The following is a 110,393-nucleotide window of genomic DNA, read 5'->3' as shown; positions in this document are numbered from 1 at the left end:
GGAGTTGATGTTCCAGGTGGCGATCGAAAGCGGCATGATTGGCATCCGGCGGGGAGTTCGCGGCGGAACCTGCCAGCCGCGCGCCACAATGACAAGCCGCGGCAGGCCGGGCGACGCTCCACGCGCCGCTTTCCACAGCTAACGACTGGAATGCGTCAGTCGTTCTTCTTCTTGTTGTTCAGTTCGCGGTTGAGCTTGTAGTCGATCTTGAAGGTGTCGGCGGCGAACGAGCCGCCCTGCTTGACGTTGAACACCATGACCGTGGTGTCCTTGCCCTGCGCGTCGGTGATCGTCCACTGGCGCAGCTCATAGGTCTTGGGATCGAACATCATGGTGATGGTCGAATTGCCGAACACCTGCTTGTCGGAAAGCTTGATGGTCGTCAGGTCGTCCTCTTCGGTGACACTCTTGACCTTGTTGCCGGAGAGATCGATGCGCTCGTCGAGCAAAAGCTTCAGCGGCGTCTTGGACAGCGGGTAGAGGTCGGAAGTCCGCATCTTCGAATTGAGGATCACCACCGACTTGCCGTCGGAGATGACCTTGAAATTCGACGGCGCTTCATAGTTGAAGCGGATCTTGCCCGGGCGTTCGAGGAAGAACTTGCCGCCGGTCTGCTCGCCGCGCGGACCGAACTGCACGAATTCGCCCGACATCGAACGAACGCTGGAGAAATGGTCTGCGATACGCTGCGCAGCGTCGGTCGCCTGGGCTTGCGCCGGGGAATTGAATGCAACCAGCGGCGTGGCCGTCAGCGCCATCGCTGCCGCGAGGCCGAGCAGGCGCCGGCGTGTCGGGGTGCGAAAATCGTCGTTCATGCCGTTACTCTCTCATTCCAGTTGGACGGTTCTATCGGCAGTTAGTAGGGCTGAAGTTTGACATGGTTCACGCAGCACCCACCGAACGCGAAAACGTGATCGCCGGTTCCTGGAATTCTACATCTTGTCGTCTTCGGTTGGCACCAGAATTTCGCGCTTGCCGGCATGGTTGGCCGGGCCGACGATACCTTCCTGCTCCATCCGCTCGATGATCGAGGCAGCACGGTTGTAGCCGATGCCGAGACGGCGCTGGATGTAGCTGGTCGACGCCTTGCCGTCGCGCAGCACCACAGCCACGGCCTGATCGTACGGATCGTCCGAATCCTCGAAATTGCCGCCGCCGCCGGAACCGCCGCCCTTGCCCGAGGGTTCGTCATCATCCTCGCCATCGTCTTCGGTGATGGCGTCGAGATACTCCGGCACGCCTTGCAGCTTGAGGTGGGCCACGACCTTTTCGACCTCGTCGTCGGAGACGAACGGGCCATGGACGCGCTGGATGCGGCCGCCGCCTGCCATGTAGAGCATGTCGCCCATGCCGAGCAGCTGTTCAGCGCCCTGTTCGCCCAGGATGGTGCGGCTGTCGATCTTCGACGTCACCTGGAACGAGATGCGGGTCGGGAAATTGGCCTTGATGGTGCCGGTGATGACGTCGACCGACGGACGCTGCGTTGCCATGATGACGTGGATGCCGGCGGCGCGGGCCATCTGCGCAAGACGCTGGACCGCGCCCTCGATGTCCTTGCCTGCGACCATCATCAGGTCGGCCATCTCGTCGATGATGACGACGATGTAGGGCATCGGCTCGAGATCGAGATCCTCGGTCTCGTAGATCGCCTCGCCGGTCTGGCGATCGAAGCCGGTCTGCACCGTGCGCGAGATCTTCTCGCCCTTCTTGTCGGCCGCGGCCACGCGGGCATTGAAGCCGTCGATATTGCGCACGCCGACCTTGGACATCTTGCGGTAGCGGTCCTCCATCTCCCGCACCGTCCATTTCAGCGCCACAACGGCCTTCTTCGGATCGGTGACGACAGGTGTCAGAAGATGCGGGATGCCGTCATAGACCGACAGTTCCAGCATCTTCGGATCGATCATGATCAGGCGGCATTCCTGCGGCGTCATGCGGTAGAGCAAGGACAGGATCATGGTGTTGATCGCCACCGACTTGCCCGAGCCGGTGGTGCCGGCAACCAGCACGTGCGGCATCTTGGCGATGTCGACGATGACCGCTTCGCCGTTGATCGACTTGCCCAGCGCCAGCGCCAGCTTCGCCTTGGTGGTCTCGAAATCGCGGCTCGCCATGATCTCGCGCAGATAGACGGTTTCGCGCTTGGCGTTGGGCAGCTCGATACCGATGGCGTTGCGGCCGGGAACAACCGCGACGCGCGCGGCGATCGCGCTCATCGAACGCGCAATGTCGTCGGCCAGGCCGATGACGCGGGACGACTTGATGCCCGGCGCAGGCTCGAGCTCATAGAGCGTAACCACGGGACCCGGGCGGACATGGATGATCTCGCCCTTGACGCCGAAGTCCTCGAGCACGCCCTCGAGCAGGCGCGCGTTCTGTTCCAGCGCATCCTTGGAAAGCGTCGGATCGCGGGCCACATTCTTGGCTTCGGACAGGAAATGCAGCGACGGCATCTCGAATGCTTCGGAACCGCCGATCAGCGTGGTCTGCGCCTCGCGCTGGACCCGTGCGCCGGGGGCTGGCCGTGGGGCCGGGGCCGCGACGCGCGCCGAGGCTGGCCCGGCCGAAGCGGGCGTGCGGAAATTCTGCACCTGGGCGCCAGACCCGTGGCGCGCTTCGCCTGCCATCGATGGCATATCGAAGTCGTCCTCGTCGCCGAAGACGTCCTGATCGTTCGGGTCGACCGACGCGGCGCGCTCCTGCGACACCATCTGGGCGAAAAACTCCGGCTCGACGCGGGCACGCCCGCCGGTCGTAACCCGCGCTTCCGCTAGCTCCGCCTTCTCGACCCGTTCGGCAGCCTGCCGCCAGGCGCTTTCGCGCCTGGCCGGCTCCATTCCGTAGCCCTCCTGCTCGCGGCGCCTGACCGCGCGGCGATGCAGATAGGCCTTGGCCGACAGCCACCAGTGGGTGATGGCGCCGAGCGCCAGAACCCCTTCGCTGTCTTCGTCGTCCTCGTCGTCGAAGCTGGCGAAATCCTGTTCGCGCATGTCGGGCTTGGGCTTGGCGTGAACGGCGGCGAAGCCGTTTTCACGGTTGAGCAGGCCAGCACCGTAGGCAAACAACCAGAGCGCGGGCGCAATCAAAAGCACGCCGATCACCGTTGCAACGAGACCGGTCGGATAGCCGCCAATGAAGATGCCCGGCACCTTCAGCACCATGTCGCCGAAAACGCCACCGAGACCGGTCGGCAACGGCCAGGTCGGCGGCGCGCCGACGCAACCGGCAATGGCCGCCGCAAGCAGCGCCGAGCCGAACCAGGCCAGCCCGCGTTTCGGCATGCGGTCGACGCCGCGCGCGGTGACGAACAGCACGCCCCAGATGACGGCGGGCATCAGGGCCGCGACAGATGCCAGGCCGAAGAACTGCATGGCGAGATCGGAAAACACCGCGCCGGGATAACCCATGGCGTTGGTGACCGTATTGTCAGTGGCATGGCTGAAGCTGGGATCGGCGACGTTCCAGGTTCCAAGGGCCGCCAGTCCGAAAGCCACGAACGCAAATAGGCCGAGCCCCGCGGCGCGGCCTGCCTGCCGTCGCGCGAAAGCCTGGATGCCGTGCCCCGTCTCGGTCAGCGCCAGCGGTGAGGAAACCCCAGAACGCATGCTTGTCCCCGTCCATAGATGCCAAGGCCCACGCGCGGACGCACAGCGGGCAGATTCGAGGACCAGACTATCGAGAGGAAGGTTAAGGGCGCATTAACCATGGCGACGTGAACCAAGATTGCCGCCACATTGCCACGAGGCGTTCCCGGGCTTGGGTTTTTGGCCCCACGCCCCAACTGCCGGAGGCCTGCATTCAGGCCACGGTTTTTCGCTCCGGGCCACAATCCGGACTTGCCGCAGCAAGCGCGCCGCCATACCTTATCATATTAGCCAGACCTAAAGCAGGAGGCACCGATGAAGCACCAGAGCATCGAGCAACTGCAGGCTTTCGCTGACATCCAGCCTGCCACAGCATACCTCCCCATGAACCGGACCCAACGCCTCGAACGCTGGGCCCAACTGCTGGAACGCGAGCCCGAGCGGCGGCTTGGCACGCTGTCCGGCACCGAGTATGCCTCGCGTGAGGCGCGTCATGCCTTGCGCGCCGGCGGCTCGCCGATAACGGTCGCCTTCGATGATCCGGTCTTCCGTTCGGCCGGACTTGCCGACGACAGCTACGGCGAGGCGAAGCGCTTTTTCGACCTGTCCGACCGGCAACTGCACAACATCGTCTGCTACTGCCATTTCGGCGAAACGGTGCGCAGTTCAAGCGCTGCCCGCCGCATCCGCACAGCGATCGGCCTGTGGCCGAGGCTTAAGGCATACTTCGCCTGAAACAGGTCCGGACATAAAAGGGGGCCCGGATTGCTCCGGGCCCCAAAAGCGTGGCCGCACAATTGCGGACACGACGGGATTGGGAGGATGCGGCGGCGAAATCTTCTTCGCCGCCGGCAATCACTAGCGCATCGGCCCGAAAATCGGACCCGATTTTCGGAAAGCACGATGCGCCAACTCAGTAAGTTAGAGCGTCCTTTGTGCGTCCGTTCGGACGCACGGCGCTCTAGCTGTGATAGGCGACTTCGCCGTGCGAGGTCAGGTCGAGGCCCTGGCGCTCGGCTTCGACGGTCGGGCGCAGGCCGACCAGCAGGTCAACCAGCTTGTAGAGCACCAGCGAGCCGATGCCGCACCAGATGACGGTCACCGAAACGGCGAGGAACTGCGTCCACACCTGGCCTCCGATCGACATCTCGCCGTAGCCGATGCCACCCAGCGCCTTGGCGTTGAAGATGCCTGTGCCGAGCGCGCCGACGATGCCGCCGACGCCGTGGATGCCGAACACATCGAGCGAGTCATCGTAGCCGAGCTTGATCTTCACCACCGCGACGAAGAAGTAGCAGACGACCGAAGCGATCGCGCCGAGGAAGATGGCACCGACCGGGCCGACGAAGCCGGCGGCCGGCGTCACGGCAACGAGACCCGCCACCATGCCGGAGGCGGCACCCAGCATCGATGCCTTGCCGCGGGCGACGACTTCGATCAGCACCCAGGCGAGGATCGCACCCGCGGTCGCGGTGAAGGTATTGATCATGGCGAGGGCAGCACCGCCATTGGCTTCGAGGTTTGAACCGGCGTTGAAGCCGAACCAGCCAACCCACAGGATCGAGGCGCCGACCATGGTCAGCGTCATCGAGTGCGGGGCCATGTTGTCCTTGCCGTAGCCGGTGCGCTTGCCGATCACCAGGGCGCCGACCAGGGCGGCGATGCCGGCATTGATGTGCACGACGGTGCCGCCGGCGAAATCGAGCGCGCCCCAGCCATAGATCAGCCCGTCCGAATCCCAGACCATGTGGGCGATCGGGAAGTAGACGAAGGTGACCCACAGCGTCACGAACAGCAGCACCGCCGAGAACTTGATGCGCTCGGCGAAGGCGCCGACGATCAGCGCCGGCGTGATGCAGGCAAAGGTCATCTGGAAGACGATGAAGACATATTCGGGAATGACCACGCCCTTGGTGAAGGTCGCCGCCATGCTGTCAGGCGTGACGCCCGCCAGGAACGCCTTGCCAAGGCCGCCCCAATAGGGGCTCGCAGCGTCGCCGAAGGCCATCGAATAGCCGTAGAAGGTCCAGATCACGATCACCAGCGCCACGATCATCGTGCACTGCATCAGCACCGACAGCATGTTCTTGGCCCGAACCAGCCCGCCGTAGAACAGCGCAAGGCCCGGCAGCGCCATGAACAGAACGAGCAGGGACGACGTCAGCATCCAGGCGACGTCGCCCTTGTTCATGACATCGGCGGGTGCGGCCGCTGCAGCCGGATCGGTCGCGGCGGGAATGGCTTCCTGGGCGAAAGCGGCCACGGTGCCAAGGGCACCGAGCGTCAGCGCGCCCAAAAGGGCCGTGCGCGCCGCCGTCTTCAATGAGGTAGGAACTTGCATTGAGGTCTCCATGACAATTGGTGGCCGCTCAGAGCGCGTCAGTGTCGGTTTCGCCGGTGCGAATGCGCACGGCCTGGTCGATGCCGAAGACGAAGATCTTGCCGTCGCCGATCTGGCCGGTCTTGGCGGCGGACGTGATCGCCTCGACGGCCTTGTCGACGAGGTCGGTTGAGACGGCGACTTCGATCTTGATCTTGGGAAGGAAGCTCACGGCATATTCCGCGCCGCGGTAGATTTCGGTGTGCCCCTTCTGGCGACCGTAGCCTTTGACCTCGGTAACGGTCAGGCCCTGGATGCCGACATTGGTGAGCGCTTCGCGCACCTCGTCGAGCTTGAACGGCTTGATGATTGCCATCACGATTTTCATCAGGTTTTCACCCCTTGCTGGTGCGGGTCCCCCGCGATTGCAGACATCGCCAGCGGACCCGAAAGCCACCGGTGAGTAACAAGGGTGATTCAAGGACCGTGCCAGTTGCCGCAGAGCCTATCTAACCATCTGAAATGAAACGGATAATGGCAAAACATGCACCTACCTATTCGCAGGTGCAGCAAATCAATTGCTCACAAAATGTGCAAAAGATAAAAAATGCCTAGTTTGTGCGCAGGCGTATCAGGCCTTCTTGCGCCACCGACGCGATCAGCGTGCCGTCCTGTGCGTAGAGCGCTCCACGCGTGAAGCCGCGCGAGCCTGATGTCGACGGGCTGTCTTGCGTGTAGAGCAGCCAGCCGTCGAGCGGGTGCTCGCGATGGAACCACATGGCGTGGTCGAGGCTCGCCGCCTGGATATCGGGATCGAAAAGGCCCCTGCCATGCGCGAAGGTAGCCGTATCCAGCAGCGTCATGTCGGAGAGATAGGCAAGAACCGCCGCCCTCAGGGCGCGGTCGTTCGGCACCGGGCCGGTCAGGCGAATCCAGACCTTCTGCAGCGGCGGCAGCTTGTCGCGGCTCGAATAATGCTCGGCATTCACTGGACGCAGCTCCAGCGGCCGCTCCTTTGCCCAGAACATGCGGATCATGTCGGGCACGTGAGTAGCCTCTTGCAGCAGCTCGCGCTGCGACTTGAGCCCGTCAGGTGGCGGCACGTCGAGCGGCATGGGCATCTGGTATTCGAGACCGGTCTCGTCGACCTGGAACGATGCCTCCAGTGAAAAGATCGCATGCCCGTGCTGGATGGCGACAACCCGCCGCGTGGTAAAGCTCGAGCCATCGCGGATCCGGTCGACCTCGTAGACGATCGGCACGGTGATGTCGCCCGGACGCATGAAATAGCCGTGCAGCGAATGCACGTGCCTGCCGGGTTCGACTGTGCCCTGGGCCGCGACCAGCGCCTGGGCGATCGTCTGGCCGCCGAAGACGCGTTGCCACTTCACCTGCGGGCTGCGACCACGATACAGGTTGTGTTCCAGCTTCTCGAGATTGAGAATGCTCAGAAGCTCTTGTATGGCGGCTGGCATGCTTTCCCCTTTTCGGGACCGAGGATGCAGGGTTTCCATCAGGAAGCCTCCGCCGAGTCAAGGCGGCAAGCCAGATACAGAGGAATGCCCATGGCCACCCGCGACACGGACGACAACAAATCGGCCAAGCTTGACGTGCTCGTTGCCGGTGCTGGCTATGTCGGCCTTGCTACCGCCGTTTCGATGAAGCAGGCCCGCCCCAATCTTCACGTCGCGATCGTCGATGCGGCTCCCGCCGAAGTCTGGCGCAAGGACGGCCGCGCATCGGCCATCGCCGCCGCTGCCTGCCGCATGCTCGACCAGCTCGGCTGCTGGGAAGAGATTGCGCCCGAGGCGCAGGCGATCAACGACATGGTCATCACGGACTCGAAGACCGCAGACCCGGTGCGCCCGGTCTTCCTGACCTTCGACGGCGAAGTCGGCGCCGGCGAACCCTTCGCCCATATGATCGAGAACAAGGTGCTCAACGGCGCGCTTCGCCGCCGCGCCGTCGAACTCGGCATCGGCATCATCGAAGGCGTTGCCGTGCAGTCTTTCGAAACGGGCGTAACCACCACGAAAGTACATCTGGCCGACGGGATCAGCTTCGAGACACGGCTTCTTGTCGCAGCCGACGGCGTCAATTCCAGGCTGCGCGACATGGCCGGCATCAAGACCGTGCGCTGGGAATACGGCCAGTCGGGCATCGTCTGCACCGTCATTCACGAGCGCCCGCACGAAGGCCGCGCCGAAGAGCACTTCCTGCCGGCAGGACCGTTCGCCACGCTGCCGCTCAAGCCGACCAAGGATGGCGTCAACCGCTCGTCGATCGTCTGGAACGAACGCACCGAGGACGCCGAGAAGCTGGTCAATGGCGACTCGTTCGTTTTCGAGGTCGAACTGGAGCAGCGCTTCGGCCTGAAGCTCGGCGAGATCCGCGTCGAAGGAAAGCCACGCGCCTGGCCGCTGGGGCTGACGCTTGCGCGCGCCTTCGTCGCCCCGCGCATCGCGCTCGCCGGCGACGCCGCCCATGGCATCCACCCGATTGCCGGCCAGGGGCTCAATCTCGGCTTCAAGGACGCGGCGGCCCTTGCCGAAACCATCGTTGAGGCCGACCGCATGGGTGAGGACATCGGCGCCCTCGACGTGCTGGAACGCTATGAGCAGTGGCGCCGCTTCGACACTGTGCGCATGGGCATAACTTCCGATGTGCTTAACCGGCTGTTCTCCAACGACATCGCCCCGGTTCGCGCCGTCAGGGATTTCGGCCTTGGCCTCGTCGACCGGGTGCCGCGTCTCAAGGACTATTTCATCCGCCAGGCATCGGGCCTGACCGGAGAGACGCCCCGGCTGCTCAAGGGCGAGGCGATCTAGGGACGGGGCCAATCCGCCTCTGCCGGGAGGTCCCCACTCGCAACCCCGGAGGTCTCTCGCAGCACCAGGCGGAGGCGCGCCCCGCAGCCGCCATCCACAACCTCGCAAGTGAACGGAGGCGTGTCGGGGGTCCATGCCGGAACGCCGGTAACGCCAGGAGAGTGAGGCCAGGAGAGGTCCAGAACTTCCCCCCATTCCGCACTTTGCGGTTGGTCGGTTGTGCGTCCTTCGACAGGCTCAGGATGAGGACCTTTGGTGCTGCCGGCGCACACGTTGCGAGGTTCTAGCAGGCAGCGATAGCGCAGACGGTCCTCATCCTGAGCTTGTCGAAGGACGCGCTCCCACGCAACCTCGCCTCGACACTGGCCTCCCGGCGCCGGCACGGGGACCAGCGCACCGCCGACAAGCAGACATTTTTGCGAGAGACTTTTTTCGCGCAGCACTGCTTTCCCGGCGACGGGACGCTGGCAGGCGCGCGAGGCAGCGCTATAGTCTCACCCGGTCGCCGCACCCCGGCCACGTCACCAATCAGGGAGAATGTCATGAACCACAGTGCCAATGCCGTCTGGAAAGGCAATCTGAAGGAAGGTTCGGGAACGCTCGACACCCAGAGCGGCGCGCTCAAGGGCCAGCCCTATTCGTTCAAGGCGCGCTTCGAGGATGAAACCGGCAGGTCCGGCACCAATCCCGAAGAGTTGATCGCCGCTGCCCATGCCGGCTGCTTCGCCATGCAGCTGTCGCATTTCCTCGCCGAAAACGGCACGCCCGCCGACAAGCTCGACGCCAAGGCGGTGGTGACGCTGGTCCCCGGCACCGGCATCACCGAAAGCGCGCTCACCCTTGTCGGCACCGTGCCCGGCATCGACGACGCCAAGTTCCAGGAGCTCGCCGCCAAGGCCAAGGAAGGCTGCCCCGTCTCCAAGGCGCTCGGCGCGATCAAGGTCTCGCTCGAAGCCCGCCTCGCCTGAGCCAACCGCGACGCAGCGCCGGCTACGCAGCCTGCGTGCCGGCGCGCACCTCCGACGGCGTCGCGCCATAGCGCTTGCGAAACGCCCTGTTGAAATAGGACAGGTCGTTGAAGCCGGCCTCATAGGCGATGTCGGTGATGCTGTGGCGGTACCAGGCGGGATCGGCCAGCATGCGGTGCGCCCGCATCAGCCTCTGCCCCAGCGCATATTCGGTGAAGGACAGCCCCTCGCTTTCAAACAGCTTGCGCACATAGCGCGGCGACAGCTGATGGCTGGCGGCGATCTGCTCGGCCGAAAGCCCGCGCAGGTCGGCGCGCTGGGAGATATCCGACTTGATGGCGGCCAGCCGGGCAGCACCAAGGCCGCGCCCCAGCGCCACCTGCTGGGCGTCGCGCGTCGCCCCCAGCGTCAGGGCGGTCAGGTCGAGCAGATGCGTCGCGATCATCCTGGCCATGTTCCCGGGCAGCGCCTCGTCCAGCCTCTGCAAGGCAGTGGCATAGCTCAGCAACAGGTGCATCGGCCCCTCATGCACCGGAATCGGCCGCATCAGCATGCCAGACACATCGCCCAGCAGAGGCTGCAGCGCCTTTCGCTCGAAACGCAGGTTGACATAGGTGAACCCCGGCCGCGTGATGTTGGCGCCGACGTAGCCTCCAGGCACGAACATCGCACAACCTGGCGGCACACTCTCTTCCTGGTTTCCAATCCGCATGTGGCTGCCGCCCGAAAGCGCGGCGATCAGGATCACATCGTCATTGTCGATCATTTGCGAGGTCACGCTGACCTTGACAGGCGAGGCCGTGCCGGTGGCGATGCCCACGCCCGGCAACAGCCGCACGCGCATGTCCATATGGACTGGCGCACCGCCAACCGGTTCGAGATCGGCATTCAGGATTGTCCGGCCGTAGACCTCGCGCAGGACCGCGAGCCGGTCCTTTTCAGGGAGATCGTCGGTCAAGACGCGAAAGGATGTGAACTGCCCGTCGGATATCGTCATGGTTCCACTCAACGAATTACAACTATTACGGGCAGGCGCACTTTCTATTTCGCGCATGAGAATAGGTCAAGCCTCGGTGCCGCCGAACCCCGAAAGAGGGGCCGTACAGTCCAAGAACTGTCGTTTCGACACGTCTAGGTTCCCGCTCGCATATCGAAGTGGTCAGTCCAGGCGGCACGAGGAAAACGGACATGCACCGCGTTCAATTGTTCAAGACGCTGGTGGCTCTGGCTGCGGCAGGGTTCAACCCGCGTGCCTTCCTCGCCCCCATGGCGCTTGGCGGCAAGCTGCCTGAACCGGACCGGGAAAGGCCGCCGAAGGTGCCTGAGAAACCTGATTCACAGCCGTGAATCGAGGCAGGTTCAAATTGTCCAGACGGGTCGCGTAACCGCGAAAACGGTCGGCAAACGGGATTTTACAGGTCTGGCTGTCCACGTCAGTGCCAGGGCAGTGGCACTGACGCGGCAGTACGGCGGGCCGGGCGCTTGGGGGCAGACCAGCGTCCGGCCATCACGCCGAAGAGCCGCATTTTTTCATTTGTTGCGCCCTGCCGCTCGGGCGCGCAATGCGCGGTCGCGCCGCACTTCGTCTTCGAAACCAAAAATCGCCGAAAATGTTTAGCTTCCGAGGGACCAGCTCACCGGGAGGAACCCTCATGCTGAACGTCCTGAAACCGCATCACTCCACCCTCGCCGCGGGCACCACGCTCGAACTCATCGACATCACCGCAGAGGCCGCCCGCATGCCGGGCTTTGACAGCCATGAGCAGGTTTGGCTCGGCCGCGACAGCGTCCGCGGCCTGACCGCGATCGTCGCGGTGCATACGACCGTGCTGGGGCCGGCGCTTGGCGGAACACGTATCTGGCCGCACGCGAGCTTCGAAGCCGGCGTCACCGACGCGCTGCGCCTGTCGCGCGGCATGACCTTCAAGTCGGCCATCGCCGGCCTGCCGCTCGGTGGCGGCAAGGCGGTCATCATCGCCGACGCCAAGACCGAAAAGACGCCGCAGATGCTCGAGGCCTATGCCGAGATGCTCAATGCGCTGGAAGGCCAGTACATCACCGCCGAAGACGTCGGCATGACGCTTGCCGATGCCGACTTCCTCGCCGCCCGCGCGCGCAATGTCAGCGGCACCACCAGGGGCGGCAGCGGCAACCCCTCGCCCTTCACCGCACAGGGCACCTTCCTCGGCCTGAAGGCCGCACTTGGCCACCGTACCGGCGGCGACAAGCTCAGCGGCGTGCGCGTCGCCGTCCAGGGCCTCGGCTCGGTTGGCTGGTCGTTGTGCGAAAAGCTGCATGCCGAAGGCGCGATCCTGACCGTCTCCGATCTCGACACCGTCCGCACGGACCGCGCGGCTGAAAAGTTCGGCGCAGCTGTCGTCGAAGGCAATGCCATCATTGCAGCCGATGTCGACATCTTCGCACCCTGCGCGCTCGGCGGCATCCTGTCCGCTGACACCATTCCGCAGCTCAAGGCAGGCATTGTGGCGGGCGCTGCCAACAACCAGCTGGCCACCGCCGACGATGGCGAGCGCCTGGTCGAACGCGGCATCCTCTACGCTCCCGACTACGTCATCAACGCCGGCGGCGTCATCAACGTCGCGGCCGAAATGGCCGATGGCGGCTATGACGTCGCAACCGTCACCCCGCGCGTCGCCCGCATCGCCGACACGCTGACCGCGATCTTCCGGCGCGCCGAACGCGAGGGCCGAACCACCGACGCCGTCGCCGAGGCCATGGCCCGCGAGATCGTCGAGGCTGCACGGAAGTAAAGCCGTTCAGATCCCTTCTCCCCGCTCGCGGGGAGAAGGGCCGGCAGGCGGACAAGGGGCCGCACGGCCTCTCCGGACAACGGGCCCAATGCAAGACGGCCCGGCAGCTTCCGCAACCGGGCCGTTTTCAATTATTCTGCCACGCGCCTACCCGCCGACGGCATCGAGCCGCGCCTTCAGCGCCGCCACTTCCTGTTCCAGGACGCGGACACGTTCCTCGAGCTCTGAAACGACGGGAGAGGCGGTGCCCGGCGCCCGGATCGTCGCGACGACTGCGGCATCGACATCGCCGGACAGAAGATGCGCGAAGCGATCCTCGCGCTGGCCGGGGGCGCGACCGATCTCCTTGACCAGCGCCGGCCTGCGGCCGATCAGCATGTCGAGTTCGGCGCGCACGGCGTCGGCATCGGCAAAGTTCGCCATGCGCTCAGTGCGGGCGAGCAATTCGTGGACGGTCTGCGGTCCGCGGAGAAGAAGCAGGCCGATCAGCGCGCTCTGGTTGCGCGTCAGCGAGAATTTCTGCGCCATCTGGTGTTCGTAACGCTCGACGCGCGAGGCGAATTGCTGCTTCGCCAGTCCTTTCGCCTGCAGCGAACCGAGTGCCCTGGTGATGTCGACCATCTCCAGGGCCATGACCGGCTCGCGCGACGTCTTCTGGTTGGCAGCGGCTACCAGCGCATTCGACGTCATCGGATAGACGTCAGGCGTCAGTTCCTTCTTCTCGATCAGGCAGCCGAGCACACGCGCTTCCACCGGGGTGAGGTTGGGAAGGTCTGAGTCCGTCATATGCGTTCCTGCCTCAGATCTCGGCTGCCGCGACGCCGCAGGCGCGCAGCCAAAAAACCGATCGCCGAGCTAGACCCGGCGCTCGACCATCATCTTCTTGGTCTCGGCTGCCGCGACGCCGCAGGCGCGCAGCCAAAAAAACCGGTCGCCGAGCTAGACCCGGCGCTCGACCATCATCTTCTTGGTCTCGGCTGCCGCGACGCCGCAGGCGCGCAGCCAAAAACCCATCGCCGAGCTAGACCCGGCGCTCGACCATCATCTTCTTGATCTCGGCGATCGCCTTGGCCGGGTTCAGACCCTTCGGACAGGTCTGGGCGCAGTTCATGATCGTGTGACAGCGGTAGAGCCGGAACGGATCCTCGAGGTTGTCGAGGCGCTCGCCCTTGGCCTCGTCACGGCTATCGATCAGCCAGCGATAGGCCTGCAGCAGCGTTGCCGGGCCGAGATAACGGTCGCCGTTCCACCAGTAGCTCGGGCACGAGGTCGAGCAGCAGGCGCACAGGATGCATTCGTAGAGCCCGTCGAGCTTGGCGCGGTCCTCATGGCTCTGCAGCCACTCCTTCGCCGGCTCCGGCGACACCGTCTTCAGCCACGGCTCGATCGAGCGATGCTGGGCGTAGAAGTTGGTCAGATCCGGCACCAGGTCCTTGACCACGGGCATGTGCGGCAGCGGATAGATCTTCACCGCGCCCGAAATGTCGTCGCAGCCCTTGGTGCAGGCCAGCGTGTTCGAACCGTCGATGTTCATCGCGCACGAACCGCAGATGCCTTCGCGGCACGAACGGCGCAGGGTCAGCGTCGGGTCGATCTTGTTCTTGATGTAGAGCAGCGCGTCCAGGACCATCGGACCGCAATCGTCGACATCGACGAAATAGGTATCGATGCTCGGATTTTCGCCGTCGTCGGGCGACCAGCGGTAGATGCGGTACTCGCGCAGATTGGTGGCACCCTCCGGCTTCGGCCAGGTCTTGCCCTGCTTGATCTGCGAGTTTTTCGGGAGAGCGAGTTCAACCATTCGAAATCGTCCTTCTCAATAAACCCGCGCCTTCGGCGCGATCTTGGCCAGGCTGATGCCGCCGTCTTCTTCCTTGAGCAGCGGCTCGGTGTGCACGGGACGGTAGGTCAGCGTCACCTTGCCGTCCTCGGCTACGGTCGCCAGCGTGTGCTGGCGCCAGTTGGCGTCGTCGCGCGCGGAGAAGTCCTCGCGCGCATGCGCGCCACGGCTTTCCTTGCGCGCTTCGGCGCCATAGACGGTGGCGATGGCGTTGGCCATCAGGTTCTCGAGTTCCAGCGTCTCGACCAGGTCCGAGTTCCAGATCAGCGACCGATCGAAGACCTTGACGTCCTTGAGCTCGCCCCAGATCTCGGAGATGCGCTTGCAGCCCTGCTCCAGCGATTCCTGGGTGCGGAACACGGCAGCGTCGTCCTGCATCGCCTTCTGCATCTTTTCGCGCAGCACGGCCGTCGGCGTCGAACCATTGGCGTTCCGCAACCTGTCGAAGCGGGCCATGATCTTTTCGACGCAAGCCTCGTTCGGCGCCGGGATCGGCGCGTCGCGGTCGACCACCTGGCCGGCGCGGATGGCGGCGGCGCGGCCGAACACCACCAGGTCGATCAGCGAGTTCGAGCCGAGGCGGTTGGCGCCGTGCACCGAGGCGCAGCCGGCTTCGCCGACGGCCATCAGGCCGGGCGACACGCGATCCGGCTCATCCTCGGTCGGGTTCAGCACCTCGCCCCAGAAGTTGGTCGGGATGCCGCCCATGTTGTAGTGCACCGTCGGCAGCACCGGGATCGGCTCACGCGTCACGTCGACGCCGGCGAAGATCTTCGCCGATTCCGAGATGCCGGGCAGCCGCTCGTGCAGCACCGCCGGATCGAGATGATCGAGGTGCAGGTAGATGTGGTCCTTGTTCTTGCCGACGCCGCGACCCTCGCGGATTTCCAGCGTCATGCAGCGCGAAACCACGTCGCGCGAGGCAAGGTCCTTGGCCGACGGCGCATAGCGCTCCATGAAGCGCTCACCTTCGGAGTTGACGAGATAGCCGCCTTCGCCGCGCGCACCTTCGGTGATCAGGCAGCCGGAACCGTAGATGCCGGTCGGATGGAACTGCACGAACTCCATGTCCTGCAGCGGCAGCCCGGCGCGAACGGCCATGCCGCCGCCGTCGCCGGTGCAGGTGTGCGCCGACGTCGCCGAGAAATACGAGCGGCCGTAGCCGCCGGTGGCCAGAACCACCATCTTGGCCGAGAAGCGGTGGATGGTGCCGTCATCGAGGTTCCAGGCCACGACGCCGGTGCAGGTGCCGTCCGGCTCCATGATCAGGTCGAGGGCGAAATACTCGATGAAGAACTGCGCGTTGTTCTTCAGCGACTGGCCGTAGAGCGTATGCAGGATGGCGTGGCCGGTGCGGTCGGCGGCAGCGCAGGTGCGCTGCACGGGCGGACCGTCGCCGTAGTTCATCATGTGGCCGCCGAACGGGCGCTGGTAGATCTTGCCTTCCTCGGTGCGCGAGAACGGCACGCCGTAATGCTCCAGTTCGTAGACCGCGGCAGGCGCTTCGCGCGCCAGATATTCCATCGCATCGACGTCGCCGAGCCAGTCGGAGCCCTTGACGGTGTCGTAGAGATGCCACTGCCAGGAGTCCGGGCCCATGTTCTGCAGCGAAGCGGCGATGCCGCCCTGTGCCGCGACCGTGTGCGAGCGGGTCGGGAACACCTTGGTGATGCAGGCTGTCTTCAGCCCCTGCTCGGCCATGCCGAGCGTGGCGCGCAGTCCGGCGCCGCCGGCGCCAACAACCACGACGTCGAACTTGTGATCGACAAAAGTGTAGGCGGAAGCTCCGCTGGTCTTGCCGTCCTTGGCCACCATATCAGCCTCCGAATGCCAGTTTGAGCAGGGCGAAGAGCGAAGCCACGCCCACCGCCATGGTAAAGAAAATATTGAGCATGATGAGAGCCAGCTTGCAGCCCTCGCCGTGGACGTAGTCTTCGATGACGACCTGCATGCCGAGCTTCATGTGGTAGAGGCCGGAGATCAGCACCAGGGCCATCACCAGCGCCACCAGCGGATTTGCAAATGTCGCGCGCACGGCTGCATGGTCCGCGCCGTTCAGCATCACCAGCACACCGACGAAAAACAGCATCAGCGGGATGTTGGCGACGGCGGTCAGGCGCTGGCGCCAGAAGTGCTCGGTGCCTTCGCGGGCGGAGCCCAGACCGCGCACTTTGCCGAGCGGCGTGCGCATGTCGTTGTTCGATCCGCTCATCTTATGCTCCCCGCACCATGTAGCCGACGATCCAGACCAGCAGGGTCAGCACGATCGAGCCGGCGACCGTCGCCCAGGCGATCTTCGAGGCGGTATGCTTCTCGAGGCCGGCGCCGGTATCCCAGATCAGGTGCCTGACGCCCCCGAGCAGGTGCTGCATCAAAGCCCAAGTATAGCCGAACAGCACAAGTTGCCCGATCCAGCTGCCGAACACCCAGCTGACGAAGTCGAAATATTCCTGCGATGTCGCCGCCGCGATCAGCCACCAGGCGACCAAAAGCGTGCCGAAATACAGCGCGCCGCCGGTGATGCGGTGAACGATCGACGTCGTCATGGTGACCGACGGGCGATAGATGGAAAGATGCGGCGACAGGGGCCGCGCGCGTGATGTGGCTTGGGTTGCTTGTGATTTGCTCATGGCTCCCCCGGTCTGCATCCGAGCGTGGCTATGTTTGAATACGGCGGCGCCGCACCAATTTGCGACGTCGGACTGCGCGCTTTCTAATGTGCTTTTTGCACCGCGTCAAAGTCGGAAAACCGTTCTGGCGCACCTATTTAGTCGCAGCACGGCTTCAATCGATTGAAGAAAAGGCACAGCTACCCGCACGGGTATGCCGCAGTGCGGCCGAGCCAACGACCAAGTGGCCGCAAACCGCCCGTCTGCATCGCGCCAAGCCTACCCGAACGCAACCGAAAAGCTCACCCCCTGCAGCCTGGACGACAGATTAACCATGTTTGTTAATCTGGATGCGCGAGCCCTTAACAAAGATTAAGAAAGCGTTAAGCTTTCGATTCGAGATGCGCCTCACTCTAGGGAGACAACAATGCGCCTTGCATTGACCTCTGCACTGGCCCTGACAGCGTTTGCGCTGGCCGCACCTTTGGGCGCCTCAGGGTCGGCTTTCGCCGGCGGCTGGGACCGCGACCGCGTCTATGCTGATTCGTTCGGCAATCTCGTCGTCGACAGCGCCGCCGGTTACAAGCGCATCCTGGTTGGCCAGGGAAATTCAGCCCGCAAGATGGCGAGCTATCTGAATTCCGGCGCGCCCAAAGTGGTCTATCTCGACCGGCAGGGCGAGCGCGCGACGCGCCATTGCTACCGCCCGCCGATGCTGCTCAAGGGCCGCAGCTACATGTATGGCTTCTCGGAAGGCGAGATCCCGCAACCCGGACGGGTCTGCCGCTAATATCTGAAGCGCCGCGCAGTCACGCGGAAGGCGGCTTGCTGCCGAACGGGACGATGTTCGATTCGACCATCGTTTCATAGTGGCTTCCGCTCGCCACCCGCACGCGGTCGCGCCCGTCCTTCTTGGCCTCGTAAAGCGCCGCATCGGCGCGGCGCATCAGCTGGTCGACGCCCTCTCCCCCGATCAGCTCGGCCACGCCGAAGCTTGCCGTGAAGCGCAGATGGCTCGGCAATCCCTGGATCGGCAGTCCGGAGAACGCGCTGCGGGCCCCTTCGGCAAACAGCCGGGCGGCGCCCAGATGTGCTCCCGGCAGGATGATGGCGAATTCTTCGCCGCCAATGCGCCCGGCGATATGGTGCGCCGAGGTCGATTCGTGAACGAAACGCGAGAACGCCTCGATGACGTGATCGCCCGAAGCGTGGCCGTAATTGTCGTTGATCGACTTGAAGTGGTCGAGGTCCGCAATCACCAGCGTCACTGGCAGGCCCTGCCGCGCGGCTTCGCGCAGGGCAAGAGCCGCCCGCCGCTGGAAACCGCCGCGATTGAGCAGCCCCGACAGAGCGTCGGTTTCGGATTTTTCGGTGGCGTCGACAAGGATGTCGCGCACCAGGATGACCAGCATCATCAGCGCGATCGACAATGCGAACACGGTGCCCAGCGCCTGCGAGATCATCGCATAGGTGCTCTGCAGATATTCGTGCGGGTCGGAGCCCGAGCCGCCGACAGCGAGCGCCAGATAGGGCTTCGAGAAGAACTGCAGTGCGCTCGCAAGCAGCACGCCCGACAGCGCGTAGTCGAACTGGCTGAGTTGCCTGCGCGACCTCAGTACAATCGCCGCACCGACTGCCTGGGCAATGGCGTATGGCGTCTGGAAGGTCATCATCCTGAGCAGCGAGTCGCGCTCCAGCCCCTGCGTGATGTACACGGCGACGGTCGCGGCGGCGAGGAACACCAGCATCGAACGCCATGGCGGCGCGATCTCGTAGCGCTTGGCGAGCCCGATATTCATCAGCGCCAGCGTGGCCAGGAACGCCGCGAAATTGGCCGCCAGGATCGGCCTGGTGTTGTCGAACATCGGGATCGAGAACTCGGTGCCGATATAGACGATGCCCATGGCGTAGCAGGCGGCGAACCAGCGGGCTGCGACGCGCTTCGGGTCATAGACGGCAATGACCATGAACGCGCTGGCCAAGAGGCCGGCGACGAACACGTTGATCGTCAGGATGAACGCTGCACCACTCATCGTTCGACAAGGTCTCCTTGCCGGCAACAGATCATATCGGCGCGAAAAAGACGTTAACGCGACCGCCCCCGTGAATGCGAAGATACGGTCCACAATGTTGAAATGGTTCACGATTCGCTAAATGATTGCGGCAGGGCCGTGCCCGCGCGCAGAAATGGCAGCCCAAAAGCAAAAAGGCGGCGGGTTGCCCCGTCGCCTTTTTTGTTGTCTGATCGTGCGCCTTGGCGCGCCGCGATTATTTCCAGTCGCGGATGTCGACGAAATGACCGGCGATCGCAGCCGCAGCCGCCATGGCCGGCGACACCAGATGGGTGCGGCCCTTGAAGCCCTGGCGGCCCTCGAAGTTGCGGTTCGAGGTCGAGGCGCAGCGCTCATGCGGCTTGAGCCGGTCGTCGTTCATGGCCAGGCACATCGAGCAGCCCGGCTCGCGCCAGTCGAAGCCGGCGGCAACGAAGATTTTGTCGAGGCCTTCGGCTTCCGCCTGTTCCTTGACCAGTCCCGAACCCGGCACGATCATCGCGCTGACGCTCGAGGCGACCTTGCGGCCCTCGACGACCTTGGCGACGGCGCGCAAATCCTCGATGCGGCCGTTGGTGCACGAACCGATGAAGACGCGGTCGATGGCGATGTCGGTGATCTTGGTGCCGGCGGTCAGGCCCATATAGTCGAGCGCGCGCTTCTTGGAGTTGCGCTTGTTTTCGTCTTCGATGATCTCGGCATCGGGCACCACGCCGGTGATGGCAACGACGTCCTCCGGCGACGAGCCCCAGGTGACGATGGGCGGCAGCTTGGCGGCGTCGAGCACGACAACCTTGTCGAAATGCGCGCCTTCGTCGGTGTGCAGCGTCTTCCAGTATTCGAGCGCCATGTCGAAGGCCTTGCCCTTCGGCGCGCGCGGCTTGTCCTGGACATAGGCATAGGTCTTTTCGTCGGGCGCGATCAGGCCGGCGCGGGCGCCGCCTTCGATGCTCATGTTGCAGATCGTCATGCGGCCTTCCATCGACAGCGCGCGGATCGCTTCGCCGGCATATTCGATGACGTAGCCGGTGCCGCCGGCGGTGCCGATCTCGCCGATGATGGCCAGCACGATGTCCTTGGCGGTGACGCCTTCCGGCAGCTGGCCGTCGACACGCGCCAGCATGTTCTTGGCCTTTTTCTGGATCAGCGTCTGGGTGGCCAGAACGTGTTCCACTTCAGACGTGCCGATGCCATGCGCCAGCGCGCCGAATGCGCCATGCGTCGAGGTGTGGCTGTCGCCGCAGACGATCGTCATGCCCGGCAGGGTGAAACCCTGCTCGGGGCCGACGATGTGGACGATGCCCTGGCGCTTGTCGTTCTCGGAATAGTACTCGACATTGAAGTCGGCGGCGTTCTTGGCCAGCGCCTCGACCTGGATGCGGCTTTCCTCGTTCTTGATGCCGTTCTTGCGGTCCGGCGAGGTCGGCACGTTGTGGTCGACGACAGCCAGCGTCTTTTCGGGATGACGGACCTTGCGGTTGGTCATGCGCAGGCCCTCGAAGGCCTGCGGGCTGGTCACTTCGTGCACGAGGTGACGGTCGATATAGAGCAGGCAGGTGCCGTCGTCCTGGCGGTCGACAACGTGGTCGTCAAAGATCTTGTCGTAGAGGGTGCGCGGTGCGCTCATGGCTTTGGATCCGTCGATATGAACAAGGGGAAGGCTGAAGGGCGCGCCAGAAACCCGTCGGCTAGGCGCAGGCGACTAGATAAGTCGGCTGGTCAGCGCGCCTGAAATCCGGGCAAAGAAACGCGACGGCAGGCGCTTGTGGTCCTGCAGCACGAAACCCTTGTAGGCCGGATCTCCAAAGAGCTCTTCCATGGCCTGCTCATATCAATCTTTTCCCTATCCGGCAATTGCGCTGCTTGGCGCGACCCGAATGGACGCAACGGAGACAGGCGGCCGAGCTCCAAGCCTCCTTGGCGTCAGGCGGCTTCCTGCTCGTGGCAGATCAGTTCCGCATCGCCGTCGCTCAACTGCTCCTTGAGCAGCGCACAGAAGTGCCGGCCGGCCCCGCCTGCGTCGGCGACAAAATGCCGGCACGTCCGGCACACGCCGAAGGCGCGCCCGCCCCGCGCCGCCAAGCCGGCCTTGACCAGCCGCTCCAGGCCGTCCCCCAGCGCCGCCTGCACCTCGGCCGGCAATCCGTCGAAAGCCCGCCTGAGCGTGTCGATGCCGTCGCGCCGCAACAGGTCGGCGCCGGCAGGCGACAGGCCGAGCCGCACGGAACGCGCGTCGCCGGGATTGGCGGTCTTTTCGATGAAGCCGCTGCGCTCCAGCGCCATCAAGGTCTGCGACACGGTCCCCTTGGTCAGGCCAAGATAGGCGGTCAGCGCGCCTGGCGTGCGCGAGAACCGGTTTGCCCGCGCCAGATAGCGCAAGGCCTCCCACTGCGCCGGCTTCAGCCCCTGCGCATGGCCCTCATTGGCAACGATTCGCGTCAGCCGCTCGACCAGTTCGACGGCGCTGTTCCTGTCATCCATGCGCAATTAGTATCGTATCAATACCAATCTTGCAATGCGTCGCCCTTGCTGCTATGCCCATTTTGTATCGACTCGATACCACTGGAGAGAAGCGATGAAACCGTTCCCATTCTGCGCAGCGGGCCTTGCCGTCGTCGGCCAGGTCGGCCTTGCCCAGGTCGCGCTTGCCCATGACATCACGAGCCCGGCCGACCCGGCCAGGCCCGCAGCCTTCGACATCACCGCCGCCAGCGCAACCACCGATGGACGCCTCGCCACTTTCGTGATGGAACTGGTGGGCGAGGCCGGCTCGGTCCTGCCCAAGGCGACCGGCAAGCTGCCTGGCGCGAAGGTCAACGCCTATGTCTGGCCCACGGGGTTCGACCCTTCCGTCGCTGGCTTTGCCGCGAAGTCGGGCATATTGGCGCTGGCGGTCACCGCCCATCCGGATTTCGATGACACGCCGCTGTTCGACGAAAACGCCGATGGCGACCCCGCCAATGATGGCGCCTCATGGCATTCGCACTGGGTCGTGCTCGGCAAGGACCAGGCCTGCGCCGCCGGCCTCAAGGTGCTCGACGTTTCCCCGGGAACGGACGTGCTGCCGGCCACCGCCCCGATGCTGCCTCTGGCGCTCGACAGCCCCGGCATGAGCCCGTCGCTCAAGGGCAAGGTCGCCAAGATCACCGTGCCGGTGAAAGGTGCGGATGCGGTCGCCTTTGACGCCGTCACCGCCGAACTGACCGTCAACGACGCAGGCAAGGCGCCGCTCCTGTGCGTCACCGGGGTCCACGACGTGGCCTCCGGCGATCTGTCGCTGCCTGGCAAGATCACGACCGCCAAGTAAGCTGCGGCAGGCCGGGACGCGGCGCCTGCCGCGTCCGGCTATTGCTCGCGCCCGCGTCGCATCCGCCACTCCAGCGCCCTGAGGCCGAGCGACAGCCCGACGGTCAGCAGCAGATAGACATAGGCGACGATCGAATAGGTCTCGAAGAAACGGAACGACCCGGAGGCATAGACCTTGGCCATCTGGGTGATGTCGGCGACGCCAAGCACCGAGACGAGCGAGGAATCCTTGACCATGGCGATGAAGTCGTTGCCATAGGGCGGCAGGATTGTCCTGAACGCCTGCGGCCAGACGATCAGGCGAAAACGCTGGTAGCGCGACAGCCCCAGCGCCTTGGCCGCCTCGATCTGGCCGATGTCGACGGCCTGGATGCCGGCGCGAAAGATTTCGGCGATGAACGACGAATAGGCAATCGTCAGCGCAATGATCGCCCGCCACAGCAGCGAGAAGTCGCGCACCTGCATCGGCTCGACCAGCCCTGCCGACTGCAGCGGGATGGTCACCCAGTTCCAGGCGAACACAAACGCCGGCGCGCCGACGAAGGCGATCCAGAACAGCAGCACCAGGATCGGCAGCCCGCGGATGATTTCGACATAGAAGCGCGCGATCTGGCGCAGCCATATCGAACCGGACAGCCCGAGCAGCGCGATGAACAGGCCGAGCGCCGAGGCAAGCGCAAAAGCGACAATCGTCACGAACAAGGTGACCCACAGCCCCTTGGTCAGCGTCGACAGTATCTGGCCGTAGACGTCGCTCGCGGCGATCGTCAGGGCGGCAGCGACGGCGATTGCCCCGGCGGCCACCAGCCACCAGGGAAAATCCGCCTTTGTGCCTGAACGGTATGACGGCGGCATTCAAAAAGCCTGCGGGCGCAAGGCGGCCCGGCCGCCGTGCGCGATCACTGGCCCATCTTGTAGTCGAGGAACCACTTCTTGTTCAGCGCATCGAGCGTGCCGTCAGCCTTCAGCGCGGCGATCGCGGCGTTGACCGGCGCGACCAGGTCCGAGCTCTTCTTGAAGATAAAGCCGAAGTCTTCGCTGCCCAGTGGCTCGCCAACCACCTTGAGCTTACCTTCCGAAGCATCGACATAGCCCTTCGCTGCGACGCTGTCTGTCAGCACCAGGTCGACGTCGCCCGCCTTCAGCGCCTGCACCGTCGCGCCGAAGGTCTCGAACAGCTTGATGCGCGGGTTCTGCTCGTTGCCGTCAAGCACCTCGTAGACCGCCGTATAGAATGGCGAGGTGCCCGGCTGCGCCGCGATCAGCCCGTCCTTGAACGCGCCGAAGCTCTTGGCGTCGGTGAAGCGGCTCTCGTCTGATCGCACCAGCATGAACTGCTGCGAGCGCATGTAGGGATCGGAGAAATCGACCTTCTCCTTGCGGTCGTCCTTGATGGTGATGCCGGTCATACCGATCTGGTACTGGCCGTCCGAGACCGCCTGGATCATCGCGTCCCACGAGGTGTTCTGGTACTCGACCTTGAAGTTGAGACGCTTGGCGATCTCGTCCATGGCGTCATATTCCCAGCCGATCTGCTTGCCGCTCTTGGGATCGACGAACTGCAGCGGCGGGTAGGCGTTCTCGGTCACCACCACCACCGTCTTACCGCCGAGATCCGGCAGCGTCTGGGCCATTGCGGCGAGCGGCATTAGCACCACGGCCAGCGCGCCGGCGAGCGTCAGCTTGAAGTTCTTCATCATCGGGTTCCCCAAAATATCCGAGACCGGCAACCGGTCGATTGCGCGAGACTTTAGCCGTCCCGGACATGCTTGCAAGCCGGCGCGATGTCATGGCGGGGGAAGAATTTGGAATCTTGTGCTCAAACGAAAAAGGGCGACCCGAGGGCCGCCCTTTCGAAATCCAACGTGGCGCAGATTATTCTGCGCTGGCCTCTGCGGCGGCTGCTGCCTCTGCGGCGGCCTTCTTCTCGGCGGCTTCCTGAGCGGCCTTCTCGGCTGCCAGCGCCTGGGCGGCCGCGACCTTCTCGGCCTCGATGCGGGCCTTCTCGGCGTTTGCTGCTTCGCGCTCGGCGTCGTTCAGCTTGCGGGCGCGGACGCTGGTGTTCTCGACGATACGAGCCGACTTACCGCGACGGTCGCGCAGGTAGTACAGCTTGGCGCGACGCACCTTGCCGCGGCGAACGATTTCGACGCCCTCGATCATCGGCGAGTAAACCGGGAACACGCGTTCCACGCCTTCGCCATAGGAGATCTTGCGGACGGTGAAGTTTTCCTGGAAGCCAGCGCCGGCACGGGCGATCACGACGCCTTCATAGGCCTGGACGCGGGTACGCGAACCTTCGGTGACGCGAACCAGAACGCGAACGGTGTCGCCGGACTGGAATTCGGGAAGCGTGCGCTTGGCTTCGATCTTGGCGGCCTGTTCGGCCTCGAGCTGACGGATGATGTCCATCGTAGTTACCTCTTCTTGTTCGTTCCGACAGCCAGAGCGCCCTACGCTCGCCTCGCAGTCGCATGGACCGCTCGGTTATGCCAGTTCTTGCTTTCGCTCGAAAAGGCAGGGGCGACTACACCGTCACTATTGACGGGTCCGGTCGATTTTTTCGTCCGGTCGGGCCGGCACATAGCGCTATTTCGGCCATTTGTCACGCCTCATCGGCCGCTTTTTTGCAGCTGTTGCGTGTAGCGCGAGCTTTTCGACCGGCCGCCCTGTCATTTGGACCAGAACGCATGCTTCGGCAAGCCACGGGTTGCGTCGCGCGCCGCAGCTTCCTAAACGGCAGGCGCAATCCCAAGCGCAGGCAGCCGAAGTGACCCTAGCAACCGTCGCCATCCTCTTTCTCGCCGGCTTCCTGTCGGGCGTCGTCAACGCCATCGCCGGCGGCGGCACGTTCCTCACCTTCGGCGCCATGACGATGATCGGCGTCCCGCCGATCTCGGCCAACGCCACCTCGTCGATCGCCCAGTTTCCCGGCTATATCACCTCGACCTGGGCCTATCTGGCCGACATCAAACGCATGTGGCGCGGCGCGCTGGCCTTCGCCGTCATCTCCGCCATCGGCGCGCTTTGCGGCTCGCTCCTGCTGCTGTCTCTCGACAATGTCTCGTTCGGCGCGCTCGTCCCCTGGCTGCTGCTCGCCGCCACTGCCCTGTTCGCCGCCGGTCCATGGCTGCGCCCGAAGAAGCTTGCGGAACGTCCAGAGGGTGCACCCTCGTCGCGTGCCGGCCGTGCCGTCCAGTTCTTCACCTCGATCTATGGCGGCTTCTTCGGCGCCGGCATGGGCGTGATGATGCTGGCCACCCTCGGCCTCACCGAAGGCGGCGACTACCATCGCCTCAACGCTCTCAAGAATATGCTGTCGATCGTCATCGCAGCGGTGGCCATCGTCATCTTCGCTTCCGGCGGCGTGGTCACTTGGGCGGCCGCCGCCGCCATGGTGCCTGGCGTCGCGCTCGGCGGCTACGCCGGCGTCTGGCTCGCCCGCCGCGTCCCCCAGGTCATCGTCCGCGCCTTCGTCATCGCGGTCGGCATTTTCCTGGCGCTTTACTACTTCTCGAAGGGCTGAGACGCCGCCGCTTCTCCCTTCTCCCCGTTCACGGGGAGAAGGTGCCGGCAGGCGGGTGAGGGGCGGCGCGAACGCCTATTGCTTCTTCTCCACCCGCGATGCCCATAGATCCGGCCGCCGCGCCTTGGTCAGCTTCTCGGCTTCCGCCCGCCGCCACTTGGCGATCTTGCCGTGATTGCCCGACGTCAGCACGTCGGGAATGGCCCTGCCCTCGAATTCCTGAGGCCGGGTGTAATGCGGATGCTCGAGCAACCCGCCTTCGAAGCTCTCCTCGTCGCCCGATACGTCGTTGCCCATCACGCCGGGCAACAGCCGCACCACCGCGTCGAGCAGCACCAGTGCTGCCGGCTCGCCGCCGGAGAGAATGAAATCGCCGACTGAAATCTCTTCCAGCTCGCGCGCGTCGATCACCCGCTGGTCGACGCCCTCGAAGCGGCCGCACAGGATCACCGCGCCCGGCCCCGCGGCAAGCTCGCGCACGCGCTCCTGCGTCAGCGGCTTGCCGCGCGGGCTCATCAGGATGCGCGGGCGCGCATCGCCCTCGGGAGACGCATGGTCAATGGCCTTGGCCAGGATGTCGGCGCGCATCACCATGCCGGCCCCGCCGCCAGCCGGCGTGTCGTCGACAGTGCGGTGCTTGTCGGTGGCGAAATCGCGGATCTGCACCGCCTCTAGCGCCCAGTCGCCACGCTCCATCGCCCGCCCCGCCAGTGACACCCCCAGCGCGCCCGGAAACATCTCCGGATACAAGGTGAGCACCGTTGCGCGGAACATCAGCGATTGCCCCCGGCGTCCTTCGGGCCGCGCGGGCGCTTGTCGAACTCGCCATCCGAGGGCGCGTTTTCGTCGTCTTCGTCATCGACCAGCCCGGCCGCCACCGTATCGATGGCCACGAAACCGCCAGCGATATCGACAACCGGCACCGCGGCTTGCGTGAACGGGATCAGCACGCCCTTGCGGCCCTGATACTGGATTTCAAGAATATCGCCGCCGCCGTAATTCTGCACGGCAAACACCTTGCCGACCGACTCGCCGTTTTCGTCACGGACGACAAGTCCAACGAGGTCGGTGTGATAGAACTCGCCCTCCTCGCCATCGTCGGGCAGCGCCGAGCGGTCGACGAAGAGCTCCGTGCCGGTCAGGGCCTCGGCAGCGTTGCGGTCGGTCACGTTCTTGAAGCGCACCACGACCACCTCGTTGGCCGGGCGGATCGCGGCGATCTCGAAGGCGCGTCCATCCTTGGCGTAGAGGGGCCCATAGTCGGCCAGGGCCAGCGGATCGCCGGTAAAGGTCTTGACGCGCAACTCGCCCTTGATGCCGTGGGCGGCGCCGATCACGGCCATCTGGATAGGATTTTCGAGTTTGGCCATCGCCTGCGCTTCACCGGTTGCTAACTTCGCTCAGTCATCACTGACTTATTCAATCGGACCCGCGCTGCCAATGCAGGAATTCCTCATCTCGGCAAAACCAGACCTGCAGCAGGCCCGCGAGGGCTGGCTCAAGGCGCTTTCGGGCGAACGCCGGTTGTCGGCGCTGACTGTCGACGCCTACGAACGCGACACGCGCCAGTTCCTGCAGTTTCTCACCGGCCATTGTGGCGGCCCACCCGGCATTTCCGACATCAGCGACCTGCGCCCGGCCGACCTGCGCGGTTTCCTGGCGGCGCGCCGCGCCGATGGCGCCGGTGCCCGCACGCTCGGGCGCGGCCTCGCCGGCGTCCGTTCGCTGCTCCGCTTCCTCGAACGCAAGGGCCTGGTCAACGCGGCCGGTTCCGCCGCCCTGCGCGCGCCAAGGCAGCCGAAATCGCTGCCCAAGCCGCTGACCGCCGTCGACGCCAAGCGCGTCGTCTCATCCGGCGAACAACTCGCCGAGGAACCCTGGATCGCCGCGCGCAACGCCGCAGTCCTGACCCTGTTGTACGGCTCGGGCCTGCGCATTTCCGAGGCACTCGGCCTGTCGGGGACCGCGCTCACCTCGCCCGGGGATGCGGTGCTGCGGGTCACCGGCAAGGGCGGCAAGACGCGCCTGGTGCCGGTCCTGCCGGTGGCGCTTGCGGCCGTCGCCGAATACCGCAAGCTTTGCCCCTACCATCTCGACGCCGACGGCGCGCTGTTTCGCGGCGCGCGTGGCGGCCAGCTCGATCCGGCGATCATCCAGCGCGAAATGCGCAAGATGCGTTCGGCCTTGAACCTGCCCGACACCGCGACGCCGCATGCGCTGCGCCATTCCTTCGCCACCCATCTGCTCGGCCGCGGTGGCGACCTCAGGACCATCCAGGAACTGCTCGGCCACGCCTCCCTGTCGACCACCCAGATCTACACCGGCGTCGACACCGCCCGCCTCCTTGATATCTACGAGGCCGCCCACCCGCGTGCCTGACTCTTCACGTCAATTGTCGCTGCGGCATTAACCGTTTTGCCGTTTTTGGGCGCTACACCAAGGCCATGAAACGCCTCGTCGCCATCGCCGATCGTGCCGCTCCGACCGCGCTGAAACTGGTTGCGGCCTTCAACGTGCTGTTTGTCATCGCCTTCTTTGTCGTGGCCTTGCTGCTCTCCGGCAAGGCCCGCGCCGAAGCACCTGCCTGCACCGGCGTCGACATGCTGGCCGAGTTGGCCAACAACGACCCCGCTTTGCTCAAGACGATCGAGGAAGAGGCGCGCAAGACGCTCAATGGCGAGGGCCTGCTTTGGAAGCTCGAGAAGCCCGGCCAGAGGCCATCCTGGTTGTACGGCACCATGCACGTCACCGACCCGCGCGTCACGACCCTTGAGCCGGCTGCGCAGAAAGCCTTTGACGGCGCGCACACGCTGGTCATGGAAACGACCGACGTCCTCGACCCCAAGGCGATGATGGCATCGCTGATGAAGCAGCCCGAACTGATGATGTTCACCGACGCGACCACGCTGCCGTCGCTGCTGTCGCCGGAGGACGCCAAGATCGTCAACGCAGCGCTTGAAGCGCGCGGCATTCCCGCCGCCAGCATCGTCAGGATGAAGCCCTGGATGCTGTCGTCGATGGTGGCCCTGCCTGCATGCGAACTGAACCGCAAGGCAAGCGGCGCGCCGGTGCTGGATATCCTCCTCGCCCAGCAGGCCAAGGCGGCCGGCAAGCAGGTCAAGGGACTGGAGACGGCAGCCGACCAGCTATCGGCGATGGCCTCGCTGCCCATGGAGTTTCATATCCAGGGCCTGGTCGAGACCCTCAAGCTTGGCAGCCGCATGGACGACGTCATCGAGACCATGGTGGTGCTCTACCAGCGCGGCGACACCGGCATGTTCTGGCCGCTGGTGCGCAATGTACTGCCCTCCGGCGCCTCGGACGATTCGGGTTACGCTGCCTTCGAGGAAGCCATGGTCACCACCCGCAACAAGACCATGGCCGAGCGCGCCGCCCCCATCCTCGACCAGGGCGATGTCTTCATGGCCGTCGGCGCCATGCATCTGCCGGGACCTGACGGTCTCGTCGAGCTGTTCCGCAAGGCCGGCTACACCGTGAGCGTCGGCGACCGCTAGCTGTCCTGTCGCGCCACGCGCGCCAGCATCGCCGGCACGATCACCCTGTGAAACGGCATTTGCGTAGAGCCATCAGCCCGGAGCGGCCTTCGATGCTGCCGCCACGACAGACCAATGCCCATCTTGCCGCTGCGCCGCGCGGCGAAACGCCGCCACCAAAACATCCTGAGCGGATTTTTGGGCCGGATTGAAACCGAAACGCATTTCGCGCGTTGATTGTCATGTTCACGCAATCATTGCGGAGCGCAGCTGAGGGAGATCTCAATGGTGAACAATCCAGATCCGAGCCGCCCACCGGCCAAGCAATCGGGCATGGGTAACACCTGGCTGATTGCCATCATCGTGGTGATACTTGCAGCCTTGGCCTACTACATGTTCGGAAGAACATCGGAAGCCCCCGCCCCGGCAGAACCGCCGGCGGCAACGACGCCGGCGCCTGCGCCGGCAGAACCGGCCCCAGCCCCTTCGGGCACCATGGCTCCCGCACCGGCTGAACCTGCCCCTGCAACGCCCGCTCCTGCCGAGCCGGCAACCCCGGCGCCAGCGGAACCGGCAGCGCCTGCCGGCGGCACCACGGCTCCTGCACCGGCAGCACCGGCCAACTAAGATCGAAGTCCAAAAATGCAAACGGCCCGCTCATCGAGCGGGCCGTTTCGTATCCGGGCGCTGCGCTCCTACATGTGGATCGGCTTGAAGAAGGTGGCGAGCGCTGCTTCCTTGACCGCCTCCGACATGGTCGGATGCGCATGGCAGGTACGGCCGAGATCTTCCGACGAGCCGCCGAATTCCATCAGCACCGCCGCCTCGTGGATCATCTCGCCGGCGCCGAAGCCGACGATCTGGACGCCCAATACCTTGTCGCTGTCCTTGTCGGCCAAAACCTTGACGAAGCCATCCGTGTGCAGCATGGCGCGGGCGCGGCCATTGGCCGTGAACGGGAACTTGCCCACCTTGTAGGCGACGCCGGCCTTCTTCAGCTCTTCTTCGGTCTTGCCGACGGAGGCGACTTCCGGGCTGGTGTAGACCACGCCGGGGATGACATCGTAGTTCACATGGCCGGCCTGGCCGGCGATGATCTCGGCAACCGCCACGCCTTCGTCTTCGGCCTTGTGCGCCAGCATCGGGCCGACGACCACGTCGCCGATGGCATAGATGCCAGCGATGTTGGTGCGCAGGTGGCCGTCGGTCTTGACCCGGCCGCGCTCGTCCATCTCGACACCGGCTTCCTTCAGGCCGAGGCCGTCGGTGTAGGGACGTCGGCCGGTGGCGACCAGCACGACGTCGGCCTCGATCGTTTCGGCGGCACCGCCCTTCACGGGCTCGAAGGTCACCGTCGCGCCCTTCTTGGCCTTGGCGACATCAGTCACCTTGGAGCCGAGCTTGAACTCGAAGCCTTGCTTGGCCAGCATGCGCTGGAACTGCTTGGCGACGTCGCCGTCCATGCCGCCCAGGATGGTGTCGAGATACTCGACCACGGTCACCTTGGCGCCGAGGCGCGCCCACACCGAGCCCAGTTCGAGGCCGATGACGCCGCCGCCGACCACCACCAGATGCCCGGGCACCTTCTCAAGCGACAGGCCGCCGGTCGAGGAGATGATCACCTTCTCGTCGAAGGCGACGCCGACGCCCGGAATGCCGGCGACGTCGGAGCCCGTGGCGATGACGATGTTCTTGGTCTCGAGCTCCTGGGTCTTGCCGTCGGCGCCCGTCACGCCGACCTTGCCGGCGCCCAGCACCTTGCCGGTGCCCTGGAAGCTGTCGATCTTGTTCTTCTTGAACAGGAACGACACGCCATTGACGTTGGCGGCTACGGTCGCATCCTTGTGCGCCATCATCTTGGTCAGGTTCATCTTCGGCGTGCCGACCTCGACGCCGAGCGCGTCGAAGGAATGCTGCGCCTCGGCCAGCATTTCCGACGCATGCAGCAGCGCCTTGGAGGGAATGCAGCCGATGTTGAGGCAGGTGCCGCCGAAGGTCGCGTTCTTCTCGACCACGGCCACCTTCAAGCCAAGCTGTGCTGCCTTGATGGCGCACACATAGCCGCCGGGGCCTGATCCGATTACGACGACGTCATATGCCATTGTCCTGTCCTTCTTGCCTTGGGGCGGTCAACGGCCGCCGCTCACGTTCAAAATCGAGCCCGTCGTATATGATGCCTCATCCGACAAAAGCCAGATGACGGCATGGGCAACTTCTTGTGCTTTGCCTTCGCGTTTCATCGGCACGAGGCCGCGAATGGCTGCAACCCGGTCCGGCTGTCCGCCGGACGCGTGGATTTCGGTATCGATGATGCCGGGACGCACCGCATTGACGCGCACGCCCTCGGTCGCGACTTCCTTGGCCAGCCCTATGGTCAAGGTGTCGATCGCGCCCTTGGAGGCGGCATAGTCGACATACTCGCCGGGCGAGCCGAGCGAGGCCGCCGCCGACGAGATGTTGACGATGGCGCCACCCGCGCCACCGCGCAGGCTCGACATGCGCTTGACCGCCTCGCGGGCGCACAGGATCGAGCCTATGACGTTGATGCGCATCATGCGCTCGAGCCGGGCGACGCTCATCTCGTCGACGCGCGCCTTCATGTCGACGACGCCGGCATTGTTGACGAAGGCGTCGAGCCGGCCGTAGGTCCGGTCGACCTCGGCGAACATGGCCAGCACGTCGGCCTCATTGCCGACATCGCCCTTGATGGCGATCGCCTCGCCGCCGGCAGCCTTCAGTTCCGCCACCAGCTCGTTTGCCGCTGCATCGTTCGACACGTAGCTGAACGCCACGCGATAGCCGGCCCCGGCCGCCAGCCTGCAAATGGCAGCGCCGATGCCGCGGCTGCCGCCGGTCACCAAGAGTACTTTCCCCCGGGCGCTCATTCCTGGCACCCCTTCAGCTCGAAAACGTCCCACGGCACCTTGGAAAAGCCGTCGGGGCCATAGGCTGCGGACGACCTCAAGCCATGGCCGAGATCGGAGAAGATCAGCTTCTTCGGCGCTGCCGCAGCGATGCGCTCGCGCGGCAAAAGCCCGACATTGCCCTGCTCGTCGACGCTGTAGATCACGCCCTGCCACACCGTGCAGGCCTCGATCTCCTCGCCGGTCACGTCGCCTTCCGGGCACTGGTGCATCAGCATGCCGTTCGGCCGGGCCACGTCCTGCGACCACATCACCACGCCGTCGAGCACGACATCGTTGTCGAGCACCATCTTGAAGCTGTTGGTGACGGTTGCCGATTCCAGCGTCGGCTGGAAGTCGATCTCAGCTGCCCCTTCGCGCTCGCCATAGACGGCGAGCTCGATCGGGCAGGCGGCATCGGCCGGCGTCGCCGACAGAACCGCAAGAGCCGTGGTGAACGCCGCTAGCCGCATCAGCCGGCCTGCGTCGTTGCGAGCTTGATGCCAAGCCCGATGAAGATCATGCCGGTCGCCTTGTTGAACCAGCGGCCCCAGGCAACGAAGCGCTCGCGCACCGACGCCATGGTGAAGAACATCGACACGCCGACGAACCACGCGATCAGCACCACGGCCATCAACAGGCCATAGACGCCCTTCACGGCGGCCGGCGTCTGATGGCTGACCATCGCCGTGAAAAGCGGCAGGAAAAACAGCACCGCCTTTGGGTTCAGCGCATTGGTGACGAAGCCCGTCAGGAAGCAGCGTGCAGCCGAGACCTGCTTCGCCGGCTCGGTTCCCTCAGGCACATCGAGCGACACCGTCTCCATCGGCCCGGCGCGCAGCGCCTTGATGCCGAGATAGACGAGATAGGCCGCACCGGCCCATTTCAGCAGCGAAAACACCAGCAGCGATTTCGACACGATCAGGCCGATGCCCAGGATGGTGTAGCTGACATGGAACAGCAGCGACACGCCGATGCCGACACTGGTGATGATGGCGGCGCGGCGGCCATGCACCACGCTCTGGCGCACGACCATGACGAAGTCGGCGCCCGGCATGACCATCAGCACGGCGAAGACGGCCATCAGTCCGGCAAACTCGAAAGCGTATTGCGTCATGCCTTTTGATCCTTCGCCGGCGCGCCCAGGCTGGCATTGCCCAAGGGCGCGTTGAACGCCCAGACATGGCCGAACGGATCCTGGATCTTGGCGTAGCGGGCGCCCCAGAACATGTCGTCGGGCTCCATGACAGCCTTCGCGCCTGCCGCTACCGCGCGCTCGACCGCCTGGTCGACTTGCCCGGGCAGCTTCAAATTGATGTTGACGGTCATGCTTGCGCCGCCACGGCTCAGGGGCGACAGCACGTCGTCACCGAATTCGGGAAACTCGTCGTGCAGCATCACCTCGCTGCCGAACATCGCGAGGTTCGCATGCAGCACGCGAAGCCCGTCATCGGCCATCTGCTCGAAGGTCTCGACCGCGTCGAATGCTCTTTCGTAGAAGGCGATCGCCTCCTTGCCGCCCTTGACGCAGAGATGCACCTGGATCGGGGGAATGTCGGGTTCGAAAGCCATGCGACCGTCTCGTTTCGGTTTCTTCAGGCAGCGATGTTACGTCATAAGCCGCACGACCATCAGGACCAGCCCCGCGATCGAAACGAACCAGACGAGCGTACGCAGCACGGGAACGCCGGCCACGTACAGGAAGGCATAGACAACGCGGGCGACGATCCACATCACGGCGCCCACGGCACCCAGCTCGCCCGTCTTGCCAGTCACCGCCAGCGCCAGTGCAAGCGCGATGAAGGCGGGATAGGTCTCCAGCATGTTGTTGAGCGACCGGATCAGACGCCCTGAAACGATGCTTTTTGGCGCGCGGCCGTCGTCGCGCGAACTGAGCAGGTACTTGATGCTGAAATCGCCCGACAGGTCGAGCGAAAGCGCCTGCACCAGTATGTGCACGAGCAGCAGCACGACACTCCAGCCCAGGACCCAGATTTCAGTCGACGCTGCAGCGGCTTCCATCAGCCCTCGCCAAAGCCCGAGCAAACGTCCATCGGGGATATCTCCAGTTCAAAAGCCATCGCTCTCAACTCAAAACATGATCTGCGAGGCTGTTGTCCGCTATCCAGACAGCGGCCAGGAAACAGCCAGCATCCCCGTTCCTTGCAACAATCTCACCAACGACAGTAAACCCGCGGCTATGCAGGCGTCGGCACGGGCTCAGCGAACAGTTACGACAACATCGATCTCATGAATATCGCCCGTGCTGTAATGTACGCGAATCTTCAGCACATCCTTTCCAGTAAACCCGGGCTCCGGTGTATACTGAATCGTTGTACCGGACACGATCAGCGATCTGCATTTATAGTACGGGTCTCGCGCATGTTTGCTCGATAGCTTGATCTTTCCGCGTCCGACTCTGGTTTTTCCATGCTTCGGGGGTGACACCACCTTTGCGGCTGGAAATGCACGAACACTGCAATCCCGATTGGCGTCCCAGTGTTCGGCGACGACGAATGTGCGGCCTTTCGAAGTTGATTTGTTCCATTTGAGGTGGGTTGTTTTCGCCTCTGCGCCGTTGAGCGTGAATGCCAAAAGCAACGCCGCCAAGGTTGCGCCCAAAAGTTGCGACAACTTCCTCAATTCCGCCCCCTCATATCTCAGCCAAGCTCAGGTTCGCCGCAGCTTGGCCAAGATTACATCGCACGACTGCCCACGCGAACGCGCGAACAGTAGGGCTGGATGTCTTAAAGGTCCAGCACCAGGCGTTCCGGATCTTCCAGGCTGTCCTTGACCCGCACCAGGAAGGTCACGGCTTCCTTGCCGTCGACGATGCGGTGATCGTAGGACAGCGCGAGATACATCATCGGACGGATGACGATCTGGCCGCCGACCACGACCGGTCGGTCCTGGATCTTGTGCATGCCCAGGATGCCAGACTGCGGCGCATTCAGGATCGGCGTCGACATCAGCGAACCGTAGACGCCGCCGTTCGAGATGGTGAAGGTGCCGCCCTGCATGTCGGCGACCGACAGCTTGCCATCGCGCGCGGCGACGCCGAGACGGCCGATTTCCTTCTCGATCTCGGCGATCGACATCTGGTCGGCATCGCGCACGACGGGAACCACCAGGCCCTTGTCCGTTCCGACGGCGACGCCGACATGGGCGAAGTTCTTGTAGATGATGTCGGTGCCGTCGATCTCTGCGTTGACGGCCGGGATTTCCTTCAGCGCATGCGTCACCGCCTTGGTGAAGAAGCCCATGAAACCTAGCTTCACGCCATGCTTCTTCTCGAAGATGTCCTTGTACTTCGAACGCAGCGACATCACCGCGCTCATGTCCACCTCGTTGAAGGTGGTCAGCATGGCAGCCGTCGACTGCGCTTCCTTGAGGCGGCGGGCAATCGTCTGGCGCAGCTTGGTCATGCGCACGCGTTCTTCACGCGGTGCATCTTCAGTGCTCGACGGAGCGCGGGCGGCGGCCGGTGCGGCGGGAACCGAAGCCGGAGCCGAAACGCCCTTGGCGATGGCGTCGAGCACGTCGCCCTTCAGCACCTGGCCGCGCTTGCCCGAACCCGCAATCTGGTCGACCGCGATGTTGGCCTCGGCGAGCAGCTTGGCAGCGGCAGGAGCCGGCGGCATCTTGCGCTCTTCGATGGCCGGTGCGCCGGCGACGGCGGCGGTCTGCGCCACGGCCTCCTTGACGGTCGACGCAGCGTTCGGGGACGATGCCTGGGCAACCGCCCCGGGCTTGGTGGCCGGCGCGCCTGCGCCAGCGTCGATCATGCCGAGCAGCGCGGCGACACCGACGGTGTCGCCTTCCTTGACGGTCTGTTCGGAGAGCACGCCAGCGCTAGGTGCCGGCACTTCGATCGTGACCTTGTCGGTCTCGAGCTCGACCAGGGGTTCGTCAGCGGCAATCGCATCGCCAACCTGCTTGAACCACTTGCCGATGGTTGCCTCGGAAACGGATTCGCCGAGGGTGGGGACACGGATTTCGGTAGCCATTTTTTGCCTGTCCGTTCTTGGTTATTCGCCGAGGGCGTCGTCGAGGAAAGCCTGGAGCTGAGCCAGGTGCTTGGACATCAGGCCCGTCGCCGGGGAGGCGGCGGCCGGACGGCCGGTGTAGCGCACGCGCTGATGCTTGGCGTCGATGTGGGCGAGCACCCATTCCAGATACGGGTCGATGAACGACCACGCACCCATGTTCTTTGGCTCTTCCTGGCACCAGACCATCTCCGCGTTGCGGAAGCGGCTGAGTTCGGTGATCAGCGCCTTGGCCGGGAACGGATAGAGCTGCTCGACGCGCAGCAGGTAGATGTCGTCGATACCCCGCTTCTCGCGCTCCTCGTAGAGGTCGTAATAGACCTTGCCGGTGCACAGCACGACGCGGCGGATCTTCGAATCCTTGACCAGCTTGATCGGCTCGTTGCCGAGATATTGGGCGTCGTCCCACAGCAGGCGGTGGAACGAGCTTTCGCCCGACATCTCCGACAGCGAAGACACGGCGCGCTTGTGGCGCAGCAGCGACTTCGGCGTCATCAGGATCAGCGGCTTGCGGAAGTCGCGCTTCAGCTGCCGGCGCAGGATGTGGAAGTAGTTGGCCGGCGTGGTGACGTTGGCCACCTGCATGTTGTCTTCGGCGCAGAGCTGGAGGAAGCGCTCGAGGCGTGCCGAGGAGTGCTCGGGGCCCTGGCCTTCATAGCCATGCGGCAACAGGCAGACGAGGCCCGACATGCGCAGCCACTTGCGTTCGCCAGACGAGATGAACTGGTCGAACACCACCTGCGCGCCGTTGGCGAAGTCGCCGAACTGCGCTTCCCACAGCGTCAGCGCCTTGGGCTCGGCGAGGCTGTAGCCGTATTCGAAGCCGAGCACGGCCTCTTCCGAGAGCATCGAGTTGATGACCTCGTAGCCGGCCTGCGCCGCCGACAGGTTGTTGAGCGGGATGTAGCGGTTCTCGTCGCGCTGGTCGTAGAGCACGGTGTGGCGCTGCGAGAACGTGCCGCGCTCGGAATCCTGGCCCGACAGGCGGATCGGATTGCCGTCGAGCAGGATCGAGCCGAATGCCAGCGATTCCGCCGTTGCCCAGTCGATGCCTTCGCCGGATTCGATCGCCTGGCGGCGGTTTTCAAGGAAGCGGCCGATGGTGCGGTGGACCTCGAAATCCTTAGGCACTTCGGTCAGCTTCTTGCCGACTTCCTTCAGCGTCTTGACCGGCACGGCAGTCTTGCCACGGCGCAGCTCGTCCTGGTTGTCGGCGGCGCGCAGGCCGGACCATGCGCCGTCGAGCCAGTCGGCCTTGTTCGGCTTGTAGGCCTGGCCTGCCTCGAACTCGGTCTCGAGGTTGGCGCGCCAGTCGGCGCGCATCTGGTCGACGTCGGCCTGGTTCACCAGGCCTTCGCCGATCAGCTTGTCCGCGTAGACCTGCACCACCGTCTTATGGGTGCGGATGTTGCGGTACATGATCGGCTGGGTGAAGCCCGGCTCGTCGCCTTCGTTGTGGCCGAAGCGGCGGTAGCAGAACATGTCCACGACGACAGGCTTGTGGAACTTCATGCGGAATTCGGTCGCCACCTTGGCGGCGAACACCACGGCTTCCGGATCGTCGCCATTGACGTGGAAGATCGGCGCCTCGATCATCTTGGCGACATCGGACGGATAGGGCGACGAGCGCGAGAAGCGCGGGTTGGTCGTGAAGCCGATCTGGTTGTTGATGATCACGTGCAGCGTGCCGGCGACGCGATGGCCGCGCAGGCCCGACAGGCCGAGGATTTCGGCGATCACGCCCTGGCCGGCGAATGCCGCGTCGCCGTGCAGCAGCAGCGGCATCACCTTGGCGCGCTCTTCCTGCGGCACGATCTCGCCGCGGGCGCGGCCGAACAGCTGGTCCTGCTTGGCGCGGGCCTTGCCCATCACCACCGGATCGACGATCTCGAGGTGCGAGGGGTTGGCGGTCAGCGACAGGTGCACCTTGTTGCCGTCGAACTCGCGGTCCGACGACGCGCCGAGGTGGTACTTCACGTCGCCCGAGCCTTCGACGTCGTCAGGGGCGTAGGAACCGCCCTTGAACTCGTGGAAGATGGCGCGGTGCGGCTTGGCCATCACCTGGCTGAGCACGTTGAGGCGGCCGCGGTGGGCCATGCCGAGCACGACCTCCTGCAGGCCAAGCGCGCCGCCGCGCTTGATGATCTGCTCCAGCGCCGGGATCAGCGCTTCGCCGCCGTCGAGGCCGAAGCGCTTGGTGCCCTTGTACTTGACGTCGATGAACTGCTCGAAGCCTTCGGCCTCGACCAGCTTGGACAGGATCGCCTTCTTGCCCTCGGCAGTGAAGCTGATTTCCTTGTCCGGACCCTCGATGCGGGCCTGGATCCACGCCTTTTCCTCGGGATCCGAGATGTGCATGAACTCGACGCCGAGCGTCGAGCAATAGGTGCGCTTGAGGATCTCGAGCATCGCGCGGATGGTCGCGTATTCGAGACCGAGCACGTGGTCGATGAAGATCGGGCGGTCATAGTCGGCCTCGGTGAAGCCGTAGGCCTCGGGCGACAACTCGTTGTAGTCCTCGAGCGGCTTGGCGATGCCGAGCGGGTCGAGATTGGCGTGCAAGTGCCCGCGCATGCGGTAGGCGCGGATCATCATGATGGCGCGAACCGAGTCGCGGGTCGCTTGCAGGACATCGACCGGCGAGGGCTTCACGCCTTCGGCCGCGGCCTTGTCCTTGACCTTCTTTTCGATGAGCTTCTCGACCATGCCCCAGTTGCCGTCGAGTGCGGAAACCAGCTCGCCATTGGCCTGCAGCGGCCAGCTCGGCGTCGACCAGGACGCGCCCTTGGCGTTCTTGCGGATGTCGCCCGCGTCGTCCTTCAGCGCGCCGAAGAAGTCCTGCCACTCGCGATCGACCGATTCAGGATCGTCGAGATAGGCGGCGTGCAGGGCCTCGATGTAGTCGGCGTTGCCGCCATAGAGGAACGAAGTGAGGGAAAATTGGTCGTTGGCCTGATCTGATCGTGCCATCTGATCTCGGAGCTCTGCTCCGTCTCCTTGTTTTGGTCCTTCGCGCCGCCTCGCCCTGCCGCCGCGTCACCCCCTGGGGTTCAAGCGCCGACGCCCTCCCCCCGCGATATGCAGGGAGAGGGCATTTCAGGTGAGATGGCTGGCGGGCTTGCGCCGCGAAAGACTCCTTCTCAGTATGAGCCGTCAGGCCCTTTTCAGCCCTTGATCGCCTCGACCAGCGTGGTGCCGAGACGTGCCGGCGACGGCGACACGCGGATGCCCGCTGCCTCCATGGCCGCGATCTTGTCTTCCGCGCCGCCCTTGCCGCCGGAGATCACAGCACCCGCATGGCCCATGGTGCGGCCTTCCGGTGCGGTGCGTCCGGCGATGAAGCCGGCCATCGGCTTCTTGCGGCCGCGCTTGGCTTCGTCGATGAGGAACTGCGCTGCGTCCTCTTCGGCCGAGCCGCCGATCTCGCCGATCATGATGATCGACTTGGTCTCGTCGTCGGCCAGGAACATCTCGAGCATGTCGATGAATTCCGTGCCCTTGACCGGGTCGCCGCCGATGCCGACAGCCGTCGACTGGCCGAGGCCCGCATTGGTGGTCTGGAACACCGCTTCATAGGTAAGCGTTCCCGAGCGCGAGACAACGCCGACCGAACCCTTGCGGAAGATGTTGCCCGGCATGATGCCGATCTTGCACTGGTCGGGGGTGACGATGCCCGGGCAGTTCGGGCCGATCAGGCGCGAGGCCGAACGGTCGAGGCGCGCCTTGACCTTGATCATGTCGGTCACCGGGATGCCCTCGGTGATGCAGACGATCAGCGGGATCTCGGCTTCGATCGCCTCGATGATAGCCTCGGCTGCGCCTGCCGGCGGGACATAGACCACGGACGCATTGGCGCCGGTCTTTTCCTTGCCTTCGGCAACCGAAGCGAAGATCGGCAGGGTCTCGCCCTTGGCGCCGGTCCAGTTCTCGCCGCCCTTCTTGGGGTGGATGCCGCCGACCATCTTGGTGCCGTGATAGGCCAGCGCCTGTTCGGTGTGGAACGTGCCGGTCTTGCCGGTCAGGCCCTGCACCAGGATCTTGGTGTTCTTGTCGATGAGAATGGACATGGATTTAGTTACCCTTCACCGCAGCGACGATCTTCTTTGCAGCGTCGTCGAGGTCGTCGGCCGAGATGACGTTCAGCCCGCTCTCGTTGATGATCTTCTTGCCGAGTTCGACATTGGTGCCTTCGAGACGCACGACCAGCGGAACCTTCAGGCCCACTTCCTTGACCGCGGCGATCACGCCTTCGGCGATGACATCGCACTTCATGATGCCGCCGAAGATGTTGACCAGGATGCCTTCGACCGCCGGGTCGGCGGTGATGATCTTGAACGCCGCCGTCACCTTCTCCTTCGAAGCGCCGCCGCCGACGTCGAGGAAGTTGGCCGGCTCTGCGCCATACAGCTTGATGATGTCCATCGTGGCCATCGCCAGGCCGGCGCCGTTGACCATGCAGCCGATGTTGCCGTCGAGGGCGACATAGGCGAGGTCATACTTCGACGCTTCGATTTCCTTGGCGTCTTCTTCGGTGGTGTCACGCAGCTCGAGCACGTCGGGGTGACGGAACAGCGCGTTGTTGTCGAACGACACCTTGGCGTCAAGAACGCGCAGGCGGCCATTCTTCATGACGATCAGCGGGTTGACCTCGAGCAGGCTCATGTCCTTTTCGACAAACGCCTTGTAGAGGATCGGGAACAGCTTTTCGCCGTCCGAAGCGGCTTCGCCCGAAAGTTCGAGCGCTGCATTCAACGCCTTGAGGTCGGCAGCCGTCACGCCCGCTTCCGGGTCGATCGCAACGGTGATGATCTTTTCCGGCGTGTCATGCGCAACCGCCTCGATGTCCATGCCGCCTTCGGTCGAAACCACGAAGGCAATCCGGCCGACCGAACGGTCGACCAGGATCGACAGGTACAGCTCGCGGTCGATGTCGGCGCCGTCTTCGATGTAGAGGCGGTTGACCTGCTTGCCGGCCGGGCCGGTCTGCTTGGTCACCAGCGTGTTGCCGAGCATCTCCTTGGAGAAGGCGACGACCTCTTCAATCGACTTGGCGAGACGCACGCCGCCCTTGGCGTCAGCCGGCAGTTCCTTGAACTTGCCCTTGCCGCGGCCGCCGGCGTGGATCTGGCTCTTGACCACGTAGAGCGGGCCCGGCAGCGCCTTTGCGGCAGCTTCCGCTTCCTCGATCTTGAACACCGGAACGCCGTCAGCGACCGGCGCTCCGAAACCCTTGAGCAACTGCTTGCCCTGATACTCGTGAATGTTCATCTGAACCCCTTACTTCTTGGCCAGGTTCGGCGCGATCGCCACGCAGGCGTCGCAGAGGCCCTTCACGGCCTCGACCGACTTCTCGAACATCTTCTGTTCGGCCTTGTTGAAATCGATCTCGATGATGCGCTCGACGCCACCGGCGCCGATCACCACCGGAACGCCGACATACATGTCCTTGATGCCGTACTGGCCCGACAGGTGCGTCGCGCACGGCAGGACGCGCTTCTTGTCGCGCAGGTAGGCTTCAGCCATGGCAACCGCCGACGAGGCCGGTGCGTAGTAGGCCGAGCCGGTCTTGAGCAGGCCGACGATCTCGCCGCCGCCCTTGCGGGTGCGCTCGACGATGGCGTCAAGCTTCTCCTGGGTGGTCCAGCCCATCTTGATCAGGTCCGGCAGCGGAATGCCGGCAACCGTCGAATAACGCACCATCGGCACCATGTCGTCGCCGTGGCCGCCCAGCGTCATGGCGTTGACGTCCTCGACCGAAACCTTGAACTCGTCGGCCAGGAAGTAGCGGAAGCGCGCCGAGTCGAGCACGCCGGCCATGCCGACGACGTGGCTCTTGGGCAGGCCCGAGAACTTCTGCAGTGCCCAGACCATGGCGTCGAGCGGGTTGGTGATGCAGATGACGAAGGCGTTCGGGGCATACTTCTTGATGCCGGCGCCGACCTGCTCCATGACCTTCAGGTTGATGCCCAGGAGGTCGTCGCGGCTCATGCCCGGCTTACGCGGCACGCCGGCGGTGACGATGCAGACATCCGCACCCTCGATGCCGGCATAGTCGTTGACGCCGACATAGCGGGCGTCGAAGCCATCGACCGGCGACGACTCGGCAATATCAAGCCCTTTGCCCTGCGGAATGCCTTCGGCAATGTCGAACAGAACGACGTCGCCGAGTTCCTTGAGCCCGATCATGTGGGCGAGCGTACCGCCGATCATGCCGGAGCCGATAAGGGCTATCTTGTTACGTGCCATGAAGGAAATTCCCTTTGCCTTGAACGACGCCGCGGGCGGCGGGGTGGAGTAGGTTTGGGCCAGAGAGGCCGCGAGAATGCAGCCAGAAATAGCGGCTCGCAATAGCTCCGCGGCCAAAAAAATTCAACCGATTATTTCGAGCTCAACTATTTCAATCGGTTAGAAACATTGGGATTTACGTAAACGTCAAAATTTTATGACAAAAATACAAACGAAAGATGAAGGAAACGGCGATAGCGGCCATCCGGGTCCGCGGCCGCGACGATGCGGCATGGCTCGACGCCGCCGCACCTTATGCCCTCGACGGCCTGTTGATCCCATCGGGTCGAAAGCCTGCCTCGGCTCGTCAGTCCATCGTCTCTTCGTCGCCCTCGATGATGGCCGAGATGTGGCGCAGGCGATCGCAATGATCCACCCCGTGTCCGAGCGAGGCCAGCACGCTGCCTTGCCTTTCGGGAGGCGCGGCACGCGACCTCACCTTCTCCCAGGCAGGGCCGCGCCCCAAGACAAAAAAGCCGCCGGAGCTTTCGCCCCGGCGGCTGTTTCACATGAATCGCCCGTTTTGGATTTACGCGGCGAGGTCGCGCAGCACGTACTGCAGGATGCCGCCGTTCTTGAAGTAGTCGAGTTCGTCGAGCGTATCGATGCGGCAGAGGATCGGGACATCCTTCACCGAACCGTCGGCGAAAGTGACCTTGGCAACCATCTTCTGGCGCGGCTTGATCGTCTCGAGGCCGTCGATCGTCACCTGCTCGTCACCCTTGAGGCCGAGCGTCTTCCACGACGTGCCCTCTTCGAAGGTGAAGGGGATGACGCCCATGCCGACCAGGTTCGAGCGGTGGATACGCTCGAAGGACTGGGCGATGACCGCGCGGACGCCGAGCAGGTTGGTGCCCTTGGCAGCCCAGTCGCGCGACGAGCCGTTGCCGTACTCGACGCCGGCGAAGATCACCAGCGGCGTGCCTTCGCTGCGATACTGCATGGCAGCATCGTAGATCGGCATCTCTTCCTTCGACGGATAGTGGAAGGTGTAGCCACCCTCGCGGCCGTTCTCGCCCAGCATGTGGTTGCGGATGCGGATGTTGGCAAACGTGCCGCGCATCATCACTTCGTGGTTGCCACGACGCGTGCCGTACTGGTTGAAGTCGGCGACACCGACGCCGTTGTCGGTCAGGTACTTGCCGGCGGGCGAAGCCGCCTTGATCGAACCGGCTGGCGAGATGTGGTCGGTGGTGATCTTGTCGCCGAACAGGCCGAGCACGCGCGCGCCCTGGATCTTGCCGATCTGGCCCGGCTTGGAGCCCATGCCGACGAAGTAAGGCGGGTTCTGCACATAGGTCGAGTTGTCGTCCCAGGTGTAGGTCTGGCCCTCAGGCGCCTGCACGTTCTGCCAGTTCTCGTCGCCCTTGAAGACGTCGGCATATTTGCGGGCAAACAGCTCGCGGGTGACGTTTTCGGCGATGAACTGCTCGATCTCGACATTGGTCGGCCAGATATCCCTCAGGAACACCGGCTTGCCGTCGCGATCCTCGCCCAGCGGCTCGGTGGTCAAATCCTTGGTCACCGAACCGGCGAGCGCGTAGGCGACGACCAGCGGCGGCGAGGCCAGGTAGTTGGCCTGCACGTCGGGCGACACGCGGCCTTCGAAGTTGCGGTTGCCCGAAAGCACGGCCGCGCCGATCAGGCCCTTGTCGTTGATGGTCTTGGAGATCGGCGCCGGCAGCGGGCCGGAATTGCCGATGCAGGTCGTGCAGCCGAAGCCGACGAGGTTGAAGCCGATCTGGTCGAGCTCCTTCTGCAGGCCCGACTTCTCGAGATACTCGGCGACCACCTGCGACCCTGGCGCCAGCGAGGTCTTGACCCACGGCTTCTGCTTCAGGCCGATGCGGTTGGCGTTGCGGGCGAGCAGGCCAGCACCGATCAGCACGCTCGGGTTCGAGGTGTTGGTGCACGACGTGATCGCGGCGATCACCACGTCGCCATGGCCGAGATCGAAGTTTTCGCCTTCGACGGCGTAGCGCTTCGACTGGTCGACGGTCTTCTTGTACTCGGCTTCGAGCGCGGTCGCGAAGCCCGAGGCGATGCCTTCGAGCGGGATGCGGCCTTCGGGACGCTTCGGGCCGGCCATCGACGGAACGACGGTCGCCATGTCGAGCTCGAGCAGGTCGGTGAAGACGGGATCGGCCGACGACGCGTCGCGCCACATGCCCTGCGCCTTGGAGAACTCCTCAACGAGCGCGATGCGGTTTTCGGCGCGGCCAGACATGTTGAGGTAGCGGATCGTTTCGACATCGACCGGGAAGAAGCCGCAGGTCGCGCCATATTCGGGCGCCATGTTGCCGATGGTGGCGCGGTCGGCCAGCGTCATGTTGGACAGGCCCGGGCCGAAGAACTCGACAAACTTGCCGACGACGCCCTTCTTGCGCAGCATCTGGGTGACGGTCAGCACCAGGTCGGTGGCGGTAACGCCTTCCCTGAGCTTGCCGGTCAGGCGGAAGCCGATGACCTCGGGCAAAAGCATCGAGACCGGCTGGCCGAGCATCGCGGCTTCAGCCTCGATGCCGCCGACGCCCCAGCCCAGCACACCCAGGCCGTTGACCATGGTGGTGTGCGAGTCGGTGCCGACGCAGGTGTCGGGATAGGCCGTCGTCACGCCGTCCTCGGTGTTCGTCCAGACGGTCTGGGCCAGGTATTCGAGGTTGACCTGATGGCAGATGCCGGTGCCGGGCGGCACGACGCGGAAGTTGCGGAACGCCTGCTGGCCCCACTTCAGGAACTTGTAGCGCTCTTCGTTGCGCTCGTATTCGAGCTCGACGTTGCGGGCAAACGCCATCGGCGAGCCGAACTCGTCGACGATGACCGAGTGGTCGATGACCAGGTCGACAGGAACCAGCGGGTTGATCTTTTCGGGATCGCCGCCGAGGGTCTTGATGCCATCGCGCATGGCGGCAAGGTCGACGACGGCGGGAACGCCGGTGAAGTCCTGCATCAGCACGCGCGCCGGACGATAGGCGATTTCGACGCCGGCGGTGCCCTTGTCGACCAGCCAGCCGGCAACCGCCTGGATGGCTTCCTTGGTGACGGTGCGGCCGTCTTCATTGCGAAGCAGGTTTTCCAGCAGCACCTTCATCGAATAGGGCAGCTGGGAGATGCCGGTCAGGCCGTTCTTTTCCGCCTCGATGAGGCTGTAATAAACATAGTCCGTGCCGGCAGCCGTCAGTGTGCGGCGGCAGTTGAAACTATCGAGTGATTTGGACACGTGCGATCCATCCTTGTCTGTTCAGCCTACGCGGGAACGGACTCCGATGGGCATGCAATCACGCGCAAAGGTGCGGGTACGGCCATTTCCGCTGTCCGCTCCCAAGCAACCCGAGCCGTTCAAGGCGGCGCGTGCGCTGGTTCGGCGCAAATTCTGTTTCCATGCCGACCGCTGGCATGGTCGAGTGGCATATAGAGAATTTATTGGAATAGTTCTAGACGGAGATTCGCCTATTTTGTCGCGGCGAAAGTGCGGGTGCAGGGCTTCGATGACGGAGGTTGAATGCGGCTGATTGCCGAGAATCTGAGTGGGGAACGGGGCGGCGAGACGATATTCTCCGGCATTGGCTTTTCGCTCGAGGACGGTGCAGCCCTTGTCGTCACCGGCCCCAACGGCTCCGGCAAGTCGACGCTGCTGCGCATCGTCGCCGGCCTGTTGCCGTACGCGTCGGGACGAATCAGCGTCGAAGGCGCAAGCGAGGATTTCGCGACGGTTCCGGCCGCCTGCCACTATCTGGGCCACCAGAACGCGATGAAGTCGGCCCTGACCGTCTCGGAAAACCTCGCCTTCTGGCGCGACTTCTCCGGCAGCGAAAGGCTCGGCATCGGCGAGGCGCTCGAGGACGTCGGGCTTGGCGGCCTCGGTCACCTGCCCTTCGGCTACCTTTCGACCGGCCAGAAGCGCCGTGCCGCGATCGCCAAGCTGCTCATCAGCCACCGCCCGGTCTGGCTGCTCGACGAACCCACCGCCGGGCTCGACAAGGCCTCGGAGGCGCAGTTCGCCGGCCTCATGAAAGCGCATTGCGCCGCAGGCGGCATCATCGTCGCCGCAACGCACCTGCCGCTCGGACTGGACCGGACAAAGACGTTGGAGATGGGGCGGGTGGCTTGAAAGCAAAGATGAAGCACCCCCGCTCCGCCTCGCTGCGCGAGGCACCTCTCCCCCTGCCCGGGGAAGAGGAAAAATGCAAAGCCTCGTTGCCAAGCGCGTTTCCTCCCCCCCGTCGATCGGGGGAGAGGTGCCGAGCGCAGCGAGGCGGAGTGGGGGTCGACCTCTCCTTGAGAGTCCCCCCATGCTAGCCCTCTACCTCCGCGACCTCAGGATGGGCGTCCGCGCCGGCGGCGGAGCGCTGACCGGCGTGCTGTTCTTCCTCGCCGTGATCGTCACCATTCCCTTCGGCGTCGGCCCCGACCTCAACCTGCTCGCCCGCATCGGCCCGGCGATCCTGTGGATCGGCGCGCTGCTCGCCGGCCTGCTCGGCCTCGACCGGCTGTTCCAGGCCGATCGCGAGGACGGCTCGCTCGATCTTCTGGTCCTCAACGCCGACCGCCACATGCTGGCCCTGACGGTATTCGTCAAATGCCTTGCCCACTGGACCGCAAGCGTTCTGCCGCTGGTCGCCGCCGCCCCACTGCTCGGCCTGTTCATGAACATGGAACCTGTAGGCATCGGCGCCGCCGCATTGACCCTGCTCGTCGGCACGCCGGCCATCGTCTTCATCGGCGCCGCCGGCGCCGCGGTGACAGTCGCCCTGCCGCGCGGCGGCCTGCTGATCTCGGTGCTGGTGCTGCCGCTGGTGATCCCGGTGCTGATCTTCGGCGTCACAGCAAGCTATGGCGCGGTCAACGACCCGGACCCGTTCACGCCGCCCTTCCTGATCCTCTGCGCGCTGACCATGTTCTTGGCCGTCATCGGCCCGCTCGCCGCGGCGGTCGCGCTGCGCTCGGGAACCGACTGATCACGTTTCCTTCAACTGCAACGGTGCGGCGCGGCGTCCGATTGCACCTGAAGCCCACGAACGCTAAGTGAGCCGCATGGCCGAAAACGTCGACATGAGAGAAGTCATCGCGAGGAAGCGCGCAAGATGAGCGCCCATGCACTCTACGTTACCGCCGCCTATGGCCTTTCCGCCCTTGCTATTGCCGGCCTGATCCTGTGGATATTGGCCGACCAGCGCGCCCGCAAGCGCGAGATGGCGGAACTGGAAGCCGCCGGCCACCGCCGCCGTTCCGACAAGAACGGAGTTGCCAAATGAGCGAACTGCCGCCCCAGGCGCGGCCGCGCAAACTGTTCGTGCTGTTGCCGCTGCTGGTTTTCCTGGCCTTGGCGGCAGTGTTCCTGATGCAGTTGCTCTCGGGCCGCGACCTCTCGGTCATCCCGTCGGCGCTGATCGGCCACGACGCGCCACGGACCGAACTGCCGCCGCTCGAAGGCATGTCCCTGCCCGGCCTCAACTCGGCGGAGTTCGGAGGCAAGGTCACGCTGGTCAATGTCTGGGCGTCGTGGTGCGCGCCTTGCCGCGAGGAGCATCCGGTTCTGCTCGAACTGTCGAAGGATTCGCGTATCGTCGTCGCCGGCCTCAACTACAAGGACAAGCCGGAGAATGCGCGCCGCTTCCTCGGCGACCTCGGCAATCCCTACAAGGCCATCGGCGTCGACCAGCACGGCCGCACCACCATCGACTGGGGCGTCTATGGCGTTCCCGAGACTTTTCTTGTCGGCAAGGACGGCAAGATCGCCTTCAAGCATGTCGGGCCGCTATCGCCCGAGGCGGTGAAGGCCTCGCTCATGCCGGCAATCGAAAAGGCGCTGGCGGCATCGCAGTAGCGCATTGGCCGGCCCATCGCCGGCCGGACTGACAAGCTCAGCCGTAGACGTGCTTGTAGGCCTGGTACAGCATCTCGCCGCGGTCGGCGCGCATGTCGGCCAGGTCGCGGCCCGAGAAGCTGTCGATCTCGGCAACGAGGCGCTTGTACTGCTTGCGCTTGGCGGCGCTCTGGCGAGCGCGGGTCAGAAGGCTGTCGAACAACATCTTGCGTTCCTTTCGTCTGCCGCCCGATGCGGCTTGAACCGACCTCCCTGATCGATCCGAACATGACATAGGAACTACTGCGCTGCAAAATGATATGCTGCAATGCAGCAATGCACGAAGCGCATGGGTTGCGTTGCCGCCTACTTTGACGGCTGCTCGTCCAGCGAATGGCGCATGATCAACGGCATCTGGCTGAAAGTGAACAGCAAAGTGATCGGCATGATGCCCCACACCTTGAACGCCACCCAGGCGTCGGTCGAAAACGACCGCCAGACAACCTCGTTGACCACGGCAAGGAACAGGAAGAACAGGCCCCAGCGCAAGGTCAGCTTGCGCCAGCCTTCGGCATCGAGCCGGAAGGCGGAGTCGAAGACATAGCCAAGCAGCGACTTGCCAAAGGCGAGACCGCCAAGCAGCACGACGCCGAACAGCGTGTTGATGATCGTCGGCTTCATCTTGATGAAGATGTCGTTCTGCAGGTAGAGCGTCAGTGCCCCGAAGACGAAGACGACCACGCCCGACACCAGCGGCATGATGGGCAGCGTTCGGGTCAGCATCCACGATGCCGCGAGCGCTACCGCGGTTGCCGCCATGAACAGGCCGGTGGCGATGAAGATCGGTTCACCGAGCTCCGCCAGAACAGGAAACTGCGACGCCAGCCATGCACCCCGTGCATTGGCGAAAAAGAACACCACCAGCGGCCCGAGTTCCAGCACCAGCTTCAGCAGCGGATTGACCTCTTGCTTCTTGGTTTTGGGGTCCGTCGGGTCGCTTTCGAGGATCGGTGCGTTCATGGCTCAGGCGACTCCTGCGATGGCTTTGGCGAAATCGCTTGCCGAAAAAGGTTCGAGGTCGTCAACCTGTTCGCCGACGCCGATGAAATAGACCGGTAGCTTATGCTTGGCGGCGATTGCGACCAAAATACCGCCGCGCGCCGTGCCGTCGAGCTTGGTCATCACCAGGCCGTTCACACCGGCGATGTTGCGGAAGATCTCGACCTGGTTGAGCGCGTTCTGGCCGGTGGTGGCGTCGACCGTCTGCAGCACGGTGTGCGGCGCCTCGGGATCGAGCTTGCCGAGCACGCGCACGATCTTTTCGAGTTCCGCCATCAACTCCGCCTTGTTCTGCAGGCGGCCAGCCGTGTCGATGATCAGCACGTCGGACCCGGCTTCCTTGGCCTTTTCGAAGGCATCATAGGCGAGACCGGCGGCATCCGCGCCGAGCTTGGTGGCGATAACAGGCGACTTGGTGCGCTCGCCCCAGATCTTCAGCTGTTCGATCGCAGCAGCGCGGAAGGTGTCGCCCGCGGCAAGCATCACCGACAGCCCGCCTTCGGTCAGCTTGGCTGCGAGCTTGCCGATTGTCGTGGTCTTGCCGGTGCCGTTGACGCCGACGACCAGGATGACATGCGGCTTGTGCGACAGGTCGAGTTCCAGCGGCAGCGCCACCGGCTTCAGGACCTTCTCGACCTCGACCGCCATGATCGAGCGGACCTCGTGGTCCGAAACATCCTTGCCGTAGCGGCTGGCAGCCAGCGCGTCGGTGACGCGAAGCGCTGTCTCGACGCCGAGATCGGCGCGGATCAGCACGTCTTCGAGGTCCTGCAGCGTGTCTTCGTCGAGCTTTCGCTTGGTGAAGATGCCGGCGATGTTGCCCGACAGCTCCTTGGATGAGCGCGACAGGCCCTGGCGCAGGCGCTGGAACCAGCTCTGCCTCGGCGCGGGCGCGGCCACGTCCACGACCTCGGCCTCGGCCTTCTGCTCGACCTTCTTCTGGACGGTGACCTTGCCGGCGGAGGGCTTTTGAGCCGGGGCTTCGGCAAAGGGCGACGGCTGGGCGTCCTCTCCCCCCTTGAGGGGCAGATGGTCCGTAGGACCAGAGGGGGTTGCCTCGGCAGCGCTGGACGTCGCGTCCGACGATTGGGCGACCCCACCCGGCCGCTCCGCAGCCACCCTCCCCTCAAGGGGGAGGGCAATCGCGGGCTCTTCGACAACCGGCTCCGGTTCGGGAACGCGCATCGTCGGTTCGGATGCCGGGGGCACCGGCTGAGCGGGAATTTCCTCGGGGAGTTCAGGCGGGGCCGGCTCGGCAGGCGGCACCGGCACTTCCACAGGAAGTGGTTCGGGCTCGGCCGGGGTCGGTTCGGGGACCGGCTGCTCCTTGGGCTTCTCGGGTGCCGGCTCCGGCACTTCAGGCGCGGGCGTCGGCTCTTCCGGCGGCGCCGGCAGTGTTTCCGATGCGGTCTCTTCTCCCCCCTTGAGGGGGAGATGGTCCGAAGGACCAGAGGGGGTTGCCTCCAGCTCGGCGACGACCCCACCCCGATCGACTTCGTCGATCGACCCTCCCCTCAAGGGGGAGGGAGACTCGAGCGCAGGCTCCCGCTCAACCGCCTCTTCCGCCGGTTTCAGCGCTTCCAGCGCCTCGAAATTCAGCGGCGGCAGAACCTCGTTCTCGGCCGGCTGCTCTTCAGCCTCCTTCTTGCCGAAGGAGAAGACTTTCTTGATGAACCCGAATGCCATGCGGTCGCTTTCGTCAGGCCGCGCGCGCGGCGGCCGGTGCCGCTGTCAGCCGCTCGCCGTCATGTCCGGCGATCTCGACTTCCAGAATTTCGCCCGGCGCACCCCTGTCGAGCGCGACGAGCGTAAAGCCTTCCGTCCGGCCAAGCCCCTCGCGTTCGACCAGCACCTTCTGGCGCGAACCCTTGAGGCTTTCGAGGTGGCGCGTGTAGGCAGTGTCGCCGGCGGCGCGCAAGCGCGCGGCGCGCTGCTTGACGATGTCGCGCCGGACCTGCGGCATGCGTGCGGCGGGCGTGCCCTCGCGCGGGCTGAACGGGAAGACGTGGAGATGGGTCAGCCCGCATTCCTCGACAATGCGGATCGAATTCGTAAACATCTCGTCGGTCTCGGTCGGGAAGCCCGCGATGATGTCGGCACCGAACACGATGTCGGGGCGTAACTTGCGGACGTCCTGGCAGAACTGGATCGACTGGTCGCGCAAATGGCGGCGCTTCATGCGCTTCAGGATCATGTCGTCGCCCGATTGCAGCGACAGATGCAGATGCGGCATCAGCCTGTTTTCGGTGGCGACGGCCTCGAGCAGCTCCTCGTCGGCCTCGATCGAATCGATGGATGAAAGGCGCAGCCGCCTGACATCGGGGACCTGGCGCAGGATCGTCTTGACCAGCTTGCCGAGGCGCGGTGCGCCCGGCAGGTCGGCGCCGTAGCTGGTCATGTCGACGCCCGACAGCACCACCTCGGCATAGCCATTGCCGGCGAGCCGCTTGATCTGCTCGACAACAGCCCCCATCGGCACCGAGCGCGAATTGCCGCGTCCGTAGGGGATGATGCAGAAGGTGCAGCGATGGTCGCAGCCGTTCTGGACCTGCACGAAGGCGCGCGCCCGTCCCTCGATGGCGTCGACCATATGGCCTGCCGTCTCGCGCACCGAAAAGATGTCGTTGACGCGGGCCTTCTCGAAGTCGTTGACGCCGAAGTCGGGCAGCGCGCGATAGTTGTGCGCCTTGAGCTTCTCCTCGTTGCCGAGCACGAGATCGACCTCGGCCATGTCGGCAAAGGCGGCCGGATCGGTCTGGGCGGCACAGCCGGTGACGATGATGCGTGCATCCGGGTTTTCGCGCCGCGCCTTGCGGATCGACTGCTTGGCCTGGCGCACGGCTTCGCTGGTCACCGCGCAGGTGTTGAAGATCACCGCGCCGCCCTTGAGTTCCTCGAGCCCGGCGGCCTTGGCCTCGCGCTTCATCACCTCGGATTCGTAGGTGTTGAGACGGCAGCCGAAGGTAACGACATCGACCGCCATCAGGCGACATCCTGCTGGTCACGCACCCACGCGCCCGTGGCCGGATTGAAGCTGCCGGAGAATTCCCACTCGGCCGGCCCGGTCATGACCACGTGGTCGTCGGCACGCCAGTCGATGTCAAGCGTCCCGCCGCTCGGCACGGTGACCATGACCTTGCGGCCGGTGCGGCCGGTGCGCGCGGCGGAGACGGCTGCGGCGCAGGTTGCCGAGCCGCAGGCCAGCGTCAGGCCGGCGCCGCGCTCCCAGGTGCGCAGGTTGAGCGTCTCGCGCGATGTCACCTGGGCGATCGAGATGTTGGCGCGCTCGGGAAAGATCGGATGGTTTTCGAGCAGCGGCCCGAAACGGTCGAGCTCGTAGGACCAGACATCCTCGTCGACCCAGAAGATGGCGTGGGGATTGCCCATCGAGGCGACCGACGGCGAATGCAGCACCGGCGCGTCGATCGGGCCGATCTGCAGCTCGATGGCGCGCGTGTCGCGGAACTCCTCGGCCAGCGGAATGTCCTGCCAGCCGAAGCGCGGAATGCCCATGTCGACGGAGATCGAACCGTCCTCATGCTCCTCGGCATTGAGGATGCCGGCAACCGTCTCGAAGGTGAACACCTTCTGCCCGGTTTCTGCAGCCAGCGCCTGCACCACGCAGCGCGTGCCGTTGCCGCAGGCCTGGGCATGGGTGCCGTCGGAATTGATGATCTCGATATAGTTGGCGGTGCCCGGCGTACGCGCATCGTGGATCGCCATGATCTGGTCGAACTTGGTTGCCGGATCGGCCGCCAGCGCGATCGCCGCGGCGGGCGTGACGCGATCCGCGCGGCCGCGCATGTCGGCAACGATGATGTCGTTGCCGAGCCCGTTCATCTTGGCGAAAGGGGCCTCCGTGGCCATGGTCGATAGGTCTCGCGGCTGTTTGGGGCCTATATGGCGGAAACATCGCCGAATTACCAGTCTCGCGGCGACCTGCTCTGTTGAGACAATTTTGCAACAAGTTCATGTGCAAACCCTATTTTAACCATATCCGGTTGAAATTCTGCCAACTTCGCCGCTTTAGAGGCGTTGATGATCGCGCGGGGACGCCCCCCAGACCTGCCCGACGGAGGGAATGCAATGGCTTTTTCGAAAACCGGCCTGCTGGCCGCATCGCTGGTCGCACTGTTGGCGGCGGCGGGCTGTAGCAGCACACGCATGTCCTCGATGGACACCCAGCCGGCACCGCTGCCCGCGGCTCCGGCCGGCACGGTAACCAGCGGCCAGCTGCCGCCTCCTTCGGCGCCGGGCGCCTCGCAGTTTCCGGCCGCGCCCCAGCAGCAGACCCAGGTCGCGGCGCTGCCGGCCGACGGCGGCGCTGCCGCTGCCAACGCGCCCGACCTGACGGCAACCTCGGTTGCCGGCGTCTGGAGCGCCACGGTTTCGGGCCAGAGCTGCAAGGTGGCGACGCCGCAGACCAAGTTCGGCCAGGGCTTCCGCGCCGGCCCGCTGCGCTGCCCGGCCCCCATCGACGGCGTCAAGTCGTGGAATGTCGCCGGCAAGCAGCTGACCCTGTTCGACGAAAGCGGTTCGCCGCTGGCCAGGCTCTATTCGTCCGGCGCAGGCCGTTTCGACGGCCAGACCTCCAACGGCCTGCCGATCTCGCTCAACCGCTGATCCAGGCTCAAGATGTTGCAGCGCGCGCAGCTTCTGCCGCGCACGCTGCAAGACAGATTTTCGAACGTTGTCCAGAGTAGACCATGCACCTGCGTGACGGCCTGCAAACCCATGTGACCGTCCGGCAGCGCTACGACCATCTCGTCGAGCTCGATAGCGTGCGGCGCGACCCGGCCCAGCTCAAGATCGTTGCCGCGCTCGATCTGCTGATCGACGAGATTTCCGACAAGCGGCTGGCGCGCAAGTCGAGCGCGCTCGGCTGGCTTTTCGCCAGGCGCAAGCCCCAGCACGCCCCGGTCAAGGGGCTCTATGTCCATGGCGGCGTCGGCCGCGGCAAGACCATGCTGATGGACATGTTCTTCGAGCTTGTCCCGGTCAGGCACAAGCGCCGCGTCCACTTCAACGACTTCATGGCCGACGTGCACGACCGCATCCAGAAGCAGCGGGCGGCGCGCAAGAACGGCTCCTCGCGCGACGACGACCCCATTCCTCCCGTTGCGGCCCAGCTGGCCGAGGAGGCCTGGGTGCTCTGCTTCGATGAGTTCTCGGTCACCGACATCGCCGATGCGATGATCCTGTCCAGGCTGTTTTCCGCGCTTTTCGGGCTTGGCGTGGTGCTGGTCGCCACCTCGAACGTCGCGCCGCGCGACCTCTACCGCGACGGCCTCAACCGCCAGCTGTTCCTGCCCTTCATCGGCCTGCTCGAGCAAAACGCCAATGTGCTGAACCTCGACGCCGACACCGACTATCGGCTCGAAAAGCTCGACCGCGTGCCGGTCTATCTGACGCCGCTGGGCGAAGCCGCCGACAAGGCCATGGACAAGGCCTGGGCCAGGATCACCGATGGCGAGACGGCCGCGCCGGCAACCGTCGCCGTCAAGGGCCGCAAGGTCCAGGTCCCGGCCGCCACCGCTTCGGCGGCGCGCTTTGCCTTCGCCGATCTCTGCGACAGGCCGCTGGCGGCGCGCGACTACCTGGCGATCACGGCGCAGTACAAGACGATCCTCGTCGACCACGTCCCGGTCATGGATGACGCCAACCGCAACGAGGCCAAGCGTTTCATCCTGTTCATCGATACAGTCTACGACCAGCATGTGCGCCTGGTCCTGAGCGCGGCTGCCACGCCCGACAAGCTCTATGTCGGCAAGCGCGGGCACGAGGCTTTCGAGTTCGACCGCACGTCTTCGCGTCTGATCGAGATGCAGGGCGCCGAATGGCTGGAAGCCTGGACCGGGCGCCACCCCGAGGCCGGCGGCGCGAGCCCGGTGGTCGCAGCCTCCTGACCTGTTCAGGCGCCGGACGGCGCCTCGGCCGAATGGGCGTATCTGGCGGTTGCCGCCAGCAACACGCCGAGCATCAGCCCGTTGAGCACATGCCACATGAAATGGGTGCCGAGCGGCCAGCTGTCGCAGAGCACGGGATCGATGACGCGGAACGTCACCGAGCCGACGAAGATGCAGGCAGCGACGATGTTGTACCAGCCGGCAGGGTTGCCCTTGGCGATGACCACGCCGCCGAAGAAGATCAGCGCCAGGAACGGCGGCAGGTAGCCTGTCGTGCCATTCGACGCGGCGCGCAGCCAGTCGGGCACCAAATAGGTCAGAAACCCGACAACAATGTAGAAGCCGAAGAAGATCACAAGCGCCCGCGGCCAGGCCATGCCGGCGAAGCGGCGCAGGTTAAACAGCGTATAGGCAAGGGTGAAGCCGGCAATCGGCAGGATGTCGGCCCACTTCGTGGCTTCCGTGGCGAAAGTATGAAACAGCGCCGAGCCGACACCGATCGCCACCACCCACCAGCACAGCACTTCGGCGAAGGTTCCGGCATTGCGCCGCCGTGCCTCGCCAAGCCCCCAGAAGCCGGCAGCAAGGAACGCCAGGTTGCTGAGCGCATTGAGCGGTTCGGCCCAGAGCCCCAGGCCCAGGCGCTCGCAATACAGATCGACATTCTGACCTAGATTTTCGAGCATCCGACGTCTCCCGCTGGCTTCGACCTTTAACGATTCGCATGCCGGTTTCGACAGAAATATCGCCGATCCCGGGGTGACGTAGCGGAAATCGCCGGCAGGCAAAGTTTCACCGCAACGTGACTTCCCGTTGAATGGCGCATCTGCCACATATCTCGCCAACCATAAAAAAGGCCGGTCATGCCGGCACACAAGCTGGATTGGACATGGAGTTTCGCGGATATTTTCGGCTGGCGGCGCTGGGGCTGGTCCTTGCTGGTTTTGCCGGCGCGGTTCGGGCCGACACAGCGGAACGTCCCCTGGGGGTGATCGAGCTCTTTACCAGCCAGGGCTGCAACTCCTGCCCTCCTGCGGATGAACTGTTCGCCGAGTTCGCCGCCGACAAGAACATGGTCGCGCTGGCCTATCATGTCACCTACTGGGATTATCTCGGCTGGCAGGACAAGCTGGCGAGCAGCGACAACACCGACCGTCAATACGCCTATATGCGCGCCTTCGGCGGACGCTCCGTCTATACCCCGCAAGCCGTCATCAATGGCCGGACCCATGTCAACGGCGCCAAGCGCGAGGATGTGACGGGCGCGCTCGACAATCTCGCCAGGACCGGCCAGGGCATGAATGTCGACATCGGCGTTGTCCAGAACAACGACACCGTCACCATCAACGTCGGGGCGGCTGATGGGCCGGCCAGCGCCGCCCACGTCATGATCGTGCATTTCCAGCCGCCGCAGGTCGTCGATCTCGAGCAGGGCGAAAACAGCGGCCGCCAGATCACCTACTGGAATGCCGTGACCGACGCTCATGCCGCAGGCATGTGGCACGGCAAGGCACAACGCTACGAATTGCCGAAGAGCGAACTGGAAAAGAAGGGTGGCTGCGCCGTGCTGCTGCAGGCCGTCGGCAAGGATGGCCTGCCCGGCCCGATCCTCGGCGCGACCATAGTGCGCAGGCCGACCATCTGAAGCAAAAAGGCCGACGCCAGATTGCTTCTGACACCGGCCTGTAATTTTGGGATCGTTGCGATGGCTCTGTTGAAGAGAGCCGAGGTTGGTTCGATCCGACGCTGACCCGTGGGCGGGGGGCTTGGGGTTTACGAGCCGGTGCCGGACCGAACCGTCTCAGGCAACAGGGGTAAATTCGTCGGACATTGGGGCGCTAGCGCGGATAAAAAACGGCAGCAATGTGGCGAGTCATCACCAATTCCAACAGATTGTCTCGCAATCGTTACCGCTGCGGTAACCTTGCAAAAAGCCTTTGCTGCTGCGGCGATTCTTAGCCGGGGTTGCATTTCGGGCCTGAAAGCGCGACCCTTCGGACGGATCAGAACCTGCGAAGGGAACGATTTATGACGGATCGCGCTGCTGGAGCGGAGGATGGCGAACCATCCCAGGTCATCCCGCTCCATCAAGTTCGCCGGGGGGAGCAGGGCCTGCCGGTGGCATTCGAGAGGCGGGAACTCGACCTGATCCTCAGGCTCTACAGCCGAATGGTGGCCGCCAACGAGTGGCGCGACTATGCAATCGACCATTTGAGCGACCGGGCCGTCTTCTCCGTCTTTCGCCGAACCAGCGAGACGCCGCTTTTCCAGATCGTCAAGGATCCCAGGCTCGCGCGCAAGCAAGGCGCCTTCAGCGTCATCGCCGCCGGCGGCCTCATCCTGAAACGCGGCCACGAACTCGCCCGGGTGCTCGGCGTCTTCGACAAGCGGCTGCAACTGGTCGAGGCCTGATCCCGCACCGCCGCTGCCCCAAGACAAAGCGGCGCCCGGCATGTTCCATGGCCATCCCCGCCCTGCGTGGGCGTTTCCGATCGAGGGCTGATTTCATGCGAGACATCGTCATTCGCGCCGCAACCGCGGACGACGTGCCGCTTCTGATGCGCGGCCTCAGGGGCATTGCCGAACATCTCGGCGAAACCGGCGAACTCGTCTGCACCGAGGCGGATCTGCGCGCGCATGGCTTCGGCCCCCAGCCGGCCTTCCAGGCGGCCGTCGCCGAGGCCGGCGGCGCTTTTGCCGGAATGTCCGTGTTCTTCCCGATCTTTTCGACCTGGTACGGCAAGCCCGGCATGTTCGTGCAGGATCTTTACGTGGAGCCGGCCTTCCGCAGCCAAGGCATCGGCGAACGCCTGCTGCGCCACGTGGCGCAGCTTGCTCACAAGCATGGCGGCGTCTATCTCAGGCTGTCCGTCGACGAGGACAATCGCCGCGCCCACGGCTTCTATCTGGATCTCGGCCTGGTCCATTCGCACGACCAGCGCTCATACATCGCCCAAGGCGATGCCTTCGCCGCACTTGCCGGCGAAGGCATGACTCAGCCGGTGGCGCGTGTCCGCCAGGCGCGGTAGAACAGCAGCAGCGCGTAGAACAGCATCAGGATCATCGCGATGCGGATCAGCGTCGCTGCGCTGGTCAGCGGCACGAACATCAGGGCAAGGCCGAACGCCGCGTAGACCGCGCCGCCAACCAGCGTCGGCCACAGCCGCGTCTGGCGTTCGCTGTCGAAAAAGCTCGAAGCCATCTCGATGAGGCCCACCAGCAGCGCCAGCACGCCGACCAGGCTGGTCAGGAACGACAGGGTAAAGACACTCACCAGGAATCCGGAACCGAGCACGATCAAGCCGGCGAGAATCGACAAGAGGTTGCGCGCCAGCACGAGCCAATGGTTGTTGTCACGCGGCCCGGCATAGTCGATCGTCGCCAGCCCCAGCACACCATCGACCAGCAAAAGGCCGCCGCCGACCAGCACCAGCAATTGCACCGCCTGCGTTGGATAGAAGAACGCAACCAGCGCCGCCGCCGCTATCAGCACGCCGCGCAAAGCCGTCAGCGTCGCCTCGAAACGTTTGCTCTTTCCCTCTGCCATGCCTGTCTCCGCCAGAGCTCCTGCGCATGTCCTCGAAGACCTGGATCAGCCCTCTCAGGCAACACGCCCCCTTCGCTATCCCGCAGCGTCCCTTGCGCGTCCGGCAGGACCACCGCGCTGCGAGCATGCACATTTGTCGAAGATAAGCGGGACAATGGCAACCGATTTCAACGGCCGTGTGACGGCAGCATCGGTGGCGGCGGGTTCCGGCTATCAACAGGCCGACGACCCCTTCGCCGACGCGCCCGGAATCTGACGCTACATTAGGAATTTCTTTCAATTTTGCAGGGAAGACTTACCCCCTAGGGGATCGGCAATACGACTGCCGGTGGCGAGGACGTGGCAATGCTTAGGGTCATTTCTTGTCTGGCTTACGAGCACGACTACTCGTTCGTGGTGGTCGCGGCGATTGTTTGCCTGGCCGGCGCAGTAATGACGATGCGGCTGTTCGATCGCGCCAAGCGTATTTCGGCCGAAAGCCGCTTCGCCTGGATCATGCTCTCGGGGGTCGCCTGCGGTTCTGCCATCTGGACCACGCACTTCGTCGCCATGCTGGGCTTTCAGCTGCCCCTCGATGTCGCCTTCAATCCGCTTCTGACCATAGCATCGCTGCTGCTTGCCATCGCATTCGTCGCCGCCGGCCTGTATCTGGCCGCCAGCCCCCTGCGAGGCCTGCCGGTTGAAGCAGGCGGCGCTGTCATCGGCGTGGGAATCGTGGTCATGCACTTCACCGGCATGCGCGGCTTCGAGGTCGCCGGACGTATCGAATGGGACCGGACGCTCGTTCAAGCGTCGATTGTGTTCGCGCTGGCCTTTGGCGCGCTGGCCATGCACTTGGCGGCGCGACAGCCCATCCGCCACTCGAAGCTTCTTTCGGTGGTGGCGTTGGTGCTCGCCATCTGCGCCATGCACTTCACCGCCATGGGCGCGGCCACCATAGTCCCCGATCCGTCGGTCCCGGTGCCGACGCAGGTGATCTCGAGCGAGCTCCTGGCGGTTCTGGTGCTTGCCACGATGGCGATCATTGCTGGGCTGACGCTGTCGGCGATGGATGCCCGCTCGCAGCGCGAGCTGGTCGACAGCTTCCGCCACGCCGCCCAGCACGATCCGCTGACGGGACTGCCCAATCGCGCCTTCCTGTCCGAAAGCCTGCCTGGCATGCTCGAGCAGAGCGCGACGGCCGGCCGCAAGGCCGCGGTCATCGTCGTCGACCTTGATCGCTTCAAGGAAATCAACGACGTGCACGGCCACCACGCCGGCGACCTGTTGCTGCAGACCCTGGCCGACAGGTTCAAGGGCTTGCTCGGCGCCGGAGAGCTTGTCACCCGCGTCGGCGGCGACGAGTTCGTCGCCGTCAAGCAGGGCATCACCGACAGCGCCGACATCGACAGCTTTGTCGCCAGCCTGATCGACGCAGTCCTCGATCCGATCGAAAACAAGTCAAAGACCTTGTCTGTCGGCGCAAGCGTCGGTGTCAGCGTTTTCCCCGACGATGCCGGCACCGTCGACGAACTGATCGGCGCGGCCGACCTGGCCATGTATCGCGCCAAGCGCTCGATGGGTGACAGGGTCTGCTACTACGACCGTTCGATGGATGAAGGCAGACGTGAACGCAGCGCCTTGGCCATGGAGCTGAGGCATGCCCTCGAGCGCGACGAGTTCGAGCTCTATTACCAGCCGCAGCACGACGTGCGCAGCGGCGAAGTCAGCGCCTATGAGGCCCTGTTGCGCTGGCACCACCGCGAACGCGGCTTTGTTCCGCCGGAAGAGTTCATCCCGATCGCCGAGGAAAACGGGTTGATCATTCCGATCGGCGAGTGGGTGCTCAAGACCGCATGTGCCGAGGTGGCCGGATGGCGCAGCCCCTACAAGATCTGCGTCAACATCGCGACCGCCCAGCTGACCCATACCGACCTGCCCAAAGTGGTGCACGAAACGCTGCTCGCTACCGGCCTTGCGGCATCGAGGCTTGAGCTGGAGGTCACCGAGGCGAGCATCATCGAGGATCGCGAAAGGGCGCTTCATGTCGTGCGCCAGCTCAAGTCGCTCGGCGTCTCGATCGCCATGGATGACTATGGCGTCGGCTACTCGTCGCTGTCGACCTTGCAGATTTTCCCGTTCGACCGGGTCAAGATCGACCGTTCCTTCGTCGAGGACGTCGCCACCAACAGCGCGGCGGCGGCAATCGTGCGCGCGACGATCCTTCTCGCCAACCAGCTCAACATTCCGGTGCTCGCCGAAGGCGTCGAAAAGCAGGACAGCCTCGACTTCCTGCGCGCCGAAGGCTGCGCCGAGGTGCAAGGTTTCCTATTCGGCCGTCCGCAGCCGCTATCCGAAATCGCCAGCCTCGTCGGGCGCAGCGAGATCCGCTCGCACCAGGCAGCGAAGACCTCAGCCGACCAGCGCGGCAAGGATGAAGCGCGAAGCAGGCAGCAGAGCGCCGCCTGAAGCGCCCCTATTTCGCGTGGGGGCGCGGCGTGTAGCCGTCCGATTCGATGACCGGCAGATGCGTCCAGCCGGCATCGCCGGGCAGGCGTGACCAGGCGCCGGCGGCAAGCACGCCGCCATCGACATGGATCGTCGTGCCCGACACCCAGCCCGACAAGGTATCCGAGGCCAGGAACAGCGCCGCCCCCGCTGAATCCGCCCCTTCGCCGAAGCGGCCGATCGGGAACCACCGCTTGAGATAGTCACGGTTTTCCTTGGGCACGCGCGGCGTCGCCACGATCTGCGCCGAATTGGTGGTCTCGGGCGCAATGGCGTTGACCCGAATGCCATGTTGGCCGAGCTCGACCGCCAGGCTCTGGGTAAAGCCGGTGATCGCCGCCTTGAAGGCCGAATAGACAACCGTCATCGGGATGCCGCGAAAGGCCTCGATGGTCGAGACGTTGATGATGCTGCCGCCGCTACCGCCTGCCCGCATCAGCGGTATCGCCGCCTTGCTCATGTGAAACATGTGCAGCAGGTTGACGCCGTACAGCGCTTCCCATTCCGCTTCGGTCGAATGCTCGAACTCGGTCTTGTAGCCGAGATAATCGCCGACATTGTTGACCAGCACGTCGAGCCGGCCGAAGCGCGCCTCGACCGCTCCGATCACGCTGGCGACATCGGCTGCCTTGCGCACGTCAGCCTCGACGACCAGGTGCCCGTCGCCGAGCGCCTCGCGCACCGAAGCCACGCGGGTCGGGTCGATCTCGGCGACCGCAACCTTCATGCCGGCACGCGCGTACAGCTCGGCGGTCGCCCGGCCGATGCCGGCGCCGCCGCCCGTCACCAGCGCCACCTTGCCGGCGAGCCCGAGAATGGAGAGTTCGTCCGACATGCTGTCCTCCACGGTCTGTGTCATTTTTCTTGCCTGGCGCGATCCGAATTCAGGTCAAGCCGATCCGAAAATGATGGGCCTCGAGAGGTCCGGAAGCGCTGAAGGCCGCAGGCCGGCCTCGCCTGGCTCCGAGCTAGTTCGGCGTTTCCTGCGCCTCGTAGGTGTGCGTGCCGACGACAGTCAGGGCGCGACGGGCCAGCTTCCAGCCGTCGGACGTACGGGCGAAACGGTCCTGGTAGCGGATCGTCATCTCGTAGCAGAGGTAGCGTCCGGCCGGATCGCGAAAGTAATGCCGCGCGATGCAGTAGGTCTCGCCCTCGGCACCGCCGTCGATCGGCTCGACCACCTGGTTGAGCACCGCATGGAAGGTCTTGAGATAGCGCCCGGCGACCATTGCCGGGATGCCGTGCAGCTGTTCGCGGCCTTCGAACTTTCCGCGCGGCGATTCGACGACGCCGTCAGCCGTGAACTGCGCGGCGAGCAGGTCGCCGTCGCCGCTGTCCACCGCATAAGCGTAGCGCTCGGACACGCGCCTGAGCGCGATCGCCATCAGCAGTGCCGCCTGATCGTCCGCCATGCTGCCCTCCCCTATGCGCGTTACTTGCCCGAAACCTGCGCGAACACCTCGCGGATCGCTCGCTGGACGTCGTTGCGGCGGTAGCCGAGGGTCTTGGTTTCTTCGGCATCCGGCTCATAGGCGAGGATATTGCCACGTCCCGGCACAATGAACATGTCGGGTAGCAGCGGATGCTCTTCGTTGCGCTCCTCGACCTGATGCGGATTGCCGACCGCGTCGAACAGCGCCTGGAAATACTGCTGGAAGGTCAGGTTCTCGTCGCCGACCAGATAGGCCTTGCCGCTCTCGGCGTTCTGGAACGCGCCCCAAATGGCTTCGGCCAGCGACTGCACAGACATGTAGTTGGTGCCGCCGGGCGGCGCGAAGATCGGCAGGTCGAGTTCGCCGCGGGCATAGGCCATCAGCGTCTCGTAGCGCTTGGTCGGCAGGCCCTTGACGTAGCCGACGATCGACGGCGGGTTGAGCGTCGAGACGTTGAAATCGTCGGTCGCCAGCGCGCGCACGCCCTCGTCGGCCAGGCTGCGGCCGCGGACATAGGCGTTGGTGTCAACGAGGTTGGGCATCACCTGATGGTAGTAGCTGCCGATATGGACGACGCGGCGGACGCCTGCCTTGCGCGCCAGCTCGACAAAGGCCGGAACCCCCTCGATCTGCATCTTGGTCCAGAATTCGTTCTCGTCGACGCCCTTGGGCAGGTGGCGGATGTCATTGCCCGCGGCAAACAGGATGCCGTCGAACGGCGCCAGGTCGGCGGCCGAAAAGTCGCCCTTGGTGTAGTCGCCATAGATGGTCGGATAGGAAGCCATCGGCGTAGTTTCCGGCGCCGGCTTGCGCGCCGCCAGCACCACGTCGTTGCCCTGCGCCTTGAGATGAGCCGCGGTGTGGCCGCCGATCATGCCCGTTCCGCCAATGATGAGGATTTTCATGCGCACTCTCCCGCGGCATTCAGCAAAATTCGATGCGCGGACGATAGGCGGCAAGCCCGGAGCGACATCGTCCGTATCGACTACAGGACCATCTATGCGACGGCAGGCGTATCAGGGGCGAATGACGATCGTGCCGGTGAGCGTGGCCTGGCTGCCGTCTGGCATTGCGACCTCGATAGCCGCGTCCCAGGTGCCCGCGGCAGGCAGCTCGACTGCATCGACACGCCAGGTGCCGTCGCCGGGTTTGTGGGCAGCGGCGACGACCGGCACGGTCGCGGTGTCGCCTTTGCTGAGCCGCAGTTGCACGCTGCCGGCGTCGAGCGGCCCGAAATCTCCCGTCATCAGCATGATCGTGGCGGCAACCTTGCCCGCCCTGCCGGGGCTCAGGGTCAGGTCGGCCATGGCCTCGGCGGTATGGATATGGATCGCAGCCGGTTCGGCTGCCTCGATCGCCAGGATGCGCGGCGGCGGTGTGAAGCGAAACCCCGCGACCACGGCAAGGATCGCGGCCACAGCCAGCGTCTCCCATGCGATGTTGCGCACCAGCCGCCGCGTTGCGTCCGCCTCGCCCGCAAGCGTCGGCCCGGTCAGCCGCCAGCGGTTGGCGGCGGCAAGCAGCAGCAGGGGAACCACCAGCGCCAGCTTGGCCAGCAGCACGCGGCCATATGCGGTCCGCCACAGCGCTGAAGGCGTTTCGACCTGGACGAACGCCAGCACAATGCCGGCCCCGATCAGCGCTGCAACGACATAAGGGATGGAGGCGGAAAACCGGCGCAGCGCCTCGCCGGCCTCCGGCGTGCCGCGGCCATAGGCGAGCCCCAGCGGCAACAGCGCGCCGGCCCAGATGGCCACGCCGACACCGTGCACGAAAACCATCGGGCGCATCAGCCACTGCGGCTGGGCCGAACTGGCGTGGCCGCTGGCGGCGAGCGCGGCGCCGACACATGCCAGCGCGCCGAGCGAAAGCGCCCGAGCCAGGATGCCGTCGCTCACCAGCGTCAGCAACGTCAGCGCCAGCGCGACCACGGCAAGCACGGTGGTCAGGCTGTAGCTGGTCGCCGCGGCCGCCCGCCACGCCACCGAATCGCCGACAAGGCCGAGCGGCGCGCCAAGCGCATCGACGCCATGCAGGCCGAACGCCAGCGCAGCCGCAACAAGCCCGAGCGCGGCAAACGTCGCCACCGTGCCCTCGCCGTCATGGCCGCGCGAGATGAGCCACGAGTGCGCGAAAGCGCCGCCCGCACCAAAGAACAGGCACAGATAGAGCGCAAGCCGCGTGCTCCACAACACGCCGTCGAGCACCCGGTCGTCGAGCTGCGGCAAGGTCGGCGGCGTGGCGCTCGGCGCCCCGACCGCAAAGGCTACGGTTCCGCCGACCGGATGTCCGTCCGACGACACGACCCGCCACGCCAGCAGATAGCTGCCGGCGGCATTGCTGGCATTCGGCGGATCGATGGCGAGCATGGAATCCGAAGCGACGGCGTCAAGCGGCCGGCTGGTCCCGTCCGGCCCGATGAGCCGGAGCACCAGCGGCCGCACCGGCTCGCTGAAGGAGAGTGTCACCTGCGCCGGCCAGGCATCGATGACCGCTCCCTCGGCAGGTGCCGAACGCAGCAGCGAGGCATGCGCCGACGCCGCCGCCGTCACCCCGAGAAGGGCGACGGCTGCGATCAGCAGCGTCGCAAGCCTGTGCTGCAAGCGCACCGCTCAGTGACCCGAATGGTCCTGGGTCTGTCCGCCCATGGCGTCGACGGCGAACTCGACCGTCACTGCCCCGGCCTTTTCGAAGGTCAGCGTCCCCGCGAATTTCTCACCTTCTTTCACCGGCGCTTTCAAGCCGACGAACATGATGTGGTACGAGCCCGGCTTGAACGCGACCTCGCCGCCGGCGGGGATTTCCACGCCTTCGCCAATCTGGCGCATCTTCATGACACCGGCGGCGTCGACGGCCATTTCATGGATTTCGGCCTTTTCCGATACGTCGGACTGGATCGACACCAGCCGGTCCGGCTGGCTGCCGGTGTTCTTGACGACCAGATAGCCGGCGGCAACCTTCGCGCCGGCGGGCGTTGCCCGCGACCACGGGTGGCCGATTTCGAGATCGCCGAGCTTGAAGCCGTGGGCGAGCAGCTGATGGGTCGAGGCGAACAACAGAAGCAGGGCAAAGAGGGCAACGCTGACGCGCTCCTCGAGGCTGCGGAAGAGCGGGCGCGACAGCGCGCGTGTGAAAAAGCTCATGGATGTCTCCAAAATCGAATGGAATGGCCGACGCCTCGAGCGTGGCCGATAGTTCCGGAAAAGTCGGGTGGGCCGCATCAGCGGCAGGCGTCAGGCGGCCAGCGGCGGCGCGCGCGGATTTCCGGGATCGTGCTTGGCGTCCGTTGGCGGATCGAGCAGCATCGGCAGGAACGGCGCGGGAATTTCGATCGGCGAGGCAAGCGCCACCTCGTGACCTTGCGGCGGCGAAACCGCTGCCGACGAGACCATGTTGCAGCCGAGCGTGCAGCATTCGGGCAGGCTCGGATGGTCGCTCTTGGCGGGGGCGGTGTGATCGGTCGCCGTTGTGATGCACAGCGGATTGCCGAAGATGTCGAGTGGCGGCTGGCCCTGCCCGATCGCGAGGGCGCCGGCAGCCGTCTGCAGGACGAACAACAGCGCCGCGGCAAGCGCGACCCCGAACCCTGTTCCCCTGCGGCGAAATCCGGCCAAGCGTCGCGACCTTGTTCCTCGATCACCCACAGATAGCATCGATGGCGCGGCTGCGGAATTGCGTCCGGCTGCGACAAATTCTTTGTCCCGAAGAAGGCACCTGTTCCGCAGCAGCCGGCGAAGTTGAACCCTGAGGCGTTGCTAGGCCGGTATCGTCCGATGCGACGATGAGGCCGGCAACGGTGCCGGCTACGCTTTTGCCTGATCATGGGAGGCAAGGCATGACAGCGGGCTTCTTCGAGTTGCGCGACGTCTGGCGTGGCGGCGTCGCCACCTGGGAATGCGACGAGATGGGTCACATGAACACGCGCTTCTATATGGCGCGCTGCATGGAGGGTGTTGCCATGCTCTTCGGGCTCGCCGGCCTGCCCCGGCTGTTCGCGCCCGACACTGCCACTACCCTTACGGTCGCCAGCATGCACATCCGCTTCCTGCGTGAACTGCGCGCAGCAGCCTGCGTGCATGTCAGCGCTGGCTTCACCGCGATCGGCGGCGACAGCGCCTCGATCGTTGCGGTGATGTACAACAGCCAGACCGGCGAACAGGCGGCGACATTTCGCATCGAAATCCGGTATGCGGCGAGCGACGACGGCACGGCTCGGCCGTGGCCCGCCCATTTCATGGAGCGGGCGGGCGGCCAGCTAGTCGAGGTGCCGGCAATCGCCCTGCCCCGCGGCGTCAGCGACGCGCCAAGCGCCACCTCGGCCTCCCTGTGGCGGGCCGATGCGCTCAATCTGGTCAGTGTCGGCATGGGGGCGGTCGACACTGCGGGCTGCGATCGGTTCGGACAAATGCTGCCGCACGCCTTCGTCGGTGCCATGGCCGACGGCGTGCGCAACATCATCACCCCATTGCGCCAGCTGGCGGAGCGGCACAGCGGCAGGCCCGGCCCGCATTTCGGCTCCGCCGCCCTCGAATTCCAGGTCGTCAATTCGGGCTGGCCCCGCGCCGGCGACTGCTACGAGATCCGCGCCGGCATCGAAAGGGCCGACGCGCGGACCCAGTCGCTGATCAACTGGATGCTCGATCCGTTCACCGGGCGCAGCTTCGGCGCGATGCAGGTCATCGCCATCTGCTTCGATCTCGAGGCGCGCAAGCTGATGCCCATCAGCGCTGCGGCGCTTGAGGAGCTCGACGGCTGGGTAGTGCCGACGCTGGCGCTCTGAGCACGAAAAAGGCGCCACCCGCTTTCGCGGGCAGCGCCTGATTTCAAGCAGCCAAGCCGATCAGTCGATGTCGAACGACACGCCCTGCGCCAGCGGCAGCGCCTTGGAGTAGTTCACCGTGTTGGTGGCGCGGCGCATATAGGCCTTCCACGCATCGGAGCCGCTCTCGCGGCCGCCGCCGGTTTCCTTCTCGCCGCCGAACGCGCCGCCGATCTCGGCGCCCGAGGTGCCGATATTGACGTTGGCGATGCCGCAGTCCGACCCTTCGACCGACAGGAAGCGCTCGGCTTCCTGCAGGTCGAGCGTGAAGATCGACGACGACAGGCCAGCGCCGACCGCATTGTGCAGGTCGAGCACCTGGTCGAAGTCCGAGTACTTCATGACATAGAGGATCGGCGCGAAGGTCTCTTCAAGCACCGGGCCAACCTGGCCGGGCATCTCGACGAGCGCCGGCTTGACGTAATAGGCGCCGACATGACCCTGGTCGACACGAATGCCGCCGGTGATCTTGCCGCCGTGCTCGCCGGCTTCCGTCAGCGCCTTCTGCATGCCGTCGAAGGCCGCCTTGTCGATCAGCGGACCGACCAGCGCCGCGCTTTCCAGCGGGCTTCCGACCGAGACGCTGTCATAGGCCTTCTTGAGACGGGGAACGAGCGCATCGTAGACGCTGTCGTGAACGAACAGCCGGCGCATGGTGGTGCAGCGCTGGCCGGCGGTGCCCATGGCGCCGAAGGCAATGGCGCGCAGCGCCATGTCGAGATTGGCCGACGGGCAGACGATGCCGGCATTGTTGCCGCCGAGCTCGAGGATGGCGCGGGCAAAGCGCTTGGCCAGGCGCGGACCGACATCGCGGCCCATGCGGGTCGAGCCGGTGGCCGACACCAGCGGCACCTTCGGATTGTCGACCAGCACTTCGCCGACGGCGCGGTCGCCGATCAGCACCTGCGACAGGCCCTCGGGAGCGTCCGCGCCGAAGCGGGCGGCGGCGCGCTTGAAGATGGCGTCGCAGGCAAGTGCTGTCAGCGGCGTCTTTTCCGACGGCTTCCACATCACCGAGTTGCCGCAGACAAAAGCGAGCGCTGCGTTCCACGACCACACCGCGACCGGGAAGTTGAAGGCCGAGATAACGCCAATGACGCCGAGCGGGTGCCAGGTTTCCATCATGCGATGGCCGGCGCGTTCGGTAGCAATGGTCAGGCCGTAGAGCTGGCGCGACAGGCCGACGGCAAAGTCGCAGATGTCGATCATTTCCTGGACTTCGCCCAGGCCTTCCGACGGAATCTTGCCGACTTCGATCGACACAAGACGTCCGAGATCGGTCTTGGCGGCGCGCAATTCCTCTCCGAGCAGGCGCACCAGCTCGCCGCGCTTCGGTGCAGGCACGTTACGCCAGGTCCTGAAGGCCTTGTCGGCACGCTCGATGGCCTTGCCGGCTTCGGCAGGCGAAATCGACTTCAAGGCGCCGATCTGCTCGCCGGTCACCGGGCTGCGCACGACCAGGTCGCCGCCGGTGAAATCGGCCTTGGCGACGCCGAGCCGCTCGAGAAGGGCAGCGGTTTCGCTTGTCACGTTCATGCTGAATTCCTTTCCTCGTTCCTCACCAGCCGCCGTCGGCGCTCGATCGCAAGCCGCGGCGGCCATCATATCGTCCCTCCGCGGCCATGACCTGAAGGTGCTTGGCACTGCCTATAGCCTGTAAGGCCACCCGAACGCCACACCGCTCGTTGCAGTGCTGGCGCTGTCCGGCGCTTTGGCCGGCTGTGGTCCATCCAGGCGTCGAAAGCGCGGGCGGAACGTGTCTCTGGGGGGAGCTTAAAAAAACAACACCCGCCGGGGGAGGAGGTCCGGCGGGTGTCGTATTGGTGGCCAGCGTCTGGGAGGAGGTAGGCGCTGACCTATTCGTCGGAAACCTGGGAGGAGGTAGGCCCGACAAATTCGATGAGTGATATTTAGCTCCGCCGCGCTCTGATTTAAAGTGTTGATATTGCATAGGAGCTTTGCGTTTTGTGCAATGCAGCAAGTTCGCATCGCGCCGCAACACGCGACGGACGCTACGGCACCTGCGGCGGGCCGCCGCAGGTGCCAGGCTCTGCCGCCGCGCGCAAACGCGAAAGCTAGGCGAAAACAAAACGCAAGAGGCAGCCCATGAGCAGCTTCAAGTTGGCTCGCCTTGACATGGTGGAGCAGCAGATCGTCCGGCGCGGCATCGTCGATCTTGCGGTGCTGCAGGCAATGCGCAGCGTGCCGCGCGAGGATTTCGTGCCGCCGCCGCTACGCCGGCAGGCCTATGACGACACCGCTTTGCCAATCGAGGCCGGCCAAACCATCTCCCAGCCCTATATCGTCGCCCTGATGATTTCGGCGGCCGCAATTCGTCCGGGCAGCAAGGTCCTGGAAATCGGCGCCGGATCCGGCTACGCCGCCGCGGTGTTGTCCGGGATCGCCGGCAAGGTGGTCACCATCGAACGCATCGCGAAGCTCGCCGAACAGGCCCGCGCTCGCCTGCGGCGGCTCCGCTACCGGAACGTCGAGGTAATAACGGGTGACGGCGCCGGCGGACATCCGGAACAGGCGCCCTACGACGCCATCCTGTCCGCCGCCGGCGCACGCTCCATCCCCGAAGCCTGGAAGGACCAGCTTGCGATCGGCGGGCGACTGGTCATGCCGCTTGGGCCGCCCGGCGACCAGCAGCTGATCAGGCTGGTGCGCGTCACCGACAGCGAATTTGCCGAGACATCGCTAGCGGCTGTGCGCTTCGTGCCCCTGCTCGGCGGCACCGGATGATCGCAGCAGCACAAGAACCCGTGGGTTTTGCGCTCAAATCCATGCAAAAGTCGTTCGATTTTGCCGAAATCTCGCGACTTTTCCGGTGAAAATCCTGGAAATTCAGGCGACTTTTGTCGCCTGGAACTTGCGTTCCGGCATCGAGTTGGCATCCGGCTGCGTGGTCGCGCCGCCATTCATCGCCAGTTGCATCAACACCGTGTCGAGCCAGCGGCCATGCTTGTAGCCCGAGCCTTCCATGCGGCCGGTGTGGTGGAAGCCCAGCCGCTCATGCAGCTTGACCGAGGCGCTGTCGGCGTGGCCGTCGCCGATGACGGCGACGATCTGGCGGAAGCCGAGCCGGGTGCACTCCCCGATCAGCGCCAGCATCAGCCCCCTGCCGAGCCCCGCACCCTTGGCCTCCGGCGCGATGTAGATCGAATCCTCGACGATGAAGCGATAGGCCGGCCGCGCCCGGAAGGGTCCGGCGTAGGCATAGCCAAGGATCGCGCCGTCGCGCTCGGCCACCAGATACGGATATCCGCCCTGCATCAGCGTCTCGAACCGCGCGGCCATTTCCAACCGGTCTGGCGGGTCCAACTCGTAGGTGGCGGTCCCGTTCAGCACCGCGTCGGCATAGATTTCGGTAATGCGGCCGAGGTCGTCGGGCAAAGCGTGGCGTATCGACATGCTCATAATTTAGGCAATCCAGTTTACTGCCATCCATAAGAGCAGAGCGCTGCCCAAATGAAAAGGGCGGCCGATGGCCGCCCTTCGCATGATTTCGCTCTGACCTGCTTACTCGCGGTTGCCCAGGAACGACAGCAGGAACGAGAACAGGTTGATGAAGTCGAGATAGAGCGTGAGCGCGCCCATGATCGCCTTGCGGCCGGAGACGAGCACGTCGTCGCCCTCGAAATACATCTCCTTGATCTTCTGCGTGTCGTAGGCGGTCAGGCCCGCAAACACCAGCACGCCGATCGCCGAAATGGCGAACTGCAGGGCCGACGACTGCAGGAAGATGTTGACCACCATGGCGATCAGCAGACCGATCACGCCCATGGCGAAGAACGTGCCCATGGCCGTCAGGTCGCGCTTGGTCGTGTAGCCGAACAGCGACAGTCCGCCAAAGGCGGTGGCGGTGATGAAGAAGGTCTGCACGATGCTTGCGCTGGTATAGACCAGGAAGATCGACGACAGCGACAGGCCCATCAGGCCGGCGAAGACCCAGAACGCGGTCTGCGCGCCGGAAGTGCTCATCGACTGGATGCGGGCGCTCAGGAAGAACACCATTCCGAGCGGCGCCAGCATGACGACCCACTTCAGCGGCGAGCCATAGAGCGCGACGCCCAGGCTGGTCAGCATCTTGCCGTTGCCCATCGTGGCGACAGCGGTTGCCGGATCATTGGTGGTCGCCAGCATCATGGTACCGAACGCGGCGAGACCGGTGATGACCAGGCCAAGCGCCATAAGGTTGTAGACCTTGAGCATGTAGGCGCGCAGGCCTTCGTCGATCGACGCGTCGGCACGGGCACCGGCGGTCGCCATGCGCGTCTGGTAATTTCTGAAGTCAGACATGGTTTCCTCTGTTGCTTCTGCCCCGTCGGGTGTCGGGTCGAGACCCAGGCTCCGCTGGCGGGACTCCAGCATGCCTGCGGCGAAATATGATGCTTCTTTCGGGCCAGAACAAGGCCCGTAACGCTTTGAAACCCGCCGTGAGGCAACATTTCTCATACAAATGTATTTGAGATCACCCGGCGTTGCCGGCCTGGCTATTCCGTTCGCAGCACCGGCGCCGCCTTGTGACCCAGCACGCGCCACGTGCCGATGAGGCCGAATCCGACGGTCAGCACCAGTGCCGCGACGATCGTCGCCACCGCCACCTCGGGCAGGAAGCTCGATGGCAGCGACATGATCCTGGCCACCACGAACCACGCGGCCAGGCCACCTGCGGCGAGCGCAAACACCGCCGTAGCAAGCCCGATCAGCATGTATTCGAGCGAGAAGGCCGCGATCAGCGTCCTGCGTGTCGCCCCTAGCGTTTTCAGGATCACCGCATCGTGGATACGGGCACGGTTGCCGGCGGCGAGCGCCCCGGCCAGCACCAGCACCGAGGCGATCAGCGCCACGCCTGCCGCCGCGCGGATCGCCGTGCCGAGCTGGGCGACGAGCCGGTTGACCACGTCGAGCGCGTCCTTGACCCGAACGGTGGTGATCGCCGGATAGCTGCGCGTCACAGCGTTGAGGATCTTGGATTCGTCGGCCGGGTTCGCCTTCTCCTCCGTCAACGTCGCCAGCCAGCTGTGCGGCGCACCGGCAAAGGTATTGGGCGAGAACACCATGACGAAGTTGATGCCCATCGATTCCCACTGCACTTCGCGGAAGCTGGCGATCTTGGCCGTCACGTTGCGGCCAAGCACGTTGACCGTCACCGTATCGCCGAGCTTGAGGCCGAGCTCGCGCGCCTCCTGCGCCGAAAACGACACCAAAGGCTCGCCGGAATAGTCGGCCGGCCACCACGCACCCTGCGACAGGGTCGAATTCTCGGGAATATTCCTTGCGTAGGTCAAGCCACGGTCGCCGCGCAGCACCCATGCGCCCTCAGGAGGCACGTTGAGTTTCTGCACCTCGATGCCGTTGAGCGCCATCACCCGCCCGCGCAGCATCGGCACGCGCACCAGCTTGCCGCCGGGCGCCTCGGCCTCGACCAGCCTGGCGAAGTAGTCGACCTCGCCCGGCTGGATGTCGACGAAGAAGAAGTTCGGCGCGCGTTCCGGCAGGCTGCCTGATATCTGGCGGCGCAGATTGCCGTCGATCAGCGCCAGCGTCACCAGCAGCGTCAGTCCCAGCCCCAGCGACAGCACTACCGACGGCGTCAGCGCGCCGGGCCGATGGATGTTGCCGATGGCGAGGCGAAGTGCGGTCGAACGCACGCGTGGGCTCTTGCGTGCCAGCCACTGCACGCCGACCGCAACGGCGCGCAGCACCAGGAAAGCAAAGATCGTCGCACCGACGAAGGTCGTGGCAATGCGCCGGTCGCCGGCGAACCAGATGGAGAGAAGCGCAAGCGCTGCGGCGATGCCGAGCGCCGTTGCGATGTAGACGAGACGCGGCAGGCCACGGCCCTCGAAGCCCATCTCGCGAAACAGCGCCGTCGCCGGCACGTCGCGGGCGCGGCCCAGCGGCAGGATGGCGAAAGCCAGCGTCACCAGAACGCCGAACAGAGCAGCCATCGCCAGCGCGGCGGGATAGATCCCCGCTTCCGCCGGCACCGGAATGACCGATTGCAGTGCGGCACTTGCCGCGAACGGCATCAGCGCTCCGAGCACGAGACCGATGGCGATGCCGATGCCGGCGATCAGCAATATCTGGATCAGGTAGACCGACAGAACGAAGCCGCCCGACGCGCCAAGGCTCTTGAAGGTGGCAATGACACCGCGCTTGCCGTCGAGATAGGCGCGCACGGCATTCGCCACGCCGACGCCGCCGACCACCAGCGAAGTCAACCCGACCAGCGTCAGGAACTGCGAGAAGCGCTCGATGTTGGCCGACAGGGCAGGCGCTGCGTTGGTGCGCGTGCGCACGCTCCAGCCGGCTTCGGGAAACGCGGCATTGGTCCGCTCGCGCACCGCGGTGATTTGGGCCTCGCTGGTCCCGACCGGCAAGCGAACCTTGTAGGCGTGCTCGACCAGACTGCCCGGCTGGATCAACCCGGATGCCGTGAGGCCCTCCATCGACACCAGAAGCCGTGGCGCAAAGCCGAAGCCGTCGGAGACGGCGTCCGGCTCGGTGACGAGCCTGGCGCGCAGTTCGAAGGTCGTCCCGCCCAGCTTGATGCGGTCGCCGAGCTGGAGCTTCAGGCGCTCGAACAGAAGATCGGGGGCAGCTGCGCCAAAGGCGCCAGCCTTTTCGGCAAACAATTCGGTGCGCGGCAGTGCCGGCTCGGTCACCAGTTGGCCGTACAGCGGATAGGCATCGTCGACCGCCTTGGCTTCGACCAGCGACTGGTCGGAACCGTCTTCCAGCCGCGCCATCGAGCGCATGCCGGCATTGTGCGATACAGTGCCAAGCGTTTCGAGGAAGGCGCGCTCCTTGCCGGTCGCCTCGCGCTGGATCAACTGGAAGCGTATGTCGCCGCCCAGCAGCGCCTGGCCTTCGCCGGCGACTCCGGCGGTAATCGCCCGGGCGACCGAGTTGACGCCGCCGATCGCCGCCACTCCGAGCGCGATGCAGGTCAGGAAGATCATGAAGCCGCGCAGGCCGCCACGCATTTCTCGCGAGGCGAAGCGGAAGGCGAGAGGCAGGTCCTTCAGCATGCGGGCGCCCTCACGCCCTGACCTTTTCGGCCAGCGGCGCAAGCGTCGCCGTCTCGATCCGTCCCGAGCGCATCGCCACCTGGCGATCGCAGCGCGCGGCAAGCGCCGGATCGTGCGTCACCAGCACCAGCGTCATTTGGCGCTCAGCCGCCTTGGCGAACAACAGGTCGGCGATCTGACGGCCGGTGGCCTGGTCGAGATTGCCGGTCGGCTCGTCGGCGATGAGAATGCGCGGCTCCGGCGCCAGCGCACGCGCGATCGCAACACGCTGCTGCTCGCCGCCCGAAAGCTCGCCCGGATAATGCGTGACGCGGTCGGCCAGCCCGACGGCGGCGAGTTCGCGCTCGGCAATGGCGAATGCATCGCGCTTGCCCGCAAGTTCCAGCGGCACGGCGACATTTTCCAGCGCGGTCATGTTGGGAATGAGATGGAACGACTGGAACACGATGCCGATGTTGCGGCCGCGGAAGGCCGCGATCTGGTCCTCGCTGCGACCGTTCATCAGCTCGCCGGCAATCTTGACGGTGCCGGAATCGACACGCTCGAGCCCGGCCAGCACCATAAGCAGCGTCGACTTGCCTGAACCGGACGGACCGACGATCCCCGCGGCCTCGCCCGCAGCCACATCGAGACTGACACCCTTCAGAACATGGACGGACGACGCCCCCTGGCCCAATGTCAGCGATACATCCCGCAGTTCAATGACGGCTTCTGTCACGGCAAATCTATCCTATATGGAAACGTCAGGGCGGGGACTGTCTTCGTCATATCGGGTCCGACTTTATGGCTTTCAAACAACTTCTTGCCGCCGCTCTGTTCATCTTCGCAGCGAACGCCGCAGCGCCGCTGACGGCGAACGCCGAACCGTTCCGCATCGTCGGTTTCGGCGACAGCCTGATGGCCGGCTATGGCCTTGGCCCCGGCGAGGGTTTTCCCGAAAAATTGCAGGCCGCGCTACGCGCCCGCGGTCACGATGTGGTGATCGCCAATGCCGGCGTTTCAGGCGATACGACGAGTGGCGGGTTGTCCCGTCTCGACTGGTCGATCCCCGATGGCACGCAGCTGGTTATCCTCGAGCTCGGCGCCAACGACATGCTGCGCGGCATCGATCCGGCCCTCGTCGAGCAGAACCTCGACAAGATGCTGGCCCGGCTCAAGCAGCGCAACATTCCGGTGCTGCTGGCGGGCATGGTCGCCGCGCCCAATCTCGGCCACGCCTATGGCGAACAGTTCGGCACCATCTATCCGAAGCTGGCCGAAAAATACGGCACGGCCCTCTATCCCTTCTTCCTCGACGGCGTCGCCGGCGATCCCAGACTGCTGCTCGAGGATGGCATGCACCCCAACGCAGCAGGCATCGAGCGCATGGTGGAACGTGCTTTGCCGACGGTCGAAAAGGCCATTGCCGGCAAGTGATGCATCCATGCCGGGTTGCAACACTTCCCTTGCGTAATCGTTGCATCAACAGCAAGCGCTGAACAAACAGCTTGCCCGTTGTTGCGAACGATGATTCGCTGAGCTTGCGAATTTCGATTCGAGGAGAAGGGAGCCTGGCCATGCCGCGACTTTTCACCGCCCTCGAAATCCCGCGCGATGCGGCACTTTCCCTGTCCCTGTTGCGGGGAGGCCTGCCCGGGGCGCGCTGGATAGACGTCGAGAACTATCACCTCACCTTGCGCTTCATCGGGGATGTCGAAGGCCATCTCGCCGACGAGATCGTCGAAGCCCTCGACCGTGTCGACAGGCCCGGTTTCCAGCTGGAGTTGTCGGGCGTCGGCGCCTTTGGCCAGAAGAAGCCGCATTCGGTGTGGGCCGGGATGATCCCCTCGCCCGAACTCAACACCCTGCAGGCCGAGATCGAGCGCATCTGCCAGCGTCTCGGCGTCCCCAAGGATCCGCGCAAGTTCACCCCGCACGTCACATTGGCGCGGCTGCGCAACACCAGCCCGCTCGATGTCGCGCATTACCTTTCGGCGCGCGGCAATTTCGCGGCACTGCCCTTCAAGGTCGGCCGCTTCGTGCTGATGTCGTCACGCGACTCGGTCGGCGGCGGCCCCTATGTCGTCGAGGAAGCCTGGCCGCTGCGCAGCGCGGATTCGCGGCTGGCGAGCCGGTCGGCGAGCGCTTCCGAAGCTTCGCGGATCATGCGGTAGACAGCCGCGAAACCATCGTCCCCGCCATAGTAGGGATCGGGAACATCCCTGGTCCGTCCCGTGGCGTGGCCGAGGAAAAGTTCGACGCGTCCGGCGGCCTTGGCCGGCGCGCTGGCCTTGAGATCGTCGACGTTTGAGCGATCCATGCCGAGGATCAGGTCGAACCGCTCGAAATCGGCGGGAACCACCTTGCGGGCCTGCTGCGCGGTTATGTCGACGCCATATTGCGCGGCAATCGCGATCGAGCGCGGATCGGGCGCCGAGCCGGCATGCCAGCCGCCGGTGCCGGCCGAATCGACGACGAATTCGGCCTCGACGCCACGCTCGGCCAGGACCGCGCGAAACACCCCTTCGGCCAGCGGCGAACGGCAGATGTTGCCCAGGCAAACGAACAGGATCGATTTTACCGGCTTCTCGTTCATCGGACCCGCGCTATGCTGATGGGACGATCCTCGATTACCACGGGAGTGCGAAATGGCCAGAGAGAAACTTGGCGCGGCTGAAGTGAAGGAGGCGCTGGCCTCGCTCGAGGGCTGGGCGCTGGCATCGGACGGGCTGTCGATTGCGCGCAGCTTCGTCTTCAGGAATTTCAGCGAGGCCTTCGCCTTCATGACCAGGGTTGCGATGGCGGCGGAAAAGCTCGACCACCACCCCGACTGGTCGAACGTCTACAAGACCGTCGACGTCAAGCTGAACACGCACGACGCCGGCGGCCTGACCGAACTCGACATGAAGCTGGCCAAGCGCATGAACGCCTATTTCGGTTCTTGAAAATCCACCTTGCAGAGGGGGCAGAACCTTCCCACATCATTGCGCGAAGGAGAGTGTCCAGATGGTGAAAATTCCAGGTTTTGACCATTTCCGCAGCGGCGCGGGCGAAGCCTCCGCCGACGAAGGCGAGGTGCGTGAGAAGTTCTGGCGCAAGGCCAGGGCAACGGCCCGCCACGTTCCGTTCATGGAAGAGGTGGTGGCCGGCTACTATTGCGCCATGGACAAGAACACGCCGCTGCGCGCCAAGGGCATCCTTATGGCGGCGCTGGCCTATTTCATCCTGCCGGTCGACACCATTCCCGACATCGTCCTGGGGCTCGGCTTCACCGACGACGTAGCGGTGCTGACCGCCGCGTTGGCCGCCGTGCGCGCCCATATGACCCCGGCGCACCGGCTTGCCGCGAAGGAAAGCCTGCGCGATTGGTAAGGGCGGCCGCGCGCTCCTGTTTCAGACTGAAATCAAAAGTCAAACTCTTGCCGCTTTCGTGGTTTTCAACCGCGACAGGGACAAGTGGCCCGCTCACAACGGGCGGTTTGGCGGGGTTCCATGCGGCGAGCGTCCTTTCTGCGAGGCGATTCACCTTTTGGTAACCCAGATTAAATCAAAATGAAGCGAACGGGCGACCGCTGGCCGGCCCGCCCCGCTCCATTTGAAGTACAGGAAAAGCGATGCGCGGATTGATAGCTACTCTTTCAGGTCTGGTGCTTGCAGTGTCGGCGATGCCCGCACTCGCCCAGTCGGCAACCAAGATCGGCCAGCACAACTCCTGGGGCACCTACAGCTACCAGACCCAGAACGGCAAGGTCTGCTACGTGCTGACGGTGCCCACGGACAAGCAGCCGCCGACGCTCGATCACGGCGACATGTTCTTCTTCGTCAGCCAGCGCCCCGGCCAGAAGGTATCCTTCGAGCCGCAGTTCATCGCCGGCTACAACTTCCAGGACAATTCCAAGGTCGCGGTCACCATCGGCGACAAGACGTTTTCGATGTTCACCAAGGGCAAGTCGGCCTGGGTCGAAAACGCTGCCGAGGAGCCCGCGCTGATCGCCGCCATGAAGGGCGGCTCGGACATGAAGGTCTCCGCCAAGTCCGGCCGCGGCAACCCGACCAGCTACGTCTTCTCGCTGAAGGGCATCTCGGCGGCACTGACGTCGATCACCAACTGCAAGTAGCCAGCTTGCGAAATTGATGGAAAAGGCCGGGCGCCTGTCGTCCGGCCTTTTCGTATCCGGAACCGCGGCGCGGCCGGCCCTTACGAAACCGCCGGTCCGCGTACCACGTGAAGCAGCCCCGACGCCCAGTGCGGGGCGATCAGCCAGATCGCCAGCATGGCGACGGCGACCGCATGCAGCGCCACGATGGCATAAAGCCTGCTGCGGAACGGCTCCTTGCGCGTCTTGTGCCGGAACATCTGCTGGGCGATGACAGCGCCGACGCTACCACCGACAAGCGCCAGCCAGAGCAGGGTCTTTTCCGGGATGCGCCGCGCGCCAGTGCGAGCCAGGCGCTTGTCGCGCCAGAAGGCGAGGAACGCCGTGCCGTTGACGGCGAGCACCACCAGGACGATTTGAAGGATGTTGCTCATGGGCCAAGCATCGCAACCATTGCCTAACAGTTTGCGAAGCTGCGGCACAAATGCATGGCCGCCCAAACGTGACGTGGCGACAGACCTGTGATATGTCGCGCAAAATCCTACATTTGACGCGGACCCAACATTTGCCGCGATATGAACCTAGCTGAGCCCTGATGACCCTTTCGCTCGACCTCACCACCGATGCCACGCGCGACGCCTTGCGCGCCCGTGCGGCCTACCCCGCCAAGGGCGAGCTGATCGGCCTCACCCGCGACGAGCTTGCCGAAGCGCTCGTCAGCTCGGGCGTCGTCCCCGAGCGCCAGGCCAAGATGCGCGTCCAGCAGCTCTGGCACTGGCTCTATGTCCGCGGCGTCTCCGACTTCGCCGACATGTTCAACATCTCCAAGGACCTGCGCGCCGAACTGGCCAAGCATTTCACCATCGCGCGGCCCGAGATCGTCGAGGAGCAGATCTCGTCCGACGGCACGCGCAAGTGGCTGTTCCGCTTTCCGCCGCGTGGTGCTGGCCGCCCGGTCGAGATCGAGACCGTCTACATCCCCGAGGAAGGCCGCGGCACGCTCTGCATCTCGTCCCAGGTCGGCTGCACGCTGACCTGCTCGTTCTGCCACACCGGCACGCAAAAGCTGGTGCGCAACCTGACATCAGAGGAAATCCTCACCCAGCTGATGACGGCGCGCGACCGGCTCGGCGATTTCCCCGACCGCAACACGCCTGCCGGCGCCATCGTGCCGGCCGAGGGGCGGAAAATCTCCAACATCGTGATGATGGGCATGGGCGAGCCGCTCTACAATTTCGAGGCGGTGAAGAAGGCGCTGCTGATCGCCTCTGACGGCGACGGCCTGGCGCTGTCCAAGCGACGCATCACGCTGTCGACCTCTGGTGTCGTGCCGGAAATCTTCCGCACCGGCGAGGAGATCGGCGTCATGCTGGCGATCTCTCTGCATGCCACCAACGACGACCTGCGCGACCTTCTGGTGCCGATCAACAAGAAGTATCCGCTGAAAGACCTGATCGACGCCTGCCGCGCCTATCCCGGCCTGTCCAACGCCCGCCGCATCACCTTCGAGTATGTCATGCTCAAGGACGTCAACGACAGCCTCGAGGACGCCAAGGCGCTGGTCAAGCTGCTCAGGGGCGTGCCGGCCAAGATCAACCTGATCCCGTTCAACCCGTGGCCCGGCACCAACTATCAGTGCTCTGACTGGGAGACGATCGAGAAGTTCGCCGACTACATCAACAATGCCGGCTACGCCTCGCCGATCCGCACCCCGCGCGGCCGCGATATCCTGGCCGCCTGCGGCCAGCTCAAGTCGGAATCCGAGCGGATGAAGAAAAGCGAGCGCCTGGCGCTCGAGGCGATGATGATATCAGGACACGGCGAGGCGTGAGCCGCTTCCTGCTCTATCTCGGCAAATTCGCCCACATGGTTCTGGGCTATCTGGCGGCGTCGCTTGCCGCCTCCGCATTCCTCAACGTGATCTTCCTTGGCGCGGCCGGCCTGATGGCCGCCGATATCCCGCCGGAAGTGGCGACCGGATCGATGGTCTTCACCATCCCCTTCACCGCCCTCTTTGTCGCCTATTTTGCCTTCGTGCCGGCAGTGATCGTCATGCTGCTCGCCGAACTGCTCGGCAAGCGCGACTGGCTCTTCTACGCGCTGGCCGGCGGCTTCGTGGCGCTGGTGTTCATCGGCTTCGCCTACCAGGGCGGCGACCAGGGTTTTGCCTATCGCGATCCGCTGCTGCCGGTCTCGATCATCGGCAGCGGCCTGATCGGCGGCATCGCCTACTGGTTCGTCACCGGCCGGTTCGCCGGGACATTGCGCCCTACTTCGCCTGCGCCGTGAGGATCTTCAGCGCGAAGGCGGAGAACACGCCGGCGAACAGATAGTCGACGATGCGCGTCACGCGCGGGCTCTTCTTCAGCAAACCTGCGAACTTGTCGGCCGCGATGACCATCGGTGCGGTCACCGGCAGCGACAGCACGATGAACATTGCTCCCAGGAAGAACAGCTTGCCCGGCGCGTTGGTGTCGTGGACAGACACGAACTGCGGCAGGAAAGTCATGAAGAACAGGATGATCTTCGGGTTGAGCAGGTTGATGCCGAGCCCGGTCGCCCAGTTCTGGAAGAACGAGCGCGACGCACGCTTGGTGGTGTCGGGCGAAAACGCCGAGCCCTTTGATATCGCCTGGAAGGCGAGCCAGACGAGATAGCCGGCGCCGACGATCTTGAGCGCCATGAAGGCCTGCGGCGAGGCCACGATCAGCGCCGAGAGGCCCAGCGCAACCAGCGATGTGTGGATGACGATGCCGGTCATCGCACCCGCCATGCAGGCAAAACCCGCCTTGCGGCCTTCCGACAGCGCACGCCCGACAAACAGGGTCATGTCCGGGCCGGGCGTGATGGCGATGATGAAGGTGGCGACCGCAAACTGAAGGATGGTCGACCAGTCTGGAATGAAGGACATTGTCGTTTCGCCGGTTCTGCCGTGAAGGCAAGGTTTGGAGGGGGAACTGTCGGGGGATAGAGACCTACGCCCGCCCAATTGGCGCTTCAACTGGAAAGTTGGAATCCGCGCCGCCGGACCAATTCGATCCGGCGGCGTGGCTCAATCGGTTAGCTCGCGAAGTAGTTCTGCGTGCCGTGCGCCTCGATGGCTTCGGCGAGGCGGCCGAGCGCGTGCACATAGGCTGCGGTGCGCACCGAGACATTCTTCGCCTTGGCGACGTCCCAGATGGCGCGGCCTTCACGCTCCATGATGGCGCGCAACCGGTCATGGATTTCCTCGATCTGCCAATAAAAGCCCTGGCGGTTCTGGACCCACTCGAAATAGGACACAGTCACGCCGCCGGCGTTGGCCAGAATGTCAGGCAGGACGACGATGCCCTTCTTTTCCAGGATGGCGTCGGCTTCCGAAGTCACCGGGCCGTTTGCCAGTTCGAGCACGATACGCGCCTTGACCATCTCGGCGTTGTCGATGCGGATCATGTTCTCAAGCGCCGACGGAACCAGGATGTCGCATTCGACGCCGACGAGCGCATCGCCGGCGAGCAGTTCATGGCCGCCTTGGCCTGCGGTCGAAGTCACCGAGCGGCCGCTGTCCTTGGCCGCGAACAGCCGGTCGAGGTCGAGGCCGTCGGCCGCGCGCACCGCGCCTTCGGAATCCGACACCGCGACGATCTTGTGGCCGTCCGAGGCGAGCAGGCGGGCGATATGCTGGCCGGCATTGCCGAAGCCCTGCACGGCGATGCGCAGGCTGCCCTTGAGGCCAAGCTCGTCGGCGAGATGGCGGACCAGGTAGAAGCCGCCGCGGGCAGTCGCGTCACCGCGGCCAAGCGAACCGCCGAGCGCCAGCGGCTTGCCGGTAATGACGGCGGGCGAAGCCTGGCCAACGATCTGGCCGTACTCGTCGGCCATCCAGCCCATGATCATCGAATTGGTGTAGACGTCGGGCGCAGGGATATCGCGGTCCGGGCCGATGATGCGGGCGAAGGCCTGGATGTAGGCGCGAGAAAGACGTTCCAGCTCGGCCTTCGACAGCTTGCGCGGGTCGACCTGGACGGCGCCCTTGCCGCCGCCATAGGGCAGGTTCATGACAGCGCACTTGAAGGTCATCCAGAACGCCAGCATCTCGACCTCGTCGGCCGTCGATTCCGGATGGAAGCGGATGCCGCCCTTGGTCGGTCCGCGCGTGTCGTCATAGCGGCAGCGCCACGACAGGAACGATTTTCGCGAGCCGTCGTCCATGCGGATCATCAGGCGGGCTTTGGTCGTTTCTCGGGCGAATTTCAGTTTCTCGATCACGTCGGCGTCGACGCTCAGATGTTTTGCTGCCTCATCGAGGCGCACGAGTGCATGATCAAGAAGACTGCCTTCTGACATTATCAAAATTTCCCGTCGTGATGAATGGTTTTGCAATGTGGAGAGCAGCTGTGCAGCCGCCCGCAGTTCGACTGCACAAATTTGCGGCAGAACTCAATAACGAACAAAGTCGCACCCTGACGTCAGGTCAACAGCGGCCGGCGCACGCCGTTGTTCAACCGGCCCGAATCGTTTCGTTTTTGGGCGCAACCGGCAATTCGGCGCCGGCGCTGGTCCAAGCACGGATTACTGTTGGTCCTGGCACTGCGTTACCAAGCGGAACTACGGCATTGCGACGCAAATGCGCGTCCCAGGCCGATTGACTCTGCAACGACACATCCTTCAACTCGCCTCGCTTTGAGGAGTGGGCAATGCAGCCAGTATTCGACGGCCACAACGATGTGCTTTTCCGTTTGTGGCAGAACGCCGCGAAGGGTGCGGATCCGGTTGCCGAGTTCATGGAAGGCACCCACCAGGGTCATATCGACATGCCGCGCGCCAGGAAGGGCGGCCTGACCGGCGGTCTTTGTGCCATCTACATCACCTCGGGCGACCTGCCCGACGAGACGCGCGACGCCAACGGCCACTACGCCATCCCGCTGTCGGAGCCGCTCGAACGCGCGCCGTCGCTCGACATCGCCCTGGAGATGGCGGCGATCGCCTTCAGGCTGGATCGCGCCGGCGGCTGGAAAATCTGCCGCACGGGAGCCGAGATCGAGGCCGCGGAAGCCGAAGGCAAGTTTGCCGCAGTGCTGCACATGGAAGGCTGCGAGCCCATCGATGCCGATCTCGCCGCGCTTGAGATGTTCTATGCCGCCGGCCTGCGCTCGCTTGGTCCGGTGTGGAGCCGCAACACCATTTTCGGACATGGCGTGCCGTTTGCCTTCCCCTCGAGCCCCGACACCGGTCCCGGCCTGACCGACGCCGGCAATAGGCTGGTCAGGGAATGCAACCGCATCGGCATTGCCATCGACCTCGCCCACATCACCGAGAAGGGTTTCTGGGATGTCGCCAAGCTGTCCGACCAGCCGCTGATCGTCAGCCACTCGAACGCGCACGTGCTGACCCCGATCAGCCGCAACCTGACCGACAAGCAGCTCGCCGCCGTGCGCGAGAGCAACGGCCTGGTCGGGCTGAACTTCGCCGTCACCATGCTGCGCGCGGACGGCGCCAAGCGCGCCGACACACCGATGTCGGACATGATCCGCCACATCGACTATCTCGTCGGGCATGTCGGCATCGACGGCGTGGCATTGGGGTCGGATTTCGACGGCGCCACCATTCCGGCCGAGATCAGCGACGCTGCCGGCCTGCAGAAGCTCGTTGCCGCCCTGCGGGAGGCTGGATATGGTGCCGATGACGTGAAGAAAATCTGCCGCGACAACTGGCTGAGAGTATTGCGCTCTGCTTGGCACGAAGCAGCCGTTTAACAATAATTTTCGTCAACTTGGGGAACTGAAAGACATGTTTATCGGAAAACTCAACGGACATTTCCGCCTGATGCTCACCGGCGCCGCGCTGTCGGTCATGGCGCTTTCGGCGCCCGCGCTGGCCGTGACGCCGGCCGACACGCTGGTCCAGGCCTGGGCCATCGACGACACCATCACGCTTGACCCGGCAGAGTCGTTCGAGCTGAGCCCGGCCGAATTCCTCGGCAACGCCTACGACATGCTGGTGCGCCTCGACATCAACGACACCACCAAGGTGCGCCCCGGCGTCGCCGAAAGCTGGACCGTGTCGGATGACGGCCTGACCTACACCTTCAAGCTCAAGCCGGGCCTGAAGTTCGCCTCCGGCAACCCGATCACCGCCGAGGACGTCGCCTGGTCGTTCGAGCGCGTCGTCAAGCTCGACAAGAGCCCGGCCTTCATCGTCACCCAGTTCGGCCTGACCAAGGACAACGTCACCGAGAAGGCCAAGGCCGTCGACGCAAGCACCTTCGTCTTCACCGTCGACAAGTCCTATGCGCCGTCCTTCGTGCTCAACTGCCTGACCGCCACCGTCGGCGCCGTCATGGACAAGAAACTGGTGCTCGAGCACGTCGCGCCGGTCACGCCGACCGACGACTACAAGTTCGACAACGACTTCGGCAATGGCTGGCTGAAGACCGGCTATGCCGGCTCGGGTCCGTTCAAGATCCGCGACTGGCGCGCCAACGAAATCCTCGTGCTCGAGCGCAACGACAACTACTATGGCGAAAAGGCAGCACTCGCCCGCGTCATCTATCGCCACGTCAAGGAAAGCGCGACCCAGCGCCTGATGCTGGAAAGCGGTGATGTCGACGTCGCCCGCAACCTCGAGCCGGGCGATCTGGAAGCCATTTCCAAGAATGCCGACCTGGCCACGACCAGCGCGCCCAAGGGCACGATGTACTACATCAGCCTTAACCAGAAGAACGAGAACCTGGCCAAGCCGGAAGTTCGCCAGGCGCTGAAGTATCTCGTCGACTACGACGCCATCGGCTCGACCCTGATCAAGGGCATCGGCGAGATCCGCCAGACCTACCAGCCCAAGGGCGTTCTCGGCGCGCTCGATTCCGATCCGTTCAAGTTCGACGTCGCCAAGGCCAAGGAACTGCTCGAAAAGGCCGGCCTCAAGGACGGCTTCTCGATCACCATGGATGTCCGCAACACCCAGCCGGTGACCGGCATCGCCGAAGCCTTCCAGCAGACCGCTGGCCAGGCCGGCGTCAAGGTCGAGATCATCCCCGGCGACGGCAAGCAGACGCTGACCAAGTACCGCGCCCGCAACCACGACATGTATATCGGCCAGTGGGGCATGGACTACTGGGATCCGAACTCCAACGCCGAGACCTTCACCTCCAACCCCAACAATGCCGACGATGGCACGGTGAAGACACTGGCCTGGCGCAACGCCTGGGACGTGCCGGAACTGACCGAAAAGACCAAGGCAGCTCTTCTGGAGCGTGACAACGACAAGCGCGCCGCCATGTACAAGGAACTGCAGCAGGCAGCCCTCGACACCAGCCCGTTCGTCCTCGTGTTCCAGCAGACCGAGGTCGCCGGCCTGCGCGGCAACGTCAAGAACTACAAGCTCGGGCCGAACTTCGACTCGAACTTCGTCGCTCCCGTGACGAAGGACTGATCCATGACAGCGCCGCGCGTCCAATTGGGCGCGCAACGGGCGCTGTGACAATTTGAGTCCGTGCATGATCCCTGCCCGAAATCGGGGTCATGCACCAAAGGATCGGTCCATTGAGCAGCATGGAAACCCAGATGCCGGCGAGGCGCGCCAACAAGCGCGCCTCCGCCATTCTCAAGGCGGTCGCCAGTTTCGCGGTGATCGTGGCAACGACCTATCTCGGCCTGTTGGCCGTCACCTTCTTCATCGGCCGCGTCGTGCCGATCGATCCGGTGCTCGCCATCGTCGGCGACCGGGCGCCGGCCCACGTCGTCGAGCGCACCCGCGAGGAAATGGGCTTCAACCTGCCCTATTACCAGCAGTTCTTTCTCTATGTGAAAGGCGTGCTGCAGGGCGATTTCGGCACATCGGTGCTGACCACCAATCCGGTCATGGCCGACATCCGCCGCGTCTTCCCGGCAACCATGGAACTGGCCACCGTCGGCACCATCATCGGCGCAGCCCTTGGCATCCCGCTCGGCGTGCTCGCCGCCGTCAAGCGCGGCAGCCTCGCCGACCAGATCGTGCGCATCGTCGGCCTCGTCGGCTATTCGGTGCCCATTTTCTGGCTCGGCCTGCTGGCGCTTCTGGTGTTTTACGCCCGTCTCGGCTGGACCGCCGGCCCCGGCCGCATCGATGTGGTGTTCGAATATACGTTCACGCCGATCACCGGTTTCTACCTGCTCGACGCGGTGCTCAACCGCGACTGGGCGGCGTTCAAGGACATCTTCGCCCACATCATCCTGCCGGCCTCGCTGCTTGGATATTTCTCGCTCGCCTATATCAGCCGCATGACGCGCTCGTTCATGCTCAACGAACTGAGCCAGGAATACATCGTCGCCGCCCGCGCCAAGGGCCTGTCGGAAACCCGCATCATCTGGGGCCACGCGCTGCGCAACGCCGCCGTGCCGCTGGTGACGGTGATCGCGCTGTCCTACGCCGGCCTGCTCGAAGGCTCGGTGCTGACCGAAACGGTCTTCGCCTGGCCCGGTCTCGGCCTCTACATCACCAATTCGCTGCAGAACGCCGACATGAACGCCGTGCTCGGCGGCACGATCATCATCGGTTCGGTGTTCATCGCCATCAACCTTTTGTCGGATCTGCTCTATCGCCTGCTCGACCCAAGGACGCGGATCAGATGAGCCAAGCAACAATGACCCGCCGCGAGTGGCTGCTCACCGACCGTCCCCAGTCGCGCCTTCAGGCGCGGCTCGGCCGCGCCTACCTGACGTGGAGCCGCTTCGCCGCGAACAAGCTCGCGGTGATCGGCCTCGCCATCATCCTGGCGCTGCTGTTCGTCGCCGCTTTCGCGCCGCTTCTGGCGCCCTACTCGCCCTATCTCGGCGACCTCAAGAACGCCCGCCTGCTGCCGCCAAGCTCGACCTACTGGCTCGGCACCGACGACCAGGGGCGCGACATCCTCTCGCGCCTGATCTACGGCTCGCGCCTGACCCTGCAGGTCATCGTGCTGGTGGCGATCATCGCCGCGCCGATCGGGCTGCTCGTCGGCACCGTCGCCGGTTATGCCGGCGGCTGGCTCGATGCCGTACTGATGCGCATCACCGACATCTTCCTGGCGTTCCCGAAGCTGGTGCTGGCTCTGGCCTTTGTCGCAGCACTTGGACCCGGCATTGAAAACGCCATCATCGCCATCGCGCTGACCTCGTGGCCGCCCTATGCCCGCATCGCCCGCGCCGAAACCCTGACCGTGCGCAATTCGGACTATATCGCCGCGGTCAAGCTGATGGGCGCGTCGCCGTTGCGCATCGTCCTGCGCCACATCATGCCTTTGTGCATTTCCTCGCTGATCGTCCGCGTCACCCTGGACATGGCCGGCATCATCCTGACCGCCGCCGGCCTCGGCTTCCTTGGTCTCGGCGCCCAGCCGCCGCTGCCCGAATGGGGCGCGATGATCGCCTCGGGCCGCCGCTTCATCCTCGACCAGTGGTGGGTCGCCGCAGCACCGGGCGCGGCGATCCTGATCGTCAGCCTCGGCTTCAATTTGCTCGGCGACGGCCTGCGCGACGCGCTCGACACCCGTGGCGGTGGCCAATGAGCACGATGCTTCACGTCGAAGACCTGCGTGTTTCCTTCCCCACACGCACCGGGGTGGTGGAGGCCGTGCGCGGCGTATCCTTCACGCTCGGCCAGGAACGCCTCGGCATCGTCGGCGAATCCGGCTCCGGCAAGTCGCAGACCGGCCGCGCCATCATGGGCCTGACACCGCAGCACGCCAAGGTCGCAGCCAACAGGCTCGAGTTCTCCGGCATCGACCTGCTGAAGGCCACGCCCGCGACCCGCCGCTCGCTGCGCGGCAACCGCGTCGCGATGATTCTGCAGGACCCGAAATATTCGCTCGACCCGGTCATGACCATCGGTCGACAGATTGTCGAGACACTGCGCACCCATGAAAGCATCGGCCGCTCCGAGGCGCGCGAACGCGCGCTCGACATGCTGGCTGCAGTGCAGATCCGCGACCCCAAGCGCGTCTTCGATCTTTACCCGCACGAGGTCTCGGGCGGCATGGGCCAGCGCGCCATGATCGCCATGATGCTGATCGCCGGGCCGGAACTGCTGATCGCCGACGAGCCGACCTCGGCGCTCGACGTCACCGTTCAGCTCGACATCCTGCGCATCCTCGACCGGCTGGTGATCGATCGCGGCATGGGCCTGATCTTCATTTCGCACGACCTGCGCCTGGTCTCGACCTTCTGCGACCGGGTCATCGTCATGTATGCCGGCAAGGTGGTCGAGGAACTCAAGGCCTCCGAGCTGTCGCAAGCCAAACATCCCTACACGCAAGGCCTGCTGAACTGCATGCCCAAGATCGGCGCCGACCGGCATCCTCTGCCGGTGCTCGACCGCCAGCCGGAGTGGCTGCTGTGACCCCTGCCCTTTCACTGGACAAGCTGCGCGTCGTCTACGACGAATTCGTGGCTCTCAAGGACGTATCGCTGACCGTCGCCAGGGGCGAATCCTTCGGTCTCGTCGGCGAATCCGGCTCCGGCAAGTCGACGCTGCTGCGCGCCGTCGCCGGTCTTGCGCCTGTCGCCTCTGGCACCATCGACGTCGATGGCAAGCGCCTCGGCAAGTTCAGGGACAAGGCCTTCTACCGCCAGGTCCAGATGGTCTTCCAGGATCCCTACGGTTCTCTGCATCCGCGCCAGACGGTCGACCGGCTGCTGCTCGAGCCGCTCGACATCCATGGTTTCGCCGACACCGAAAAGCGTATCCTCAGGGCGCTCGACGAGGTCGGCCTCGGCTCAAGCTTCCGCTTCCGCTATTCGCACCAGCTCTCCGGCGGCCAGCGCCAGCGCGTCGCCATCGCGCGTGCGCTGATTCTCGAGCCGTCGGTGCTTCTGCTCGACGAGCCAACATCGGCGCTCGACGCCTCGGTGCAGGCCGAGGTGCTCAACCTGCTCGAACAGATCCGCCGCGACCGCAAGCTGACCTTCGTCATGGTCAGCCACGATCTCGGCGTTATCACCCACATGTGCGAGCGCCTGATGGTCATGCAGAACGGCCAGGAGGTCGAGCGGCTCGAAGCCGAGGCGCTCGCCAGCCGCGACGTCACCAAGGATTACACGCGCAATCTTCTGGTCGCCAGCGAAGGCTTCGTCCGCGAGCCTTGAGCTCGCTTGCCTGTTTTCATACGCGCCTGCACACTGAACTTGCAACGCTTACCGACAGGTGTCCGACCATGCTTCTGGGTATCGATCCTCTGCTCAACGCCGACGTCCTCCACGTGCTGCGCTCGATGGGCCACGGCGACGACCTGATCGTCGCCGACGCCAACTTTCCGGCCGAGGCGATCTCGCGCCAGACCGTCCATGGCCGCCCGCTGCGCATCGACGCCGACATTGTCAGGGTGATGCAGGCGGTGCTGTCGGTGATGCCCGTCGACACCTTCGTCGACGACGCCTTCGGCCGCATGGAGGTGGTGGGCAAGCCCGACGAGATTCCCGAGGTGCAGCGTCAGGTCGGCAGGCTGATCGAGGGGACCGGCACGAGGATGGTCGGCATCGAACGCTTCGCCTTCTACGACCGCGCCAAGAAGGCATATGCGGTCATCCAGACGCAGGAACGCCGCTTCTACGCCGACTTCGCCGTGCGCAAGGGCGTCATCCCGCCGGAGGCTTGAGGTTCGGCTCCAATATGGAGCCACCACCCATCCAGACCTGATGGCGCAACGTCGTCTGCGGCCTTGTCCTGACAGGGCCCAGCCGCCCCTCATCCCCTGCCGGACCTTCTCCCCGTAATGACGGGGAGAAGGGACAAGCGGATACGCCGACGCCCCCTCTCCCCGTCCTTACGGGGAGAGGGTAAGGGTGAGGGGCAGCGCCGAGCTCCCCGACCTGCCGGCGCCCTCTATGACAGCGACAGCTTCGCCGCGACGTCCTTCAGCAGTGCCAGCGTCTGGTCGATGTCGGCCTGTTTGTCGTCGATGCGCTGGATATAGGGGCAGGTCAGCACGGCGATCGCATAGCCGTCCGGCGACAGGATCGGCACCGAGATGTCGTCGATGGCGCGCATCTGCTGGCTCGGCCCGACACGGTGGCCGGCCTGACGATAGGCTTTCAGAACCGGCTCCAGTTTTTCCCGCGCCTCGGCCATCGCAGTGCCTTCCCAGCGCATCGCCAGCTCCGACTGCGCCTGCTCATCCAGGAAGGCGAGCAGGATGTGGCCGGAACTGGTGGTCAAAAGCTCGATATGGGCGCCGATGCGGATGCCGAACTCCCAGTTGCCGGGGCAACTGGCATGCGCGACGACGAGCGCCGCGCCGCCTTCGGGAACGACGAGATGGCAGGACTGCCCGGCCTCGCTGGCGAAAGCGTCCATCAGCGGCAAGGCGCGCGCCACAAGGCGGCGCACCGGTGGGTGGCGGTGGGCGAGGATGAACAGCTTCATGGTCAGCGCGTAGCGGTCGCCTTCCGGTGAGCGGCTGACATAGTCGCGCGCCACCAGCCGCTCGAGCATGCGGTAGACCTCGCTCGGCCCGCGCCCCATCGCCTTGACGATTTCGGCGCGCGTCAGCCCGCCCGGCTGCTCCGACAGCAACTCCAGGATGTCGAGCCCCTTGTCCAGCGCCGGGGCGCGATAGCGCTCGTCCTTGTCATTGGCGGCGTTAATCGGCCGTTTTGGCATCGCTCGAAATCCTCCCTCGTCACCATCCTCGCATTACCCCATTGCAAGGCCGGTTCATTTATGAATAGTATGTTCGTATATAGACAGACGCAAGCAGTTTGCTGGGAGGAGGCAACGGTCATGCGATTGAGCGGGAAACGCATTTTCATTTCCGCCGCGGCGCAAGGCATCGGCCGCGCCAGCGCACTTGCCTGCGCCAAGGAAGGCGCCCACGTCATCGCGACGGACATCAACGCGGAGGCGCTCGCGGCGCTGGCGGAGGAAAGCAGCAGCATCGAGACCCATCGCCTCGATGTCCGCGACAGCAAGGCCGTCGCCGCTTTCGCCGCCGGTCAGGCGCCGCTCGACGGCCTCTTCAACTGCGCCGGTTTCGTTCACAACGGCACGATCCTGGACTGCAACGACGACGACTGGGACTTCAGCTTCGACCTCAACGTCAAAAGCATGTACCGCACCACCCGGGCCTTCCTGCCCGGCATGCTGGAGCAGGCGGAAAAGACCGGTGGCGTGTCGATCCTCAACATGGCGTCGATGGCCTCGTCGATCAAAGGCTTCCCCAACCGGCTGCTCTATGGCGCCACCAAGGCGGCGGTCATCGGCTTCACCAAGGGCATGGCCGCCGATTACGTCCGACGCGGCATCCGTTGCAACGCTTTGTGCCCCGGCACGGTCGACACGCCCTCGCTGCGTGGCCGCATTGCCGCTGCCGCCGATCCGGTGCAGGCCGAAAAGGACTTCATCGCCCGCCAACCGATCGGCCGCCTCGCGACCGTCGACGACATCGCCCCGCTGGTGGTCTACCTGCTGTCGGATGAATCGCGCTTCGTCACCGGCCAGGCTGTCCTGGTCGACGGCGGCGTTACCATCTAGGCGGAGCGGCGGCCATGATCGAAAGGATCGACGGCCACTGCCATTACTGGACGCTCCAGCGCGGCGACTATGCCTGGCTGACGCCTGAGGCCACCCATCTCGCGCCGATCCATCGCGACTTCGGCGCAGCCGACATGCTGCCCCTCGCTGAGACGGCGGGCATAGGCCAGCGCATACTGGTCCAGGCCGCGCCCACGGAAGCGGAGACGGAATTCCTGCTCGATCAGGGACGCGAGGACAAAGCGGTCGCCGGCGTCGTCGGTTGGGTTGATCTGTCGACGGCGCAAGGCGTGGCCTCTCTGGAGCGCCTGGCCAAAAACCCGCTGTTCAAGGGGGTCCGGCCGATGCTGCAGGATTTGCCTGACATCGACTGGATCGCAACAAATCCGCATCCTGAAGCCATCACCGCGTTGAAGCGGCTCGGCCTGCGCTTCGACGCGCTGGTCATGCCCCGGCATCTTCAGGCGCTGAAGCGTTTCGTCGAGGCACACCCCGAGCTAGCAGTCATCATCGACCATGCCGCCAAGCCAGCACTTGCGGCCGAATCCAGCGATACCCGCCACGCCATGTGGGAGACAGGCATGGCAGCACTTGCTCGGCACCCGCAGGTGCATTGCAAGCTTTCTGGCCTGCTCACCGAACTGCCCGCCGACCGCCGCTCCACACCTGAAAAAGCCGCCGCGGCTCTCAGGCCGACAGTGGAGAAGTTGCTCGACTGGTTCGGCCCGCGCCGCATCGTCTGGGGATCGGACTGGCCGGTACTGACCTTGGCTGCGAGCTTCGGCTTCTGGATCGAGGTCACCGAACTCTTGCTCGAAGGTCTCAGCACGAACGAACGGGAGCAGATCCTGTCTGCGACGGCGCAGCGCTTCTACGGCCTCGAAGGAGGACGCGCATGAGCGCCCTCGTTTCGATGAAGGACATCGAGAAGTCGTTCCCCGGCGTGCGCGCGCTGCACAACGCCCAGCTCGAACTGCGCTCGGGCGAAGTCCATGCGCTGATGGGCGAGAACGGCGCTGGCAAGTCGACGATGATGAAGATCCTCGCCGGCATCTACCGCCGCGACGGCGGCGAAATCCTCCTCGACGGCAAGCCGGTCGAGATCAACTCGCCGCGCCAGGCGCAGGACCTTGGCATCGGCATCATCCATCAGGAACTCAACCTGATGCCGCATCTGACGGCGGCGCAAAACATGTTCATCGGCCGCGAGCCGCGCAAGGCCGCCGGCCTGCTGCTCGATGAAGGCAAGCTCAACGCCCAGGCCACCGAAATCTTCGCCAGCATGCATCTCAAGCTCGATCCGCGCACCCTGGTCGGCGGGTTGACCATCGCCCGCCAGCAGATGGTCGAGATCGCCAAGGCGCTGTCCTACCGTTCTCGCGTCTTGATCATGGACGAGCCGACAGCCGCCCTGAACGACGCCGAGATCAACGAGCTTTTCGCCATCATCGCCCGGCTCAAGGCCGAGGGCGTCGGCATCGTCTACATCTCGCACAAGATGGACGAGCTGAAGCGCATCGCCGACCGCGTCACGGTCATGCGCGACGGCGAATATATCGGCACCGTGCCGGCCGAGACGACGCCGGTGGAAAAGATCATCTCGATGATGGTCGGCCGAGCGCTTACCGACGAGCGCCCTGACGTGCCCGACCATGCGAATTCGGAGGTCGTGCTCGCGGTCAACAACCTCAATCGTGGCACTGTCATCCGCGACGTCTCCTTCTCCGTGCGCAAGGGCGAGATCCTCGGTTTCGCCGGGCTGATGGGTGCGGGCCGCACCGAGGTCGCCCGCGCCATCTTCGGCGCCGACCGCCGCGACAGCGGCGACATCTTCATGCACGGCAACAAGGTCGACATCCGCATGCCGCAGGACGCCGTGCGCGCCGGCATCGGCTACCTCTCCGAGGACCGCAAGCATTTCGGCCTCGCCACCGGCATGGACGTGCGCAACAACGTCGTGCTGGCGAGCCTTCGCCGCTTCACCGGCCCCGGCGGGCTGCTGAAGGAAGCGGCGATGCAAGACGCCGCAAGACGCTACATCGACCAGCTCGCGATCAAGACCCCGTCCGACCGCCAGGAAGTTCGACTGCTTTCGGGCGGCAACCAGCAGAAGATCGTCATCGCCAAATGGCTTTTGCGCGACTGCGAGGTGCTGATCTTCGACGAGCCGACGCGCGGCATCGATGTCGGCGCCAAGAACGAGATCTACAAGCTGCTCAACGCGCTCGCCCAGCAGGGCCGCGCCATCATCGTCATCTCGTCCGAGCTGCCTGAAGTGCTTCGTCTCAGCCACCGCATCGCCGTCATGTGCGAGGGCCGGCTGACCGGCATTCTTTCAGGCGGCGCCAGCCAGGAAGAAATCATGCACCTCGCAACGCTGCGCGGTGAAGGCGCCAACCATAACAATAAGCCGGCTAATGGAGAGGCCAAATGAGTGCGACCGCATCCACCGGAACTGCCTCGATAGGCTCGAAATTCTCCGGCGCCCACAGGCTGCTCGCCTTTGCCAGCCTGATCGCGCTGATCCTGGTGTTCAGCCTCGCCTCGCCCAACTTCATGCAGACCTCCAACATCATCGCCATCCTGCAGGCGACGTCGGTCAACGGCGTGCTGGCGATCGCAGCGACCCTGGTCATCATCACAGGCGGCATCGACCTGTCGGTCGGCACGCTGATGACCTTCTGCGCCGTCATCGCGGGCGTGGTGCTGACCTTCTGGGGCATGCCGCTCGGCCTCGGCGTGCTGGCGGCCATCCTCGCCGGTGCCGCCAGCGGAACCCTCTCGGGCACCTTCGTCGCCAAGCTCAAGATCCCGCCCTTCATCGCCACGCTCGGCATGATGCTGATCCTCAAGGGCCTGTCGCTGGTGATCTCGGGCACGCGGCCGATCTATTTCAACAACACGCCGGGCTTCACCCAGATCTCGCAAGGCTCGCTGATCGGAAGCGTCATTCCCGGCCTGCCCATCCCCAACGGCGTGCTGATCCTGTTTCTGGTGGCAATCGCCACGAGCTTCATCCTCGAGCGAACCATTCTCGGCCGCTTCACCTTCGCGCTCGGCTCAAACGAGGAGGCGGTCCGGCTCTCGGGTGTCAACACCGACCGCTGGAAGATCGCCGTCTACGCGCTCGCCGGCAGCATCTGCGGCATCGCCGGCCTGCTCATCGCCTCGCGCCTGAATTCGGCCCAGCCGGCGCTGGGCCAGGGCTACGAGCTCGACGCCATCGCAGCCGTCGTCATCGGCGGCACCTCGCTGTCTGGCGGGCGCGGCACGATCATCGGCACGCTGATTGGCGCGCTCATCATCTCGGTTCTCGCCAACGGCCTGCGCATTCTTTCGGTCGCCCAGGAATGGCAGACCGTGGTCACCGGCTCGATCATCATTCTCGCCGTCTACACCGACATTCTGCGGCGCCGCAGGCTTTGAGGAAGGCTTGCTTTGCGCAGCATTTTCGCGCTGCGCCAACACCAAGAAGAGAGCGAAAGCGCTCCACCAGCAACGATCAACCAAGGTTCAATCGGAGGAAACATGTTTACCAGACGCACCGTGCTCGGCGCCCTCAGCGCCATGACAATCCTCGGCTACGGCTCGACCATGGCAATGGCCCAGGACAAGCTGTACATCCCGCTCATCTCCAAGGGCTTCCAGCACCAGTTCTGGCAGGCCGTGAAGGCGGGCGCCGACAAGGCCGCCGCCGATCTCGGCGTCGAAGTCACCTTCGAAGGGCCGGATTCGGAATCGCAGGTCGACCGCCAGATCGACATGCTGTCGGCCGCGCTTGCCAAGAAGCCGGCGGCAATCGGCTTTGCAGCGCTCGACAGCCAGGCGGCCATCCCGCTGCTGCAGCAGGCCAAGGACGCCAAGATCGCGGTCGTCGCCTTCGACTCCGGCGTCGACAGCGACATCCCCGTCGCCACCGCCTCGACCAACAACATCGCCGCGGCAGCCCTTGCCGCCGACAAGATGTCGGAGTTGATCGGCGGCGAAGGCAAGGTGGCGCTCGTCGTCCACGACCAGACCAGCCGCACCGGCATCGATCGCCGTGACGGCTTCGTCAACCGCATGAAGGAAGCCCATCCGAAGGTCGAGATCGTCGCCATCGAATACGGCGAGGGCGATCATCTCAAGTCGACCGAGATCACCAAGGCGATCCTGCAGGCCAATCCTGATCTCAAGGGCATGTTCGGCGCCAATGAAGGCTCGGCCATCGGCGTCGTCAACGGCGCCAAGGAGCTCGGCCGCCAGCTGGTGATCATCGGCTATGACTCCGGCGCCCAGCAGAAGCAGGCGATCCGCGACGGCCAGATGGCTGGCGCCATCACCCAGAACCCGGTCGGCATCGGCTACAAGACCGTCGAGGCGGCCGTCAAGGCGGCCAAGGGCGAAGCGGTCGAGAAGAACATCGACACCGGCTTCTACTACTACGACAAGTCGAACATCGATCAGCCCGAAATCGCAGCGGTGCTGTACGACTGATCCTGTACAACTTGGCTCCCGGGGGCGGTTCGCCGCCTCCGGCTTCTTTCAATCTAAGGTGACATCAGATGAAACTGCTCCGCTATGGCCCGATGGGCAATGAGAAGCCCGGCCTGCTCGACGACGCCGGCCGCGTCCGCGACCTCTCGAGCATCGTCGCCGACATCGCCGGCGACGTGCTGACGCCGGAAGGCCTCGCCCGTCTGCGCGGCATCGATCCCGCAAGCCTGCCCGTGGTTGCCGGCACCCCGCAGCAGGACCTGCGCCTCGGCGCCTGCGTCGGCCGCATCGGCAAGTTCGTCTGCATCGGCCTCAACTATGCCGACCATGCCGCCGAAACGGGTGCCGCCATCCCGGCCGAACCCATCGTCTTCAACAAGTGGACGTCGGCCATCGTCGGTCCCGACGACGACGTCGAAATTCCGCGCGGCTCGGTCAAGACCGACTGGGAGGTCGAGCTTGGCGTCGTCATCGGCAAGCCCGGCCGCTACATCGACGAGGCCGACGCGATGAGCCACGTCGCCGGCTATTGCGTCATCAACGACGTCTCCGAGCGCGAATACCAGATCGAGCGCGGCGGCACCTGGGACAAGGGCAAGGGATGCGACACCTTCGGCCCGACCGGCCCGTGGATGGTGACCGCTGACGAGATTGCCGACCCCCAAAACCTCAAGATGTGGCTCGACGTCGACGGCAAGCGCTTCCAGGACGGTTCGACCAGGACCATGATCTTCTCGGTGCAGCAGGTCGTATCCTATCTCAGCCGCTTCATGAGCCTGCAGGCCGGCGACGTCATCTCCACCGGCACCCCGCCCGGCGTCGGCCTCGGCCAGAAACCGCCCGTCTATCTCAGGGCCGGCCAGACCATGACCCTCGGCATCGAAGGTCTCGGCACCCAGAGGCAGTGCGTCGTCGCCGCCTGACCTTTTGGAGCGAGATGCGGCCTCTCCGAGCCGCCATCTCGCTCTTGTTTCAGCCGCATGACCTTGGCCGAAAGGTCTTCGCCCTTTCGGGATCACGCTCAGAGGACCCCAGACCATGACCAGAATCATCGACATGCGGGTGCTCGACCTGCGCTTCCCGACCTCGCAGCATCTCGACGGCTCCGACGCGATGAACCCGGACCCCGACTATTCGGCGGCCTATGTCATCCTGGAAACCGACACGCCGGGCATCGAGGGTCACGGCCTGACCTTCACCATCGGCCGCGGCAACGAGATCTGCTGCGCGGCGATCGAAGCGATGCGCCATCTGGTCGTCGGGCTGGACATGGACAAGGTCACATCAGACATGGGCGCCTTCTGGCGCCATGTCACCTCCGACAGCCAGTTGCGCTGGATCGGGCCCGACAAGGGCGCGATCCACCTGGCCACCGGCGCCGTTGTCAACGCGGTGTGGGACATCTGGGCCAAGATGGTGGGCAAGCCGGTGTGGAAGCTGGTCGCCGACATGTCGCCCGAGGAACTCGTGCGCTGCATCGACTTCCGCTACATCACCGACTGCATCACGCCTGACGAGGCACTGGCCATGCTGCGCGACAAGACGCCTGGCAAGGCCGAGCGCATCGCTATTCTCGAGCGCGAAGGCTACCCCTGCTACACCACCTCGGCCGGCTGGCTCGGTTATGGCGACGAGAAGCTGCGCCGGCTCTGCCAGGAGGCGGTCGACGCCGGCTTCAACCACGTCAAGCTCAAGGTCGGCCGCGACAAGGCCGACGACATCAGGCGCCTGCGCATCGCCCGCGAGGTGCTCGGCCCCGACCGCCAGCTGATGATCGACGCCAACCAGGTCTGGGAGGTCGGCCAGGCCATCGACTGGGTGCGCGACCTCGCTTTCGCCAAGCCATGGTTCATCGAGGAGCCCACCAACCCCGACGATGTAGAGGGTCACCGAAAGATCCGCGAGGGCGTCGCCCCGGTACAGGTCGCCACCGGCGAGATGTGCCAGAACCGCATCATGTTCAAGCAGTTTATCATGCGTGGCGCCATCGACGTCGTGCAGATCGACTCGTGCCGCCTCGGTGGCGTCAACGAGATTCTCGCAGTGCTGCTGATGGCGGCGAAATACAACCTGCTCGTCTGCCCGCATGCCGGCGGCGTTGGCCTGTGCGAATATGTCCAGCATTTGTCGATGATCGATTATGTCTGCATCGCCGGGACCCGCGAGGGCCGCGTGGTCGAATATGTCGACCACCTGCACGAGCACTTTAGGGAACCCTGCGTGGTGCGCAACGCCGCGTATCTGCCGCCCACGGCGCCCGGCTTCTCCATCGAGATGAAGCCGGCGACGCTCGAAGACTTCCAGTTCCGCGGCTGACGGAGACGATCATGAATTTCGGGCTGAAGGACAAGGTCGTCATCGTCACCGGCGGCGGCGCGGGCATCGGCGGCGCGGTTTCGCTCGGCCTTGCCGCCGAAGGCGCCATCCCCGTCGTCTTCGGCCGCAGCCCGCTGGCCGAGGATTTCGCCGCTAAGCTCAAGGCGGCGTCTCCGCGCACGATGTTCGTGCAGGTCGAACTGATGCACGATCCAGAAATCGGCGCGGCCATCGAGCAGGTGGCAAAGACCCTCGGCCGCATCGACGGGCTGGTCAACAATGCCGGCATCAATGACGGCATCGGCCTCGAAGCCGGTCCCGACGCCTTTCGCGAGTCGCTCGAACGCAACCTGGTCCACTACTACACGACAGCGCACCACTGCCTGCCGTGGCTCAAGGCAGCGCGCGGTTCGATCGTCAATGTCTCGTCCAAGACCGCGCTCACCGGCCAGGGCAATACCAGCGGCTACACCGCCGCCAAGGGCGCCCAGCTGTCTTTGACGCGCGAGTGGGCGGCGGCGCTGCGCGGCGACGGTGTCCGTGTCAACGCGGTCATCCCCGCCGAGGTGATGACGCCGCTTTATGAAAAGTGGCTCGAGACCTTCGACGATCCCGAGGCGCGTCTGGAAGAAATCACAAGGCGCATCCCGCTCGGACAGCGCATGACGACGGCGGAAGAGATCGCCGACACCGTCATCTTCCTGCTCTCCGACAAGGCGAGCCACACGACAGGCCAATGGCTGTTCGTCGACGGCGGCTACACCCATCTCGACCGGGCCCTCGACTAGAAAATTGGCCGCCTACAATACCGGCCCGAGCATGGCGATGGCGTTGTTCCAGAGCTGGTGCGGCTTGCTCCATCTCGCGACCGTACGGTCGTCGATGGGCACGGCGGCATCGATGTAGGTCTGCTGGCGGGCGCGCAGCCGGGCGGTCATTCCCCGATCGTGCAGCAGTATGTTGTTTTCGAAGTTCAGTTCAAAACTGCGCCGGTCGAGATTGGCCGAGCCGATCAGCATCACTTCGCCATCGACGGTCAGCGTCTTGGCGTGCAGCAGCCCGCCGGCATATTCGTAGATCCGCACGCCTGCGTCGAGAAGCTCGCGGTAGTAGCTACGGCTGGCGGCGGCGACGATCCAGGAATCGTTGCGCTGCGGGAAAATGATCGACGTCGCGATGCCGCGATGAGCGCAGGCGCACAAAGCCGCCTGCAGCGGCTCGTCGGGCACGTAGTAAGGCGTCGAGATGACCAGCTCGTGCCGCGCGGCGTTCATCAGCGATATGAACATTTCCGGCATCGCCGAATAGCGCACGGTGGCCCCCGTGCCGATCACCTGCGCCGTGAACCCCGCTTTTTCCTGGCGCAAAGGTTGGCGCATGAGCTCGCTCAGGTCTTCCTTGATCTGAGCCATCCAGTCGCTGGCGAACAGGTGCTGGTTCTGCAGCACGATCGGACCTTCGAAACGCATCATCACGTCGACCCAGGGCGCGTATTTCGCCTTGATCGCGAAGGCCGGGTCGGCGCAATTCTGGCTGCCGCAATAGGTGACGCTGTTGTCGATGACGACGATCTTGCGGTGGTTGCGCATGTCGACCCGCCCCTTGAGCGGTCGTAGCAAGGCAATGCCGACGGGCAAGGCGCGGGCCAGCCGGACCTTGGCCGAGGCCATGTCGCGCCAGTGCGGCGAGCGGATCAGCCGACGCGAACCGATGTCGTCGACCATCACCCGGCAGATCACGCCGCGCATCGCCGCGCGCTTGACCGCCTCGACCATCTTCACGCCGTTGCCGTCGGGCAGCCAGATGTAGAACAGCAGATGGACATGGTCGGTGGCGGCATCGATGTCGGCGACGATGGCGTCGATGGTGCTATCGGAATCGTGCATCAGCTGCGCCCGGTTGGCGCCGACCGGCGGATAGTTGCTGATCGATTCGCCAACCCGGAACAGCGGAGCGTAGCGTTCGGGCACCTGCGGCTGCCCACGCCCGTCCAGATCCACGGCGTTGATCTCGGCGAGAGACGGCAGCCGCTTGAGCGCGTCGCGCAGCCTGGCGATCCGGCGCCTGCCGACATTCGTGTCGCCGAACAATATGTAGGCGACCACGCCGACCACCGGCGCGACCACGATCACCACCACCCAGGCCAGACGCGAGGCCGGTTCGCGATGCGGCCTCAGCAGCGCTCGAACCGAATAGATAACCTGCAACGCGATGGGTACGACAACCAGTGCCCAGCCAAAATAGGCGGATGCGTTCATGCTCGCGGCGTCCCTCCAGACCGAATGCCGTCCGAGAGTAGATAGGCCGGACGTCGAGCCATGGTAGCGACTGCACGAGCCTGACGCCATCGACGCCCGCGCCCGAGGCGCTCCGCTTTATTGGCCATGACGGAATGTTCGAGGTGCCGTTCTTCGTCGAGGCCACTGCCCTAGCGAAGGCCGGAACAAGACAGGCGGGGCGATGTTGCCTGAAGCCGAATGCCCGACGGGCCTTGGACGCGGCACGATAATTCGATCCACGATGTCGCGCGCGAAGCCTACGCACTGGGCGAGCATTGCCGCACGATTGGCCTGCTTCTACTTCAGCTCGATCCAGACCGGCGCATGGTCGCTGGCATCGTCGAGACCGCGCGTGTCGCGATCTATGCCCACCGACTTGAGCCGCTTGGCCAGCGGCTTGCTCACCAAAAGGTGGTCGAGCCTGAGACCGGCATTGCGCGGCCAGCGGTTGCGCCGGTAGTCCCAGAACGTATAGACGGCCTCGGCCGGAAACGCCTTGCGCACGGCATCCGTCCAGCCCTGGTCGAGCAGCTCGCGGAAAGCCGCCCGGCTTTGTGGCTGCACCAGCGCGTTGTCGTCGTAGGATTTGGTCGCATAGACGTCCAGCGCGCCGGGCGCGACGTTGTAGTCGCCGGCGAGCACGACCGGAATTTCAGCCGTTATCAGGCCCGCCGCATGGGCGCTCAGCCGGGCGTGCCAGGCAAGCTTGTAGTCGAATTTCGGCCCCGGCTGCGGATTGCCGTTGGGGGCATAGAGCGAAGCGACGAGCACGCCGTCGACCGCCGCCTCGATGTAGCGGCACTGCGCATCGTCGGGGTCGCCCGGCAGCGCCCATTGTGTCACCACGGGCTTTGTGTCGCGGGCGAGAATGGCCACGCCGTTCCAGGTCGACTGTCCGCGCCACACCGCGCCATAGCCCGCAGCCTCCAGCGCGGCCCGCGGGAACTGCCCGTCCGTCGCCTTCAGCTCCTGCAGGCACACGACATCGGGCTTCGCCTGTTTCAGCCACGCCAGCAGGTTTTCAAGCCTGCGGTTGACGTTGTTGATGTTGAAGCTGGCAATCTTCATGCGGCCCGCTAGCTGGTGATCCGCGCCCAGGCCGCCGCAGCTTCGGCCATCGTCTTGAGATGATCCGCGGCGGTGAAACCCGAGACTGTCTTGCGCGGCTTGAGATCGTGATCGCCGTCTTCCAGCCATAGCAACTCTATGCCGTCGGAAAGCGTGTAGCCCGAAACCTCCTCGCGCGTGCCGAACTCGTCGCGCGTGCCTTGCACGATCAGCGCCGGCGTCCTGAGCCCGGCCAGGTGTTTCGTGCGCAACTGTTCGGGCTTGGCCGGCGGATGGAACGGATAGCCGAGGCACAACAGCCCGGCGACCTTGCCGGCGCCGTGGAGTTCGTCGGCGATCATGCTGGCGACCCGCCCGCCCATCGACTTGCCGCCGATGATCAGCGGGCCTGTAGCGCCGAGCCGCTCGATCGCAGCCCGGTATTCCGGATTAAGCGTCTCGGCCCGCGGCGGCGGCTTGCGCATGCCCTCGCTTCGCCGCGCCGCCATGTAGCCGAACTCGAACCGCGCCACGCGGAAGCCGGCTCCGGCAAGCGCCTTGGCCGCCGCGGTCATCGACGCCGAATCCATCGGCGCGCCGGCGCCATGGGCAAGCAGGATGGTGCAAGGCGCGTCTTCGGCACCGTCGAAGAGGAAATCCATCAGCCAGCCGTCCGTTCTTTCAGATGCAGGTCGGCATACTGGATGCCCTTGGCCGCGGTCTTGGCCCACTCGGAGGTTGCGTCGAGCCTGAGATAGGAGGACCACCAGCGCCTGGCCTCGGCGAGGTCGCCGGCCTCATAGGCGAGATTGGCCAGGTTGAACATCGCGTCGGCATAGCCCGGATCGAGCGCGATCGCCTTTTCGAGATGCCGCCGTGCAGTGTGCGCCTTGCCCTGGCTGGCAAACAGGCCGGCGAGGTTGAACCACGCCTCGACGAATTTCGGATCGAGCTTGATCGCCCGCATGTAGCCCTGCATCGCCTCTTGCGCCATGCCGGCCGAGCGCAGGCAGTTGGCGCGGTTGAACGCCGCCACGCTGTCGCCGGGATCGGCGGCGAGGCAGCGCGCATAGAGCTCCGCCGCCTCCGCGAAGCGCTCGTCTTCCTCCGCGTCCTCGGCCAGTGCAAAAAGCTCTTCCAGCTCGGCGTCGTCGGCGCGGCCGAGCGGCAGCAGCCTTTGTCCGTCGAGTTCGGCGAGGTCCGCGCCCAGCCGGGCATAGATGCTGTCTTTTCCCTGCCCATGCAGCGACATCGCGCTCAGCGACGCGACCGCGCCCGAGCGCCGCACCGACCGGGCGATTGCGCTCCAGCTCGACCCGCCAGCCAGCAGCCCGGCATACTTCCGCGCCAGGATCAGGTCACGGAAGGCGTAGGGCTCAGTATCGCTCTCGAAGGCGTCGAACAGCGACAGAAGGTCGAGGTCGCGTGGCGCCATCCTCGATTGATCGAGCAGCGATTGCCGGGTCATGCCGGCGCCCTCGACCCTGTCGAGCAGGCCGAGCGCGCGCAGAAAGCCGTTCTCGCTGAACACCGGCCTGCCCGAGGCCATGGCGGCATCGAAGCGCGCCTCCAGCCTGGCCTCGTCGAGCTTGTAGAGCAGCGTGCGGCCGAACACGACATCCGTGGTGCGCCGCGTCACGCCATGCTGCAGCTCGCCGCCCTGCCGCGCCACCTCACGCACGCCAAGGCGACGCGGAAACGCCGCCAGCGCTCCGATCAGCCCAAAGATCCTGCCTTCGTTCACTTCTTGCCCTTGGCCTGCTTGCCGCCCGCGACCGCCGTCAGCTTGGCTGCCGGCTTTTCAGCCGCATCGGTCTTGGTCTTGCTCTTGGCCGGCGGCTTGGCCTGCCCGAGGCTGGCCTTCAGCGCGTCCATCAGATTGACCACGTTGCCACGCTCGGGCGCCGCAGCGATGATCGGCTTGTGACCCTTCAGCTTCTCCTTGATCATCTGCATCAAGGCGATCTCGTAGCGGTCCTCGTAGTTTTTTGGATCGAACGTCGTCAGCTTCTGCTTGATCAGCGCCATGGCCAGGTCGAGCATTTCCGGATCGGGCGTGCCGGCCGGGATGTTGCCGAAATACTCCGATGTGCCGCGCACCTCGCTCGGGTTGCGCAGCGTGCACACGAACATGCCCTTGTCGCGCGCGCCGATGGTCACCACCCGTTCGCGGCTCGACAGCACCAGCCTGGCGATCGCCAGCTTGCCGGATTGCCTGAGCGCCTCGCGCAGCACGGCGAAGGTTTCCTCCGCCATCGCGCCATCCGGCGCCAGATAGTAGGGCGCGTCCTGGTAGATGACGTCGACCGAATCCTCCTCGACGAAGGCTTCGATGTTCATCGTGTGGTTGGATTCGATCTTGACCGCCTCAAGGTCGGCCTCGTCGATGATGACGTATTTCTTGTCTTCGTACTCGTAGCCCTTGACCAGGTCGGAGCGGTCGACCAGCCCGAGTTCGGGATCGACCGGCTTCATGTTGATCCGGTTGTGGGTGTCCTTGTGCAGCTGGTTGAAGCTGATGCGCTCGCTCGAACTCGTCGCCGGGTAAAGCCGCACCGGGCAACTGACTAGGCTGAGCTTCAGATATCCCTTCCAACTTGCCCTGGGGGCCATGCTTGTCTCCTACGCAGATACATAAACAGACTAAGGCTTGGTACGGGTCGCAGCCGGCAGGTCGCGGGCGTGATCGTCGATTTCGGCCCATGGATCGCCGGAACTGGCCACAAGGCCGGGAAGCGAAGAATAGTTCAAATCTTCAGGAGCGTCGATGGACTCAAGATCAGTCCAGCTGAGAGGTGTCGACGCCGGCATGTTGGTGCGCGCCCGCAAAGAGTAGGGCGCGGCAGCCGTTGCACTGCGCGCATTGCGGTGAAAATCGATGAAGATGCGCTTCTTGCGGTTGTCCTTGCCCATTACCGTCGTGAAGGTATCGGGCGCCGTGGCGGTGATCAGAGACGAAATCTCACTGCTCGCCTGATGGAACGGCTTCCACCCGAGCTTGCGCGTTGTCGGCACCACGACATGGATGCCGCGCCCGCCCGAGGTCTTGACGAACGGCACCAGCCCGAGCTTTTCCAGCTCGCCGCGGACGTGAACGGCAGCTTCCACCACTTCGCGCCAGCCGATGCCCTCGCCGGGATCGAGGTCGAAGACCATGCGGTCGGGTTTGTCGAGATGCGCGCGCAGCGCGCCCCAGGCGTGGAACTCGACGACGCCGAATTGCGCCAGCGCCAGGTAGCCCCTGGCGTCCTCGACGGCGATGTAGCTCTTGGTCTCGCCTTCGGAGTTCCTGGTCTCGAACGAGGCGATCGACGGCGGCATGCCTGAAAAGGCGTGGCGCTGGAAAAAGCAGTCCTGCGGCCGGCTGCTCGGACAGCGAAACAGCGAGACCGGCCGCCCCATGATATGCGGCAGCATGAAATCGCCGACCGCCGCGTAGTAGACCGCGACATCGAGCTTGGTCGGACCGGCCTTTCCCATCACCCGCCGGGTCGGGTTGGTGATGGTGATGCCGGCAAGGTCGGCGTCGGAGATCAGCCGCTTGCGCGGCGCCCCTCCACCCGCCGACAGCTCGGCCTCGCGCAGGCCCTTGAACACCGCATGGCGCAGCGCATTGTCGCTGGTCTTGTTGGCGTAATGGATATGGGCCTTGAGCACCGGCCGCACGGGCATGACCTCCTTCGGCGCGCCTTCGAGCTTGTCCGCCCCCTCCCGAAGCCCTTCCAGGCGACGCCGCAACGATTGCAACGTCTCAGCATCGAAGCCGGTTCCAACCTTGCCGCGATACTCAAGCGTGCCATCGACCCATTCGGCGAGCGCCAGCGCCGCAAGCCCCTCAGCCGCCTGCGAGACGGTGTAGCCGGCGATGACGAAATCGCCGCTCTTTAGCGCCTTGGCCTTGCTCCAGCTTTGGCTCCGTCCCGAACTGTAGATCGCCGTGGCGCGTTTCGAGACGATGCCCTCCAGGCCCATCTCGCTGGCGCGGTCGTAGAGCCCTTGCCCGTCGCCTTCGACATGGTCGCTGTATTGGATGGCCGTTCCGGCATCGACCTGCCCGGACAGCAGCACGTCAAGCAGGCCCTTGCGCTTGCCCAGTTCGACGCCTCTGAGGTCCCATCCGTTGAGGAACACAAGATCGAAGGCATAAAACACCAGCTGCTGGTGATGGCCTGTCGCCAACGCGTCCTGCAATCCGGCAAAACTGCTGATGCCCTTGTTGTCGAGCACCACGATCTCGCCGTCGATGACCGCCTCGCTTACCGGCAATCCGGCGAACGCCTTGGCAAGGTTGCCATAGCGCTTGGTCCAGTCGAGCCCGCTGCGGGTGATCAGCCTTGTCGCGCCGCCCCCCACATGCGCCATGGTGCGGTAGCCGTCGAACTTGATCTCGTGCAGCCAGCCCTCGCCGGAAGGCGGCTTCGGCACGGCGGTGGCGAGCTGCGGCTCGACCCGCCCAGGCATCGGCCCGCGCACGGCACCGGCTAGCTTGCCTGGCTTCAGGTCGGCGGGCTTGGCGCGCGGCTTTCTTGACGGAGCAGCCAATTGCTCGATCATTCGGCCGCTTTTGACGCTTTCGGGACGCGTGGCAAGGATGTCGACGGTTTCGTCGGCAGCAAGATCGTGTTCCTTGAACAGCAGCCAGTTGTGCTTGTCCTCGCCGGGCTTCGGCTTCAGCCGTGCCAGCATCCAGCCGCCCTTCAGCTTCTCGCCGGCCAGCCGAAACTTGAAGGCGCCCTTGGCCAGCGCCTTCTCGGCGTCTTCCATCGGCGCCCACGCACCGGTGTCCCAGACGATCATCGGGCCGCCGCCATACTCGCCTTCCGGGATCACGCCCTCGAAGTCGATGTAGTCGACGGGGTGATCCTCGGTCTCGACGGCAAGTCGCTTGTCGGCGGGGTTGAGCGACGGCCCGCGCGGCACGGCCCAGCTCTTCAGCACGCCGCCAAGTTCGAGGCGCAGGTCGTAATGATCGGCGGTGGCATGGTGCTTGTGGACGACGAAGCGGTTGCCATGATGCCCGGCCGACAGGCCCGGCGGCTCCCGCGTCTTGGTGAAATCGCGCTTCTGGCGATAGCTGCGAAGCTTTTCCGCTGCCATGCGCCTATTGCAGGCCGGCCGGGTTTTCGGGGGCAGGCTCGAGCTCGAGCTCGCCCGGCGTCGCGCCATGCTCGAGCTGATCGAGCAGCGTGTCGCTGACGTCGTAATATTCGCCTGAAACCAGCACTCTGGAGACGGGCTGGCCGTCGCCCCTGAAGCGCCGCGAGCTGACAAAAACCTTCTGCCGGACAAGCGCGTCGGCAACGGCCTTGCGCTTCCTGATCTGGTTGGCAACCGGTGTACGCATACGCCCGAGGCTCCTGAACCCGCGAAGGCAACTATCCCTCAAAGCGCTGTTTTGATCAATCCGGGCGAATCGGACCTCCTGACATTCGGCCTTACCGGGCGGCATGCCGTTGACGGCCGAACTGCAAACCGCTTGGTCATCCAGCGTCGTCAGGTAGCCAAGCCCGATTGATTCACAAGGCGCCGGATGATGCCTGGAAACGCGGTTTTCCGAAGCCCAGAAACGACGAAGGCCACGGTGCAAACCGTGGCCTTATCGTGGAGTAATTGGAGCGGGTGAAGCGATTCGAACGCTCGACCCCAACCTTGGCAAGGTTGTGCTCTACCCCTGAGCTACACCCGCTCGCTGCGGCTCGTCGCCGTTGCCGCGCCTATATCGCCGAAGAGCGCCGGCAATGCAACAGGGAAAAGAGGCTCTTTTTCATCTTTTTTTCGCAGCCGCGAAAATCCCTTGTTTCCCCTCGGGAAGCACGCCGGCGCGCGAACACCGGGCTTGTGCGGGAAGCCGGCTTTGCCCATAAACCTCGCGCAACGGCAACTTCCGGAAGCTGCGATGACCGCCTCGACGACACCCAAGACCCGCGCCGAACTGCTCGCCTATCTCGCCGAGCTCGGCATTTCCGTGACCACCCAGGACCACCCGCCGCTGTTCACAGTTGCCGATTCACAGGCGCTGCGCGGCACGATTGCAGGCGGGCACACCAAGAACCTGTTCCTCAAGGACAAGAAGGACCAGTTCTTCCTGGTGACGGTCGACGAGGACGCCGTGGTCGACCTCAAGCAGATCCATCACCTGATCGGCGCCGCCAGCCGCGTTTCCTTCGGCAAGCCCGAGGCGCTGCTCGAGCTGCTCGGCGTCACTCCGGGCGCCGTCACCGTGTTCGGCCTCATCAACGACACGACGGGCCGGGTGAAGGTGGTCCTCGATGCGCCACTGCTGGAGAACAGGGTCATCAACGCCCACCCGCTGACCAACGACGCAACGAGCTCGATCGGCCGCGACGACCTGTTGCGATTCGTCGAGGCAACCGGCCATGATCCTGTTATCTTGAAAGTCTCGGCCTGATCGCCACATGGTGGCTGGACAAATCCTCCCAAAGCCGGCCGGCGATACATCGAAAGAGTGAAGATGAGCAACGAGAACAACCCCTTCGGCGGCATGGGCAGCAACTACGCCACCAACGTCCAGTATGGCGGAGACACCGGCGCGGCCCAGCCGCCGGCCAACCTCGTCAAGGACACGACGACCGCGGGATTCGCCGCCGACGTCATCCAGGAATCGCGCAACCAGCCGGTGCTGGTCGATTTCTGGGCGCCGTGGTGCGGACCGTGCAAGCAGCTGACCCCTGTCATCGAGCGCGTCGTCCAGGCCGCTGCCGGCCGCGTCAAGCTGGTCAAGATGAACATCGACGACCACCCGGCCATCGCCGGTCAGCTCGGCATCCAGTCGATCCCGGCGGTCATCGCCTTCAAGAACGGCCAGCCGGTCGACGGCTTCATGGGAGCTGTTCCCGAATCGCAGATTCGCGACTTCATCGACAAGGTCGCCGGCAAGGACAATGGCGCTGCCCAGGTCGAAGAGGCAATCGCCGCGGCTGCCGAGGCGCGCGTCGCGGGCGACCTTCAGACGGCCGCCCAGATCTATGACGCCGTGTTGGCACAGGCACCCGACCATGTAGATGCCATCGCCGGCCTTGCCGACATCCTGTTCGAGGCGGGCGACGCCGAGGGTGCCGCCGAAGTGCTGGCCCGTGTCCCCGACGACAAGAAGGAGACGGCGGCGATCGCCTCGGTGCGCGCCAAGATCGCGCTCGCCGAGCAGGCGGCCGAACTCGGCGACGCGGCCGAACTCGAGCGCCGGCTCGCCGCCAACCCCGCCGACCACCAGGCGCGCTACGACCTCGCCATGATCCAGAACGCCATGGGTCAGCGCAACGAGGCCGCCGACAACCTGCTCGCCATCGTCAAGGCCGACCGCACCTGGAACGAAGACGGCGCGCGCGCCCAGTTGCTCAAGCTGTTCGAGGCCTGGGGCTTCGGCGACGAGGCGACGCTGGCTGCACGACGCAAGCTGTCGTCGCTGCTGTTTTCGTAAAGGCCGCTCCCGCGTGGCCCCTGGGCCGCACGGGTCACGTGCAGAGGGAAAGAGATGCAGGCTGGAAACGCGCACTATCGGCTCGACACCGACCTCCCGGCGGCGGTTGCGCTGTTTCCGCTGGAGGGCGCGCTTCTCCTCCCGGGCGGGCGCATGCCGCTCAACATCTTCGAACCGCGCTACATCGAGATGATCGACGTGGCGATGGCCGGCACGCGGCTGATCGGCATGATCCAGCCGGCGCTGGACGGGGCGCTGCGGCCCGACGGCGAGCCGGAGCTTTGTTCGGTCGGTTGCGTCGGCCGCATCACCTCTTTCGCCGAGACGGGCGACGGTCGCTATCTGATCTCGCTGCAGGGCGTTTGCCGCTTTCGGCTTGGCCAGGAGGCTGCGGTCAAGACACCGTTCAGGCAGGCAAGGATAACGCCTTTCGCAACCGATCTGAGCGAGGACGCGACCCCGTCGGAGATTGATCGCCCGGCACTGCTCAAGGCGTTCCGCACCTATCTCCAGGCCAACGAGCTCGAGACCGACTGGGAAAGCGTCAGTCGCGCCGACAACGCCATGCTGGTCAACGCGCTGTCGATGATGGCGCCTTATGGCGCCGCCGAAAAGCAGGCGCTGCTCGAGGCTCCCGATCTCAAGACGCGTGCCGAAACGCTTGTCGCCATC

At 64.8% G+C, this 110,393-nt stretch carries 112 protein-coding genes and 1 tRNA gene (2 of these 113 cut by a window edge); 48 read left to right on the top strand and 65 right to left on the bottom strand.

The annotated features are described in order from the left end of the window. The 3 genes from PCJ21_RS13540 to PCJ21_RS13530 form a co-directional block, all read right to left on the bottom strand. Window positions 1–36, bottom strand: partial view of an exodeoxyribonuclease III gene (locus PCJ21_RS13540; protein WP_269931939.1) — the 5' end (the start) only. Its footprint begins 771 nt before the window's first position; 36 of the gene's 807 nt are visible here — the first part of the coding sequence; the start codon lies at window positions 34–36; its stop codon lies beyond the left edge, outside the window. A 119-nt stretch (window positions 37–155) separates the two neighbouring features. Next, window positions 156–815, bottom strand: coding sequence for an outer membrane lipoprotein carrier protein LolA (locus tag PCJ21_RS13535; RefSeq protein WP_269931938.1), 660 nt, complete (start codon window positions 813–815; stop codon window positions 156–158). Between the two features lie 117 nt (window positions 816–932). Continuing rightward, a complete protein-coding gene (locus PCJ21_RS13530) occupies window positions 933–3,605 on the bottom strand; it encodes a DNA translocase FtsK (RefSeq protein WP_269931937.1) in 2,673 nt (890 codons plus the stop codon). Window positions 3,606–3,899: 294 nt separating this feature from the next. On the opposite strand from PCJ21_RS13530, the gene PCJ21_RS13525 reads away from it, so the two are divergent. Continuing rightward, the gene (locus PCJ21_RS13525; RefSeq protein WP_269931936.1) at window positions 3,900–4,319 is read left to right on the top strand and encodes a hypothetical protein; all 420 of its coding nucleotides are present in this window, start codon (window positions 3,900–3,902) and stop codon (window positions 4,317–4,319) included. Between the two features lie 226 nt (window positions 4,320–4,545). On the opposite strand, the gene PCJ21_RS13520 is transcribed toward PCJ21_RS13525, so the two are convergent. From PCJ21_RS13520 to PCJ21_RS13510, 3 genes are all read right to left on the bottom strand, one after another. After that, complete coding sequence (locus PCJ21_RS13520) at window positions 4,546–5,925, bottom strand: ammonium transporter (RefSeq protein WP_269931935.1); 1,380 nt, start codon at window positions 5,923–5,925, stop codon at window positions 4,546–4,548. Between the two features lie 28 nt (window positions 5,926–5,953). After that, window positions 5,954–6,292: a P-II family nitrogen regulator gene (locus PCJ21_RS13515; protein WP_269931934.1), complete on the bottom strand. Its 339-nt coding sequence runs from the start codon at window positions 6,290–6,292 to the stop codon at window positions 5,954–5,956. A gap of 223 nt (window positions 6,293–6,515) precedes the next feature. Further along, entirely contained in the window at window positions 6,516–7,379 is an 864-nt protein-coding gene (locus tag PCJ21_RS13510) for an acyl-CoA thioesterase (protein WP_269931933.1), read from the bottom strand. A 90-nt stretch (window positions 7,380–7,469) separates the two neighbouring features. On the opposite strand from PCJ21_RS13510, the gene PCJ21_RS13505 reads away from it, so the two are divergent. Beyond that, a complete protein-coding gene (locus tag PCJ21_RS13505) occupies window positions 7,470–8,732 on the top strand; it encodes a ubiquinone biosynthesis hydroxylase (RefSeq protein WP_269931932.1) in 1,263 nt (420 codons plus the stop codon). 542 nt (window positions 8,733–9,274) lie between these two features. Next, window positions 9,275–9,700 carry an OsmC family protein gene (locus PCJ21_RS13500; protein WP_269931931.1) on the top strand — a complete coding sequence of 142 codons (426 nt, stop codon included), beginning with the start codon at window positions 9,275–9,277 and terminating at the stop codon, window positions 9,698–9,700. 22 nt (window positions 9,701–9,722) lie between these two features. On the opposite strand, the gene PCJ21_RS13495 is transcribed toward PCJ21_RS13500, so the two are convergent. Beyond that, complete coding sequence (locus tag PCJ21_RS13495) at window positions 9,723–10,697, bottom strand: helix-turn-helix transcriptional regulator (RefSeq protein ID WP_269931930.1); 975 nt, start codon at window positions 10,695–10,697, stop codon at window positions 9,723–9,725. Window positions 10,698–10,888: 191 nt separating this feature from the next. On the opposite strand from PCJ21_RS13495, the gene PCJ21_RS13490 reads away from it, so the two are divergent. Then, window positions 10,889–11,047 carry a hypothetical protein gene (locus tag PCJ21_RS13490; protein WP_269931929.1) on the top strand — a complete coding sequence of 53 codons (159 nt, stop codon included), beginning with the start codon at window positions 10,889–10,891 and terminating at the stop codon, window positions 11,045–11,047. Between the two features lie 305 nt (window positions 11,048–11,352). Next, window positions 11,353–12,471 carry a Glu/Leu/Phe/Val family dehydrogenase gene (locus tag PCJ21_RS13485; protein ID WP_269931928.1) on the top strand — a complete coding sequence of 373 codons (1,119 nt, stop codon included), beginning with the start codon at window positions 11,353–11,355 and terminating at the stop codon, window positions 12,469–12,471. 147 nt (window positions 12,472–12,618) lie between these two features. Here PCJ21_RS13485 and PCJ21_RS13480 read toward each other — a convergent pair whose 3' ends face one another. The 5 genes from PCJ21_RS13480 to sdhC all read right to left on the bottom strand — a co-directional run bounded on the left by PCJ21_RS13480 (window position 12,619) and on the right by sdhC (window position 16,941). Then, a complete protein-coding gene (locus tag PCJ21_RS13480) occupies window positions 12,619–13,257 on the bottom strand; it encodes a YceH family protein (RefSeq protein WP_269931927.1) in 639 nt (212 codons plus the stop codon). Between the two features lie 235 nt (window positions 13,258–13,492). Beyond that, the gene (locus PCJ21_RS13475; protein WP_269931926.1) at window positions 13,493–14,272 is read right to left on the bottom strand and encodes a succinate dehydrogenase iron-sulfur subunit; all 780 of its coding nucleotides are present in this window, start codon (window positions 14,270–14,272) and stop codon (window positions 13,493–13,495) included. 15 nt (window positions 14,273–14,287) lie between these two features. Next, window positions 14,288–16,126 carry a succinate dehydrogenase flavoprotein subunit gene (gene sdhA / locus PCJ21_RS13470; protein WP_442866011.1) on the bottom strand — a complete coding sequence of 613 codons (1,839 nt, stop codon included), beginning with the start codon at window positions 16,124–16,126 and terminating at the stop codon, window positions 14,288–14,290. 1 nt (window position 16,127) lies between these two features. Beyond that, entirely contained in the window at window positions 16,128–16,523 is a 396-nt protein-coding gene (gene sdhD / locus PCJ21_RS13465; protein WP_269931925.1) for a succinate dehydrogenase, hydrophobic membrane anchor protein, read from the bottom strand. Between the two features lies 1 nt (window position 16,524). Then, a complete protein-coding gene (gene sdhC / locus PCJ21_RS13460; protein WP_269931924.1) occupies window positions 16,525–16,941 on the bottom strand; it encodes a succinate dehydrogenase, cytochrome b556 subunit in 417 nt (138 codons plus the stop codon). Between the two features lie 406 nt (window positions 16,942–17,347). Here sdhC and PCJ21_RS13455 point away from each other — a divergent pair, with 406 nt between their 5' ends. Continuing rightward, window positions 17,348–17,710 (top strand): hypothetical protein, encoded by a 363-nt coding sequence (locus PCJ21_RS13455; RefSeq protein WP_269931923.1) that lies wholly within the window; start codon window positions 17,348–17,350, stop codon window positions 17,708–17,710. Window positions 17,711–17,729: 19 nt separating this feature from the next. Here the strand turns inward: PCJ21_RS13455 and PCJ21_RS13450 are convergent, their stop codons facing one another. From PCJ21_RS13450 to PCJ21_RS13440, 3 genes are all read right to left on the bottom strand, one after another. Then, window positions 17,730–18,953 (bottom strand): GGDEF domain-containing protein, encoded by a 1,224-nt coding sequence (locus tag PCJ21_RS13450; RefSeq protein WP_269931922.1) that lies wholly within the window; start codon window positions 18,951–18,953, stop codon window positions 17,730–17,732. A 235-nt stretch (window positions 18,954–19,188) separates the two neighbouring features. Continuing rightward, window positions 19,189–20,598 (bottom strand): 3-isopropylmalate dehydratase large subunit, encoded by a 1,410-nt coding sequence (gene leuC, locus PCJ21_RS13445; protein ID WP_269931921.1) that lies wholly within the window; start codon window positions 20,596–20,598, stop codon window positions 19,189–19,191. Between the two features lie 296 nt (window positions 20,599–20,894). Then, window positions 20,895–21,452: a MarR family winged helix-turn-helix transcriptional regulator gene (locus tag PCJ21_RS13440; RefSeq protein WP_269931920.1), complete on the bottom strand. Its 558-nt coding sequence runs from the start codon at window positions 21,450–21,452 to the stop codon at window positions 20,895–20,897. A 94-nt stretch (window positions 21,453–21,546) separates the two neighbouring features. On the opposite strand from PCJ21_RS13440, the gene PCJ21_RS13435 reads away from it, so the two are divergent. After that, on the top strand, window positions 21,547–22,278 hold the full coding sequence (locus PCJ21_RS13435; RefSeq protein ID WP_269931919.1) for a hypothetical protein: 732 nt from the start codon (window positions 21,547–21,549) through the stop codon (window positions 22,276–22,278). A 38-nt stretch (window positions 22,279–22,316) separates the two neighbouring features. Here the strand turns inward: PCJ21_RS13435 and PCJ21_RS13430 are convergent, their stop codons facing one another. The 3 genes from PCJ21_RS13430 to rplS all read right to left on the bottom strand — a co-directional run bounded on the left by PCJ21_RS13430 (window position 22,317) and on the right by rplS (window position 24,689). Continuing rightward, window positions 22,317–23,132 (bottom strand): amino acid ABC transporter permease, encoded by an 816-nt coding sequence (locus PCJ21_RS13430; protein WP_269931918.1) that lies wholly within the window; start codon window positions 23,130–23,132, stop codon window positions 22,317–22,319. Window positions 23,133–23,176: 44 nt separating this feature from the next. Next, entirely contained in the window at window positions 23,177–23,974 is a 798-nt protein-coding gene (locus PCJ21_RS13425) for a transporter substrate-binding domain-containing protein (RefSeq protein WP_442866010.1), read from the bottom strand. Window positions 23,975–24,152: 178 nt separating this feature from the next. Continuing rightward, a complete protein-coding gene (rplS, locus tag PCJ21_RS13420) occupies window positions 24,153–24,689 on the bottom strand; it encodes a 50S ribosomal protein L19 (protein WP_269931917.1) in 537 nt (178 codons plus the stop codon). A 358-nt stretch (window positions 24,690–25,047) separates the two neighbouring features. Here rplS and PCJ21_RS13415 point away from each other — a divergent pair, with 358 nt between their 5' ends. After that, a complete protein-coding gene (locus tag PCJ21_RS13415) occupies window positions 25,048–25,803 on the top strand; it encodes a sulfite exporter TauE/SafE family protein (protein WP_269931916.1) in 756 nt (251 codons plus the stop codon). Window positions 25,804–25,878: 75 nt separating this feature from the next. On the opposite strand, the gene trmD is transcribed toward PCJ21_RS13415, so the two are convergent. Beyond that, on the bottom strand, window positions 25,879–26,580 hold the full coding sequence (gene trmD / locus PCJ21_RS13410; RefSeq protein WP_269932047.1) for a tRNA (guanosine(37)-N1)-methyltransferase TrmD: 702 nt from the start codon (window positions 26,578–26,580) through the stop codon (window positions 25,879–25,881). Continuing rightward, entirely contained in the window at window positions 26,577–27,173 is a 597-nt protein-coding gene (gene rimM, locus PCJ21_RS13405) for a ribosome maturation factor RimM (RefSeq protein WP_269931915.1), read from the bottom strand. Before rimM ends, trmD begins: the two co-directional genes overlap by 4 nt. Window positions 27,174–27,243: 70 nt before the next feature. Between rimM and PCJ21_RS13400 the strand changes: the two genes are divergently transcribed. From PCJ21_RS13400 to PCJ21_RS13390, 3 genes are all read left to right on the top strand, one after another. Further along, window positions 27,244–28,182: a tyrosine recombinase XerC gene (locus PCJ21_RS13400; RefSeq protein ID WP_269931914.1), complete on the top strand. Its 939-nt coding sequence runs from the start codon at window positions 27,244–27,246 to the stop codon at window positions 28,180–28,182. A 65-nt stretch (window positions 28,183–28,247) separates the two neighbouring features. Further along, window positions 28,248–29,318 carry a TraB/GumN family protein gene (locus PCJ21_RS13395; RefSeq protein ID WP_269931913.1) on the top strand — a complete coding sequence of 357 codons (1,071 nt, stop codon included), beginning with the start codon at window positions 28,248–28,250 and terminating at the stop codon, window positions 29,316–29,318. Window positions 29,319–29,582: 264 nt separating this feature from the next. Next, the gene (locus PCJ21_RS13390; RefSeq protein WP_269931912.1) at window positions 29,583–29,924 is read left to right on the top strand and encodes a hypothetical protein; all 342 of its coding nucleotides are present in this window, start codon (window positions 29,583–29,585) and stop codon (window positions 29,922–29,924) included. Between the two features lie 68 nt (window positions 29,925–29,992). Here the strand turns inward: PCJ21_RS13390 and lpdA are convergent, their stop codons facing one another. The 14 genes from lpdA to acnA all read right to left on the bottom strand — a co-directional run bounded on the left by lpdA (window position 29,993) and on the right by acnA (window position 45,751). Continuing rightward, complete coding sequence (gene lpdA, locus PCJ21_RS13385; protein ID WP_269931911.1) at window positions 29,993–31,399, bottom strand: dihydrolipoyl dehydrogenase; 1,407 nt, start codon at window positions 31,397–31,399, stop codon at window positions 29,993–29,995. A gap of 27 nt (window positions 31,400–31,426) precedes the next feature. Then, complete coding sequence (locus PCJ21_RS13380) at window positions 31,427–32,182, bottom strand: SDR family oxidoreductase (RefSeq protein ID WP_269931910.1); 756 nt, start codon at window positions 32,180–32,182, stop codon at window positions 31,427–31,429. Beyond that, window positions 32,179–32,673, bottom strand: a complete 495-nt coding sequence (locus PCJ21_RS13375) for a hypothetical protein (protein ID WP_269931909.1) — start codon at window positions 32,671–32,673, stop codon at window positions 32,179–32,181. Before PCJ21_RS13375 ends, PCJ21_RS13380 begins: the two co-directional genes overlap by 4 nt. Further along, window positions 32,673–33,317: a LysE family transporter gene (locus PCJ21_RS13370; RefSeq protein ID WP_269931908.1), complete on the bottom strand. Its 645-nt coding sequence runs from the start codon at window positions 33,315–33,317 to the stop codon at window positions 32,673–32,675. The genes PCJ21_RS13375 and PCJ21_RS13370 overlap by 1 nt, the downstream gene beginning before the upstream one ends. Then, a complete protein-coding gene (locus PCJ21_RS13365; RefSeq protein WP_269931907.1) occupies window positions 33,314–33,772 on the bottom strand; it encodes a VOC family protein in 459 nt (152 codons plus the stop codon). The genes PCJ21_RS13370 and PCJ21_RS13365 overlap by 4 nt, the downstream gene beginning before the upstream one ends. Window positions 33,773–33,808: 36 nt before the next feature. Then, complete coding sequence (locus PCJ21_RS13360) at window positions 33,809–34,222, bottom strand: MAPEG family protein (RefSeq protein ID WP_269931906.1); 414 nt, start codon at window positions 34,220–34,222, stop codon at window positions 33,809–33,811. A 198-nt stretch (window positions 34,223–34,420) separates the two neighbouring features. Further along, on the bottom strand, window positions 34,421–34,843 hold the full coding sequence (locus tag PCJ21_RS13355; RefSeq protein ID WP_269931905.1) for a hypothetical protein: 423 nt from the start codon (window positions 34,841–34,843) through the stop codon (window positions 34,421–34,423). A 104-nt stretch (window positions 34,844–34,947) separates the two neighbouring features. Further along, window positions 34,948–36,207 (bottom strand): 2-oxoglutarate dehydrogenase complex dihydrolipoyllysine-residue succinyltransferase, encoded by a 1,260-nt coding sequence (gene odhB / locus PCJ21_RS13350; protein WP_269931904.1) that lies wholly within the window; start codon window positions 36,205–36,207, stop codon window positions 34,948–34,950. Between the two features lie 21 nt (window positions 36,208–36,228). Beyond that, complete coding sequence (locus tag PCJ21_RS13345) at window positions 36,229–39,216, bottom strand: 2-oxoglutarate dehydrogenase E1 component (protein ID WP_269931903.1); 2,988 nt, start codon at window positions 39,214–39,216, stop codon at window positions 36,229–36,231. Between the two features lie 194 nt (window positions 39,217–39,410). Next, window positions 39,411–40,313, bottom strand: a complete 903-nt coding sequence (gene sucD / locus PCJ21_RS13340) for a succinate--CoA ligase subunit alpha (RefSeq protein ID WP_269931902.1) — start codon at window positions 40,311–40,313, stop codon at window positions 39,411–39,413. A 4-nt stretch (window positions 40,314–40,317) separates the two neighbouring features. Beyond that, window positions 40,318–41,514 (bottom strand): ADP-forming succinate--CoA ligase subunit beta, encoded by a 1,197-nt coding sequence (gene sucC, locus PCJ21_RS13335; protein ID WP_269931901.1) that lies wholly within the window; start codon window positions 41,512–41,514, stop codon window positions 40,318–40,320. Between the two features lie 9 nt (window positions 41,515–41,523). Continuing rightward, complete coding sequence (gene mdh / locus PCJ21_RS13330) at window positions 41,524–42,492, bottom strand: malate dehydrogenase (protein ID WP_269931900.1); 969 nt, start codon at window positions 42,490–42,492, stop codon at window positions 41,524–41,526. Between the two features lie 346 nt (window positions 42,493–42,838). Next, on the bottom strand, window positions 42,839–42,970 hold the full coding sequence (locus tag PCJ21_RS13325; protein WP_269931899.1) for a hypothetical protein: 132 nt from the start codon (window positions 42,968–42,970) through the stop codon (window positions 42,839–42,841). 90 nt (window positions 42,971–43,060) lie between these two features. Further along, complete coding sequence (gene acnA / locus PCJ21_RS13320; RefSeq protein ID WP_269931898.1) at window positions 43,061–45,751, bottom strand: aconitate hydratase AcnA; 2,691 nt, start codon at window positions 45,749–45,751, stop codon at window positions 43,061–43,063. Window positions 45,752–46,033: 282 nt separating this feature from the next. Between acnA and ccmA the strand changes: the two genes are divergently transcribed. From ccmA to PCJ21_RS13300, 4 genes are all read left to right on the top strand, one after another. Further along, window positions 46,034–46,642 (top strand): heme ABC exporter ATP-binding protein CcmA, encoded by a 609-nt coding sequence (gene ccmA, locus PCJ21_RS13315; RefSeq protein ID WP_269931897.1) that lies wholly within the window; start codon window positions 46,034–46,036, stop codon window positions 46,640–46,642. A 181-nt stretch (window positions 46,643–46,823) separates the two neighbouring features. Further along, window positions 46,824–47,489: a heme exporter protein CcmB gene (gene ccmB, locus PCJ21_RS13310; protein ID WP_269931896.1), complete on the top strand. Its 666-nt coding sequence runs from the start codon at window positions 46,824–46,826 to the stop codon at window positions 47,487–47,489. A 126-nt stretch (window positions 47,490–47,615) separates the two neighbouring features. After that, window positions 47,616–47,786 (top strand): heme exporter protein CcmD, encoded by a 171-nt coding sequence (gene ccmD / locus PCJ21_RS13305; protein ID WP_269931895.1) that lies wholly within the window; start codon window positions 47,616–47,618, stop codon window positions 47,784–47,786. Continuing rightward, window positions 47,783–48,358 (top strand): DsbE family thiol:disulfide interchange protein, encoded by a 576-nt coding sequence (locus PCJ21_RS13300; protein ID WP_269931894.1) that lies wholly within the window; start codon window positions 47,783–47,785, stop codon window positions 48,356–48,358. The genes ccmD and PCJ21_RS13300 overlap by 4 nt, the downstream gene beginning before the upstream one ends. 37 nt (window positions 48,359–48,395) lie before the next feature. Here PCJ21_RS13300 and PCJ21_RS13295 read toward each other — a convergent pair whose 3' ends face one another. From PCJ21_RS13295 to dapF, 5 genes are all read right to left on the bottom strand, one after another. Beyond that, on the bottom strand, window positions 48,396–48,563 hold the full coding sequence (locus tag PCJ21_RS13295; protein ID WP_269931893.1) for a hypothetical protein: 168 nt from the start codon (window positions 48,561–48,563) through the stop codon (window positions 48,396–48,398). A gap of 140 nt (window positions 48,564–48,703) precedes the next feature. Further along, on the bottom strand, window positions 48,704–49,357 hold the full coding sequence (locus tag PCJ21_RS13290; RefSeq protein ID WP_269931892.1) for a septation protein A: 654 nt from the start codon (window positions 49,355–49,357) through the stop codon (window positions 48,704–48,706). A 3-nt stretch (window positions 49,358–49,360) separates the two neighbouring features. Continuing rightward, complete coding sequence (gene ftsY, locus PCJ21_RS13285; RefSeq protein ID WP_269931891.1) at window positions 49,361–51,082, bottom strand: signal recognition particle-docking protein FtsY; 1,722 nt, start codon at window positions 51,080–51,082, stop codon at window positions 49,361–49,363. Between the two features lie 13 nt (window positions 51,083–51,095). Continuing rightward, window positions 51,096–52,379, bottom strand: a complete 1,284-nt coding sequence (gene mtaB, locus PCJ21_RS13280; protein ID WP_269931890.1) for a tRNA (N(6)-L-threonylcarbamoyladenosine(37)-C(2))-methylthiotransferase MtaB — start codon at window positions 52,377–52,379, stop codon at window positions 51,096–51,098. Beyond that, the gene (gene dapF / locus PCJ21_RS13275) at window positions 52,379–53,263 is read right to left on the bottom strand and encodes a diaminopimelate epimerase (RefSeq protein ID WP_269931889.1); all 885 of its coding nucleotides are present in this window, start codon (window positions 53,261–53,263) and stop codon (window positions 52,379–52,381) included. The genes mtaB and dapF overlap by 1 nt, the downstream gene beginning before the upstream one ends. 219 nt (window positions 53,264–53,482) lie before the next feature. Here dapF and PCJ21_RS13270 point away from each other — a divergent pair, with 219 nt between their 5' ends. After that, a complete protein-coding gene (locus tag PCJ21_RS13270) occupies window positions 53,483–54,019 on the top strand; it encodes a protease inhibitor Inh/omp19 family protein (RefSeq protein WP_269931888.1) in 537 nt (178 codons plus the stop codon). An 83-nt stretch (window positions 54,020–54,102) separates the two neighbouring features. Continuing rightward, window positions 54,103–55,302, top strand: coding sequence for a cell division protein ZapE (gene zapE / locus PCJ21_RS13265; RefSeq protein ID WP_269931887.1), 1,200 nt, complete (start codon window positions 54,103–54,105; stop codon window positions 55,300–55,302). A gap of 5 nt (window positions 55,303–55,307) precedes the next feature. Here zapE and PCJ21_RS13260 read toward each other — a convergent pair whose 3' ends face one another. Continuing rightward, window positions 55,308–55,988, bottom strand: coding sequence for a ceramidase domain-containing protein (locus tag PCJ21_RS13260; RefSeq protein ID WP_269931886.1), 681 nt, complete (start codon window positions 55,986–55,988; stop codon window positions 55,308–55,310). 203 nt (window positions 55,989–56,191) lie between these two features. On the opposite strand from PCJ21_RS13260, the gene PCJ21_RS13255 reads away from it, so the two are divergent. The 3 genes from PCJ21_RS13255 (at window position 56,192) to PCJ21_RS13245 (ending at window position 58,331) form a co-directional block, all read left to right on the top strand. Beyond that, window positions 56,192–56,947, top strand: a complete 756-nt coding sequence (locus PCJ21_RS13255) for a DUF1223 domain-containing protein (protein ID WP_269931885.1) — start codon at window positions 56,192–56,194, stop codon at window positions 56,945–56,947. 383 nt (window positions 56,948–57,330) lie between these two features. Beyond that, complete coding sequence (locus tag PCJ21_RS13250) at window positions 57,331–57,714, top strand: DUF2794 domain-containing protein (RefSeq protein ID WP_269931884.1); 384 nt, start codon at window positions 57,331–57,333, stop codon at window positions 57,712–57,714. Window positions 57,715–57,809: 95 nt separating this feature from the next. Then, entirely contained in the window at window positions 57,810–58,331 is a 522-nt protein-coding gene (locus tag PCJ21_RS13245; RefSeq protein ID WP_269931883.1) for a GNAT family N-acetyltransferase, read from the top strand. On the opposite strand, the gene PCJ21_RS13240 is transcribed toward PCJ21_RS13245, so the two are convergent. Next, entirely contained in the window at window positions 58,298–58,849 is a 552-nt protein-coding gene (locus PCJ21_RS13240; RefSeq protein WP_269931882.1) for a DUF308 domain-containing protein, read from the bottom strand. The two genes, PCJ21_RS13245 and PCJ21_RS13240, sit on opposite strands and share 34 nt — an antisense overlap. Window positions 58,850–59,194: 345 nt before the next feature. Here PCJ21_RS13240 and PCJ21_RS13235 point away from each other — a divergent pair, with 345 nt between their 5' ends. Then, window positions 59,195–61,297: a putative bifunctional diguanylate cyclase/phosphodiesterase gene (locus PCJ21_RS13235; RefSeq protein WP_269931881.1), complete on the top strand. Its 2,103-nt coding sequence runs from the start codon at window positions 59,195–59,197 to the stop codon at window positions 61,295–61,297. A gap of 7 nt (window positions 61,298–61,304) precedes the next feature. On the opposite strand, the gene PCJ21_RS13230 is transcribed toward PCJ21_RS13235, so the two are convergent. From PCJ21_RS13230 to PCJ21_RS13205, 6 genes are all read right to left on the bottom strand, one after another. Continuing rightward, on the bottom strand, window positions 61,305–62,195 hold the full coding sequence (locus PCJ21_RS13230; RefSeq protein ID WP_269931880.1) for an SDR family NAD(P)-dependent oxidoreductase: 891 nt from the start codon (window positions 62,193–62,195) through the stop codon (window positions 61,305–61,307). 109 nt (window positions 62,196–62,304) lie between these two features. Beyond that, on the bottom strand, window positions 62,305–62,748 hold the full coding sequence (locus PCJ21_RS13225; RefSeq protein WP_269931879.1) for a nuclear transport factor 2 family protein: 444 nt from the start codon (window positions 62,746–62,748) through the stop codon (window positions 62,305–62,307). A gap of 20 nt (window positions 62,749–62,768) precedes the next feature. Further along, window positions 62,769–63,674 carry an NAD-dependent epimerase/dehydratase family protein gene (locus tag PCJ21_RS13220; protein WP_269931878.1) on the bottom strand — a complete coding sequence of 302 codons (906 nt, stop codon included), beginning with the start codon at window positions 63,672–63,674 and terminating at the stop codon, window positions 62,769–62,771. A 111-nt stretch (window positions 63,675–63,785) separates the two neighbouring features. Continuing rightward, window positions 63,786–65,378, bottom strand: coding sequence for a copper resistance CopC/CopD family protein (locus tag PCJ21_RS13215; protein WP_442866009.1), 1,593 nt, complete (start codon window positions 65,376–65,378; stop codon window positions 63,786–63,788). Window positions 65,379–65,381: 3 nt separating this feature from the next. Beyond that, complete coding sequence (locus PCJ21_RS13210) at window positions 65,382–65,912, bottom strand: copper chaperone PCu(A)C (protein ID WP_269931876.1); 531 nt, start codon at window positions 65,910–65,912, stop codon at window positions 65,382–65,384. Window positions 65,913–66,002: 90 nt separating this feature from the next. After that, window positions 66,003–66,383, bottom strand: coding sequence for a hypothetical protein (locus PCJ21_RS13205; RefSeq protein WP_269931875.1), 381 nt, complete (start codon window positions 66,381–66,383; stop codon window positions 66,003–66,005). 221 nt (window positions 66,384–66,604) lie between these two features. On the opposite strand from PCJ21_RS13205, the gene PCJ21_RS13200 reads away from it, so the two are divergent. Next, window positions 66,605–67,549, top strand: coding sequence for an acyl-CoA thioesterase (locus tag PCJ21_RS13200; RefSeq protein WP_269931874.1), 945 nt, complete (start codon window positions 66,605–66,607; stop codon window positions 67,547–67,549). 60 nt (window positions 67,550–67,609) lie between these two features. Here PCJ21_RS13200 and amaB read toward each other — a convergent pair whose 3' ends face one another. Continuing rightward, on the bottom strand, window positions 67,610–69,124 hold the full coding sequence (gene amaB / locus PCJ21_RS13195) for an L-piperidine-6-carboxylate dehydrogenase (RefSeq protein WP_269931873.1): 1,515 nt from the start codon (window positions 69,122–69,124) through the stop codon (window positions 67,610–67,612). Between the two features lie 570 nt (window positions 69,125–69,694). Between amaB and PCJ21_RS13190 the strand changes: the two genes are divergently transcribed. Next, window positions 69,695–70,333: a protein-L-isoaspartate(D-aspartate) O-methyltransferase gene (locus PCJ21_RS13190; protein ID WP_269931872.1), complete on the top strand. Its 639-nt coding sequence runs from the start codon at window positions 69,695–69,697 to the stop codon at window positions 70,331–70,333. A gap of 102 nt (window positions 70,334–70,435) precedes the next feature. Here the strand turns inward: PCJ21_RS13190 and PCJ21_RS13185 are convergent, their stop codons facing one another. The 4 genes from PCJ21_RS13185 to PCJ21_RS13170 form a co-directional block, all read right to left on the bottom strand. Continuing rightward, entirely contained in the window at window positions 70,436–71,008 is a 573-nt protein-coding gene (locus tag PCJ21_RS13185; RefSeq protein WP_442866008.1) for a GNAT family N-acetyltransferase, read from the bottom strand. 102 nt (window positions 71,009–71,110) lie between these two features. Beyond that, on the bottom strand, window positions 71,111–71,890 hold the full coding sequence (locus tag PCJ21_RS13180) for a Bax inhibitor-1/YccA family protein (RefSeq protein ID WP_269931871.1): 780 nt from the start codon (window positions 71,888–71,890) through the stop codon (window positions 71,111–71,113). Window positions 71,891–72,084: 194 nt separating this feature from the next. Next, window positions 72,085–74,628 carry an ABC transporter permease gene (locus PCJ21_RS13175; protein WP_269931870.1) on the bottom strand — a complete coding sequence of 848 codons (2,544 nt, stop codon included), beginning with the start codon at window positions 74,626–74,628 and terminating at the stop codon, window positions 72,085–72,087. Between the two features lie 10 nt (window positions 74,629–74,638). Next, entirely contained in the window at window positions 74,639–75,346 is a 708-nt protein-coding gene (locus tag PCJ21_RS13170; protein ID WP_269931869.1) for an ABC transporter ATP-binding protein, read from the bottom strand. 65 nt (window positions 75,347–75,411) lie between these two features. On the opposite strand from PCJ21_RS13170, the gene PCJ21_RS13165 reads away from it, so the two are divergent. Beyond that, window positions 75,412–76,044 carry an arylesterase gene (locus PCJ21_RS13165; protein ID WP_269931868.1) on the top strand — a complete coding sequence of 211 codons (633 nt, stop codon included), beginning with the start codon at window positions 75,412–75,414 and terminating at the stop codon, window positions 76,042–76,044. Window positions 76,045–76,184: 140 nt separating this feature from the next. Further along, window positions 76,185–76,781 (top strand): RNA 2',3'-cyclic phosphodiesterase, encoded by a 597-nt coding sequence (gene thpR / locus PCJ21_RS13160; protein WP_269931867.1) that lies wholly within the window; start codon window positions 76,185–76,187, stop codon window positions 76,779–76,781. Here thpR and PCJ21_RS13155 read toward each other — a convergent pair. After that, window positions 76,685–77,203: a low molecular weight protein-tyrosine-phosphatase gene (locus tag PCJ21_RS13155; RefSeq protein WP_269931866.1), complete on the bottom strand. Its 519-nt coding sequence runs from the start codon at window positions 77,201–77,203 to the stop codon at window positions 76,685–76,687. The genes thpR and PCJ21_RS13155 overlap by 97 nt on opposite strands. Before the next feature lie 52 nt (window positions 77,204–77,255). Here PCJ21_RS13155 and PCJ21_RS13150 point away from each other — a divergent pair, with 52 nt between their 5' ends. From PCJ21_RS13150 to PCJ21_RS13140, 3 genes are all read left to right on the top strand, one after another. Continuing rightward, a complete protein-coding gene (locus PCJ21_RS13150) occupies window positions 77,256–77,552 on the top strand; it encodes a 4a-hydroxytetrahydrobiopterin dehydratase (protein ID WP_269931865.1) in 297 nt (98 codons plus the stop codon). 61 nt (window positions 77,553–77,613) lie between these two features. After that, entirely contained in the window at window positions 77,614–77,979 is a 366-nt protein-coding gene (locus PCJ21_RS13145) for a YkvA family protein (protein ID WP_269931864.1), read from the top strand. A gap of 242 nt (window positions 77,980–78,221) precedes the next feature. Further along, on the top strand, window positions 78,222–78,725 hold the full coding sequence (locus tag PCJ21_RS13140; RefSeq protein ID WP_269931863.1) for an invasion associated locus B family protein: 504 nt from the start codon (window positions 78,222–78,224) through the stop codon (window positions 78,723–78,725). A gap of 80 nt (window positions 78,726–78,805) precedes the next feature. Here PCJ21_RS13140 and PCJ21_RS13135 read toward each other — a convergent pair whose 3' ends face one another. Further along, the gene (locus PCJ21_RS13135) at window positions 78,806–79,138 is read right to left on the bottom strand and encodes a DUF1294 domain-containing protein (RefSeq protein WP_269931862.1); all 333 of its coding nucleotides are present in this window, start codon (window positions 79,136–79,138) and stop codon (window positions 78,806–78,808) included. A 161-nt stretch (window positions 79,139–79,299) separates the two neighbouring features. On the opposite strand from PCJ21_RS13135, the gene rlmN reads away from it, so the two are divergent. Both rlmN and PCJ21_RS13125 read left to right on the top strand, forming a co-directional pair. Beyond that, the gene (gene rlmN / locus PCJ21_RS13130; protein WP_269931861.1) at window positions 79,300–80,535 is read left to right on the top strand and encodes a 23S rRNA (adenine(2503)-C(2))-methyltransferase RlmN; all 1,236 of its coding nucleotides are present in this window, start codon (window positions 79,300–79,302) and stop codon (window positions 80,533–80,535) included. Continuing rightward, on the top strand, window positions 80,532–80,993 hold the full coding sequence (locus PCJ21_RS13125; protein WP_269931860.1) for a hypothetical protein: 462 nt from the start codon (window positions 80,532–80,534) through the stop codon (window positions 80,991–80,993). The genes rlmN and PCJ21_RS13125 overlap by 4 nt, the downstream gene beginning before the upstream one ends. Here the strand turns inward: PCJ21_RS13125 and PCJ21_RS13120 are convergent. After that, window positions 80,974–81,615 carry a LysE family translocator gene (locus PCJ21_RS13120; RefSeq protein ID WP_269931859.1) on the bottom strand — a complete coding sequence of 214 codons (642 nt, stop codon included), beginning with the start codon at window positions 81,613–81,615 and terminating at the stop codon, window positions 80,974–80,976. The two genes, PCJ21_RS13125 and PCJ21_RS13120, sit on opposite strands and share 20 nt — an antisense overlap. Before the next feature lie 149 nt (window positions 81,616–81,764). Beyond that, the gene (locus tag PCJ21_RS13115) at window positions 81,765–83,030 is read right to left on the bottom strand and encodes a Glu/Leu/Phe/Val family dehydrogenase (RefSeq protein WP_269931858.1); all 1,266 of its coding nucleotides are present in this window, start codon (window positions 83,028–83,030) and stop codon (window positions 81,765–81,767) included. A gap of 350 nt (window positions 83,031–83,380) precedes the next feature. Here PCJ21_RS13115 and PCJ21_RS13110 point away from each other — a divergent pair, with 350 nt between their 5' ends. From PCJ21_RS13110 to PCJ21_RS13080, 7 genes are all read left to right on the top strand, one after another. Then, window positions 83,381–84,439: a dipeptidase gene (locus tag PCJ21_RS13110; protein ID WP_269931857.1), complete on the top strand. Its 1,059-nt coding sequence runs from the start codon at window positions 83,381–83,383 to the stop codon at window positions 84,437–84,439. 34 nt (window positions 84,440–84,473) lie between these two features. Then, window positions 84,474–86,114: an ABC transporter substrate-binding protein gene (locus PCJ21_RS13105; RefSeq protein ID WP_269931856.1), complete on the top strand. Its 1,641-nt coding sequence runs from the start codon at window positions 84,474–84,476 to the stop codon at window positions 86,112–86,114. 131 nt (window positions 86,115–86,245) lie between these two features. After that, entirely contained in the window at window positions 86,246–87,292 is a 1,047-nt protein-coding gene (locus PCJ21_RS13100; RefSeq protein WP_442866015.1) for an ABC transporter permease, read from the top strand. Then, window positions 87,289–88,206: a nickel transporter permease gene (gene nikC, locus PCJ21_RS13095; RefSeq protein WP_269931855.1), complete on the top strand. Its 918-nt coding sequence runs from the start codon at window positions 87,289–87,291 to the stop codon at window positions 88,204–88,206. Before PCJ21_RS13100 ends, nikC begins: the two co-directional genes overlap by 4 nt. Further along, window positions 88,203–89,036 carry an ABC transporter ATP-binding protein gene (locus tag PCJ21_RS13090; protein ID WP_269931854.1) on the top strand — a complete coding sequence of 278 codons (834 nt, stop codon included), beginning with the start codon at window positions 88,203–88,205 and terminating at the stop codon, window positions 89,034–89,036. The genes nikC and PCJ21_RS13090 overlap by 4 nt, the downstream gene beginning before the upstream one ends. Then, window positions 89,033–89,782: an ABC transporter ATP-binding protein gene (locus PCJ21_RS13085; RefSeq protein WP_269931853.1), complete on the top strand. Its 750-nt coding sequence runs from the start codon at window positions 89,033–89,035 to the stop codon at window positions 89,780–89,782. The genes PCJ21_RS13090 and PCJ21_RS13085 overlap by 4 nt, the downstream gene beginning before the upstream one ends. Window positions 89,783–89,850: 68 nt before the next feature. Further along, the gene (locus tag PCJ21_RS13080) at window positions 89,851–90,291 is read left to right on the top strand and encodes an RbsD/FucU family protein (RefSeq protein WP_269931852.1); all 441 of its coding nucleotides are present in this window, start codon (window positions 89,851–89,853) and stop codon (window positions 90,289–90,291) included. 227 nt (window positions 90,292–90,518) lie between these two features. Here PCJ21_RS13080 and PCJ21_RS13075 read toward each other — a convergent pair whose 3' ends face one another. After that, window positions 90,519–91,295, bottom strand: coding sequence for an IclR family transcriptional regulator (locus tag PCJ21_RS13075; protein WP_269931851.1), 777 nt, complete (start codon window positions 91,293–91,295; stop codon window positions 90,519–90,521). A gap of 120 nt (window positions 91,296–91,415) precedes the next feature. Here PCJ21_RS13075 and PCJ21_RS13070 point away from each other — a divergent pair, with 120 nt between their 5' ends. From PCJ21_RS13070 to PCJ21_RS13035, 8 genes are all read left to right on the top strand, one after another. Further along, window positions 91,416–92,165 (top strand): SDR family oxidoreductase, encoded by a 750-nt coding sequence (locus PCJ21_RS13070; protein WP_269931850.1) that lies wholly within the window; start codon window positions 91,416–91,418, stop codon window positions 92,163–92,165. Window positions 92,166–92,179: 14 nt separating this feature from the next. Beyond that, window positions 92,180–93,064, top strand: a complete 885-nt coding sequence (locus PCJ21_RS13065; protein WP_269931849.1) for an amidohydrolase family protein — start codon at window positions 92,180–92,182, stop codon at window positions 93,062–93,064. Further along, the gene (locus tag PCJ21_RS13060) at window positions 93,061–94,599 is read left to right on the top strand and encodes a sugar ABC transporter ATP-binding protein (protein WP_269931848.1); all 1,539 of its coding nucleotides are present in this window, start codon (window positions 93,061–93,063) and stop codon (window positions 94,597–94,599) included. Before PCJ21_RS13065 ends, PCJ21_RS13060 begins: the two co-directional genes overlap by 4 nt. Then, window positions 94,596–95,591 (top strand): ABC transporter permease, encoded by a 996-nt coding sequence (locus PCJ21_RS13055; RefSeq protein WP_269931847.1) that lies wholly within the window; start codon window positions 94,596–94,598, stop codon window positions 95,589–95,591. The genes PCJ21_RS13060 and PCJ21_RS13055 overlap by 4 nt, the downstream gene beginning before the upstream one ends. A gap of 102 nt (window positions 95,592–95,693) precedes the next feature. Further along, on the top strand, window positions 95,694–96,641 hold the full coding sequence (locus tag PCJ21_RS13050) for an ABC transporter substrate-binding protein (protein ID WP_269931846.1): 948 nt from the start codon (window positions 95,694–95,696) through the stop codon (window positions 96,639–96,641). 68 nt (window positions 96,642–96,709) lie between these two features. Beyond that, window positions 96,710–97,564, top strand: a complete 855-nt coding sequence (locus PCJ21_RS13045; protein WP_269931845.1) for a fumarylacetoacetate hydrolase family protein — start codon at window positions 96,710–96,712, stop codon at window positions 97,562–97,564. Window positions 97,565–97,679: 115 nt separating this feature from the next. After that, window positions 97,680–98,957: an L-fuconate dehydratase gene (locus PCJ21_RS13040; RefSeq protein WP_269931844.1), complete on the top strand. Its 1,278-nt coding sequence runs from the start codon at window positions 97,680–97,682 to the stop codon at window positions 98,955–98,957. Window positions 98,958–98,968: 11 nt separating this feature from the next. Next, window positions 98,969–99,745, top strand: a complete 777-nt coding sequence (locus PCJ21_RS13035; protein ID WP_269931843.1) for an SDR family oxidoreductase — start codon at window positions 98,969–98,971, stop codon at window positions 99,743–99,745. A 12-nt stretch (window positions 99,746–99,757) separates the two neighbouring features. On the opposite strand, the gene cls is transcribed toward PCJ21_RS13035, so the two are convergent. The 8 genes from cls to PCJ21_RS12990 all read right to left on the bottom strand — a co-directional run bounded on the left by cls (window position 99,758) and on the right by PCJ21_RS12990 (window position 107,969). After that, entirely contained in the window at window positions 99,758–101,215 is a 1,458-nt protein-coding gene (cls, locus tag PCJ21_RS13030) for a cardiolipin synthase (protein ID WP_269931842.1), read from the bottom strand. Window positions 101,216–101,533: 318 nt separating this feature from the next. Beyond that, window positions 101,534–102,304, bottom strand: coding sequence for an exodeoxyribonuclease III (locus PCJ21_RS13020; RefSeq protein WP_269931841.1), 771 nt, complete (start codon window positions 102,302–102,304; stop codon window positions 101,534–101,536). Between the two features lie 8 nt (window positions 102,305–102,312). Further along, window positions 102,313–102,945 carry an alpha/beta hydrolase family protein gene (locus PCJ21_RS13015; protein WP_269931840.1) on the bottom strand — a complete coding sequence of 211 codons (633 nt, stop codon included), beginning with the start codon at window positions 102,943–102,945 and terminating at the stop codon, window positions 102,313–102,315. Next, entirely contained in the window at window positions 102,945–104,027 is a 1,083-nt protein-coding gene (locus tag PCJ21_RS13010; protein WP_269931839.1) for a tetratricopeptide repeat protein, read from the bottom strand. Before PCJ21_RS13010 ends, PCJ21_RS13015 begins: the two co-directional genes overlap by 1 nt. Further along, entirely contained in the window at window positions 104,024–104,896 is an 873-nt protein-coding gene (ku, locus tag PCJ21_RS13005; protein ID WP_269931838.1) for a non-homologous end joining protein Ku, read from the bottom strand. Before ku ends, PCJ21_RS13010 begins: the two co-directional genes overlap by 4 nt. 30 nt (window positions 104,897–104,926) lie before the next feature. Next, window positions 104,927–107,380, bottom strand: a complete 2,454-nt coding sequence (gene ligD / locus PCJ21_RS13000) for a DNA ligase D (protein ID WP_269931837.1) — start codon at window positions 107,378–107,380, stop codon at window positions 104,927–104,929. Window positions 107,381–107,384: 4 nt separating this feature from the next. Continuing rightward, window positions 107,385–107,627 (bottom strand): hypothetical protein, encoded by a 243-nt coding sequence (locus PCJ21_RS12995; RefSeq protein ID WP_269931836.1) that lies wholly within the window; start codon window positions 107,625–107,627, stop codon window positions 107,385–107,387. 267 nt (window positions 107,628–107,894) lie between these two features. After that, a tRNA-Gly gene (locus PCJ21_RS12990) sits at window positions 107,895–107,969 on the bottom strand. A 210-nt stretch (window positions 107,970–108,179) separates the two neighbouring features. Between PCJ21_RS12990 and PCJ21_RS12985 the strand changes: the two genes are divergently transcribed. The 3 genes from PCJ21_RS12985 to PCJ21_RS12975 form a co-directional block, all read left to right on the top strand. Beyond that, window positions 108,180–108,692, top strand: a complete 513-nt coding sequence (locus tag PCJ21_RS12985) for a prolyl-tRNA synthetase associated domain-containing protein (RefSeq protein WP_269931835.1) — start codon at window positions 108,180–108,182, stop codon at window positions 108,690–108,692. A gap of 63 nt (window positions 108,693–108,755) precedes the next feature. Beyond that, the gene (trxA, locus tag PCJ21_RS12980) at window positions 108,756–109,721 is read left to right on the top strand and encodes a thioredoxin (RefSeq protein ID WP_269931834.1); all 966 of its coding nucleotides are present in this window, start codon (window positions 108,756–108,758) and stop codon (window positions 109,719–109,721) included. Window positions 109,722–109,775: 54 nt separating this feature from the next. After that, window positions 109,776–110,393, top strand: partial view of an LON peptidase substrate-binding domain-containing protein gene (locus PCJ21_RS12975; protein ID WP_269931833.1) — the 5' portion only. Its footprint extends 54 nt past the window's final position; 618 of the gene's 672 nt are visible here — the first part of the coding sequence; its start codon is at window positions 109,776–109,778; its stop codon lies off the right edge, out of view.

This window comes from Aminobacter sp. HY435 (assembly GCF_027568395.1).
Taxonomy (GTDB): domain Bacteria; phylum Pseudomonadota; class Alphaproteobacteria; order Rhizobiales; family Rhizobiaceae; genus Aminobacter.
The sequence above is the reverse complement of the archived record's forward strand: the minus strand, read 5'-3'. Positions and strand labels throughout refer to the sequence as shown.

Coding starts and splice junctions, on each gene's coding strand:
- PCJ21_RS13535 (WP_269931938.1), bottom strand. CDS start 815: ATGAACGACGATTTTCGCACCCCGACACGCCGGCGCCTGCTCGGCCTC.
- PCJ21_RS13530 (WP_269931937.1), bottom strand. CDS start 3,605: ATGCGTTCTGGGGTTTCCTCACCGCTGGCGCTGACCGAGACGGGGCAC.
- PCJ21_RS13525 (WP_269931936.1), top strand. CDS start 3,900: ATGAAGCACCAGAGCATCGAGCAACTGCAGGCTTTCGCTGACATCCAG.
- PCJ21_RS13520 (WP_269931935.1), bottom strand. CDS start 5,925: ATGCAAGTTCCTACCTCATTGAAGACGGCGGCGCGCACGGCCCTTTTG.
- PCJ21_RS13515 (WP_269931934.1), bottom strand. CDS start 6,292: ATGAAAATCGTGATGGCAATCATCAAGCCGTTCAAGCTCGACGAGGTG.
- PCJ21_RS13510 (WP_269931933.1), bottom strand. CDS start 7,379: ATGCCAGCCGCCATACAAGAGCTTCTGAGCATTCTCAATCTCGAGAAG.
- PCJ21_RS13505 (WP_269931932.1), top strand. CDS start 7,470: ATGGCCACCCGCGACACGGACGACAACAAATCGGCCAAGCTTGACGTG.
- PCJ21_RS13500 (WP_269931931.1), top strand. CDS start 9,275: ATGAACCACAGTGCCAATGCCGTCTGGAAAGGCAATCTGAAGGAAGGT.
- PCJ21_RS13495 (WP_269931930.1), bottom strand. CDS start 10,697: ATGACGATATCCGACGGGCAGTTCACATCCTTTCGCGTCTTGACCGAC.
- PCJ21_RS13490 (WP_269931929.1), top strand. CDS start 10,889: ATGCACCGCGTTCAATTGTTCAAGACGCTGGTGGCTCTGGCTGCGGCA.
- PCJ21_RS13485 (WP_269931928.1), top strand. CDS start 11,353: ATGCTGAACGTCCTGAAACCGCATCACTCCACCCTCGCCGCGGGCACC.
- PCJ21_RS13480 (WP_269931927.1), bottom strand. CDS start 13,257: ATGACGGACTCAGACCTTCCCAACCTCACCCCGGTGGAAGCGCGTGTG.
- PCJ21_RS13475 (WP_269931926.1), bottom strand. CDS start 14,272: ATGGTTGAACTCGCTCTCCCGAAAAACTCGCAGATCAAGCAGGGCAAG.
- sdhA (WP_442866011.1), bottom strand. CDS start 16,126: ATGGTGGCCAAGGACGGCAAGACCAGCGGAGCTTCCGCCTACACTTTT.
- sdhD (WP_269931925.1), bottom strand. CDS start 16,523: ATGAGCGGATCGAACAACGACATGCGCACGCCGCTCGGCAAAGTGCGC.
- sdhC (WP_269931924.1), bottom strand. CDS start 16,941: ATGAGCAAATCACAAGCAACCCAAGCCACATCACGCGCGCGGCCCCTG.
- PCJ21_RS13455 (WP_269931923.1), top strand. CDS start 17,348: ATGCGCCTTGCATTGACCTCTGCACTGGCCCTGACAGCGTTTGCGCTG.
- PCJ21_RS13450 (WP_269931922.1), bottom strand. CDS start 18,953: ATGAGTGGTGCAGCGTTCATCCTGACGATCAACGTGTTCGTCGCCGGC.
- leuC (WP_269931921.1), bottom strand. CDS start 20,598: ATGAGCGCACCGCGCACCCTCTACGACAAGATCTTTGACGACCACGTT.
- PCJ21_RS13440 (WP_269931920.1), bottom strand. CDS start 21,452: ATGGATGACAGGAACAGCGCCGTCGAACTGGTCGAGCGGCTGACGCGA.
- PCJ21_RS13435 (WP_269931919.1), top strand. CDS start 21,547: ATGAAACCGTTCCCATTCTGCGCAGCGGGCCTTGCCGTCGTCGGCCAG.
- PCJ21_RS13430 (WP_269931918.1), bottom strand. CDS start 23,132: ATGCCGCCGTCATACCGTTCAGGCACAAAGGCGGATTTTCCCTGGTGG.
- PCJ21_RS13425 (WP_442866010.1), bottom strand. CDS start 23,974: ATGAAGAACTTCAAGCTGACGCTCGCCGGCGCGCTGGCCGTGGTGCTA.
- rplS (WP_269931917.1), bottom strand. CDS start 24,689: ATGGACATCATCCGTCAGCTCGAGGCCGAACAGGCCGCCAAGATCGAA.
- rimM (WP_269931915.1), bottom strand. CDS start 27,173: ATGGCCAAACTCGAAAATCCTATCCAGATGGCCGTGATCGGCGCCGCC.
- PCJ21_RS13400 (WP_269931914.1), top strand. CDS start 27,244: ATGCAGGAATTCCTCATCTCGGCAAAACCAGACCTGCAGCAGGCCCGC.
- PCJ21_RS13395 (WP_269931913.1), top strand. CDS start 28,248: ATGAAACGCCTCGTCGCCATCGCCGATCGTGCCGCTCCGACCGCGCTG.
- PCJ21_RS13390 (WP_269931912.1), top strand. CDS start 29,583: ATGGTGAACAATCCAGATCCGAGCCGCCCACCGGCCAAGCAATCGGGC.
- lpdA (WP_269931911.1), bottom strand. CDS start 31,399: ATGGCATATGACGTCGTCGTAATCGGATCAGGCCCCGGCGGCTATGTG.
- PCJ21_RS13380 (WP_269931910.1), bottom strand. CDS start 32,182: ATGAGCGCCCGGGGGAAAGTACTCTTGGTGACCGGCGGCAGCCGCGGC.
- PCJ21_RS13375 (WP_269931909.1), bottom strand. CDS start 32,673: ATGCGGCTAGCGGCGTTCACCACGGCTCTTGCGGTTCTGTCGGCGACG.
- PCJ21_RS13370 (WP_269931908.1), bottom strand. CDS start 33,317: ATGACGCAATACGCTTTCGAGTTTGCCGGACTGATGGCCGTCTTCGCC.
- PCJ21_RS13365 (WP_269931907.1), bottom strand. CDS start 33,772: ATGGCTTTCGAACCCGACATTCCCCCGATCCAGGTGCATCTCTGCGTC.
- PCJ21_RS13360 (WP_269931906.1), bottom strand. CDS start 34,222: ATGGAAGCCGCTGCAGCGTCGACTGAAATCTGGGTCCTGGGCTGGAGT.
- odhB (WP_269931904.1), bottom strand. CDS start 36,207: ATGGCTACCGAAATCCGTGTCCCCACCCTCGGCGAATCCGTTTCCGAG.
- PCJ21_RS13345 (WP_269931903.1), bottom strand. CDS start 39,216: ATGGCACGATCAGATCAGGCCAACGACCAATTTTCCCTCACTTCGTTC.
- sucD (WP_269931902.1), bottom strand. CDS start 40,313: ATGTCCATTCTCATCGACAAGAACACCAAGATCCTGGTGCAGGGCCTG.
- sucC (WP_269931901.1), bottom strand. CDS start 41,514: ATGAACATTCACGAGTATCAGGGCAAGCAGTTGCTCAAGGGTTTCGGA.
- mdh (WP_269931900.1), bottom strand. CDS start 42,492: ATGGCACGTAACAAGATAGCCCTTATCGGCTCCGGCATGATCGGCGGT.
- ccmA (WP_269931897.1), top strand. CDS start 46,034: ATGCGGCTGATTGCCGAGAATCTGAGTGGGGAACGGGGCGGCGAGACG.
- ccmB (WP_269931896.1), top strand. CDS start 46,824: ATGCTAGCCCTCTACCTCCGCGACCTCAGGATGGGCGTCCGCGCCGGC.
- ccmD (WP_269931895.1), top strand. CDS start 47,616: ATGAGCGCCCATGCACTCTACGTTACCGCCGCCTATGGCCTTTCCGCC.
- PCJ21_RS13300 (WP_269931894.1), top strand. CDS start 47,783: ATGAGCGAACTGCCGCCCCAGGCGCGGCCGCGCAAACTGTTCGTGCTG.
- PCJ21_RS13295 (WP_269931893.1), bottom strand. CDS start 48,563: ATGTTGTTCGACAGCCTTCTGACCCGCGCTCGCCAGAGCGCCGCCAAG.
- PCJ21_RS13290 (WP_269931892.1), bottom strand. CDS start 49,357: ATGAACGCACCGATCCTCGAAAGCGACCCGACGGACCCCAAAACCAAG.
- ftsY (WP_269931891.1), bottom strand. CDS start 51,082: ATGGCATTCGGGTTCATCAAGAAAGTCTTCTCCTTCGGCAAGAAGGAG.
- mtaB (WP_269931890.1), bottom strand. CDS start 52,379: ATGGCGGTCGATGTCGTTACCTTCGGCTGCCGTCTCAACACCTACGAA.
- dapF (WP_269931889.1), bottom strand. CDS start 53,263: ATGGCCACGGAGGCCCCTTTCGCCAAGATGAACGGGCTCGGCAACGAC.
- PCJ21_RS13270 (WP_269931888.1), top strand. CDS start 53,483: ATGGCTTTTTCGAAAACCGGCCTGCTGGCCGCATCGCTGGTCGCACTG.
- zapE (WP_269931887.1), top strand. CDS start 54,103: ATGCACCTGCGTGACGGCCTGCAAACCCATGTGACCGTCCGGCAGCGC.
- PCJ21_RS13260 (WP_269931886.1), bottom strand. CDS start 55,988: ATGCTCGAAAATCTAGGTCAGAATGTCGATCTGTATTGCGAGCGCCTG.
- PCJ21_RS13255 (WP_269931885.1), top strand. CDS start 56,192: ATGGAGTTTCGCGGATATTTTCGGCTGGCGGCGCTGGGGCTGGTCCTT.
- PCJ21_RS13250 (WP_269931884.1), top strand. CDS start 57,331: ATGACGGATCGCGCTGCTGGAGCGGAGGATGGCGAACCATCCCAGGTC.
- PCJ21_RS13245 (WP_269931883.1), top strand. CDS start 57,810: ATGCGAGACATCGTCATTCGCGCCGCAACCGCGGACGACGTGCCGCTT.
- PCJ21_RS13240 (WP_269931882.1), bottom strand. CDS start 58,849: ATGGCAGAGGGAAAGAGCAAACGTTTCGAGGCGACGCTGACGGCTTTG.
- PCJ21_RS13235 (WP_269931881.1), top strand. CDS start 59,195: ATGCTTAGGGTCATTTCTTGTCTGGCTTACGAGCACGACTACTCGTTC.
- PCJ21_RS13230 (WP_269931880.1), bottom strand. CDS start 62,195: ATGACACAGACCGTGGAGGACAGCATGTCGGACGAACTCTCCATTCTC.
- PCJ21_RS13225 (WP_269931879.1), bottom strand. CDS start 62,748: ATGGCGGACGATCAGGCGGCACTGCTGATGGCGATCGCGCTCAGGCGC.
- PCJ21_RS13220 (WP_269931878.1), bottom strand. CDS start 63,674: ATGAAAATCCTCATCATTGGCGGAACGGGCATGATCGGCGGCCACACC.
- PCJ21_RS13210 (WP_269931876.1), bottom strand. CDS start 65,912: ATGAGCTTTTTCACACGCGCGCTGTCGCGCCCGCTCTTCCGCAGCCTC.
- PCJ21_RS13200 (WP_269931874.1), top strand. CDS start 66,605: ATGACAGCGGGCTTCTTCGAGTTGCGCGACGTCTGGCGTGGCGGCGTC.
- amaB (WP_269931873.1), bottom strand. CDS start 69,124: ATGAACGTGACAAGCGAAACCGCTGCCCTTCTCGAGCGGCTCGGCGTC.
- PCJ21_RS13190 (WP_269931872.1), top strand. CDS start 69,695: ATGAGCAGCTTCAAGTTGGCTCGCCTTGACATGGTGGAGCAGCAGATC.
- PCJ21_RS13185 (WP_442866008.1), bottom strand. CDS start 71,008: ATGAGCATGTCGATACGCCACGCTTTGCCCGACGACCTCGGCCGCATT.
- PCJ21_RS13180 (WP_269931871.1), bottom strand. CDS start 71,890: ATGTCTGACTTCAGAAATTACCAGACGCGCATGGCGACCGCCGGTGCC.
- PCJ21_RS13175 (WP_269931870.1), bottom strand. CDS start 74,628: ATGCTGAAGGACCTGCCTCTCGCCTTCCGCTTCGCCTCGCGAGAAATG.
- PCJ21_RS13165 (WP_269931868.1), top strand. CDS start 75,412: ATGGCTTTCAAACAACTTCTTGCCGCCGCTCTGTTCATCTTCGCAGCG.
- thpR (WP_269931867.1), top strand. CDS start 76,185: ATGCCGCGACTTTTCACCGCCCTCGAAATCCCGCGCGATGCGGCACTT.
- PCJ21_RS13155 (WP_269931866.1), bottom strand. CDS start 77,203: ATGAACGAGAAGCCGGTAAAATCGATCCTGTTCGTTTGCCTGGGCAAC.
- PCJ21_RS13150 (WP_269931865.1), top strand. CDS start 77,256: ATGGCCAGAGAGAAACTTGGCGCGGCTGAAGTGAAGGAGGCGCTGGCC.
- PCJ21_RS13145 (WP_269931864.1), top strand. CDS start 77,614: ATGGTGAAAATTCCAGGTTTTGACCATTTCCGCAGCGGCGCGGGCGAA.
- PCJ21_RS13140 (WP_269931863.1), top strand. CDS start 78,222: ATGCGCGGATTGATAGCTACTCTTTCAGGTCTGGTGCTTGCAGTGTCG.
- PCJ21_RS13135 (WP_269931862.1), bottom strand. CDS start 79,138: ATGAGCAACATCCTTCAAATCGTCCTGGTGGTGCTCGCCGTCAACGGC.
- rlmN (WP_269931861.1), top strand. CDS start 79,300: ATGACCCTTTCGCTCGACCTCACCACCGATGCCACGCGCGACGCCTTG.
- PCJ21_RS13120 (WP_269931859.1), bottom strand. CDS start 81,615: ATGTCCTTCATTCCAGACTGGTCGACCATCCTTCAGTTTGCGGTCGCC.
- PCJ21_RS13115 (WP_269931858.1), bottom strand. CDS start 83,030: ATGTCAGAAGGCAGTCTTCTTGATCATGCACTCGTGCGCCTCGATGAG.
- PCJ21_RS13110 (WP_269931857.1), top strand. CDS start 83,381: ATGCAGCCAGTATTCGACGGCCACAACGATGTGCTTTTCCGTTTGTGG.
- PCJ21_RS13105 (WP_269931856.1), top strand. CDS start 84,474: ATGTTTATCGGAAAACTCAACGGACATTTCCGCCTGATGCTCACCGGC.
- PCJ21_RS13100 (WP_442866015.1), top strand. CDS start 86,246: ATGCCGGCGAGGCGCGCCAACAAGCGCGCCTCCGCCATTCTCAAGGCG.
- nikC (WP_269931855.1), top strand. CDS start 87,289: ATGAGCCAAGCAACAATGACCCGCCGCGAGTGGCTGCTCACCGACCGT.
- PCJ21_RS13090 (WP_269931854.1), top strand. CDS start 88,203: ATGAGCACGATGCTTCACGTCGAAGACCTGCGTGTTTCCTTCCCCACA.
- PCJ21_RS13080 (WP_269931852.1), top strand. CDS start 89,851: ATGCTTCTGGGTATCGATCCTCTGCTCAACGCCGACGTCCTCCACGTG.
- PCJ21_RS13075 (WP_269931851.1), bottom strand. CDS start 91,295: ATGCCAAAACGGCCGATTAACGCCGCCAATGACAAGGACGAGCGCTAT.
- PCJ21_RS13070 (WP_269931850.1), top strand. CDS start 91,416: ATGCGATTGAGCGGGAAACGCATTTTCATTTCCGCCGCGGCGCAAGGC.
- PCJ21_RS13065 (WP_269931849.1), top strand. CDS start 92,180: ATGATCGAAAGGATCGACGGCCACTGCCATTACTGGACGCTCCAGCGC.
- PCJ21_RS13060 (WP_269931848.1), top strand. CDS start 93,061: ATGAGCGCCCTCGTTTCGATGAAGGACATCGAGAAGTCGTTCCCCGGC.
- PCJ21_RS13055 (WP_269931847.1), top strand. CDS start 94,596: ATGAGTGCGACCGCATCCACCGGAACTGCCTCGATAGGCTCGAAATTC.
- PCJ21_RS13050 (WP_269931846.1), top strand. CDS start 95,694: ATGTTTACCAGACGCACCGTGCTCGGCGCCCTCAGCGCCATGACAATC.
- PCJ21_RS13045 (WP_269931845.1), top strand. CDS start 96,710: ATGAAACTGCTCCGCTATGGCCCGATGGGCAATGAGAAGCCCGGCCTG.
- PCJ21_RS13040 (WP_269931844.1), top strand. CDS start 97,680: ATGACCAGAATCATCGACATGCGGGTGCTCGACCTGCGCTTCCCGACC.
- PCJ21_RS13035 (WP_269931843.1), top strand. CDS start 98,969: ATGAATTTCGGGCTGAAGGACAAGGTCGTCATCGTCACCGGCGGCGGC.
- cls (WP_269931842.1), bottom strand. CDS start 101,215: ATGAACGCATCCGCCTATTTTGGCTGGGCACTGGTTGTCGTACCCATC.
- PCJ21_RS13020 (WP_269931841.1), bottom strand. CDS start 102,304: ATGAAGATTGCCAGCTTCAACATCAACAACGTCAACCGCAGGCTTGAA.
- PCJ21_RS13015 (WP_269931840.1), bottom strand. CDS start 102,945: ATGGATTTCCTCTTCGACGGTGCCGAAGACGCGCCTTGCACCATCCTG.
- ku (WP_269931838.1), bottom strand. CDS start 104,896: ATGGCCCCCAGGGCAAGTTGGAAGGGATATCTGAAGCTCAGCCTAGTC.
- ligD (WP_269931837.1), bottom strand. CDS start 107,380: ATGGCAGCGGAAAAGCTTCGCAGCTATCGCCAGAAGCGCGATTTCACC.
- PCJ21_RS12995 (WP_269931836.1), bottom strand. CDS start 107,627: ATGCGTACACCGGTTGCCAACCAGATCAGGAAGCGCAAGGCCGTTGCC.
- PCJ21_RS12985 (WP_269931835.1), top strand. CDS start 108,180: ATGACCGCCTCGACGACACCCAAGACCCGCGCCGAACTGCTCGCCTAT.
- trxA (WP_269931834.1), top strand. CDS start 108,756: ATGAGCAACGAGAACAACCCCTTCGGCGGCATGGGCAGCAACTACGCC.